We start from the raw sequence: 105,823 nt of genomic DNA, 5'->3' as shown, positions 1-105,823 counted from the left end.
TGAGGTGGAAGCGTGGTGACACGTGGAGCTGACAGATACTAATAGATCGAGGACTTAACCTATATTCTAATGTGAAGCATGAACATTGTTATCTAGTTTTGAGAGAACATTCTCTCCATCAGGTTTGGTGGCGATAGCGAAGAGGTCACACCCGTTCCCATACCGAACACGGAAGTTAAGCTCTTCAGCGCCGATGGTAGTTGGGGGTTTCCCCCTGTGAGAGTAGGACGCCGCCAAGCTTTTTGTTTATATCCTTCCAATGGAAGAAGTTACTTTATCATTCCGCAGTAGCTCAGTGGTAGAGCTATCGGCTGTTAACCGATCGGTCGTAGGTTCGAGTCCTACCTGCGGAGCCATGCTTCCATAGCTCAGTAGGTAGAGCACTTCCATGGTAAGGAAGAGGTCAGCGGTTCGAGCCCGCTTGGAAGCTTTCCTCTAATAATAATGGTAACTCTTAAGGTTTCTCAATGATGAGAAGGCTTTTTTTGTTTTTTTAAATTAAATTGAACTCGCTCGATTACGAGTAGACTGATGTAAATAGAAAAATGAATGGATCGATATGGATGGAAGATTTTTGTATTAGCTTTCTATATATCCCTTCTTTTTGTTCTTGATTCTTCAGCTGATTTCTTTTATTCTTACTAAAGTGATAAAATCCTCTCTAACAAAAGACTCTGTACGTTCCTCTTTTTCCCCGAAAGTGAAGTGTTGTTTGTTTTTCCTTTCTTTATCTTCAGGTTTCGTTGATCTTCTATTTTTCGATGTACGGTATGTATATAAAAAGGAGTAGATGGTTTGAAAGATTTATTTGTAAAGCAAGAATGGTTTGGATATGTGCGTCAGGATGTATTGGCAGGTATTTTAGTGGCCCTGGCTTTGATTCCTGAGGCCATTGCGTTTTCGATTATTGCGGGCGTTGATCCGAAGATCGGATTGTATGCTTCGTTTTGTATTGCGATTGTGATTTCGTTTGTTGGTGGACGGCCAGGCATGATTTCAGCTGCTACAGGTGCAATGGCCCTGGTCATGGTTAACTTGATTGCAGACCATGGATTGCAGTATTTGTTTGCAGCTACGATTTTCACAGGTCTGATTCAAATTGTGTTTGGGTTGTGCCGTGTTTCTCGATTGATGAAATTTATTCCTAGGTCCGTGATGGTAGGTTTTGTGAATGCATTGGCGATTATGATCTTCATGGCTCAGCTTCCACATTTCGTTGGAGAATCAATGGCTATGTTTATGATGACAGGTGGTGCTTTGCTGATCATTTATGTATTGCCGATGATCACAAAAGTAATCCCTTCTCCACTCATTGCGATTATTGTGATAACGATGATTGCTGTATTTGGGCATATTGATGTCAGAACGGTCGGAGATATGGGAGAGCTTCCTAGTTCTTTGCCTGCTTTTCTTATCCCAAATGTGCCGTTTAGCTGGGAGACACTTGCTATCATTTTTCCTTATTCTTTAGCACTTGCGATGGTTGGTTTACTTGAATCTCTTTTAACAGCACAGATTGTAGATGATATGACGGAGACGTCTAGTCGTAAAAACAAAGAAGCGAGAGGCCAAGGAATCGCCAATGTGGTTGCAGGATTCTTTGGAGGTATGGCTGGGTGTGCGATGATTGGTCAATCTGTGATTAATACAAAGGCTGGCGGAAGAGGCCGGCTTTCTACCTTTGTAGCAGGTGCATTTTTAATGGTGCTGATTTTTGTATTGGGTGATGTGGTGGTTCAAATTCCGATGGCTGCTCTTGTGGCTGTGATGATCATGGTTTCGATTGGTACCTTTGATTGGAGTTCATTCCAGCAGCTAAAAAAGAACCCGAAAACAGATTCTATTGTGATGCTTGTCACGGTCGTGACTGTGGTGTTGACTCATGATTTATCAAAGGGTGTTTTTGCAGGTGTGCTGCTTAGTGCGGTTTTCTTTGTGGCTAAAATATCAAAGCTTCATATTACCTCTACAGAAAGCCAAGCAGGTACTTGGGTTTACCGAATTAAGGGGCAAATTTTCTTTGCTTCAGTCACTGACTTGATTTCAGCATTCCATCAGGGGAAAGATCTTCAATCCGTTGTGATTGATTTGTCTGAAGCGCGTATATGGGATGAATCAGGCGTGGCAGCAATTGAACGTGTGAAGGAAAAATATCGAGCAGCTGGTGTGCAAGTAGACGTAGTTGGAATGGATACATCTAGTCAAAAGCTTGTGAAGCAGGTGATGGGTTCTTAAAAAGATCTTTCTGTTTGTTACAATAGAAAAGGGAAGAAAGTGAAGGATGGAGGTGGCCGGCATGCTTGTGCGTTTGAACCAAGTGCTCGGCCGGATGATGCCGCTCATTACGCCTATTAGTGTGTTAATTGGTGTATTATTGGCGGCCTATTTAAAGGATTTTGCGTTTTTGGTGCCATGGGTATTTGCTGTTATGACCTTTGCAGGGAGTTTGTCTTCTACTTTTTCGGCTTTAAAGCATACGGTGATGCACCCATTGCCTTTGATTTTATCGTTTATGATTTTGCATGTATTGATGCCCCTTTATGCTTGGTCAGCGGGGCATCTGATATTTGCGGGTGATTCCATGACGATCACCGGTTTGACGCTTGCAATGGTGATTCCAACAGGTGTCTCTAGTTTAATATGGGCAGCGATGTATAAAGGGAATGTTGGGTTAACGTTATCCATCATTTTAATTGATACATTGCTTTCGCCATTTATTGTGCCAGCCAGTTTGTCACTTTTGGCCGGTACACAGGTTCATATGGACATGGTGGCGATCATGAAAGGGCTGTTTGGGATGATTGTGCTTCCATCTATTTTAGGGATGCTCGTTCGTCAGTATGCAAAGCCTGCTGTGACGAAAATGATCAGTCAGACACTGTCACCTTTTTCAAAAATAGGCTTGTTTGTAGTGGTGTCGATTAATAGTTCTGTTGTCGCGCCATACTTGCGTGAACTGGATGCCGCATTTTTTAGCAAAGCAGCAACCGTGTTTCTCATTGCGATGAGCGGATATGCATTTGCGTGGTTGATTGGAAAGGCGATGAAATGTACTCAAGGGGAGATTGTGGCCATTGTGTATACGGGTGGCATGCGAAATATTAGTGCGGGAGCTGTGCTTGCCACTAGCTTTTTCCCGCCTGCTGTCGCTGTTCCTGTTGTGATTGGCATGCTGTTTCAGCAAGTGCTTGCTGCCTTGTTTGGTTTTTTACTCAATCGTTTTGAGCTGGAAACACCTGCTATGACTAAATCTTTATCATGAAAAAACCTCCATCTCAAAGTACGGAGGTTTTTTGCGAGTTAATAGATGAGATATTTTTTCCGTTTCTTTTCGAACGTTTTGAGATCATGATGATAGCGTTTCATGATGTGTTTGACTGAAGTGCCTTTATTGATTTCCTCTTTGACCCAACCATTCCCGATCAGTTTATCAAAGCTGCCTGTTTGAAGGAACTGAAAGTCATTAGGATACAAATCATGTATTGATTTGATGATGGATAACCCCGTTTTCACAGCTTCAAATGAAGAGCGGTCTGTGACGTATAGCTGCACACCGTGAGAAAGAGTCCCGGCATGTTTTGAAAAGGTAGGAGTGAATGAAGCTGGTCTAAATTGAACGCCTTTTAGTTTTAGCTTATTTAAATGATCCGATAGCTCGTTGCTATTGATATATGGAGCGCCAATGAGCTCAAATGGCTTTGTCGTTCCTCTGCCTTCAGAGACGTTTGTGCCTTCAATTAATCCTGTGGCTGGATATACAAAGGTACTATCAACTGTCGGCATGTTAGGTGAAGGAAGGACGAACGGCAGCTTCGTGTCATCGAACGTCATGGATCGCTTCCAATTTTTCATTTTGATAACTGTTACATCAGCATTGATATGAAACTCTTTGTTAAACATATTTGCGAGCTCCCCAGTGGTCATTCCATGTCTTAATGGTATTGGATAAAGACCCACAAATGAGGCGTGTTCGGGTTCTAATACAGGCCCTTCTACTTTTAGCCCGCCTATGGGATTTGGACGGTCTAGGACAACAAATGGGATATTGTTTTCCTTAGCGGCTTCCATCGCGTAGGCCATCGTGTAAATATAGGTGTAATATCGAGCGCCAACGTCTTGAATATCAAATAGCAGCACATCTACATTTTTGAGCATATCAGGAGTTGGTTTTCTTGTTTTTCCATAGAGAGAGTAAACAGGCAGGCCTGTTTTTTCATCGGTATAGGATTCGACGCCTTCTCCTGCTTGTGCATCGCCGCGCACGCCGTGTTCAGGTCCATATAGAGCAGTGAGCTTAATATTTGGGTGCTCAAATAGGAGATCGACACTGCTTTTCATGTTTGCATCAATGCCGGTAGGATTCGTAATAAGCCCTACGTTTTTCCCTTTTAGCCAAGAGAGATTACTTGAGAGTAATGTTTCGATACCTGTTTTGACTGCTGCTTTTTTTCCTTTTGTGTCTGTTCGTCCTTGATCTGTTGGGGAGGCGGCGGTCAATGTGCTAATCATGAGAATGCTCGCGAGTATCAAGCTTGCTGTCTTTTTCAAGAGAATCCCTCCTATTTGATCTGTTTCCCTTTCAAGTTGAGCCCATAGCCAAATGGGTAAAGGATTTGATTTGGATGAGTGACAGATGGGATATCGACTGGCAGTTTGCCTTTAGGTGATGCCGCTCCAAATATCACTTCTAGTCCAGCAGGAATATTCGGTTGGTTGAATTGTCCTTTTGCATAGCCTTTAAAACCGTAAACAGCCAGTAAGGCATCGGCTTCTTCGAAATTAGCAGCATCATAAGGGTTTCTAAGACTCATGATGACCATTTTTTTGTTTTGTGATTTTGCTTCTTTCATGACAGCACGAGGGAAGGCGGTTGCCCATTTCTTCGGGTCCTGTACATTGTCATCGATCACACCGTCATTCACAGCTGGGTCATTTTGGACAACGTAAGAGCCGGTAATGACATAGTCAGCATCTTGAATCAATTTGGCTGTTTCTTTCGAGAAGGTCTTATCTGCAAAAGCGTATGATTGGGTACGTACAGGCTTGATCTTTTTTTGTTTGACCAAAGATTCAATCGTGACAGACATTGCTTTTGTTTGATCTTCATAAGGTGCCATGAGCAAGATTCGGTCATTCTTTTTAGGTTGAAAAGGTAAGGTCTTTTCGTTGTTTTTAAGCAGAGTGACTCCTTCACGGGCCATTTTTTGTTCAGCTTTCCGGTGCGACTTTTTACCAACGAGTTGAGTGGCTTTTTTGATTTTTTTCTCAAGGCTTACTGGCTTTTTAGTGGAAATGATGCCGCGCTTGATCTTCAATTGAAGGGTTTTTTCGACAGATTGGTTGATCTGAGACATCGGAATTTCGTTTGATAGAACGGCTCGTTTTAAAGCATTAAACACATTTTCTAGGTTTTTCTCGGTTTTTAAGGACATAACAGGGGCTGGCATGAGGGCAATGTCGACTCCTGCTTTAATGGCCATCACCACGGCTTCTTCCTGTCCGAAGTTATCTGCAATCGCTTTCATATTTAAAGCATCAGTCACAACAACTCCTTGAAAGCCCATCTCTTCTTTTAATAAGTGTGTGATCACTTTTTTCGATAAGGTAGCTGGCACCATGATGTCCTCGCCATCTTTTTTACTTTGATAGGTCGTGTTATCAATGGCAGGAAATTGAACATGAGCGGTCATGACCATATCCGCACCTGCGTTGATTGCTTGTTGAAATGGATACAGCTCAACCTTTTTTAAACGATCTAGGTCATGTTCTACGAGCGGCAAGCCGTAGTGACTATCGACGGCTGTATCACCATGTCCCGGGAAATGCTTTAGTGTGGATATGGTCTTTTCCTTTTGAAGTCCTTTCATGGTTTGAAGGCCAAGTCTAGTGACAAGTGCAGGGTCAGAGCTAAAGGAACGGACACCAATGACGGGGTTGTTTGGGTTATTATTCACATCAAGAACAGGAGAGAAATTTGTATTGATACCTAAGGCGTTTAATTCTTTTCCGATGATTTTTCCTGTGTCGTATGCATTTTTCTTGCTTCTAGAGGCACCAATCGACATATTTCCTGGGAAATGTGTTCCCTTTTGTAGTCTTGTGACGATTCCGCCTTCTTGGTCAATTGAAATGAGTAAAGGAATATTTGGCGATGTTTTTTGAAATTCATGAGTGAGTTTGACGGTTTGTTTCGTATCAACGACATTCTCTGCAAATAAGATGACACCGCCTAGATGATATTTCTCTACAAGATGGGATACTTCTTGATTCATCTTTGTTAAGCCTGTAGGCGCGGATTCATCTTTTGTTTGCCAATTGCGAAAGTCTGGCATGAGCATTTGGCCAATCTTTTCATCCAGTGACATGTCTTCCACCATTTGTTTTGCGGTTGGAAGAGAGGCAGAGCTAATCTTTTCCGTTGGAATGGAAGAGGTTAGCAGGGCCAAAACCAGAGCAGCGGGGAAGAGAGATTTTAACATCGAATTCCTCCTTTTACTTAAAAGATTCGTAGATTGCGGTCATGATGCTTCCATAAGTACCAGTTGGGAAAAGATCACCTTCGAATTGATTAGGGTTGGTTTCAGGTGAAACGACAGGTGAATGTTTCTTATTCGTCAGCAAAGCGATACCTAGATTGTGTTTTGGATCAATCAACGTCATCGTTCCGGTCCAGCCTGTATGTCCATAGGCTTCGTTACTTGCATATTTTCCAAACATCCATTCCATGTCAGTATGGCCGTTTTTCCGCCAGCCTAGCCCGTAAGTTGGGTTCGTGTCTGAGGATGTTGTAAAGAGATCGATAGAAGCTTGGTCAAAGATGGTTGTTTTCCCATAGCCTCCTTTGTTGAGCATCAGCTGGAGCAGCACCGCCATATCTGAGGTGTTAGAGAAAAGCCCAGCATGGCCGGAGACACCAGCCATTGAGTAATATGCTTTCTCATCGTGTACTTCTCCTAGCAGGGTGTATCGTCGAATGTTTTCAAAATCGATCACACCATCTCGCGTATTGCCTAAACGTTCAGTTGCTGCAAAATGCTTCGGCTTGAATCCTTTTTGCAGCGGATTGAACATTGTATGCTTGAGACCTAGCGGCCGATAGATCGTAGACTCTACATATTGATCAAGAGGTATTCCTGTTTTTTTCTCGATGATCATGCCTAAAAGCATGTAATCAATATCACTATAAATATGCTGGGTACCTGGCTCGTATTGTAGAGGCACCTTAGGCAGCCATTTCATGGTTGTTTGTCTATCTTGAGAGAAAAAAGAGCCCGCTGATTCTTTGCTATAAAATAAGACACTGGATGGGAGTCCGGCAGAATGGGTGAGAAGATCCTTTACTCGAAGCTGATCTTTGCCGGTTACCTTTGCATCTGGTTCATCCTGAAAGTCTGGCAGGATGGATTGTATTTTTTCATTCACATCTAGTTTTTGCTCGTATACAAGCTTTTGCAGGGCATAGTTGGTGGCGTACATTTTTGTATTGGATGCCAGGTCGAACAGCGTGTTCTTTTTCATTTTCTTATACGATTTGAGTTCGTTAGACCCTTCGTATTTTTGCCTGTAGCCATAGGCTTTTTGATGGACGATCTTACCATCCTTGATGATGATGAGCGCGGCTCCTGGAAATCCTGCTTTGATATCGTTTTGAATCATTTGATCAACCTTCCTAAGCTGCCTGGAAGAAAAACCTACTTGTTCTGGTCGTTTTGCTTTTTTTAAGACGGGATATTCTTCAGGTGCTGTTTTAGACAAAGACGATACAGGATGGGAGCTAGTTGCAAATGTTTGTACTGGTAGCCCAAGGAGCATGAACAGACATGTCATCAAAAGAAAACATTTCTTCAATAGCTAGACCTCCTTATTGATTGGTTTCCTCGAATTCAACAGCCATATCATCATGAAAGCCAAATAAGTATGTGAAGATAAATCCAGCGACATATGCAATGAATAGTCCAATTAAGTAAAGAAGCATTTGATGCGCGTGAACGATAAAGGTTAATGGAAGACCTGATACCCCAATTGCTTTAGTGGCGATTTGGAAGTAGGCTTGAAATGCTCCGCCGATTCCAGCACCGAGACAAGCAGTGAGAAATGGTCTTCCTAGTGGTAGTGTGACACCGAAAATGAGTGGTTCACCAATACCAAGCATTCCTGAAGGAAGTCCACCTGCAATGGCTCTTTTGAGCTTTTTCTTATTTGTTTTCATATAAATGGCAAATGCAGCACCGACCTGTCCTGCGCCTCCCATAGCGAGAATTGGCAGAAGCGGGTCATCTCCAATTGAATTGATGAGTTCCATATGAATTGGTGTCAGTCCTTGGTGAAGTCCTGTTACTACAAGAGGAAGGAAGGTCGCACCAAGAACAAATCCGGCGAAAATACCGCCCATGTTTAATAGATAAGTGAGTCCTGAGGTGATGGCATCAGATATAAATCCGCCGACTGGCATGAAGACGATGTACGTAAAAATTCCAGTAATGAGTAATGTGATGGTTGGTGTGACGATGATATCGAGTGACTGCGGGACGAAGCGTCTAATTCGGGTCTCAACAAAGGCCATAAAGATGGCGGCAAGAAGAACACCGATGAGTCCGCCTCTGCCTGGTAGAATATTTGTGCCAAATAACATAATATCTGCGGAGGCTGGATTAATAATGAGGATACCAGCTAATGCGCCTAATGCGGGAGAGCCTCCAAATTCCTTTGCGGCATTTGTTCCGACTAATATACCAAGATAAGCGAACAAGCCTGAACCAATAACGGTTAAAATGATTGCAGCTTGAGATTTTTCATCAAGCCAGCCCGCTTGCACGATCGCTTTTGTAATACCAGTAATGAGACCTGACGCAACCAGTGCTGGAATGATAGGGATAAAAATGCTGGCAATCCGTCGTAAGAACAGCTTGAACGGTGTGCGGTTCTTTTGTGAAATGGCTTGCTTGTTTTTTTGTGCTTCGTTGTTCAAGTCATATGAACCAGAGGCTTTTAGCAGCTGTTCAAACGCACTTGATACTTGGTTGACGACGCCAGTGCCTAAAATGATTTGAAGCGTTTCCGCCTCAACGACGCCAATGACGCCATCAAGTTCTTTGATCGCTGTGATTTGAACTTTTTCATCATCGATCGGTGTAATTCGGAGACGTGTCATACAATGTGTATGAGAAGAGATATTTTCAGAACCACCACAGAGCTTAAGAATATCTTTCGCTAACTGCTGATATTTCTTTTGATGACTCATGTTGAATCCCCCTTTGGTTTTCGTTTCATGGAGCGGATGGCATGCCTAGTCTTGTCAATATATTGCGCTGTCTCTTCATATTGACGGGAAGCTAAACTGAGGAACAAGACATCAATTAAGTAGAGCTGTGCCATTCTAGAGGAAGTGGCAGCACTGCGGAAAGGTGCTTCATTGGAACCGGACGTCGATAGGTGAACGTCACATAAAGCAGAAACGCTTGTATGACCTGGATGCGTTAAGGCAATGGTTTTCACTTGATTTTCTTTTGCGAGCTGAAGGGCTTGAATGATGTCTAACGTTTCTCCAGAAAAGGATATACCAAAAACAATGTCGTTCTTTCCTGCATTTGCGATGACGGTGGATGCGATATGCATGTCAGTAAAGGCTGTGGCCGCATAATTGATTCTGAGAAATTTCTGCTGTGCATCAGCTGCGACGATGCCAGATGCACCAACACCGATAAAGTGGATTTGGTTTGCATGTAGCAGCAATTGAACGGCCTTTTCTAAAGCATCTGCATTTAAAATAGAGGCAGTATCCTTAATCGATTGAATCGAGTTTCCTGCTGTTTTTTGAATAATGGAGTGAAGTGGTTCATCTTGTTCGATATCTCGGTAGCCCTGTTTATCGGTATGCATTAAGTCTCCAGCAATCCGCATTTTCAAATCGTGATAGCCATCTAGTCCGAGAGATTTACAAAGGCGAATCACTGCAGAGCTGCTTGCACCGGCAGCCTGACTGATTTCATGCACTGTGCTTTTAATGACTTTGTCAGGATGGGCAAGGATATAGTCTGCAATGATTTTTTCGGATTGGGGGAGCTTTGCTTTCATTGTGTGTAATAGGGTGAGTCCACCTGCTGACATGAGCACTGCCTCCTTTAGGATTGATGACGTAAGATGGCTTTGTCGATATGGCCATTCGTTTTGTTGAGTAAGTCCTGTGCTGTCTTCTTGTCTGTGTTTGTTTGGAGCATGACGATGGCGGTTTTGACTTCTAAATCTGCCGCTTCAAGTGTTTTCACGGCTTGTTCGTAGGAAGCGTTTGTCACATGTTGAATGATGGTGATGGCGCGTTCTTTTAGTTTATGATTGCTTACTTTTACATCAACCATCAGGTTTTCATATACTTTGCCTTGTCTGATCATGACAGAGGTGGAAAGCATATTTAAAATCATTTTATGAGCGGATGCGGCTTTCATTCGTGTTGACCCAGTGATGGCTTCAGGTCCAACGACGACTTCAATGGCGCAGTCTGCCAGCTCGCTAATTTCTGCTTGTTCATTGCAGCTGAGGGCTACTGTTTTTGCTCCAATGGATCTTGCGTAGTTTAAAGCACCGATGATATAGGGCGTCCTACCGCTAGCGGCAATGCCGACGACAGTATCTTTTGACGTGAGGTGGATGTGTACTAAATCCTGTTTGCCGGCTTCTTCACTGTCTTCCACATCTTCGGCAGCATGTGAAAACGCGGAGTCTCCACCTGCCATGATGCCTACAATGACATCAGGTGAGACGCTATAGGTTGGTGGACATTCAACAGCGTCCATCACGCCAATTCTGCCGCTTGTTCCAGCGCCTAAATAAATGAGTCTGCCTCCATTCGAGATGGATTCATAGGCAAAGTCACTTGCTGTTTTCACATGTGGAAGTACACGATTGACCGCTTGAGCGACTTTCATATCTTCTTGATTGATCATTTGGAGCATTGCGAGCGGATCTGCTTGTGAAATTCCCATTGTGTTGGGGTTTCTTGATTCTGTTGTCAAAGAACGCAGTTGAGATGGCTGCATGTGACATACCTCCTTATTTCTTCATTTTCAGTATATTGAGTATGATATGAAGTTTCAATATTATATTTAAATACTGAAATTATATTTTAATCAAAATGTCGTGCTGAAAGGTGGTTAATTGTTAGAAAATAAAAAAAATAAAATTCCCCTTTACAAAAGGGGGACAACCTGTATATAATAACTTTTGTCAGCTTCACGGAAACAGTAAACTTGACAAACTGGCCCGTTGGTCAAGCGGTTAAGACACCGCCCTTTCACGGCGGTAACACGGGTTCGAATCCCGTACGGGTCACCATGATGTGGAGGATTAGCTCAGCTGGGAGAGCATCTGCCTTACAAGCAGAGGGTCGGCGGTTCGAGCCCGTCATCCTCCACCATATGCCGGTGTAGCTCAACTGGTAGAGCAACTGACTTGTAATCAGTAGGTTGGGGGTTCAAGTCCTCTTGCCGGCACTGTTTTTTCTTTATCAATTCCATATGTGGAGGGGTAGCGAAGTGGCTAAACGCGGCGGACTGTAAATCCGCTCCCTCCGGGTTCGGCGGTTCGAATCCGCCCCCCTCCACCATTTTTGGGCTATAGCCAAGCGGTAAGGCAACGGACTTTGACTCCGTCATGCGTTGGTTCGAATCCAGCTAGCCCAGTTAAGACACCTTTTTCAAAAAGGTGTCTTTTTTTATGTTAGCAGAGGGAATGTATAACTATTCAAAATGTTGTCAAGTTGAGTCAGGAGGCATCGAGAAAGTAAAATATAAGCATGAACAGAAAGGGGATGTACATATGGGAGATCAAAAGAAGGTCACGATTGTCGGGGTTCCGATGGACTTGGGTCAAACGAGAAGGGGCGTCGATATGGGACCGAGTGCGATTCGATGTGCTGGCGTAAAAGAAAAATTGGAATCGCTCTCATTTGATGTGGAGGATCTCGGGGATATTCCAGTCGAGCAAAGAGACGATGAGAAAGGTTTATATACAAGTGAAAAATTAAAAAATCTAACGGAGAATGCTGGTGCCAATCAGCTGCTTGCTGAAAAGGTTGACAGTATTGTGCAGTCAGGTTCGTTTCCACTGATTTTAGGCGGTGATCACAGCATTGCGATTGGCACACTTGCCGGTGTAGCTAAGCATTATGAAAACTTGGGTGTCATTTGGTATGATGCGCACGGTGATTTAAATACGGAGGAAACTTCTCCTTCTGGAAATATTCATGGCATGCCGCTTGCTGTCAGTCTTGGCCTTGGGCATGCTGATTTAACGAACATTGGTGGTTATTCTCCTAAATTGAAACCTGAAAATGTCGTATTAATTGGTGCTCGTTCCTTAGATGAAGGAGAGCGGCAGTTGATTAGAGAAAAAGGTATGAAGGTGTATACGATGCATGAAATTGATCGTTTAGGGATGACAAGGGTGATGGAGGAAGCTATTGCGTATTTAAAGGAAAGAACAGATGGTGTCCACCTATCGCTTGATTTAGATGGGCTAGATCCAGCGGAATGCCCTGGTGTAGGAACTCCTGTGGCAGGCGGCATTAGTTATCGTGAGAGTCACCTTGCAATGGAGCTTTTAGAGGAAGCAGGTATTTTAACTTCAGCCGAATTTGTGGAGGTAAATCCAGTATTAGATGAGAAAAATAAAACAGCAGAAGCGGCAGTTGCTTTAATTGGTTCTTTAATGGGTGAAAAGTTATTGTAGAGCGGGACTTGTTCCTGTTTTTTTTATTTTGGGGAAATTTAAGGATATATTAAGGTTTTTACCGGCTGATAAGCGTAACACGCTGTCAAAAATTTGTTACACTATTTTTTAGAGGAGAATGAAACCTTTTGGAAAGAGGTTCGTATACAATAAAGACCGGTGAAGGCAGAGGTTGAATATACTATGGACACAATGATTAAAAAGAGAATTAAGCAAGTGAAAAAAGGCGACCAAAACGCATTTACAGACATCGTAGACCTGTATAAAGACAAAATTTATCAGTTGTGCTACCGTATGCTTGGGAATGCACACGAAGCGGAGGATATTGCGCAGGAGGCGTTTATTCGTGCCTATGTGAATATTGAGAGCTTTGATGTGAATCGTAAGTTTTCCACGTGGCTGTACCGCATTGCAACCAACCTGACCATCGACCGTATTCGCAAAAAAAAGCCGGATTATTATTTAGATGCAGAGGTGGCAGGAACAGAAGGACTGAATATGTATTCTCAAATTGCTGCTGATGGCATTTTGCCAGAGGATGAGGTGGTATCTCTTGAGTTATCGAGTACCATTCAGCAAAAAATTCTAAGATTACCCGATAAATATCGTTCGGTCATCGTATTAAAGTATATTGATGAACTCTCGTTAAAAGAAATTAGTGAGATTCTGAATATACCAGTTGGTACGGTGAAAACGAGAATACACAGGGGTAGAGAGGCTCTCCGGAAACAGTTGAGAGACCTTTGAGTGAGGTGATTTTGATGAGCTGTCAGGATAGAGTCGTCCAGCTTATGCATCAGTATTTAGACCGGGATATCATGCCCGAAGACGAAAAAGAATTAAAGAGCCATCTGCAATCGTGTGAGGAGTGCCGTACTCATTTTCAACAAATTGAGAAATCCATTGCGCTAGTGCAGAGTACATCTCATATAGAAGCACCATCTGATATCACTGCAAAGGTGATGGCAGGTCTTCCAAAGGAGAAAAAGCGTGTGTCGGTTCAAAGATGGATCAAAGCTCACCCGCTGATCGTAGCCGCTGCCCTCTTTCTCATTTTGATGGGAGGCAGTCTGTTTACAAGCTGGAATACCGATCATAATTTCAGTGTGTCAAAGCAGCCGAATCTCGTGGTTGAAAATGATACAGTGACCGTGCCTAAAGGGGAAACCGTCAAAGGTGATGTCACTGTCAAAAATGGCAAGCTGATTGTAGAAGGCAAGGTTGATGGAAATGTCACAGTCGTCAATGGGGAACAGCTGACTGCTTCTGCCGGACAAGTCACTGGTCAAATCAATGAAATTAATGAAGTGTTTGATTGGATCTGGTACAAAATGAAATCCACAGCACAAAACGTGATGCGGGTCATTGGGCCAGAGGAGCAAAAGTAAATCAAACAGCATGGAGCAGTCTCTTAGGGGCTGCTCTTTTTCTATATCATTGCTCAGATTCACGCATACTAGAAAGCCAGCCATATATGGCAACTATTTTCCTTGCTGAAATAAAATGTGGTATAATAGCCTCGCTATGTATTTACACATAGGCTTTTTTTATAAAAAAATGCATCACACGAAGAAACTTGAAAATTCTGGAGGACGAGGAAATGGCTTTAGGGGATATTCCTTTTTTGCAGTACCTCGGTAATGCTGTTGATATACTCGTTGTTTGGTATGTGATATATAAATTAATGATGGTCATCCGCGGAACAAAAGCGGTTCAGCTTTTAAAGGGAATTGTGGTCATTGTTCTCGTCAGGATGGGAAGTGCGTATCTCGGTCTTAACACACTTCAATGGCTGATGGATCAAGCGATTACGTGGGGGTTCCTTGCGATCATTATTATTTTTCAGCCAGAGCTAAGGAGAGCGCTTGAGCAGCTTGGGCGCGGCCGTTTCTTCTCAAGAAGCGGGACACCTGTAGAGGAACAGCAGCAGAAAACGATCGAGGCAATTACAAAAGCAATTAACTATATGGCAAAACGCAGAATAGGAGCGCTGCTGACAATTGAGCGCGATACTGGGATGAATGATTACATAGAGACAGGAATTCCTTTGAATGCAAAGGTGAGTTCTGAGCTGCTGATTAATATTTTCATTCCGAATACACCGCTTCATGACGGTGCTGTCATTATGAAGCGTGATGAGATTGCAGCTGCAGCTTGTTATTTACCGCTGTCAGAAAGTCCTTTTATCTCTAAGGAACTCGGAACGCGCCACCGGGCGGCAGTTGGTATTAGTGAAGTGACAGACAGCTTAACCGTCATCGTCTCTGAGGAGACAGGCGGCATTAGTGTCGCAAGAAATGGTGATCTCCATCGAGAATTGACAGAAGAAGCGCTTGAAGAAATGCTGATTGCTGAATTTAGTAAGAACAGCAAAGATGCTTCCTCGACCAAATGGTATTGGAGGGGCAAGAAAAATGGATAAGATTTTGAATAATCGCTGGGCCGTAAAGTTTCTTGCATTGGTCTTCGCTTTATTGCTGTATGGTGCAGTCAATTCAGCGCAAGCGCCCACGCCGAAAAAAATCGGTGAATCCTTTTTCCCAACATCGACGACAGATGAAGCAACCTTAACTGACATTCCTGTTAAAGCGTATTATGATGACGAGAAGTACGTCGTCACTGGTGTACCGCAGACAGTCAATGTCACGATTAAAGGATCAACAAGTGCTGTGAAAACAGCAAGACAAACAAAGAATTTTGAAATTTATGCAGATATGCAAAACTTAACGACAGGCACACATAAAGTGGAGCTGAAGGCAAGAGATGTATCAAAGGGAATCACATTATCGATTAATCCGTCTGTGACGACTGTGACGATACAAGAAAAAACGACAGCTGAATTTCCTGTTGAAACAGAATTTTATAATCAAAATAAAATCAAAGACGGTTATTTACCCGAACAGCCCATTGTGAATCCGAAAAAGGTGACTGTCACTGGCTCAAAGGATGTAATCGACAAAATTTCTGTCATTAAAGCATTTGTGAACTTAGAGGATGTCGATCAACAGATTGAAAAAGAAGCGAAGCTCACTGTGTATGACAGCAGCGGGAACGAGCTGCCAGTCGAAGTGAGTCCGTCAGTGGTGGATATTACGGTCCCAATCACGAGTCCAAGCAAGAAGATCCCGTTTAAAATTGAGCGGACGGGCAGCTTACCGGATGGGATCAGTATTTCAAGCATTGAGACAAGCCCTAGTGAGGTCACAGTGTACGGCTCCCAAAAGGTGCTGGATGCACTTGATTTTATTGATGGCGTTAAGCTGGACCTAAGCAAGATTAAAGATGATACGGAGGTTGATGCCGACATTCCACTGCCAGATGGTGTGAAAAAGGTGTCGCCTGAAACCGTTAAGATCAAAGTGAAGGTTGCAACAGCTGAAGAAAAAAAGATCGATAATGTACCTATTTCTGTCGTGGGTCTGAGCAAGGATCTCAGCTCTAAATTTGTGAGTCCGTCTTCTGGGCGTCTCATGTTAACAGCAAAAGGATCAAAGAGTGCAATTGATAAACTAAAGGCTTCAGATATTGAAGCCTATATCAATGTGGGGGACTTGAACGAAGGAACACATGAGGTCAAAGTACAAGTGAACGGTCCTCAAAATGTGACGTTTACTTTATCGAGATCAAAGGTCAAGGTGAAACTTACCTCTACTGACAAAGAAGATCAGCCGGCTTCTACGAATGATCGAAAGGATCAATCGTCTGATAACGATGATCAGGAAAAGAAGAGTAAAGAGGAATCGACACAATATAAAGCAAAGAAAGAATCAAGACAAAGACAGCGGGTTAAAGAAGATAAAAAAGAGGACTCAGAGCCCTCTTGAATGGTAAAAAAGGAGCGATTGAAACATGGGCAAGTACTTTGGAACTGATGGTGTAAGGGGTGTGGCTAATAGCGAATTAACGCCAGAGCTCGCATTTAAAATTGGGAGATTTGGCGGCTATGTCCTCACGAAGGATAAAGAACGTCCAAAGGTACTCGTTGGACGAGACACACGTGTATCTGGTCATATGCTAGAAGGAGCCCTCGTTGCAGGCTTACTTTCAATTGGGGCTGAAGTGATGCGTTTAGGTGTGATCTCAACACCTGGCGTGTCCTATTTAACGAAGGCAATGGATGCAGAAGCGGGTGTTATGATTTCTGCTTCTCACAACCCAGTTCAGGATAACGGGATTAAATTCTTCGGCGGCGACGGCTTTAAACTGTCAGATGAACAGGAGAACGAAATTGAGCAGCTAATGGATCAGCCAGTCGATCAATTACCACGTCCAGTTGGAGCCGATCTTGGAACGATGAATGACTACTTTGAAGGTGGTCAGAAATACTTGCAATTCTTGAAGCAGACAGCGGATGAGGATTTCACAGGCATTCACGTGGCCCTTGACTGTGCACATGGTGCAACATCTTCTCTTGCGACACATTTATTTGCTGATTTAGATGCAGATGTGTCCACAATGGGAACATCACCAAACGGCTTGAATATCAATGATGGCGTCGGCTCAACTCATCCAGAGGCACTTTCTGCTTTTGTAAAGGAAAAGGGTGCGGATATTGGTCTTGCGTTTGATGGTGACGGTGACCGTTTAATTGCAGTCGATGAAAAAGGTGATATCGTAGACGGCGATCAAATTATGTACATATGTGCACGTTATTTGAAGAGTGAAGGCCGATTAAAGGATGACACAGTCGTGTCAACAGTCATGAGTAACCTCGGCTTCTATAAAGCGCTGGAGAAACAAGGCATTAAGAGCATCCAAACCGCTGTTGGTGACCGCTATGTGGTCGAAGCGATGAAAAAGGACGGCTATAATGTCGGCGGCGAGCAATCAGGCCACTTGATTTTCCTTGATTACAATACGACAGGTGACGGCATGCTTTCTGCCATCATGCTTGTGAATACGCTAAAAGCGACAGGAAAAACATTATCAGAGCTTGCGGCTGAAATGGAGAAGTTCCCGCAGCTTCTAGTGAATGTGAAGGTGTCTGATAAATATAAAGTGGAAGAAAATGAAAAAGTAAAAGCTGTGATTCAAGAGGTTGAAAAAGAGATGAACGGTGACGGCCGTATTCTTGTTCGTCCATCTGGAACAGAGCCGCTTGTACGTGTGATGGCGGAAGCGAAAACAAAAGAGCTGTGTGATGAATATGTGGCTCGAATTACCGCTGTTGTCAAAGAGGAAATGGGTATTGAGTAATAGATGAAAGCAAATCGCTAAGCAGCGGTTTGCTTTTTTTCGAATAATCGTCATAAGTGAAATGAACTGTACGAATCATATAAGGGAGGGTAACTTGCTAATGCCTTCATACATAGGAGAGCACATCAAAGGTAGAACGTGACAAGCCTCATCGCATATAGTGTATGGAGGTCTCGCTTTCTCAAATGAAAGGGATCACCCCTAAATTGTGATTGACGGAGGTCAGACCTTATAGTACAATCATCCTTGTGTTATTGGATTTTTATTCTAGCTGGAAAGGCAGGGTAGATGTTCAGGAACTCTTATAATGATAGCGCCCGAACTAAGCGATCGGACGACAGATGCTTAGTTGACGAGGATGGAGGTTATCGAATTTTCGGCGGATGCCTCCCGGCTGATCAAAAGAGATCACAGCCGTAAGTGTTTCTTTAAAGCAAAGAGGTGACTCTTTGTACAAAGGGAATACACATGATCTCCCAAAATAAACATGTAGAGAGGGACGAAGAAATGTCCCTTCTATTTTAGTAGGCTTTCTTTGTCCCTTTCACGTGATCGGGAGGAAGAATATTTATGTGTGGAATCGTAGGTTATATTGGTCAGAATGATGCGAAGGAAATCTTATTAAAAGGCTTAGAGAAGCTTGAGTACCGCGGGTATGACTCAGCAGGTATTGCTGTGGCAAACGAAGAAGGCGTGCATGTGTTCAAAGAAAAAGGACGTATCGCTGAGCTTCGTGAGGTCGTGGATGCAAACGTGGCATCTTCAGCAGGAATCGGACATACACGCTGGGCAACACACGGTGTACCAAGCCATCTCAATGCGCATCCGCATCAAAGTGCTTCTGGCCGTTTTACACTTGTTCATAACGGTGTCATCGAGAACTACGTACAATTGACACGCGAATATTTACAAGACGTCACACTGAAAAGCGACACAGATACAGAGGTTGTTGTTCAAGTCATCGAACAATTTGTAAGCAGAGGTCTTGATACAGAGGAAGCTTTCCGTCAAACGCTTCTTCAACTAAAAGGCTCTTACGCAATTGCCCTTTTCGATAACGAAAACAAAGAAACAATCTATGTGGCGAAAAACAAAAGCCCATTATTGGTTGGTTTCGGAGAAGATTTCAACGTTGTGGCATCTGACGCAATGGCGATGCTTCAAGTAACGAACGAATATGCGGAATTAATGGATAAAGAAATGGTCATTGTCACAAAAGACGAGGTGATCATCAAAAACCTTGACGGTGATATCATGACACGTCCTTCTTATATCGCTGAGCTGGATGCAAGCGACATCGAGAAAGGCACATATCCTCACTACATGTTAAAAGAAACGGATGAACAGCCGCTTGTGATGCGCAAAATCATCCAAAAATATCAAGACGAAAACGGCAAGCTGTCAGTCGCTGGCGATATCGCAAGCGCAGTAGCAGAAGCAGACCGCATTTACATTGTGGCTTGTGGAACGAGCTACCATGCAGGGCTTGTCGGTAAACAATATATTGAAAACTGGGCGAAAGTACCTGTAGAAGTTCATGTAGCAAGTGAATTCTCTTACAACATGCCGCTTCTATCGAAAAAGCCATTGTTCATCTTCCTTTCTCAATCTGGGGAGACTGCGGACAGCCGCGCTGTACTTGTTCAAGTCAAAGAGCTTGGTCATAAAGCATTAACAATCACAAACGTACCAGGTTCTACGCTATCTCGTGAAGCGGACTTCACATTGCTTCTTCATGCAGGACCAGAAATCGCAGTAGCTTCAACAAAAGCCTACACAGCACAAATCGCTGTTCTTGCGATCCTTGCATCAGTTGCAGCTGAATTAAATGGTCAATCTCTTGACTTTGATCTTGTGAAAGAGCTTGGTATTGTGGCAAACGCAATGGAAGCCCTTGTTGATCAAAAGGATGAAATGGAACAAATCGCTCGTGACTTCTTCACAGTGACACGTAACGCATTCTTTATCGGAAGAGGACTTGACTACTATGTGTGCCTTGAAGGTTCACTGAAGCTAAAAGAGATCTCATACATCCAAGCAGAAGGCTTTGCTGGCGGAGAACTCAAACATGGAACCATCGCTTTAATTGAAGAAGGCACACCGGTCATTGCCCTTGCAACGCAAGAGCACGTGAACCTCAGCATTCGCGGTAACGTCAAAGAAGTCGTTGCACGCGGAGCGAACCCATGTGTCATCTCACTGAAAGGCCTAGAAGACGAAGGCGACCGTTTCGTCCTTCCAGCTGTACACCCAGCACTTGCACCACTTGCATCTGTTGTCCCATTACAGCTGATCGCTTACTACGCAGCACTTCACCGCGGGTGTGATGTGGATAAACCACGTAACCTTGCGAAGAGTGTGACGGTGGAGTAGGTTTAAATAAAATCGGATTTTTGATGTGTTCGAATAATAAAATTGTTTAAATATGGAATTTTAGCACCCGTTCGCTTATAATTAAAATAAGCGAACGGGTGTTTTTTATTTCAGGGAGGAAAATAATGGTTAATACTAGACAAAGATTGAATAAGAGAAGAAAAACTTTAAATGAAATTCAAAATCTAGTTAATAATGCTGCTAACTTACTAATAATACATTATTCTTGCGAAAGTTTTTATCATATTAAAGACGGGCGCACTCCTAGAATAACGTCAATTGCTGTTCGTTATTTTCATACAGGTCAAACAGAAACTTTTTCTATTCATAAAGTAGCTGAAAAGAAAGGATTTTTAGCAGAAATTGAAGCGAGGTATGACGAGTTAGAAAAGGTAATGTTAACTGAATTTTATAAGTTCATAAAAACTCATCTGAATTACAATTGGGTTCATTGGAATATGAGAGATATTAATTATGGCTTTCAAGCTATAGATCATAGATTTAGTGTATTGGGTGGTAAGCCAATTTCAATACCAGATTCTCAAAAGTTTGATTTAGCAAGAAAACTAGTTGATATTTATGCAGATTATGCCGATCATCCGAGGTTAGAAAAATTAATAGATTTAAACAATATAACTAAAAAAGATTTTTTAACGGGTGCAGAAGAAGCGAAAGCTTTTGAAGAATTAAAGTATGTTGAGTTACATCGTTCAACGCTTAGGAAAGTAGATATTTTTCATGCCATACTTGAAAGAGTTATTGATAAGAGTTTGAAAACTAAAAGTAAATGGCATCATATTTATGGATTTACACCACAAGGAATATTCGAGTCTATAAAAGATCATTGGATATTTGCGCTAATTTCTATAGGAGTAGGTGCAGCGTTATCAGCAGTATTTGGTATTGTGTTTCTAGAATATTTGTAAAGGTAGGTAATCTACATGAAAAACGTCAAACAGTGGAACTAAAAACAAAAATCTCTAGTTGTATTAAAGCAGTTAGAGGGCAAGGTGAACTTGCTCTTTACAAGTCCTGGTTAACAATTCAAGATGCACTTTCTCGAGGACATGTGCATCGTTTCGGTGTTTGAAAGCATCGAGTGAACACATTTATTTTCGTATCTAATAAGAAATTTTCAACTAGTTATTTCAGTAGAAAGTATTAATAAACGACATTAAGCTTTCAAAAAAGATGAAGGAAATAAAAAGGTATATATGATTGTTTATAGATAGAGCATAAAAGGACTTACAAATTTTATGACTGTGAACAGCGTAGGTTAAGAAATTTAGGTGGAACGTCTATTTTAGAGATTTAAAAAGAGCTAATCATGCTATCTTCTTCAAAGGTTTAATACTGAGACTGCACGAAAATAAAAGGAATAGACATTTTATATAGTGGGAGTAGAAACTTTTGAAGACCTGGCGATATCAATATGTAACGAAAGAAGAGAGCAGACACATGACCAAACCTAAAATTTACACAATGAGCTTTGCAAAGGTCTATCCTCTCTACATCGCAAAGGCAGAGAGAAAGGGACGAACGAAAGCTGAGGTCGATACGATTATTTGTTGGTTAACGGGGTACAGTCCAGAAGAGCTGCAGGAACAGGTGGATAAACATAAAGACGTTGAAACCTTTTTTGCTGAGGCTCCTGAGCTTCATCCTTCCCGCAGTTTAATCAAAGGAGTCATTTGTGGTGTTCGGGTAGAGGGCATTGAGGAAGAAACGATGAAAAACATTCGGTATATGGATAAGCTGATTGATGAGTTAGCGAAGGGAAAGACGATGGAAAAGATTTTGCGAGGTTCATTATAAGCATCTATAAACATGTAAGCCCAGTGAGCGCACCTTCACTGGGCTTTTTTATATTTATAGACCATTCGATTGATAAAAATAAGATTCATTTGAACGATTTCCCTCTCCATGTCGTCAAAAGAAGTGTTATCAAAACAAAATGGTGTTTGAAAAAGGAGTGGCGTGGATGGATATGAAGATGATTTTACCTCTCGTTTTGCTGCAAGCGATTTTAATGGTGATTGGTTTGTTTGATTTGCTGAAAAGAGATCCATCAAGGATCAGAGGAGAAGTGAAGTGGGTTTGGGCTTTGGTGATTGTGTTTGTGGCGAGTGCCGGTCCTATTGTGTATTTCATTTTTGGTCGTAAACCATCTTAGTAGGGGGGATTCGCTTGAATATGCTGGAGTGTCAAGAGCTGACGAAATCGTATGGTCGGCATGAAGTTTTAAAAAACGTTTCGTTTTCTGTTGGGGAGGTTGGTTGTGTAGGGTTTTTAGGAGCCAATGGAGCAGGAAAGACGACGACAATTCGGTTTTTGACGGGGCTTGCTCGTCCTACGTCTGGCGTTGTGAAGGTGGCAGGTCTGGATGTGACAAAGGATATGAATCAAATCAGTCATGTCATCGGATACTGTCCGCAGCAGCCGGCGTTTTACCAGGATATGACGGGGCAGGAGTGGATGCATTGGGTTGGCGGGTTATTTCAATTAGAGAAAAAAGTCATTCGCTCCAAAACGGAGGAACTGCTGAAGCTTTGCCGTGTGTATGAGGCGAAGGATCGTACCATTGGCAGCTACAGCGGAGGCATGAAGCAGAGGCTCGCCATTGCACAGGCGCTTATCAATAGCCCGAAGGTTCTTATTTTGGATGAGCCTGTGTCTGCACTTGATCCAATGGGAAGAAAAGACGTCCTGACTTTGATTGAGCGTCTAAAGCATGAGATGCTGATCTTTATGTCGACCCATATTTTAGATGACATTGAACGAGTGGCGGATCATATTATCATGATCAACAGCGGGAAAATTGAAATGTCCTCTTCGATGAAACAGATCAAAGAAGACTATATCCAGCCAGTGATTGAATTTCAATTAGAACAACAGAATACGAAATTAGTGGCTTTGTTAAAAGAGCGGCATTGGGTGGAGGAATGCATTGAAACAGGGGGCGCTTATCAGGTGCGAGTGAACGATCAACAAATGGCATTGAAGGAGCTGCCTCGTCTAATCACTGAAGCTGGCGGTGTCCTTCTCCATTATCGACTATCTAAGCTGACGCTTGAAGATATTTTCATGAAGGTTGTGACTGCATGATGATGCTGAAAAAGGAATTTAGGGAGTTATTCACTAGTTATAAAATTTTATTTGTGCCGATCATTTTTACGATTTTAATGATCACACAGCCTATTACGCTCAAAATGCTGCCAGATCTTTTATCGAAATCAGCTAATTTACCTGAAGGATCCACATTTTATATACCAGAGCCAAGCGCTGGAGAGGCTTTAGCGAGTGCAATAAGTAAATTTGATTCACTTGGCGTTTTTATTCTCATTATGATCGTGATGGGGACGATTGCGGGAGAGCGTGCCTCTGGGGTGACGGCGATGATTATGGTGAAGCCGATCAGTCGAATGAGTTATTATGTCTCAAAAATATGTGCCTATGCTGGTTTGACCTTGTTTAGTTTGGTGGTGGCGGTGCTTGCCTCCGTTTATTATGTGGACATTCAATTTGGGCATCTGGATTGGGTCAATGTGTTAAAAGGAACGCTTCTTTATTACCCCAATTTATTGCTGATTGTCGTGTCGACCATTTGTGCTTCGGCGTTCTTTCAGCGTTCCGTCACAGCTGGGGGTGTGTCGCTTTTGATCAACCTTATTCTATTTACTGTTCCTTCATTTTATGAGGATACATTAGGGAAGTTTGCGCCTAAAGGCGTGACAAGTGCGGCTGAGGAGATGATTCATAGAGGGACTTATTCGGATCAGACTCTTACAAGCTTTCTAGGTGTATCGGTATTGATTGTTATCTTTTTTCTCATTGGATGGTTTCTTTTTAGAAAACAAGAATTATAGGTTGCTGGACCCTTTGGAGCAGCTCGAATTAGCGTTAGAGAATGTGAAACGGAATGTAGAAGCGGCAGATATGGCTGTAGAAGAAATAACGAAACTAGTGTTTTATCTTGTGGGAGAGTTCGATGCTGCGAGCAGAAAACGAATCATGGGTCAGTTTTTAGGTGATCATCTTCCTTGTATGACGATGGTTTATGTGGTGGCCCTGGCTTCTCCTGCTTTGGAGGTAGAGGTGGATGCTTGGGCGGGTCAGGAGATGGGTTTGGTGATGGGGCGGTTTGAGGGAATAACTGTTTAATAGATAAAGGATTAGGATACTGTCGCCTAATCTTTTTTTATTTTGTACATGATATATTTTCTTAATCCTTGTACATATGTACATAGAATAGATTACCTCATTCCTATTACCTTGTTATTCTCTATATGGTAATATTAGGTTAAGAGATTGGTGGGTCTATTGACATTCGTTTTTTGATTTTATAACACACCATAGATAAGCATACATCACTCTAATAGTAAGGGAGAGATTTGATGCCATTCATGGAGGTTCAGAATGTAAGCAAACGATATAGCAATGGTGATGGGATAGAGGATCTGTCATTTTCCATCGAAGCAGGGGAGGTTGTGGCGCTGCTTGGGCCTAATGGTGCGGGGAAAACGACAACCATTCGATGTTTAACGGGTCTATATCAACCAGATCAAGGGGAGATTCTCATAGAGGGTTTTCCTCCTGGTCATTCCCATGTCCAAAAGCAAGTAGCTCTTATCCCTGATCAGCCATATTTGTATCCAGAATTAACGGTTGCTGAACATGTTCAATTCCGTGCAAGGGGCTATCATAAAGGCTTAAAACAAATCAAAGAAAAGGTATTTGAAGCGTTGAAAGAAGTACATATGGAAATGAAGATGAACGAACTGTGCGGACAGCTTTCAAGAGGTCAAAAACAGCGTGTCGTCCTAGCAGGGGCCATTGTGCAAGATGCCTCCCTTTTTATTTTAGATGAACCGACTGTAGGGTTGGACATCCCTTCAAAACAATGGCTGTCGGATTGGCTGATACAAAAAAGCCGCCAAGGTGGTTCTGTCCTTGTGTCCACTCATAGCCTAGAGTTTGTTCTTGATACGGCTAGCAGGGTGATATTGATTCGAGACGGTGACATCATGAAAAGTATCGATGTTCCTCAATTGAAGGAAGAACAGATCAAGTGGAGGGCAGAGGTCATTCAACTTCTGGGGGAGTGGTCTAGTGAATAACACACTCTCCCTTTTATGGATGAAATCCCAAAGGCGCTTGATCAGTAAAAATCAAGAAAAGAAAATGCCCTTTCTGATCTTGCTGCTTTTCATTGCTGCAATTGGTTTTCAGCTGAGCGCAGTCTCAAGTATGGGGGATTGGAATGCTAGTGCAGCTGGATGGATCATTGTCTGTTTATTTGTTCTTTATACGGGCTTTGGCTTGTTTTCGAATCGGCTGCCTAGTCAGATGAACGATATCATTTGGTTATATGGAAATGGTGCGGCCTTATGGACGGTTGTGATGAGTGTGTGGGTGTATCACATTTTTTGGCGAGGGGCTCTCCTCATTGTTTCTGCTGTGGCTGCAGATATTCTTCTATTTTGTATGACGCAGCAGTACCCTTTTCTACTCGGGAAATCACTCATCCTGACAGGGCTGTTATGTATGACCGAAACATGGATGATTGCGGTGTCTTGTGCTAGAACGATTCGAGTATACAATCGGCTGCTCTTACTCGGTTTTGTACTGCTATTTTGCTGTTTTGCACTGCTCGTTTTGAATCAATTGATGTTGAAACAGTCCTCATTGATGAAAATCGCTGATTCTTTTATGTTTCAAGTTGGACGTATGATCGAAGAATTCTCATTCCTTTCTTTATTGATTTTTCTTGGAGTAATGATTCTGTCGTTAATGATGATGTACAGGGCCAGTCATCGTTTAGAGATGAAGGAGACGTTAGTCAAGGAGGCAGCATTTTGGGAGGAATTTGAGGGGAAACAAATTCATTCAAATCCAATGAGTCCAAAGAAAGGCAAGACGTGGTGGGGACTTCCAGCATTAACAGGCATCTGGGCTTTTCTTTGGCTAGAATTATTGTTGATGAAAAAGTATGTGACCTTCCATCTGTTATCTACCATGCTATTAATAGGTACTTACTATGTCGTCATTTCTTATTTTTCAGATTGGTTGAATCTATTCTTTATGGTCATTGGTGCATCCGTCCTACTCAGTTCATATTACGCTGGGATTGTAAGACACGCGCAAACGGGAGTGCTGTATCTTTTACCAGGTGCTTTATATCAAAAAATTCTTCTATTGGAAGTGTTTCAAACCTTTTGGTTGTATGCTGTCTACTTTATTTCTCTTGTCTTGTTTGAGATTCAAGATGTATTGTATTGGGCCGTTTATGGGGGAGGGGTTTATATATGGTTTTTGGCCGTACGGCTCTTTGCCTTTACGCAGCCGCTGAGACGAGAAGCGAGTCTTTCTTTGGGCATCTATTATCGATCATTGCTCCTCGCATCTGTCATAAGTGCTGTGGTCATCATTGGTATTCATATGTTCACTGATGGCTGGTTTACAACGATTACATGTTTATTTACTGGAGTTGTATTTTATGTGATTTGTTATCGATGCCGTGGGTCTCATTAAAAAGAGGAGTTGATTGTCATGAAACCAGAAGATAAGCTATCCCAATCGGTTCAACGTTTGGTCAATACCAATGAAGTAACGATCGTTCAAGCAATGGGGGAATTGAGAAAATCCGGAAAAGAGGCAGTGCCAGTACTTGTTGAAGCCTTAAAAGAAGAGGGTTCTTTGCGGAATATTGCAGCAGCGGTTCTTGGTGAATTTGGAGCAGATGCAGGAGACGCAGCTGAGTCTCTTGCCAAGCTATTAGAAAGTGAAGAAGAGGAGACAAGAATGGCGGCTGCCATTTCTTCTGCCATTGGCCAAACGCTATGAGGGCCCTACCTGTTTTTGGGCATCCTGGTGTATCTCTTGGATTGACCCATCAAAAATCGAAAAAAACATGTACGAGTGCCTAAAACAGGAACAAGAACATCCATCAGGGAACGTGGCTCCTTTTGCTGCAGAGGAAGCATTAGGAAAAATTATCGCTTTTCAATTAAAAGAAAAGGGGGATGAATAGTGGAAACGCAAATACTCAAATGGCCTGAGCATCTTCCTTGGATTCATCCTTCAGGTCAGAAGTGTTTATCTGAAGGGCAACATCTACTTCTTTATTTTTAGTCAGTCAATTGTCCTCATTGTGAAGAATTAACCGATCACATTCTACATCGTGTGAACCAGTTGGGTATCCATTTAACCTGTGTCCATGTCCCATATACGGAAGAAGAAAAATCGATAGGTGGTGTTTCGAAATATGCAGAGGAAAAGAATCTGACAGCTCCCATCGTATTGGATCAAGATTATGAAATTGTCACAAAATATAAGATTCAAGGATTACCAAGCTTTTGCCTCATAGATAAAGAGGGGCAATTAAAAATGGGAGATGCCGGCTGGGAGAAAATATTGAAAAAGCTAGAAAAACAATCTTAATTACGGTTATGGAGGAGAGCGTTTTGTTTCAATCAAATAAAGAATTAAAAAGAAATGCGGTCTTTTTCGCAGGTGTGGGCATTGTTTTGCTGATTCTCATGATGCTGAAATGGTTGCCGATTTCAGCAGACTGGGAGCTGACGTTGATTTTGTTCGGATTGGGGATTTTGTTTTATTTGAAGCGGTGCTGTGGAAAGAGGAAAAAGGTCATAATTCATGAGTATGTTACCTAGAATATATATTCTAGGTTTTTTTATTAAATTTACCTTAAAACGTATCTTTTCACATGGGGATAGGAACCAATTTTTTAAAAGTGTGGTAGGATAAATATGCTTAATCTTTATATTTTTCGAAGGAGCTGTCGTGTTGAAGGGATCTAGGGTTGAGTTAATTGATAGTTTACGTGGTTTTAGTTTATTAGGTATTTTGATCGTGAATATGCTTAATTTTCAATATGATTATGATTTTGAGAAAATGTTTGATTCGAGCCTGTGGGGACAGGAGTTTGGGGTATATGTGACGGAGATTTTGTTCCAGGGGTCATTTTATCCGATTTTTTCCTTTTTGTTTGGCTATTCTTTTATCAAGCTGATTGAATCTACGCAGGCAAAAGGGCTGAATACGACTGCCATCATCATTCGACGGGGCTTTGGTCTTATTGTGCTTGGTATGCTTCATTACATATTTATTTGGAATGGTGATATTCTTCTTTATTATGGAGCTTGTACGTTTTTCTTGATGATGTTTATGGGCAGCCGGATCAAAACAATGCTGATATGGTCGGGTATTTTAGGTGCTTTATCTTTAGTGGTTCTGCCGTATATGATGAATTTTCTTTATGGAAATGAAGATTTATTAACGAATGTATATGCGACAGGTACATATGGGGATATTTTGATGAGCCGGATTACGATAGAAGACGATATGGTGATTGTCACCATAATTATGGCCATTGTGACTATTACACTTATGCCGATATTAGGCCTTCTTTTTGGTCCGATTATGGCTGGTCCGTTTGCACTGCTTGGAATGGCGATTGCTAAACGAGGACATCTGACTGAAGAAGATCGAGGGATGGCCTATCGCAAAGGCTGGGTATGGATGATTTTGATCGGGCTGGCGTTAAAATGTGCGACGTTCATTGATGCTCCTTGGAGTGAAATGGTGAAAACGTTAGGTGCGAATGTACTGACGATCGGCTATATTCAAGCCTTTATTGTGTTTTACTATTCAAAGGCAGCCCAAGGTCTGAAGCATCTGCTTGCAGGACTTGGCCGTTTGTCTCTATCTAACTATTTGGCGCAATCGATGATTTGTACAACGATTTTCTATTCTTACGGACTTGGTTTATTTGGACAAATGGGTTCAATGTTTGGACTGCTGCTCGCTGTCGGACTTTACACAGCGCAGCTGTTCATCAGCTATCTCTATTTGAAAAAGTGGAGAAGAGGCCCTATGGAGTGGCTCATGGGAAGATGGGTGTATTGGAGATAAATCGATTTGTTGGAGGACTGCACAGCTGAAGAGCTGTGCGGTTTTTTATTGAATTCCATTAAAAAAAGGTGCCGCCCTGCCGTCTATTCGAAAGCTGGCGAAGGATTTACAAATTAGCGTCATCACCACAAAGCGAGCGTATGAAGAGTTAGAGAAAGCAGGATTTATTTATTCGATCGAAGGTAAGGGATCGTGTGTTGCGGAGCAAAATGTCGAAGTCATGAGAGAGAAAAGATTAAAGGTCATTGAGGAGCAGCTTGGAGCGGTTGTTTCAAACGGGAAAGAATTGGGCTTATCTTTTGATGAATTGCAGCAGGTATTAAAGTTCTTATATGAGGAGTGAGATAGATGGAACATGTGATTGAATTCAAAGGGGTATCGAAACGATTCAAGGATCAGCTGTGCTGATTATGTTGATCTATTTGATGTCTTGGGGACTTTCTACTGCCATCTATCAAAGGAAAGTGTTCTAAGAAGAATTTCAGCGGAATCGATTCAATGTTGATCATGATCGCAATTTTGATCAAAACGTGCTTGTCGTTTTGTTTTATGATCAAGAAGAGGTGAGGGAGATGGTGTACAGTCAAGTCACGCAAGAGGTGATTTCCTATTTAGAGTCGCATTTGATGGCTGAGGCAGGTGCCTGAGAAAGTAGGATATTCACATTTTCATTTGCTCCGTATTTTTAAAAAAGAAACAGGACTGTCGATGGGAGAATATGTGCGGAAACGAAGGTTAGCCACAGCTGCGCAGCTTCTCTTGTATACGGATCAGGGGATTCTGGATATTGCTTTTACGATGCAATTCCAATCGCAGGAAGCCTTTACGCGTGCTTTTAAGAATCTCTATTCTTTACCTCCCGGAATGTACAGGACATTGATGAGAGATATGCAAATGAAAAAGGAGGAAGGTTCGATGACATTACATGAAGCAGTGCCTGGCTGGGGGCTCAGTGGTTCACATCCGCATATGTATGAGATGGGTGTTGATACAGCAGTGTTCCATACTGGGAAGCAATCAGGTGTCTTATCATCTAAAGAGGGCGTCCAAGATGGACAGTTTGCGACGATGATGCAAGGGTTTCAGGCGAAAGACTATGTGGGGAAACGGTTTAAGCTCTCTGCTTTCTTAAAAACAGAAGATGTTTCTTCTGCAGGAATTTGGATGCGGGTGGATGATGGAAAGGGCGATATGATGCAGTTTGATAATATGCAGAATCGACCTGTGACAGGCTCTACGGAATGGAATCAATATTCGAATGTATTAGATATCCCTTCTCAGAGTGAATCCATTCATTTTGGGGTGCTGCTCAGTGGTCATGGAACTGTATGGGCTGACGGTTTTCGATTTGAGGAAGTGGATGAGAGAACACCTACGACCAATATGGTGGAGACATCGTCACTGCCAGATGTTCCTGTGAATTTACAATTTGAGCTGGAGAAGACCGTGTGAGCGGTCTTTTTTGTTCTATACAAACCTGTATTGACAGTTTATAATGAAGCATATAATATACATACCAATGGTCGGTATGTAAAAGGAGGCGTTTCATTTGGCCAGAAATAAATATCCAGAAAAGACGATCCAGCAGATTTTGGACGTGTCGACGAAGCTGTTCCAGGAAAAAGGATTCGAAAAGACGAGTTTGCAGGATATTATCTATGAATTAAATATGTCTAAGGGTGCTATTTATCATCATTTTAAATCGAAGGAAGAAATATTACGCGCCGTGATGGATCGGCAGTTTCGTTATGCGACGCAGAAGCTTGAGGAGCTGATTGCGCATACGGAGGCAGCTCATGGGAAAGAGAAGCTGCAACGTATTTTAGAGCAGCTTGTCGCAGATCCACAGTCTCATTCGATTGATGGGATCTTGGTTGACCAGATCAAAAACCCACAATTTGTGGTTGAAGGTATGAAGGCAGGAGTAAATCAGGATGCGCTTAAAATCAAACGGCTAATTCTTGAAGGGATTGAAGATGGTTCAATGACGACTGCTTTTCCTGGTGAAGTGGCAGAAGTGTTTATGCTTCTTGTGAATATATGGCTGAATCCAACGCTGTTTGTTCGTGATCAAGAAGACACTGTTCAGCGTTTGCATTTTTTACAACAGATGATGAAAGGGCTTGGAGTGGATGTGGTGAGTGATCTATTTATACAAAAGGTGACAGCGCATTATGCTGGAATTGGAGGGTATGATCAGCCTGGAACATAAAGGGTCAGAAAAGAGACAAACAGAAAAATTCATGTAATAGGAGGGTGCTTTATGCTTCACTTCATGAAACTTGGGATAAGAAAAAGTCATATGAAACATTACATTCAAGCTAGTTTTATAGCAAGTATTGTGCTGCTAGTATTGATCTATTTTGTTGCGTTTGTTGCACAGGTTGAACAAGAACCGGATTTTCAGCAATATACGAATATTTATTTGTTAACTAGTACAGTATGTATGATCTTTTTTTCTATCATAACAGCTATGATGTATTGGCGAGTTGTGATGACTGCATATAAGGAACATCAATCCAAGTCAGCGAATCTGACCACATTACTCCTTTCTAAAATGATCTGGATGCTGTGCTTTTCAACGATTGCGATGATGTGTAGTATCACTCCCTCTTTCGTTATGTTTAGTGTTACTGAAATGTTCTTCCCGATTGTTCATGATACGCTGACGGCTGATGTTCTTTTTGATTTTATCAAAACGTTTCTTGTGTTTACTTGTTGTGTCAATGGGATTGGCATGATTGCGATGAGAGTGGGGTTGATGATGAAATCTATTTTTATCACCATCCTGACTGCGATTGTTCTATGTGCTGTTTTGGGAAACGTATCGATAGCCATCTATGGAAATGATCAATTGAATCTCGTCCTGTCAGGAGTCATGATCGCAGCTGTCTTCATTGTGATCTTGGAATTGTGGAGCAGCATCGGCGGCTGCAAACGAGGTAATTCATGATGGGAAAAGGAGGGAGACATGTGGAGCATACAGTTCGAATTGAGGAAGCGGTATTTGAACTATCATTAGACTGGCTGCTAGGAGAGGTTCATATTCACCACCATGATCATCCTTATCTATTGATTCATCAAACCACGAATCACGCTTTTCCTCATCGGTATTTACTACATCATCAGGTACGGGAAGGAAGGCTGATGATTCAAGATAGAAGAAAAAGAACGTTTAGCTTAGGACTCCACCTTCATAAAACGGATTTGGAGATTTATCTCCCCAAAGAACAAATACAGTCCATGTCTATTCATTGTAAAGGAGCAAATCTTCACTTAGATGGGCTGAAAATGGAGGATGTCCATTGCCAATTGATTTCTGGAAAGTCGATGTTAACGGGTGAAATCAAGCACCTCCATTTACAGACAGTTGGTGGACTTATTACTAGTCATCGGCTCATCACACACATATTGAGATTGCGCACCACATCGTCAAAAGTGGAGATGTTAGGTGCTTTTTCAGATATTGATCTGAAGGCAACAGGTAGAAGGATACAGATTCATTCTTCGACTATGCTGCATTCACTCAAATCTACTTCAACTGGAGCGTCTGTCAAAGTGGCCATTCCGGAAAATGATGGATTTATTTGTTATGTGAAGAAAAGATCAGGTGCTTTTCAAAATGACTTTACTTGTTTTTATGAGAAGGAGAAAATGGTTTATAAAAATGGAAAGAGGACCTTCGAAATCGACATAAGAGGTGGTCAGTTTCTGTTAAGTGATTTACTTTGAAGCGATCTTCAGCCTTCGATTCAGTATATCAATATAAAACAATTTGAATCTCTTTTTGTGTCAGAATATTTCGTTAATAGTGTTTTCCTCAAAAAAACAATTGTTTTTTAAGGGTAGATTTATTATGATAATATACATCGAAAGATTGAGGATTCTTAATCAGAATGAAAATTCTGATTTTTTATTTTTTATGCTGTTTGTTGATGAGGGGGAAGAAAAGTGGCTCAAAAGGAATTAAAGAGAGGGTTAAGTGCCCGCCATATTCAAATGATCGCGCTTGGCGGCACGATTGGTGTTGGCTTATTTATGGGGTCAGCGAAGGCCATTCAATGGACAGGTCCATCGGTTCTGCTGGCGTACGCTGTGTGTGGTATTTTTATCTTTTTTATTATGCGTGCGATGGGAGAAATGTTATATCTTGAACCAAGTACAGGATCATTTGCTACATTTGGACATCAATATATTCATCCGCTTGCGGGGTATATGACGGCTTGGAGTAACTGGTTCCAGTGGGTCATTGTCGGGATGTCTGAAATTATTGCCGTAGGCGCTTATATGAAATATTGGTTCCCGGAGTTACCGGCGTGGATTCCAGGATTAATCGCCATGATCATTTTAGGCGCGGCCAATTTGATTTCGGTTAAGTCGTTCGGTGAGTTTGAATTTTGGTTTGCGATGATCAAGATTGTGACGATTATCTTGATGATTATTGCGGGTCTAGGCATTATTTTCTTTGGGTTTGGAAATGGCGGAACAGCGATTGGTTTGTCTAACCTTTGGGCGCATGGCGGGTTCTTTACCGGTGGATTTAGTGGATTCTTGTTTGCGCTGTCTCTTGTTATTGCTGCCTATCAAGGGGTAGAACTGATTGGGATTACAGCAGGTGAGGCGCAAAATCCGCAAAAGACGCTGACAAATGCAATCAAAAGCATCATCTGGCGTATTTTGATTTTCTATATCGGTGCGATTTTTGTCATTGTGACGGTGTACCCTTGGGATCAGCTGAATACTCTTGGCAGCCCATTTGTGGCGACGTTTGCGAAAATTGGGATTACAGCGGCGGCAGGTATTATTAACTTCGTCGTGATTACAGCAGCTATGTCTGGCTGTAATAGTGGTATTTTCAGTGCGGGACGTATGCTTTATACATTAGGTGTGAATGGACAGGCACCAGCTTTCTTTACAAAAATTTCAAAGAACGGTGTACCGTATTTTGGGACATTCGCTGTACTGATCGGTCTAGCGGTAGGAGTTGTCCTGAATTATGTTTCTCCGCCAAATATTTTCGTGTATGTGTATAGTGCGAGTGTTCTTCCTGGTATGGTGCCTTGGTTTGTGATTTTAATTAGTCACATTGGCTTCAGAAGGGCAAAGGGTTCAGCGCTTGACCAGCACCCATTCAAGATGCCGCTTGCGCCACTTTCTAATTATGTCACAATCGGTTTCTTACTGATGGTTCTTGTGTTTATGTTCTTTAATCAGGATACACGCATTTCTCTCATTGTGGGAATTGTGTTCTTGATTGTAGTGACGCTTAGCTTTTATGCATTTGGAATTGGAAAAAGAAAACCGCTCCAAGCGGGATCAGCTGATCAAACAGTGAAATAATAGAAAGCCTTGCGGAATGAATGCACCGCAAGGCTTTTATTGTTTACAGCGACGCTTTTACACGCTGAAAAACATCTGGAAAGTTGGTGAAAAGGCCGGTGACGCCATATTGCAGAAGGCGGGTCATGTCTGCTTCGCTGTTTACCGTATATGGGTGAAGGAGGAATCCGTGGCTTCTGACCTGCTGCACGTTTTCAAATGTTAATGCTCTAAAATTCGGTCCGACACCCACTGCGTAAGTTTTGATGAAGTCGAGCTGATCGTCTGTGATGGACGTCATTTGGGCTCTGTCTAATAGCTGTACTTTTGGAAGGCGCGGGGCTAGTTTCTGTAGTTTTAGCAGGCTGTCTTGACTAAAGGATTGGATGATGACCTGCCCTTTTCTCGTATGTTTTCCGAGTAGATGATGTTTCTTTAAGGCGGCCAATAATTTTTCTTCCATTTGCGGATAAAGGTCTGGTTTTTTTGTTTCAATATAATAATTCTCTCGTTTGCCGAAATAGCGCAACACCTCATCTAATGTGAGTACTTGCTGTCCGATATAGTGGGCATTTTGTTTGTCGGGGTTGGCGTCGTTAAACCATGCACCGGCATCGAGCTGTTTGATTTCGGCAAGTGTGAGGTCTTTGACCCAGCCTGTTCCGTTTGTCGTCCGGTCAACGGTTTCATCGTGAATGACGATGAGATGTCCATCCTTCGTCATTTGAAGGTCGAGTTCGAGGTAATCCGCATTCATTTTTGTGGCGAGCTGGTAGGAAGCCAGGGTATGCTCTGGTGCATACCCTGATGCTCCGCGATGTGCTACGGTTAGGATACGATCTGGAGATAAAAGATTTTCATGTGCCGATACGGTGGTCGGCACCCACGCAAAAGACAGTAAAGCAAAAGAGAGTAACACGAAAGCAAGTAATCTACTTTTCTTCATATTTTATCCTCCTTTTACGGTAACTGCCTTCATCATAAGAAATAGATGTAAAGGGCATGTTGGGCGGATATGAATCTTTTATGTGATTTTCATTAAGCTTGCTCTACACGCTTTCCTGTATTCCATGTCATCGCCAGGAAGACAATCGCAAGCACACAAGAACCAACCAGTAAAATAAAGCCTCCTGTCCAGTCATAGTGATCCACGACTACGCCCATCATGGCATTGGCAAAGGCAGAGCCGCCAATATAGCCGAAGAAGCCTGTGAGCCCGGCAGCAGTGCCAGCGGCTTTTTTAGGAGCGAGATCAATGGCTTGAAGTCCAATAAGCATGACAGGTCCGTAAATCAAAAACCCGATGCTGATCAGGGCAATGTTATCGACCATTGGATTGCCAGCAGGATTTAACCAGTACACGAGAACGGCAATTAAAACACCAACCATAAAGAGGATGCCTGCTGGTGCGCGGCGGCTTCTAAAGAAGCGGTCACTGATCCACCCGCACAATAATGTACCGGGAATGCCCGCATATTCATAAAGAAAATAAGACCAGCGTGAATGCTCTGGTGAGAACCCCTTTGCTTCCGTTAAGTAAGTAGGCGCCCAGTCAACGACACCGTAGCGGACGAAGTACACAAAGACGTTGGCAATGGCAATATACCAAAGGAATTTATTGTTGAGTACATATTTAAATAAAATCTCTTTCACTGTTAATTCTTTTTCTTGATCTTTATATTGTTGTGCCGGATAGTCATTTCGATATTCCTCGATTGGCGGAAGACCAGCGGATTGCGGGGTGTCCCGTACGAGAAGAATGATCACGAAGGAGACGATAATGGCAATGATGGCAGGGAAGAAAAAGATACTTTTCCAAGTCGCAAACAACACAATACCCAATGTGATGAGTAGTGCAAGGATACCCCCGCCGATATTGTGAGCGACGTTCCAAATGGACATTTTCGTTCCACGTTCACTAACCGAAAACCAATGCGCCATCGTACGTCCGCATGGAGGCCACCCCATTCCTTGGAACCAGCCGTTTAAAAACATGAATAAAAACATGATCCATACACTTGATGTCACCCATGGAAACGAGACAAATAGGATATTAATAAGGGCTGATAGAAAGAGTCCGGTGGCTAAAAAGTATCGTGGGTTACAGCGGTCCGAGATCATGCCCATGATGAATTTACTAAAGCCATAAGCGATGGAGACAGCCGCTAGCACAAAGCCTAATTCACTTTTCGTGAACCCTTCTTCCTGTAAATAAGGGATGGCAAAGGCGAAATTTTTGCGCAGCAAATAGTAGCCCGCATACCCGATAAAGATCCCTAAAAAGACTTGCAGCCGCAGCCGTTTATAGGTCTCGTCTGTTTTGGCATCATCGAGCCTGTCGATATGCGGAGCGGGTTTAAACCATTTCAACATAAAAATCCTCCTCTTGTAGATGTCCGATTGACTGAAGAAAAAGTCTGAGATCTGTTCGTGATCTTGTACCTTTTCAGAGACAAAAGAATTGATAACGCTTTCTTTTGTACTCCCATCATATCGGATGAAGGAGATGTTTATGATGAGGCTTTTGTCATTATTTTGGAAAAATCATTCATGAAGTGACGAAAAAAATCCGCACAATGGCGGATTTTTTCATAGCGGTTAAATGGACACATTAATTTTCGCAGATTTCTTTAATTTTTCAATTTCTTTTTGTACTTCTTTCTGCTTCTCTTGAGATTCTAACTGTTTTTTAATTTGTGATTTGACCTCTTTGTATTCTGGTGCTTTTTGCTTTTGTTTTTTCATTTGTTCTGCGTATTGGTCATAGTACGCTTTGACATCTTTTTCAGAGACAGAGGCTGATTTGAATTCTTTGTCGACATATTGGCTGTATTTGATGCTATCCGCAATATCGCTTTTTAGCTGACCCATGGTGAGCCCGCTCTTTTTGAGTGCTTCTTCGAATTGAGCGTTGTCTTTAAATTGTTTCTTTTCTTCTTTTAGCTGCTTATCTACTTGCTTGTCAGAGGCTTTGAAGCCCTTCTTCTCAGCATCTTGCAGGATGAGCGCTTGACCTACGAGCGCATCAATGGTTTGTTTCTTGACTTCTTTTGCACCTTCTTTAGATGTTGGGTCTTGCCCTGTTTGCTGAAGCTGCCCTTGAATGGTTGATAAGGCGCTATTGTATTCACTGCCTGTGATTTTGTCTTTGTTGACCGTCGCAACGACCTTTTGATCATCGATTTTTTGTGCATCTAATTTCTTTTGCATGTCTTCCATTTGCTTTTGCTGCTCTTTTTGATCAGCCTGTGTTGTTTCATTTTTTTTGGCTGAATCGTTTTGCTTATCCTGTTTTGCATCGTTTGATGAGCAAGCTGCAAGCCCAACAGATAACAGACAAGCGATGAGTGTATATGATACTTTTTTCATCATTTTCTCTCCCTTCGGTATGAGAACATCTAGTGCGCATTCTAACCGTTTTAGAGGAAAAATAAAACCGTATAGACGAATTGTTAGCGGATTGACATTTTTTTTATCTGTTTGTCCTCATTTTGACTTCTCGCAGTCATCATATGACAGCTCAAGATTGGAATAATTGTTCCATTGCCTCGTCGATATTGGTGATCGGCTGGCGGCAGCTGTAGTTTTCACAAATATACACGGTGGTGCTGCCGTTAATCGTTTTGTAATCTTTTGCAAATGGTGCGAGCTGTGCTAGATCCTGTCCTGTTTCGGCGGTCAATATGATATCAAATGGCATGAATCGTTTTTGAATCGCCTGTAAAAGCCGCTCTTTTTGCGGGTCGCCGTTTTTCCCGAGAATGATGATTTCTCGTTTGGCGGCATATTGACTCAAGAGCCCTTGCAAAAAGGCTGTGTGTCCGCTTGGGTAGGAAGAGACATCGACGTAAAAGGCTTTGAACATCTGCTCTAATTTTTCAAGCCAGTCTTGCCGTCCGATCATTCTGCTCAACGTGAGGAGCTGCATCAGTGCAGTGCTGTTACCAGAAGGCATGGCACCGTCGTACGCTTCTTTTTCACGAACGATGAGCGCTTCCGCATCTGACCCCGAGAAGAAAAAGCCCCCTTTTTCCTCGTCCCAAAACAGCTCGAACATGTTCTCGGCAACGGTCTTGGCTTTTTCAAGAAAGTCTTGTTCAAAGGTCGCTTCGTATAAAGACAAATAGGCTGAAAGCATATTCGCATAATCCTCGATAAAGCCTAGATGCTTCACATCCCCTTCTCTGTAGCGGACCATGAGTCGTTCATGTTGGACGAGGTGTGTTTCTAGAAAAGACATTGCCTGCTTCGCCATGCTGATGGCTTCCTCTGCATCAAATACCCTTCCTGCTTTGGCAAGTGCAGCGATCATCAGTGCATTCCAGGATGTGAGCACCTTGTCATCGACAAGCGGTGCGGGACGCTGCTGTCTCACGGATTGTAAGATGTGCCGAGCGGATTGCAGCTTGGACTGAAGGGTTTTGTCGTCTATCGAAAACGCTGCTTTGATGTCATCAAATGAGGTGGAAATTGTATGAGGGATGTTCTGCCCTTCAAAGTTCCCCTCTTCTGTGATGTGGTAGACCGCACAGAATAAAGCGCCAAGGTCCTCGCCTAAATGGGTCATGATCTCATCTTTAGACCAGACGTAAAACTGCCCTTCTTTCCCTTCCGAATCCGCATCTATCGCCGAATAAAAGGAGCCGTCACGATTCATCATGTCCCGTTTGATAAATGGGATGAGGTGGTGGACAAGCTTTTCATACTCAGGTTGTTGAGTGAGCTGATAGGCTTCTGTGTAAGCTTCCATCAGCAAGGCGTTATCATACAGCATTTTTTCAAAGTGCGGCACAAGCCATTTTTCATCCGTCGAATAACGAGAAAAGCCTGAACCAATATGGTCATATATACCGCCATTTGCCATACCATCTAACGTTTTCGTGACCGCATATAACGCATTTTCTTGCCCTGTCCATTCGTAATAGCGCATAAGGAACGTGAGCATATGAGGTGCAGGAAATTTCGGTGCAGAACCGAATCCGCCATACAGCGTATCAAAGCTGCTCATGAGCTGGTAATAGGCTTTGTGAATGACCTCTTGAGACAGCATGTTTTCTGCCTGCCCTGCTGCTTTGATGCGCAAATTGTTTGTCGCCTTCTCTGCCAATGATTCAATATGATCCCGGTCGTTATGGTACGCATCCAGCAATTGTGTCAGTGCCTCGATGAAGCCAGGACGCCCGTAAGCACTTCTCTTTGGAAAATATGTCCCCGCATAAAAAGGCTTTTGATCCGGCGTGACAAACACATTCAGCGGCCAGCCGCCTTGCCCCGTCATCATCTGACAAACGGACATATACATGGAATCAATATCAGGACGCTCCTCACGATCGACTTTAATTGAAATGAAATGCTCATTTAAGATGTCAGCGACTTGTTGATCTTCGAAGCTTTCGTGTGCCATGACGTGGCACCAGTGACAAGTGGCATAGCCAATGCTGACAAGAACCGGTTTGTTTTCACGTTTTGCTTTGGTAAATGCTTCGTCAGACCATGTGTGCCAATTGACCGGATTGTAGGCGTGTTGAAGTAGGTATGGAGACTTTTCAGCGATTAATCGGTTGGGTATTTTTTTGTTTGGCATGGGATCACCTTCTTTCTTAAAATAATTAACTTCGTGATTGCTGGATGAAATATAGAGTACTTTCTTCAGGAAAGTAAATCCTAAAGTTTAATAAATAAAGCCTATATCCTTTCTGGTAAATGATGTTTATACATCTCAATAGCATCTGTATGTTCTTTTAAAACGCTAATTGTTTTTGGATGTGGTCTTACATATATCAAAGGATAGTCGACTTCATCAAATTCTTGTTGGATGGGAAAAGCTAATCTTTCATGATCAAGGGAAAATTGAGCATCAATCCCTGTTTTATTGCCGCGAGAATCTAATCGAATCCATTTATTAAGTGAATGAAAAAATACAGCATTTAATGCGTGAATGCAATATCCTTTATCTGGCGTATCAAACAACATTAATCGCTGGTAACAAAAACCTGTGGGTATTCCTTGTGAACGCAACAGGGCAGCCAATAGGTTCGATTTTGCGTAGTAAATTCCTTCTTTAAAGGTTAATACTTCTGAAGCATGACAAGTCACTCGCTTTGATTGAGCGTCCCATGTATGGGGAATTTTATCTCGAACAAATTCATAGGCTGTTTTTGCTTTTTCTATTTCTGTCTGCAAAGTATTGAACAGTTCATTTGATTTTGCTCGAATAACAGGATTAGAATAATCAACTTCAGCTAGTTCACATAAATAATCATCTAAATCTTTGGATTCGCATGTCAAGTTCATTACAATCTCTCCTTTTCTCTACATTTTAACCGATGGATAGTACAACATAGAACAAGATTGTAAATATATTAAGAAATTAGAAATGTATTAAAAAGATGTATCGAAAACTATGGTCTGAGATCTATTTCTTCACCAACACATATTGTAAGTGTTCCAATTCGAACATGTACATCAGTTCATCTATCTCTTTAAAGTGTATATGTTTCCCAAATCGGTTTTGACCTAGGTCAATCTCTACGTCCAATTGATCGTCTTTTTCTTTGGTTTCTAGTCCGTCTACACAAGAATAGATTTCGATGGTTTCTCCTTTTGACAGCTCTGTTTCAATGAAAAGAAAAAGAGGGTGAAGGGAATGAATGATGCCTAATTCATAAATATAGGGATGTGTGAATTTGTCTTTTACCGCTTCATAGACGGGATCTACATGAGCAATGTGAATGCCAGCAAAATCTTCTTCCGTTTCGAATACTGTCATCAATGGCTCCTCTTTTTGATAGGTTTTGGCCTTTTTTTGTCTTCTATCAAACGTTTTGAGATTGAGTTCAGAGAGCGGTTTATATGTAGGATTTTGACCAAAGGGACCAAGCGGCAGTTCTTTGTTTGCGCCAATATAATGATGTAAAGTCATGTGTTTTCCTCTTTTCTCCTAATGACCTTTCGATTTTTGATTATCTTCTTTTTATCAATAAATGGTTGATGATGCAATGTTTTATATACTCTTTCTACTTTATCTCTAAAGAGAAGTACAAGTAGTTTGACTAAATACCTCTCAGGGTATACTATCTGATCATAGGATATAGAGAAAGGAGTGTTAAAGGTGGAATATAATCAACAGATGAAGAACCGTCTTCGTCGAATTGAAGGGCAGATCAAGGGTGTCCTTGCGATGATGGAGCAAGGAAAGGATTGTCGTGAAGTTGTGACGCAGCTGTCTGCATCACGCAATGCCATTGACCGGGCAATGGGTGTCATTGTGAGTACAAACCTTGAACAATGTGTCCGTGAAAGTCTTGAACAAGGCAAGGATACGGAAGGTCTTGTGAAAGAAGCGGTTGAGCTATTGGTGAAAAGCCGGTAAGAAATTCTTCAGCCTTTGGAGGTTGACGGATTTTCTTACTTGTTATAATATACCCTTACCGGTATATGTATATTTTTTATATACCCCTGTGGGTAATTTGGATTTGGAGGAGGAGCATAATGGAAGAACAGAAGAAACGGACGACAATTGTTTTATTTAGTGGAGATTATGATAAAGCCATGGCCGCTTATATTATCGCAAATGGCGCAGCAGCCTATGATCATGAGGTGACGATTTTTCATACTTTTTGGGGACTGAATGCCTTGCGTAAGGATGACATGGTGCCAATGAAAAAAGGCTTTTTAGAGAAAATGTTTGGCAAAATGATGCCGCGCGGCGCTGATCGAATGGGGCTGTCAAAGATGAATTTTGCAGGGATGGGCCCGAAGATGATCAAGCACGTCATCAAAAAGCACAACGCCATGACTTTGCCGCAGCTCATTGATATGGCGAAGGAACAGGAGATCAACCTCGTTGCATGTACGATGACGATGGATCTTTTAGGGTTACAGGAGAAGGAATTATTAGCTGACATTCAATATGCCGGTGTGGCCGCGTATTTAGCAGAGGCTGAAATCGGGAATGTGAATTTATTTATCTAGTGAGGTGATAAAACATGATTCAAACGCTTTTGTTCATCATCGTCATCGGTTTGCTGGTGAGCCGTTTTCTTCCCGTACGGGGTGTGAAACAAATTGATGCAGCCGATATGAAACCTAAACGGCATAGTAAACACCAACAGCTCATTGATGTACGATCTCCTGTAGAATTTCAAACAAACCATATCAAAGGATTTCAAAACATCCCCTTATCTCAGTTAAAAGAACAAGCACATCAGCTTGCGAAGGACAAAGAGGTTTATGTGATTTGCCAGAGCGGGATGAGAAGTATGCAGGCAGCCAAGATATTGAAAAAGCAGGGATTTACCCATATTACGAATATCAAGGGTGGTATGAATGCTTGGCGTTCAAAGGCGTAATAGGCTTAAAAATATACCCCCACCCCTATATAAAGGAGGAAATACGATGCAGCAACCAACGTCGATTTTAGATGCAAAAGGACTGGCATGCCCGATGCCGATTGTGAAAACAAAAAAACAAATGAACGAGCTATTGCCAGGTGATGTGCTTGAAGTGCAAGCAACCGATAAAGGGTCAACAGCGGATCTAGCGGCTTGGTCAAAAAGTGCAGGTCACGAATTTTTAGGAACAAAAGTAGAAGGACAGGTGCTCCATCATTTGATCCGAAAGGGCGGCGCTCCACAGGCGGGTGGGCAGCCAATGATTTCGGAAATGTCTTTGCACACCTTTCAACAGAAGGTAGAAGAAGGTCAGCCTTTGTTTATTTTAGATGTACGAGAGCCGGATGAATACGAGTCGGGGCATATTCCAGGCGCTGTTCATATCTCGCTTGGCGAGGTTGAAGATCGTGCTGAGGAATTGAACCGGGAGACGCTCATTTACCTCATCTGTCATTCAGGCAGAAGAAGCGAATTAGCCGCACAAAAGTTAAAAGAAAAAGGATTTCATCAATTGATCAATGTAGTGCCAGGCATGAACAGCTGGACAGGAGAGATTGAAAAATAGGAGCTGAATCAAACATGACTGTAAAGGCAATGACGGCAGACCAGTTAACAAAAAAGGTCATCAACAAAGAGCCGCTCTTTTTGTTAGATGTACGAAATGAGGCAGATGCTCAGGACTGGAAGATTGAAGGAGAAGCGATTGAATATGTCAATGCGCCTTACTTTGACCTGCTTGATGGCGTAGAGGATATTTTACACAAAGTACCGAGTGACCGAGACGTGCTGGTGGTTTGTGCCAAAGAGGGCTCCTCCATTATGGTAGCGGAGATGCTGTCAGAGGCGGGCAGGACTGTCCATTATTTACAGGGCGGCATGAAGGCATGGAGTGAGCATGTAGAGCCAGTGAAGATTGGTGATTTGACAGGCGGTGGAGAGTTGTATCAATTTGTGCGAATGGGCAAGGGATGTCTGTCCTATATGATCATGTCGAATGGGGAAGCTGCGATTGTGGATGCAGCTAGAATGACGGATGTCTATCTCCATTTTGCTAAAAAGCATCATGTCACGGTAACGCATGTGTTCGATACGCACCTTCATGCGGATCATATTTCTGGTGGGAAAAAGCTGGCTGATCAGACTGGGGCGGTTTACTGGCTGCCGCCAAAGGATGCCGAGGAAGTGACGTTTCAATACAAACGCCTTGAGGAAGGACAAAGAATCACCGTAGGAGCGGCCACCATTGGCATTCATCCGATTGATTCTCCCGGTCATACGATCGGTTCAACATCTTTTATCGTGGACGATCAATATCTTCTTTCAGGCGATATTTTGTTCGTTGATTCTATCGGAAGACCAGATCTAGCTGGAATGGCGGAGGATTGGGTAGGTGATTTGAGAGAAACACTCTATGAACGATATACGATGCTTTCAAAAGACTTGATTGTTCTGCCTGCGCATTTCATGATCATGGAAGAGGTCAATGAAGACGGAAGCGTTTGGAAGAAGCTGGGCGTTCTGTTTGAAGAAAATCATGGCCTGAACATTGAAGATGAAGACGTATTTAGACAAATGGTCACGCAGAATCTGCCTGCACAGCCAAACGCCTATCAAGACATTCGACAAACCAATATGGGCAAGCTGAATCCAGACGATGAAGCGCAGCGAGAAATGGAAATTGGCCCAAACCGTTGTGCGATTCGATAATGTTCAATAAAATAAGAAGAGAGGGGCGATCAGATGATATCAGATCAAATGTTAGACGTAACGGGGCTTGCGTGCCCAATGCCGATTATTCGAACGAAGAAAAAAATGAACGACTTGGCGGAAGGTCAAGTGTTAGAAATACATGCAACTGATAAAGGAGCTAAAGCTGACTTGGCTGCATGGGCGAAGTCAAGCGGACATGAATTGATCACGCAGACGGAAGAAGGGCATGTGCTGAAGTTCTGGGTGAGAAAAGGGTCCTAAAGGATGTAGGGTATCTGCTAAAGATCCCCTTTTCCTTTTGCAAAGGAGGAGACCAGCGTGGATTTTGCGTTTTTGATTACACTTTTTATCATCGGATGTATTGGTTCCTTCTTATCAGGAATGGTGGGGATCGGGGGATCTGTGATCAACTATCCCATGCTGCTTTATATCCCGCCTCTTGTTGGTGTGATGGCACTGTCAGCACACGAGGTATCAGGGATTGGCGCCATTCAGGTGCTCTTTTCGACACTCGGTGGTGTACTGGCGTATCGGAAAAGCGGGTTTTTACACCGCTCGTTGATTTTATATATGGGGAGCAGTATATTGGCTGGCAGCTTATTAGGCAGTTATGTATCACATTTCATGCCGGAGAAAGGGATGAATCTCGTCTATGGACTGCTCGCCATTGTAGCCGTTATCCTTATGCTGATCCCGAAAAAAGGACAGCGTGCAGACGTAGAGGGAGAAGTGACTTTTCATAAAGGGCTGGCAGCTGGTATTGCTTTTGTGATCGGCAGTGTATCAGGTGTGCTAGGCGCTGGCGGGGCATTTATTTTGGTGCCTGTGATGCTGTCTATTTTAAAAATTCCTGTACGGATGACCATTGCGTCATCACTTGCGATTACGTTTCTTTCTGCCATAGGCGCATCTACTGGAAAGATATTGACGGGTCAAGTGATGCTCCTTCCTGCTGTTGTGTTAATGACGGCAAGTTTGATTGCCGCTCCGATTGGTGCCAAGGTCGGTCAGAAAATCAATGCCGTCTTCTTACAATGGCTACTTGCCGTGATGATTACAGCGACAGCGATCAAAATTTGGCTGGATCTATTTTGAAGAAAAGACCAACAGAGAAAGCAGATCCTGCTTCAAACGTGTTGGTCTTTTTTATTTGACGTCATCGTGCTCGATATACGTTTCAAGTGCTGGGTGAAACTCTTTTTGATAATGAAGGTTGGGGCATGTTTTCACGACTTTGCCTTGCAGGGCATTGGACTTTGAGACTTCTAATGCTGTTTTACATTTAGGGCAGCGTTCGGCAAAGAATGAGGGCCAGCGCTTCATAGATTCACCACTCCAGTTAAAGTCTTAAAAACCGATTATATTAATAAGAATTATAGGGGATCGTGCAGGTGAGGTCAATGGGTGTTTGGCTCTTTTTAACAAAAAAAGAAGCATCGTGAAATATGCTTCTCTTTCGTCCATATTATTAGTAGGCTTTTGCCCAGAATACCATATCAGATACAGGCTTTCCGCAGCAGACGCATGTGTCAGAAACGGATTCCTGTTCAAATGGGATACAGCGTGAGGTCGCCCCTGTTCTTTCTTTGACGTCGTTTTCACAGGCTTCGTCACCGCACCACATCGCTTTGATCAATCTGTTTTCTTCCGAAAGGATTTGCTCGATGTCTTCGATTGTGTGGGCGTGTGATGTTTTTTCATGTAATCGTTCTTTCGCCTTTTCGTACATGGTCCGCTGGATGTCTTCAAGGGTGGATATGATGGTTTGTTCAAGTGCATCTAACGTGACGGCTTGCTTTTCGCCTGTGTCTCGTCTTGCGAGCATCACTTGTCCCTTTTCGATGTCCTTTGGTCCAACTTCTACACGTAAAGGAATACCCTGCATTTCACATTCGTTGAATTTCCAGCCTGGCTGTTTATCGCTTGCATCGATGTCAGCACGTGCGATGCGGGCGAGTCGATCTTTCAATTCATAGGCATGATCCAGTACACCTTCTTTATGGGAAGCGATTGGCACAATACGTACTTGGGTTGGCGCAATATTTGGCGGGAGGACGAGTCCTCTATCATCGCCATGCACCATGATCATGGCGCCGATGATTCTTGTCGTGAAGCCCCAAGAGGTTTGCTGGACATGCTCTAGTTTTCCTTCACGGTTTAAGAATTCAATGCCAAATGCCTTTGCAAATCCGTTGCCGAAGAAGTGAGAAGTGGCGGTTTGCAGTGCTTTTCCATCATGCATCAGGCTTTCGATCGTATAGGTGAAACGGGCTCCGGCGAATTTTTCCTTCTCTGTTTTTCTCCCTTTAATGACAGGAATAGCAAGAAGCTCTTCGCAAAGAGAAGCGTAGATGTGGAGCATTCTTTCTGTTTCTTCAATTGCTTCTTGCTCCGTCTCATGGCATGTATGCCCTTCCTGCCATAGGAATTCAAGGGTTCTTAGGAATGGGCGGGTTGTCTTTTCCCAGCGGACGACATTGGCCCATTGGTTATACAGCTTTGGTAAATCGCGGTAGGAGTGAATGATGTTTTTGTAATGCTCAGCGAACAGCACTTCAGAGGTTGGTCTGACGCAGAGTCTTTCTTGTAATGCTGATTCACCGCCATGAGTGACCCACGCCACTTCAGGAGCGAAGCCTTCGATATGATCTTTTTCTTGCTGCAGCAGGCTTTCTGGGATAAAGAGCGGCATATAGACATTCTCATGACCGGTTTCTTTGATTTGACGGTCAAGTTCGTCGCGAATGTTTTCCCAAATTTTAAAGCCGTATGGCTGAATGATCATACTGCCTCTGACGCTTGAATAATCGACGAGCCGCGCCTTTGTGACAACATCTGTATACCACTGGGCAAAGTCGTCTTCCATGCTTGTAATTTTCTCAACAAATTGTTTCTTTGACATCGCATTTTTCCTCCTTTTAAAAAACAAAAAAAGCTGTGCTTTAAGTTAGGGACCATTCCTGGTGGTACCACCCTAATTTAAAGCACAGCTTTACACTCGATCATGATAACGGTATGAACCGCTGTATGAAACAGAACTAAATCGGCAGGTTCACTTGAAGATGTCAGTAGGAACTTCTCAACACCGTTCCCTCTCTGTTAAAGATCGATTCAAGCTACTATTCCAGATCTACGTTGATCATTGTTCGTTGATTTTTCATCAGTTTACCTGTAAATGCAGGAGAAATCAAGTTGATCTGCGGGCTCGTTTATTGCCTTTGTGGGTCTTTTGCTTTGAGCTCCAATTGGCAGGAATTTTCTATTTTTGCAGCTTGCTAGTTATGTGAGGCTATGCTAATATATTTGAAGAAAAAAATAGACTTGTATAACCTCAATAATATGGTTTGAGGGTTTCTACCAGGATCCGATAAATCCTGATTACAAAAGCGTGCTTTCCTTTTTTGTAATCAGGGTTTTTGTTTGTCTACACTCTGTATCAAAAGTGAAAGCCATGATATAGAGAAGGGATGTTAGACATGAACTGGAGAGTATATTTATTAGCCGTTTCTACTTTTGCGGTTGGATTAGTTGAGCTTGTGGTCGGAGGCATTTTGCCAAGTCTTGCAGAGGATCTGAACGTATCTCTTGCAACAGCTGGGCAGCTCATTACCGTATTTGCCATTGTGTATGCCATTTCAGCACCTGTTCTGCTGACTGCCACAGCCAAAATCGAACGAAAGCGTCTTTATTTAATAGCGTTATTGGTGTTTACATTAGGAAATGTGTTCACTTATTTTAGTTCGACCTTTGCCCTTGTCATGATCTCACGGGTATTGATCGCGATGAGCACAGCGCTTGTTGTGGTGTTATCACTGACGATTACCGCCAAATTGGTGGAACCATCGCATCGTGCGAAGGCTTTAGGGCTGATTTTTATAGGGATTAGTTCTTCACTTGTTCTCGGTGTACCGATCGGTATCTTTATTACAGAGAGCTTTGGCTGGAGAGTGATGTTTTTAGGAATCAGTATTCTATCTGCCATATCCATGGTGCTGATCTATTTTCTATTGGAAAAAATGCCAGTTGAAAAAGTCACTCCTCTTAGAGAGCAGATTCGTTCTTTAGGGCATCCGAAAATTTTTAGTGCACACTTGATTAGTTTGTTTATGCTTGCGGGCCATTATATGCTTTATTCTTATTTCACCCCATTTCTAATGGAAGTTCTGCATATGACACCGTTTTGGATTAGTATTTGTTATTTGGTCTTCGGGCTTGCGTCTATTGGCGGAAATGGTTTTGGCGGCTGGCTTAGTGACAAACTGGGTTCAGGGAAAGCCATCTTGCTTGTGACAATAGCGTTTGCGGCTGTGATGTTTATCATTCCTTATACAGCGGGTGTGTTTGTGCTCTTTATGGTGATGGTTGTCCTATGGGGAGCGCTTAGTTGGGCACTGACGCCTGCTTTGCAAAGCTATCTGATTCAAACAGACCCGGTGACGTCTGATATTCAGCAAAGTTTAAATACATCGGCTTTGCAAATTGGCATCTCGATCGGATCAGCAGTGGGCGGTGTCATATTTACGATGACCGGTTCATCCGTTGATTTGGCTAAATTCGGTGCTGTGTTTGTGCTGATTGCCTTTAGCTGTGCGGTGATTTCGTTGAAGAGACCGCCACTTTATATGGATCGTCAGAATCATGCTGAATAGCTGCCTATGATTAGGCAGCTTCAGATTGTTGACAAAGGGCTAAAATGAACTTTATTTTAGCCCTTTGTCTTCTTTTCAGCGTGATAGAAAACCTTTGAAGTCTAGGAAGGACGAGCACCGGAGCGGAGCGAATTTGACATTCGTGAGCACCGAAGCGCAGACCTGACAACGAATGCGAGGGTTTGTCTACACGCTGAGCTGCCTATGATTAGGCAGCTTTTTGATGTTCTATTCTATTTCAAAATCACACCTTCACTTTTACCAGTAATCACTTCTTCTCCATGCTGGTTGATATAGCGAGAAAAAAGGTGCACACGGTCATATTGTTCAAGGGGTTCCACCTTTGTGACGGTCATCTGACAGGTAATGGTATCACCTGTATAAACGGGGCGGATGAAGGTACATGTCATGTCTTGACCAATAAAATGAAACTGACCGCCAAGCTTAGTGGCCAGACTTGCCGTGAGAAAGCCGTGAACCACTCGCCTCCCCCGGTCATCCAGCTCGGTATGGTGTTTGCCGAGATCGCCTGTCATTTCGCCGAATTGAATCACGTCTTCGTGTGTATAGGTTCTGCTTGTTTGAAATTGATCACCCGGTTGAATCATCTTTCCTTCAGCTCCTTTTTTTAAATGTATCAAAGGAATGAATGAGTGTACATTCATTTTTGAGGAATAGGTCTGCAACTCCTTTGCTAAAAGGAAAACATACAGTTTCATATCGTGTAATCTAGTAGAAAAGTTCATACACTTATCGGGTCCGATGGCCTGTTCTTTTTCTCACATTCACATTTCTTTTGACTCCTCTCTTGATTATTAGTACCATTTTATTAACCAGTTAAGAGTGGAGGTTCAGATGGAAACAAAAGAGCAGATTGTCTTAAAAGCGATTCAAGATCTGATAATGCATAGGGAAAAGAGACGAAACGATCCAACAGATCCACTGATTACCACGACTGATACACTCAAGCAAGATTGGACACTCACACAGCTTCACATTTTATCGATGATTCAAGCCAATCCAAACGAATCAAATAATACATTTCTATCTCAACAACTGCAACTGTCAAAGCCAGCCATTACAAAGGCTGTGAAAAAACTCATCGAAAAAGGCATGGTGGACTATTGCCACCGGCAAGGTGATAAGAAATCTGTCTATTATTCACTGACAGAGGAAGGCACGCAATTGGCGGCGTTGCATGATGAACTTCATGAAAAAGCAGTCACATCCTATTTAGAATTCCTTCATCAATTTAATGAAGATGAATTACAAGTGATCGAACGCTTCTTAAAGGCTTGGAAGGAAAAGATATAAATAAAAAAAGACCGAAACCATCATACAAACTAGATGATTTCGGTTTTTTATATGGTAAAATTAACATATATTGATGTTATTCGTGATCATGATCAAAAGGAGGGAGCCTTTTTGGAGAAAGAAATGATAGAAAATTTTAAAAAGTACATGTTCATTATGCCGTTCGCTGGATTGTTTGTCAGCTTGCTATTATTTGTTTATTTTTTTGGCATTACAGGAGTGGAAGGGTCGGTTTGGCCTGCTGCTTTGTATTGTGCTCTGCCTTTTTTGGTGTACATGATATTCTGTTTGCCGTTAAGTATCTATTTTTCGGTCAGCAAAAAACGCTCAATCCATAGAAATGAGGAACATACGTGATTGTCGTCAGCGCTTGTCTTGCTGGATTGAAGGTTCGTTATAATGGCAGCCACCGATTAGATCGGCGAATCGAGGAGCTTGTTCAGGAGGGAAAGGCGGTCACGGTTTGCCCCGAGCTGCTTGGCGGCTTCTCCACGCCAAGGCCTCCAGCAGAAATCATTGGCGGCGATGGATATGATGTATTACAGGGCATTGCCTCTGTTGTCGATGTGCATGGAACTGATGTCACAGAGATGTATGTAAAAGGTGCAAAAGCTACGCTTGAACAGGTTCAGTCTCTTGAAGCGAAAGCGGTTGTGTTAAAAGAGTACAGCCCTTCTTGCGGCAGCCGGATGATTTATCGGGGGGATTTTAACGGTAAGACGAAGGCTGGAGATGGTGTGACGTCCGCCTTGCTGAAACAGCATGGGATTCAGGTGTTCTCTGAGGAGGATGATTGGACCTCGTTGTTTCTATAGGTGTGATGTGAATAGAAGGAGGAGTCAGGTTGAAAAAGTGGATCATTGGTGTAGTTGTCGTTATTTTAATAGGAATTGGCATTTATTTTATGATCAATGCGAAAACATACTCTTTTGATGATGTGGTCTCAATTGATAAAAACAAGGTGACTTCGATTCAAATTGAGCATGATAAAGAACGTGTTGTGGTGGAAAAGAAAGAGGATATTCAAAAGCTGCTGAAGGAATTTTCAGGTATCAAATTAAAGAAAACGAATGAAGCTAAAAAAACCTCAAAAGAGCCCTATTGGATCAGAGTGTATGAGAATGAGAAGGAAGCATATGGTCTAACTTTTTACGATCAAAGCTTTTTAGAGACATATGATTTTTCTAAAATGAAAGATCGAACCAGTGAATATCAAATCGTTGATGCCGACCAAGTCGATATAGGAAAATATATTAAATAACACCAGCCGGTCTCTGAATGATCGAACTTCATGCATGATAAATAAAAAATTCGGGTATAGTGCTTGGTAAGTAAAAATGAAGCGGAGGTTTGTTTGATGAGTAGATTAACAGATACAGTCACATTAGCAAACGGAGTAAACATGCCGAAGCTAGGCTTTGGTGTATGGCAAGTAAAAGATGGGGATGAGGCTGTCAATGCAGTCACAGACGCTCTTGAAGCGGGCTACCGAAGCATTGATACAGCAGCGGCCTATCAAAATGAAGAAGGGGTAGGCAAAGCCATTCAGCAATCAGGCATCTCTTGCGATGATCTGTTCATTACGACAAAAGTCTGGAATCGTGATCAAGGCTATGAGTCAACACTCGAAGCCTTTGAAACGAGTATGAACAAGCTGGGTCTGGATGTATTAGATCTTTATTTAATTCATTGGCCGGTTGAAGGCAAATATAAAGAGACATGGAAAGCGCTAGAGAAGCTGTATAAGGATGGACGCGTTCGAGCAATCGGGGTGTGTAATTTCCATCAGCACCATCTAGAGGATTTATTAGAAGAGGCAGAAGTCGTGCCAATGGTCAATCAAATTGAGCTGCATCCAAAGCTGACGCAGGAGCCTTTACGAGACTACTGCAAGGAGAAAGGCATTCACGTAGAAGCGTGGTCGCCATTAGGCAGCGGGAAGCTTCTTAACCATCCCGTTCTTCAGGATATCGCGAAAAAACATGACAAATCAGTGGCCCAAGTGATTCTTCGCTGGGACTTGCAGCATGGCATTGTGACCATTCCGAAGTCTGTGACGAAGAGTCGAATTATTGAAAACACACAAGTATTTGATTTTGAGCTGTCCGCACATGAGATGGGTGTCATCGATCAGCTAAATGAAAACGAGCGGACGGGTCCAGACCCAGATAACTTTGATTTTTAACATGGAGAAAAGCACAGGCTGCGACGCCTGTGCTTTATTGTTTGCCAGCATGTTCAGACGGTTTTTTTGGACTGATACGTCTCAATGATATGAATGGCGTCGACAATTTGCTCTTTGGAATAGTCACCAATCAAACAAAAGGTTTCATCTGCGCGTGCAGCATAGCTCGCCACCGTAATAGCGGCTTCGTTCAGATCAGTCCTGATGCCAAGCTCATGCATATTTCTAGGTAATCCAAGTGTTTGATAGAGCTCTAGTAATTCATCTACTTCTGTCATTCGGTTTTCTGCGGCAAGCTGAACGAGAATGCCATAGGCTACTTTTTGTCCATGTAACACATGATGCATTTCTTCAATAAATGTCAATCCATTATGGATGGCATGGGCTCCTGCCATTCTTCCATAGCGTCCCCCATACCCGCCGACCGTGCCGGCTAATGTAATAATCGTATCTGTGACATCCGCAAATGCTTGCGAAAGCTGACCTGTTTTTAAGCTGTTGACGGCTTCTTCACTATGAGAAAGAAGAATATCTCGAACGTATACAGCTTGTTTTAGTGCAGCATGTACCATGAGCGGCAAGGAATCTTTTGCATTACGAATAATGGCTTCCGCTTCATACCATTTCGCGAGCGTATCACCAATTCCGCTTTGGAGATAGGAAAGTGGAGATGAAAGCAAAAAGGTATGATCAATTAAGGTGAGAAAGCTGGACCACTTATGATAATCGACTCTCATGAAATTCCCTTTGTCATCATAAATGACGCTGAGCGGTGTAGACGCAGCACATGTACCTGGAATCGTTGGAACCATGATGACTTCAATTTGAAGAGCATCTGCAACCGATTTGGCGGTGTCTAAAATAGTGCCGCCCCCGATCCCGATGACCACATCTGCTCCTTTGAGTTCTTCTGCAATTCGTGTAATCGCATTCGGTGAACTGTATCCTTTGTGCTGGACAACTGGCCAATGGGACGGGAGCTTTGTGTACTGTGAAAAAGCATGATATGACTGATATCCAGTCACTACAGCGGGTGATTGAAAGGAAGAAACAAGTGTCTCTAGTTGATGATAAATCCCCTTTTGAGAAATAAATTGGTTGGGACCGCTTCTGACGATATCTTCTATCTCTGCTCCTTTTCAAAATCATATAGTCCATAAATCATCTCATTATACAGAAAGTTCTGTCAAATTATCCGACAATATGAGGGAATAAGACCTTCCTTTTTATGGAATTAAGCCGCTGACATTGCCTTTAGGTATGTATTTCCTGTATGATAAACAATGGTATATTTTCATTAAATTTAAGAGGTGTTTATATAGATGGAAAAACAATATCGTGTATTACTTTACTATCAATATGTCCCCATTGAGGACCCAGAGACGTTTACAGCAGAGCATTTAGCTTTCTGTAAGGAGCTTGGTTTGTTAGGCCGTATCCTTGTTTCATCAGAAGGTATAAACGGAACGGTTTCAGGAACCATTGAGCAAACGGACAAGTACATGCAAGCGTTAAAAGAAGATCCACGCTTTGCGTCTATGCCGATTAAAATTGACGAAGCAGATGGCCATGCGTTTAAGAAAATGCACGTCCGCCATCGTAATGAATTGGTGAATCTAAGCCTTGAAGATGACGTGAATCCGTTAGAACTAACGGGTAAACATCTCAGCCCGGTCGAATTTTACGAGCAAATGCAATCTCCTGATACAGTGGTCATTGATGCGCGTAATGATTATGAATTTGATGTTGGTCACTTCAGAGGTGCGGTGCGTCCTGACATTGAAACATTCCGTGAATTACCTGAGTGGATTCGTGACAACAAAGAGATTCTTGAAGGGAAAAAAATCCTGACTTATTGCACAGGAGGCGTCCGCTGTGAGAAATTCTCAGGCTGGTTAAAGCGTGAAGGCTTTGAAGATGTATCTCAGCTTGACGGCGGGATTGTCACTTACGGAAAAGACCCGGGAGTCCAAGGGAAGCTATGGGATGGTCAATGTTATGTGTTCGATAACCGTTTAACAGTGCCAGTCAATCAAACAGAGCACGTGGTTGTCGGAAAAGATTTCTTCTCTGGTGAGCCTTGCGAACGTTATGTGAACTGTGCGAACCCTGCATGCAATCGCAAAATCATTGCGACAGAAGAAAATGAGCACAAATTTATGCGCAGCTGCAGTCATGAATGTCGTACAAGCGAACGTAATCTTTATGTCAAACAGCACAATCTGTCTGAAGAAGAAGTTCAAGAAAGACTAGCTGTGATTGAAAAAGAACAAACGATTTCACAAGGATAGGAGGGTTTCCCTTTTATCCTTTTTTCTTTGCATCATCAAAAAGAATAAAGTAAAGGCTGCCTGAACATTGCGGGCAGCCTTTTTTATTTTGATGAGCTATGCATCACATGCCGCTTCAGCCAAGTGGTGACACCGTGTAAAACAGCCGCTGTGACCAGTGAGATGAGCACATATCTCCATAGCTGATTCAAGCCTTGTCCACTAAGCCAAAACACTATTCCTAGAAAAACGAGGGTGAAGATGAGCATGAATAAAAAAGATGCGGACCAGAAAAAATTCTTCATAGATGGTCACCTCCTCGGGGTATTGTATGCAGGCTGATGGAGGATCAGACCAGCAATGAAGAAGTAGAAATATTGATGAAAACTATTGCAAAAGTCAGATAAAAACACCAAGTGATTTGACAGTTGTGTTAAGATGAGAGATATTTTGAGTGAAGATTGTGGGTCATAGACGGAGGTGTTTGGAGATACAGATTCAAAAGGTTCTAAACAATAATGTCATTAGTGTGATAGATGAACACGGAAAAGAAATTGTCGTCATGGGTAGAGGCATTGCGTTTCAAAGGCGTCCCGGGGACCCGGTGGACGAAGCGTTAATTGATAAAGTCTTCCGCCTAGAAGATCATTCCGTTCACGAGCGGATGAAAATGCTGCTGCAAGAGGTTCCGTATGATGTGGTCAAGGTGACCGAGGAAATGATTCAATATGCACATACAAAGCTGAACCGAAGATTAAACGAAAGTCTGCATGTATCGCTCGCAGACCATATTCATTACGCCATCGAACGATTAAAGAAAAATCACCTGATTGAGAATTCGCTTATTTGGGAGATTAAACGCTTATACAAAGATGAATTTCTCGTGGCGAAAGATTGTCTTGAGATGATTGAAGAGCGTCTTCATATTGAACTGCCTGAGGATGAAGCGGGCTTTATTGCCATGCATATCATTAATGCAGAGCTTAATGAGGATATGAATACGACGGTCAATATCACAAAAGAAGTCAATGCCATTCTCACCATTGTGAAATATCATCTCAACATGGAGTTTGATGAGGACTCACTCAACTTTTACCGTTTTCTCACGCATTTGCGCTTTTTCGTTCAGCGTCTGATCAACGAAACATTACTTGTCAGCGAAGATCAGGATTTATACCAGCTGATCAAAGTGAAATATCCAAAGGCATACGAATGTGCAAAGAAAATCGCAGAATATGTCTATCAAACGTATCATCGAGATCTTACATCAGAGGAAATGTTGTACCTGGCAATTCATTTGAATCGACTCATCAAACGGGAGAAATAAAGATAGATTTTCAAAGAAAGCGTTGACATGAGAAAAGGTGAGTGGTACTATTTGCTCATAAACATAAAAGAATACGGTTTCACAATGATCGTCTTAGAGGATTGTGACTGTTCGGCAGGCAAAACCTAAACGTTCACTGAAAAAGCGCAATGGCAAGTTGCGACTATTTTTGGTGCCCGTTTAGGTTTTTATTTTGCCCGAAAACGTATTTTTTTGAAAAAAAGGGGGTTTTTGTATGAGTTATCGTCAATTAGCAGAAGACATTATCAAACACATCGGCACAGAGAAAAATGTTCATTCATTGGTACATTGCGCCACAAGACTTCGTTTCACATTAAATGACAGATCAAAAGCAGATAAAGCAGCGATTGAAAAATTAAATGGTGTTGTGACGGTCATGGAAAGCGGCGGCCAATTCCAAGTGGTCATTGGCAATACCGTACCAGAGGTCTATCGAGAGATTGGGGAGTTTACGAATCTATTAGAGGATTCATCTTCTTCATCTGCTAGATCAAGTGAAGAGAGTACAAGTCTTTTTGGAAAATTCGTCGACATTGTATCTGGCATTTTCACACCACTTCTCGGCGTGATGGCGGGTGCCGGTATTTTAAAAGGTCTGTTGGGCATCTGTATCAATGCGAAATGGTTATCTCCTGAAGATACGTCGTATCAAATTTTATTTGCTGCGTCAGACAGTTTGTTCTACTTCTTGCCATTACTGCTCGCATTCACTTCTGCTAGGAAGTTTAAGGCAAATCCGTTTGTCGCTGTGACGATTGCAGGTGCACTTATCTACCCAACCATTCAAGAGCTGACAAAAGGCGGCGGAGATGTTACCTTCTTCGGCATTCCGGTTGTCTTAATGTCTTATACATCAACGGTCATCCCCATTATTTTGGCAGTGCTTGTCATGGGGTATATCGAACGTTTCTTTAACAAAGTGATTCATGAGAGCGTCAAAAACTTTATCACACCACTGATTTTACTCGTCACGGTTGTTCCGCTGACACTCATTGTGTTTGGACCATTTGGTGTGTATGCAGGAAACGGCATTGCAGCCGTCTTGCTAAAAGTATTTTCCTTTAGTCCTACACTTGCCGGTGCTTTAATTGCGATGGCATGGCAGGTTCTTGTGATCTTCGGCATCCATTGGGGGCTTGTGCCAGTCATTTTAAATAATATTGCGGTCCATGGAAAGGATCATATCAAGCCGGCCACTGCGCCAGCTGTGTTCTCTCAAGCCGGTGCCTCAATCGGTGTTATGCTGAAAACAAAGAATAAAAAACTGAAATCATTGGCTGGATCGACAGCGGTTTCTGCTGTGTTTGGGATTACAGAGCCTGCTGTATACGGGGTTACGCTCCGTTTGAAAAAACCATTTATTGCAGCTGTAATCTCTGCCGGGGTCGGCGGTGCGATTATCGGTTATTCACAAAGTATTGCCATTGCGTCAGGACTTCCGAGTTTACTGACACTTCCGATCTTCTACGGCCAAGGATTTACAGGTTTCTTAATCGGAATCTCGGTCTCGTTTGTCCTATCCATCGTCTTAACATATTTAATTGGATTTAAAGATCCTGTTGATGAAGATGAGACGCCTGTAGCGAGTGCCGCACCAAAGGCTGAACATGGTGTCAAAGCAGCTCATGTGAAAAGTCCTTTAAAGGGCGAGGTCATCAAGCTGGAGGAAGTGCAAGATAAGGCATTCTCATCTGGTGCACTAGGAAAGGGCGCAGCCATCATTCCATCAGAAGGCAAGCTGTTTGCACCGGTATCAGGTGTAGTGACAACGGTGTTCCCAACAGGTCATGCGTATGGTCTCACCTCTGAAAGCGGAGCAGAAGTACTCATTCACATTGGACTGGATACCGTACAATTAGGTGGTCAGCATTTTACCCCGAAGGTTGTGCAGGGACAAACGATCACGGAAGGCGAACTACTTGCTGAGTTTGATATTGAGGCCATTCAAGCAGCCGGTCTGTCGGTCACAACACCAGTGATTATTACCAATTCCGGTGAATTTAGCGATATCATTGAAACAGAAGAAAAACAAATCACACCAGGACAATCATTTTTACACTTAGTTTAATAAAAGGGAGGAAGAAATCATGAGATATTCAACACTAGCACCATTTCCAAAAGACTTTTTCTGGGGCGGATCTACTTCCGCCTATCAAGTAGAAGGTGCATGGAACGAGGATGGAAAGGGGCCTTCTGTCATTGACATGAGAGAAAGTTATCCTGAAGGAACAACTGATTTTAAGGTAGCCAGCGATCACTATCACCGATATAAAGAGGATGTGAAGCTGTTTGCAGAAATGGGCTTGAAGGCTTACCGCTTTTCCATTGCGTGGACACGCATCATGCCAGACGGAGATGGGGAGATCAATCAAAAGGGCATTGATTTCTATCATTCTCTCATTGACGAATTACGCCGTTATGACATTGAGCCGATCGTGACGATGTATCATTTTGATCTACCTCATGCGCTTCAAGTGAAGGGCGGATGGTCGAATCGTGCGACAGTAGATGCGTTTGAACGCTATGCAGAAGTTCTGTTTCAGGAGTATGGTCAAAAGGTAAAATATTGGCTGACCATTAATGAACAAAACATGATGATTTTACATGGCTCGGCGCTCGGTACACTTGATCCAAATTTAGAGAATCCGAAAAAAGAACTGTATCAGCAAAACCACCATATGCTCGTAGCGCAAGCGAAAGCCATGACGCTCTGCCATCGTTTGCTGCCTGAAGCGAAAATTGGACCAGCACCAAACATCGCCCTCATTTACCCGGCATCTCCAAAGCCTGAGGATGTACTTGCTGCGGCAAATTACAATGCGATCCGCAACTGGCTTTATCTTGATATGGCGGTATTCGGCCGTTATAACAACCTAGCATGGGCGTACATGAAAGAAAAGGATATTCTTCCTGTCATTGAAGAGGGGGATATGGATATTTTGAAAAGTGCGAAGCCAGACTTCATTGCGTTTAATTACTATACATCTCAAACGGTTGAAGCAAGTAAAGGAGATGGCAATGACGAGTTTGCACGCGGCGGAGATCAGCATTTGAAATCCGGTGAAGATGGCGTATACAAAGGCGGCAATAACCCGTACTTAAGTAAAAATGCATTTGGCTGGGAGATTGATCCTGTCGGCTTCCGTTCAACGATGCGCGAGATTTATGACCGCTATCAGCTGCCGCTTATTATCACTGAAAACGGGTTGGGTGCCTTTGATCAATTAGAAGAAGACGGGTCCATTCAGGACGATTATCGAATTGATTATTTAGAGAAACATATCGAACAAATCAGATGGGCGATCACTGACGGTGTCGAGGTGTTCGGATACTGCCCATGGTCAGCCATTGACCTAATCAGCACACACCAAGGATGCTCCAAGCGCTACGGTTTCATCTACGTCAACCGTGAAGAATTTGATCTAAAAGACCTCAACAGAATTCGGAAAAAGAGCTCTTATTGGTATGAAACATTGATTCAGCAAAATGGAGAAAACATCGGGAAGTAAAACGTGAAAAAGCCAATCACCTTATGAGCGGGTGGTTGGCTTTTTTTGTTCGTGTTGTTCTAAAATGATAGCCTAATGATATATTGTAAAAATTGGTTAAATAACCATTATAAGAGAGGTGTTGTTTGTATGATGCTCTAATATGCCTTCCTCAACAAGTTCAGTAAGGGCTTTATACACTACTGTACGATAAGGCTTGTAGCCATTCACTGTACTCTTTCTTCAGAAGCTGCAAGCTCTCGTTTGCATAGTATCGTTCTTGTTCAATATATGTGATAGCAGAAAGCTTCAGAAATTGCTTTTTCCTTAATAAAAATGTGTAAGGGCGTTTGCTCATGTTAAAATAAGTTAAACATATTATCCGTTTAACTTGCAATATACCATACCAAATACACAGGATTCTCCAGTATTTAAGGTCTATTTTCAGATAATTAAGAAAAACACACTCTATGAACAAATGACTGCTCAAATAAAGGTGAGTTTCAGAATGTCTTTTATTTTTGTCTACAGATTTTGTACACTGATATATTTGTGCTTTTTTCGTACGCGTTTTCGATATATTTATTTGGATCTTCTAGGAACTTATCTTCTGTAATTAACGAGAAGAATGATCCAGTTAATGGATTTACATTTTTACATTCATCACAAGTATATTTAAGTGGATCTTGATTAAATCATCCGCATCAAACGCTTTCAATGACTTAATGCAAATGTTAAGCGCAGCACTTAATAATAGAACAGGCTCAGTCCATGAAGAAAAGCCTAAACCAAAGCAGCAAGATCAAAATGACTCTTCAGTATTGATGATGTTAACTGGTGTTTCTTATTTTGCTGTTTATATGAAAAAACGTAAGAATAATAATGTCATGAATTTTGCTGAAAAATTTCTTTTTTGGTTACGCCATCCGCAATCATTTTTTTATTTTTCAGTGCTTCGTTATGAGGAATATTTTTGTGATAGAATCGGTTCACTGTGAAGGTTAAGGGATGACAAATTGAAATTCATATGATGGATTTAGGGGCAATCATTATGTTTGTTTTGATGACATTGCATGTGCGATTTCAGAAGCAGAAGAAGATGATAAGATAGCAAAAGAGATTGGTGAGTTATGGCCCATTCTTATGTTGGTATAAAGAATCACATAATCAAATGGAGAGTAGAATATTTTTACTGTTCTCCATTTGATTATGTAAAAAACTATCCAAAATTGTTTACATTTACTAGTTAATTATGTAGAGTTGGTTTTGGTTGCAACCTAAACTTATAGAAAAGAAGGAGAATTTAATTGAAAAAATCTTTTATGCTTCTATTATCCATAGTATTTTTGGTTAGTATGATACCTTTGAATGCTTCAGCTAGTAATAATGTGTCTGAAGATAAAACTTTATCTGTAAGTGTATCTGAAAAGGATGTAAAAAACACTGGTGCTTTGATTAAGGCTATTAATGAATTAGATGCAAAGTTAGATATGGAAAATCTTAAGGAAATCTCTCAAAAAGAATTAAACAAAATGACTCCAGAAACTAAGATGTTATATGATTCTATTATGAGTTATAAAAATAAAGCATCTTCTTCGTTGACGGGTGAGGATGCACTTGTGATATTCAGTCAATATGTTGATGAGTTAAGTAGTTCTAATGAACAAATCATGACCACAAAGGGTTTGGGTTTTAATTACAAAGAATACAAAATAAGTAACTCTCAAATAAATAAATTGAGTAAGGCAGTTAATTTAAATAGTGGTTTTTGGGCAACAAGTACAGCGATAGCTAAAATCTTTGCTAAGAATCCTACTGCCCTTACATTACTGTTAGCAGCTGTTCCAGTGTTAGGTATTGCTACTCTAGATGCTTGTAATTCTAGAGGAAAAGGTATTATTATCACAAAAATGGGTGTAGGAGCGACAAATTCATATAGTTGTAGATCCCAATAAAAATAATGAAGTGTGAGTATTTAGCTCACACTTCATTATTTTTTGTTTTCTTTTATTTTTTTAATACATTTCGCCATAAATTCACTTGCAAAAAAAACGATTAATCCTGTTATTAATAACAAAAATGAATTTATTTTTATACTATTATTAAAAAAATCAAGAATACTATTTATTAATAAAAATCCTGACCAATAAATGAAAGTGCAATAAAAAGCCACATTAACACTTGTTTTATCTATATTTTTGTTTGTTTTAAAAAACAATAAATTATCCTCCTTTAAGAGCCTGGGGGAAATGATTATCTCTTTATTATATCATTTTAGGCTGTTTATTTCCAAAATTGTCACCACTTTTTTGTTGAGCTACAGCAATTATTTTTTTGTTTCAATGGATTCTTTCAAAGCGAGCATGAGATTTTCATCTCGCTTTTTTTACTGTTCTTTATACTGACGCTATTTTTTATATCCAATTACATCTTGCTCTCTACTATCATTATAACCCGAATCCAATATGATTTATAGACTGTTTTCCGCCCAAAACAGCCCTTATACTGTTATACGCAAGTCAAAAACGATAAGGGATGTGGCTGTATGAACGACAAGAAAGATGTCTTAGATCCTGGGCCGTTTTTTCATGGGACGAAAGCAGAGTTGAAGATTGGAGACCTGCTTGAACCGTTGTATTTATCCAATTATCAGGATGAAAAATCGAACCATATTTATTTCACAGGCACATTAAACGCTGCTAAATGGGGTGCTGAATTAGCAAGGTCAGATGCAAAAGAGAGAATTTATATTGTAGAACCATTAGGCGCGTTCGAACATGATCCGAATTTGACCGACAAAAAATTTCCCGGCAACCCCACACGTTCTTATCGATCTAAATCTCCCTTGAAAATAGTCGCAGAATTAGGTTCATGGGAAAGACATTCTGATGAAGAAATTGAACATATGCTGAGCTCTTTGAAGAAATTAAGTGAAGAAGGAAAAAATGTCATATACGATTGATGATCCATACATCTAAATAACACGAAGGCCGCCTCATCAACAACTGGGCGGCCTTTGTTCTATTTTATTGAAACAATGCATCCATCAGCTCATCAAATGTTTTTGCTTGCTTCAAGGAGTGAATGCGGTTTGGATTGTCCAGTAAATCGACGGCTTGTTCAAAAAATTGATTCATGCAGGCAGCGTCATCTTTATGAATGGCTAATAAGAAAATAAGTGATACTTGATCTCCCTGCCAGTCAATCGGCTGTTTCAGGCGTGCGATGGCTACGCAGGAGGTGCCTTCATTTGTGATGAGTGGGTGCGGCATCGCAATCCCTTTGCCAAGATAGGTAGATGACATTTGCTCTCGCTCAAGCACCGAGGATCGAAAAGAAGGTGATACAAGCTGATGCGCCTCTAAACGGCTGCATAGCGTGTCTAATACCTCATCTTTTCTTGATAAATGAGCATCCAATAAAGTCAATCGTTCTTGGAAGAAGCCCATCAGCTTTTTGGAGGGGGAACCGTGTCCGTTTAATAAATGAATGACCTCACTCACGCGCTGTACATCATGATGTTCAAAAAAGGCGTTGACCTGAATCATCGGTTTTCCCTTTGATGCTAGTGGGACGGTTGTGATGATGACATCACAGGGCAAAGAGGTGCTAAATGCATAATCTTGATAAGAATAGAGCTCGACAATCTCAAGTTCATGCTGAAAGGCGGCCTTCAATTTAATTTCAAGCAGTCTTGCCGTCCCTAATCCAGATCCGCACACGATAATGGCTTTCTTTTTTTGCGAGGTGCCGAGCTGACTTCTTTCAAATGAAGCAGCGATATGCAAGGCAACATATGCGGCCTCGTCTTCATTTGGTGTACGCACCAGCTGTAAAGCATTCAGTCCGCTGACAGCCAAGTCAAACGGGTAAGGATAAGACGCTTTGATCTCATGCAAAAGCGGGTTTTGTAAGGACACGCCGTATTGGATTCGATTTAATAATGGCTTCATATGAAGCATCAAGTCTTGCCGCAGGATGTCATCATCAGCAAAGCGATGTCCGCTTGTTCTTTCAATGTACTGGAGAAATACCGTAACCGCCTGCCGTACTTCCTCTGTCGTTTGATGCTGGTCAGCTTCTTTCCACGTTTGATTCGCCAAGAGATGCATCACTAAGTAATCTGTTTCATCCTCTGACAAGGTAACATGAAAAGTGTCGCTTACTTGCTGAGTGATTTTTTTGGCAATTTTAGTGAACACTGGCGACCTTTGTGTGCGTTCGGTGCTGGCGGATATTCTCTGTTCTTTTCGTGTTTGCTGAATCGCAATGGCTAAATGAATGACTAAATTTTTCAGGGCAATGTCTTTAATGAGTAATGATTCCTGATACAGATTCGTCAGCACAATGGACCGAATGGTTTCAAGAGAAATATCAGGAAAATGAAGCTGCTCCCGCTCGGTGATATTTGATAGCGCAGGCTCTTCCTCAAGCAGCAAGTCTGCATAGCACGTTCTTTTTTGCAATTCGTCTCCCTCAACCTTTAAGCCAAAGCCAGGCTTTGATACAAGGGTCATGCCATAACGGGCTAATAGTTCTCGTCCTTTTTTTAAATCACTGCTGACCGTCATGCGGCTGATAAACAGCTCTTCGGCCAGTTGATCAATTTTTAAGTAGTCAGATTGAAGCAATAGTTTTCTCATCATAAATCGTACACGCTCTTCTGGCATGACGGGTACGAGAGAGCGGGCAGGAAGCTTCTGTTGATGAAGCCAAAGCAGGAAAGCGTCTTGGTCACTTGTTAAGAGCGTATATCCCTTCCCGCGGATGGTCTTAATCATGGCCCCGGCTTCCTTTAATAGCTCATTTGCTTCTTTAATTAAATTGCGGATGGAGCGGTCAGATAAGCGAAAAGAGGCAGTTAGCTCCTCCAGCTTCACGAACCCTTTCGTTTCAAATAGCCGCTGAATGAGCTGATAGGTTCGAGTATCTGCCGTCATCATCATTGCGCCGCTCCTTGCGCCTGTAAGGCATCGGCTCCAAGGGCAATTGCCCCCATTAAACCAGATAATCCGTCAAAGGAAGGCTTTGTGATGATTTCATTTAATGGCTTTGGTAGTTGCAGGTATCCACGAAGCCGCTTGTCTGTTTCTTCAAGGATGAGCGGCAGCATAGCTGGCTGTTTCATCACACCTCCGCCGAAAATGATGCGCTCTGGTGAGAGGGTGAGTAATAAATTTGCCGCCATTTGCCCGAGGTAGTAGGCATGCAGTGACCAGGCAGGATGATCTTCTGGCAGCATTTGTGCCAATGTATGATAGCGTTCTTCTATGGCGGGTCCAGATGCCAGTCCCTCTAAACAATCATGGTGAATAGGGCAGCAGCCGCCATAGGTATCATGAGGATGGCGCTGGACTGTGACATGGCCCATTTCTGGATGCAGCAATCCATGAATGAGGCGATTTTCAATATAGGCACCGCCGCCTATTCCAGTTCCAACGGTGATGTAAACCAAAGAAGCAGGATTTTCTGCTTCAGTCGAAAAACGGGCTTCCCCGAGCGCTGCACAGTTCACATCAGTATCAAGCTTCATAGGGAGCCCGAGCGCTTGTTTTAAGGTAGAGAGTAATGGAAATTGGCGCCACGCTGTTTTCGGTGTGTCTAAAATCGTCCCATAGCTTGGGCTGTGTTCTTTCACATCGACCGGCCCAAACGCCCCAATTCCAAGTGCATCGACTGGATGCTCTGTAAAATAATCGATCACTTTTTGGCATGTTTCATCTGGATTCCCTGTTGCAAAGGAAGTCATGTGTTCAATCGTTCCGTCTGTTGTTCCGTAGCCGCAGACAAATTTCGTACCGCCTGCTTCAATGCCTCCAATTCGCATGATCAATGCCCTCCATTAAAGAGGGACGGAACCCAAATGGATCCCGCCCCTACATGTTCATTTTTTCTTTACAATGTAGGTTTGTACCTGACAAGGTGTGAGCGGTTCAATCTGTAATGATCCATGTTGTGCTTTGAGTATATGTCCTTCAGGTGTTTCGCCTAAATTCGCTGTTTCTCCGTGTTGTAGAGATGAACTATTGATTGAAGCGGCTGTTTGACGCGTTAAATATGGATTGAAGAGACGGATGACAATGCCTGTTCCATGCTCTTCCTTTTTCAAGGCGCTTAGAATGGCTCCGTCTGTTTCAATGTCAAGCAGGCTATAAGTAGATTGTAAGTCTTCTTTTTCATCTCGGAAAGAGAAAATTAAACGACCGTTTAAAAAGTCTGCCCGCCCGTAGCATTGAACTGGGGTGGTATACCGTTTGGCAAGCAGCGCTAAGTGTCCTTCGCTAACTGCTTCTTGGCTATAGTGCATGCCAAATGAGAACGATAGCGCGCCTTGAAGCTGAGCGTCAGGTGTCTCAACGATTTTTTCCCCAGATGCCCGGCCAGGACGGTAAAGAAGATTTTCTTTCCCCATCTTTCCGAAACAGCGGAAGAGGGTGTAAGCAATCGTTGTGTAGTCTTCGCCTGTGATTTGGTATTCTCTCACGCAGTCGGTCAAAAGAGAGACGCCGTAGGCTTCATCACGAAGTGCAACAAATGATTGCATCGGTTCAATGGTGATCGGCTTTTCTTCCCAATGCTCATTGCTCCACCATTCAAGCTCTTGCGTCAGCTCTGTTGGACGTTCGATTGTGCCAAACTGCTGATCGCTCAGTGATACTTTTGACGCGATACCTGTATCAAAGAGTACCCGTAGACGATGGTCTAATGCATGATTGTCGACATCCACATGAAAACGGATGACAGACTCATCTTTATTTAAAGCCACCTTCGCTGTGATCGGAAGGGAAGTCGTGACCGATTGCTGCGAGCGTTCCTCTAAGTCATACGGGACAGTGAGGTGAAGCTGGATGGTGAGCTCTTCCTGCAAACCACTTTTAGACACTGTGATGCCTGCTGATGAGATATCTTTAGACGATACATAAAGATCCTCACGCGGTGGTGAATAGTTGTAGGAATCCCCATCGTCTCCATTGTCTTCAAAGATCATTTGCTCAGAGAATGTTCGTCCTGTTTGTTTATCAGTAATCTCGAGTGACCCATTGTCATTTGCCGCAATGCGGTAATACGTATTTTCAATGACACGGCCCTCTGTTTGTTCCCATACGGATTCGCTTGATTCATCGAAGACCATGCTGACTTGTGTATAACCAACTGATGGTAAGTCGATTGCTTCAATGAGCAAAACAGCTTTCCATACTTGTTTTGGCATGTACACCTCTTTACTTGGGTTAAGAGAAATTTGCTGTGCCAAGACATAATCAGTGACATCGGTTTTGCTTTTCACCGTGTAGTGAAGAGTTCGTCCGTTTATGTCTTTTAGCGTAAATGGGCGTTCCGTGATAAAGGTTTCAATCTCAATGACTTCAGATCGTTTAGCAGGCAATGTGTTAAATAAAGTGAACGTGATTTCTTGCTCTGTTTGTAGTCGAATGGCGATGAGACGCATGTGTAAGTCGACAAGGTTCTCGGCGATTTCTTTTGCCTGCTTGTAGCGGAAGAAGACGTCTTGATTCGTCGTGTCACTATTACAGCCGCCAATGCTGTCGTGCGCTGCATTCTCAAACATGAGGTACCAAATATCACGAACGGTGTCATGCGGATAATCGTGGCCGAGTGAATAGCTGATCGTTAAGATGGGTTCCATCACATTAACGAGATAGTTTTCAATTTGATTGTTTAAGATTTTTAAATCTGCTCTTGTTGAAAAAATAGATTTATGAATCCGCATATGCTTCGCATGAATGAGCTCTCCTTGTAATGTGTCGAAAGATGTCCGCTCTTTTTTCACCGCTGCAATGTAATCTTCTAGACTGCTGATTTGATAGTGATGCTCGTCAAGTTCATTGGCTTTTTCTAATAAGTCAGGCAGGTTTTTGCGGATAGGTGCCTGGTCAAAGCCATTTGGGAAATAGACATTCTTTGTGGTCGCCTTTGCTTGTAGCGCACCGATTTTTTCAGACAGAAAAGCTTGTAAGTCATCATCCTTCTCAGGAATATTTCCACCGTAGTAGTAGCCAAATGGCAGGTTCACTGCAAAGACTTCACTGCCATCAGCGCCTCGCCAATTGAATTCTGTATGATTCGTCATATGGTCAGAAACGCCGCGCCAAAATGCTGTATCTACAATGCCAAAGCCTTGATAAATTTGAGGCATTTGTGCGGATTGACCGAAGGAGTCAGGGACATAACCGACTTTCATGACATGGCCAAACTGCTGACAGCGCTCAATTCCATATTGCAGGTTCCTTACAATCGATTCACCTGAAATGACGAGCTGATCGGTTTGTGTATACCATGGGCCGATGATGAGGCGTTTGGCCGTGACGAGCTTTTTGATTCGATTTTCATCCTCTGGACGCCATTTCAGGTAATCATCCAATAAGGATGCCTGGGCATCGAGCATGAAGTAATGGAACCTTTCATCTGTTTCAAGGGTGTCTAAAATGTCCATTACGCTTTTCATTAAGTAGATACGGGAGCGGGAGGTGGTGAAATACCATTCCCGGTCCCAGTGTGTATGTGGAATCACATGTACATTGACAGTCATTGATCAACGACACCTTTCTTTGTTCAAATTATCCTTCTAGCACAAGGTCAAAATCGTCTTCTTCTTTCTGCTTCTGATCATGTTCGGGCTTCTGAGGCTCTTTTTTCTCAGAGAAATTCACAAGCAGGTTGGCGCCAATACCGATGACGAGTGCGCCAGTAAGAGCACCGATTAAATAAGCCCACCAGTTTCCAACTGAGAAGAACCCATATAGTCCACCAATTGGCGGCATGATGTCATGGACACCTAATAATGCAGCTACCCCGCTTCCAGCAGCACAAGCGACGACATTCAGCGGAATCAATTTCAAAGGATTGACGAGGGTAAAAGGAATCGCTCCTTCTGTAATGCCGATAATGCCCATGACCAAGCCGCCTCGTCCGGCTTCTCTAAAGGTCGGGGAGAAGTTGCGTTTTCGAATCAATGTCGCAAGTCCGTACCCAAGCGGCGGAATGACAATGGCAATATTGACAAGAATGGCAGGGAGGTAGACACCTGACAGGAAGAGGGCGTTACCAGCCATCCAAGCGGATTTATTCACCGGTCCGCCAAGGTCGAATCCAATCATCGCGCCTAAAATCAAAGCGAGCGCGAGTGTGCTTGTTCCATCAGCAACCATGCCTTTGATCCATTCAATTAATGCCGTGTTCAAAGCGCCTAATGGCCCGCCCAGCAGAACGGACATGAGAAGTCCGGTTAAGCCAACGGTAATGAGCGGTAGGATGAGCAGAGGGACGAGCCCTGCTGCAGAGCCTTGTATTTGAATTTTTCTTTTCACAAAAAGAGCAACATATCCTGCGAAGAATCCTGCAATGACGGCACCAATAAATCCAGCATTTGTTGAACTGGCGAGGGCACCGCCGATAAAACCGGCCGCAAGACCTGATTTATCCGCAATAGAATAGGCGATAAATCCAGCGAGCAGGACGTTCATTAAGCCAATACCTGTCCAGCCAACCTGCTCCATTAAATAGGCGCCGTGTAAAATGCCGCCAGCATCCTTATAGGTGTTTAAATCTGAAACACCAAATCCTAACCCGACGAGTTTGGCTAAACCAACGATAAGTGAAGCGCCGATGATGACAGGAAGAATATAAGAAATACCGGTCATGAGATGGCCTTCAATGACTTTTAATTTTGCTTTCATTTTGCTTTGCTCCTTTCTATATGGCATTGCTCACGTTTATTGAGATTCAGATTTTTTCTTTTCAACAAGTGCTACGGCTTTTGTGATGATTTGCTCGGCATTTTTTAAGGCGCGCCCGATCTCGACACGTACTGTGGGAATGCCTGAGAAGCGTTCTGCATCGTTGATATGCTGATTGGAGGCAATGATACAAAGATCTGCCTGTCTTGCTTCCTCTGCTGTAATGCCATTCACCTGTCCCATAATGCCTTGCTGTTCGATTTTGATCTCGTGTCCGAGCTGTTTACCCGCATTCTCTAATGCTTTTGCTGCCATTGGTGTATGAGCTAACCCTGCTGGACATGAAGTGACACCGACAATTTTCATTGTGTAATCCCCTCTTTCAATTGTTGTTCAATGACTTCGTAATAATAGTCAGCTGTTTGACCGGGTTGAATCTTTTCGATGAAAGCAGGCTCCATTAAGCTAGTGGCAATGCCTGACAGTAGTTTCAGATGCGTGACATTTGCCTCTTCTAGTGGAACCAGCAGTGTAAATAAATAGTTCGTTGGTAAATCGTCGAAGCTCCCCCATTCAACGGGCTGTTCAAGTTCTAAAAAGAGAAGTGAAGCCGTTTGTACAGTGGAGCTTTTTGTATGAGGAATGGCAAAGCCTTGCTGAAGTCCTGTTGAGACTTCGTCTTCGCGTTTCAACAAATCTGCTAATAACCTCGACTGATCGTTTGTAATATGAAGGTCTTCAGCTTTCTCGGAAATGTATTGTAAAATCTCATTCTTTGATTGACCGTTTACTTGTGTGAAAACATGATCTTTTTGGAACAAGCTGATCCCTTCTCTCTTGTTTGTTAAGCGCTTACAAGTTGATTGTAATGTACTTTTCGACATGGTTAAATAGCATCATTTTCCGTTTGAAATGGCAAAAAGTTTATGAGGCAATAAGTCTTGCTGTCTGATTATCTCAAATCCTAGCTTAAAACGAGTTTAATTATGGAAAAAACAGATTCTGCTAAATGTCTTTCTGTGATATTCTTCCAAGGTATCATAAAAGATAAGGGGGTCTTTTCATGTTCAAAAAGCAGGTCAAATCCTGTGTGATGGTACTCATGGCCATCATTTTATGTATGGCAGCATTACCTGGATACGAGGCAGCAGCTGCCAGTAAAGGAACAAATGTCAATGAAGCTATTGGATTGAAAAATGGTGAAGTCATCTCAGGTACATTACAGAATGAAAAGGAAGAGTCATGGTACCAAATCACGCCATCTGCACAAGAGGTGGCAAAACATACGCATATGAAAATTTCTGTAAAAAGTAAACAAATGTTGTCCATATCGGTCTATCCAAGTAAGGACAGAGCGATGAAGGATGACACTTATTCCAGATATCGTGTGGACACAGCAAGCGGAGAGACAGAGATCGACTTCCCGCATGCATGGTCGGGTCCTTATTACGTGAAAGTGCTCTATTTAGGGTCAGAGGAAGACAGCCGTGATGAGGAAGAGGATGCGGCATATACAATCGGGTATAAAGGAGCCAATCTTCCGCCATCTGAACCGATTTTTCCTGAAGAAGAAGAGCCTGGAATCATTATTATTGAGAAAAAGTATGGGCGTGAAATCCTTCAATCAATTCGTACGATCGAAGATAAACGTTTCAATGAAACAGCAGATGGTCAGAAGCTCGCTCGTTTGCTTCAAAAAACAAAGCCGTTTCTCAAATCGAAACTCATGAAACATCAAAAAGAGCAGCAAAAGGTATACAATCATCTGCTTACATTAAAATCATTGCTAAGTGACGTAGAGAAAAATGGTGCATTCAGCGGTCATATCGTCACAGAGAAAGAACAACAGGCGATCCGCTCCCTATTTGATATGCTCAAAGAGGCAAGTCCGGCATATTTAAAGAAGGAATTAGAAGCAGTGAGTCAAAAAATTGGAATCGATCAGCTTGAAGGAAAATCGGTCGGTTATGTATTAGAGAAGCAAAAGCTTGTAAAAGAAGAAAAGGTCAAAACGAACAAAATCATTTTTAAATTAAAGGATGGCCAAACGCTTCAATCAGCGAAAAAGAAGATGAAAAGCTATGGAATCCAAGAAAACCGTGTGACATCGCAGTCAGTAAGTCCTTTATTTAAAGGAATGTATGTCTATGATGTGCCAGCAGGGCAAGGATCAGCTGGAAAGACATTAAAAGCAGGCAAAGCCGTCATCAAAAGCACTGCAAGAAAGCTGTCCAGCATGCCGAATGTTGAATTTGCAGAGCCTGTGCAAACCTATCGTGCGTTTAGCAATGACGTGCAGTATGGTTACCAGTGGCCGCTGAAAAACAGTGCGCAAAACAGCGGGAAAAAAGGCGCCGATGTCAAGTTTGAACAAATGAATACACTAATTGGCACAAGCAAAATGAAGCAAACGTTGATTGCTGTTGTGGATACAGGCGTCGACAGTCGTTTGACAGATTTAAGCGGAACCGTTCGTACGGATTTAGGTGCGAATCTCATTGGACGAAATAAAGATGCGATTGATGACAATGGACATGGAACACATGTAGCAGGCATCATTGCAGCAAAAGCAGATAATCATTACTCGATGGCAGGGCTGAATCAACATACGGGCATCATTCCGGTCAAGGTGCTGGATGCTTATGGATTTGGAGATACAGAGCATATTGCTCTTGGGATCAAGCATGCGGTGGACAAAGGCGCAAAGGTCATCAATATGAGTCTTGGCGGCTACTACAGCAGGGTCATTGAATATGCCATGAACTATGCTGCACAAAAGAATGTACTAGTGGTAGTGGCGAGCGGAAATGATGGCATTCCAGAAATGGGCTATCCTGCGACTTCAAAATACGCAATGGCGGTTGGCGCAAGCAACCGCATGGATATTGCCGCTGAGTTCTCAAGCTATGGCAAAGGACTGAGCATGTCTGCACCGGGTTCTGATATTCCAAGCTTAATGCCGGATGGGAATGTCTCCTACCTTAGCGGGACATCAATGGCTACACCATATGTTGCAGCAGCAGCAGGATTACTGCTTTCTAAAAACCCATCCTTGAAACCAAATCAAGTGAGGAATATTTTGCAAAGTACAGCCGATGATATTTCCTTTACATCTGTTGATGGAAAAGATGACGTTTTCTATGACGAAAACGAGGAGCCAATTGTCGATCCGAAAATTCCGGGTATCGATTGGATGACAGGACATGGCAGACTGAATGCATTTGCCGCATTAAGTGCTGTTGAACTGAATGCATCTGTCAACAAAGTAGAGGATCAGCATCAAAAGGTGACAGGAAAAGCGAAAGCAGGTGCTGCTATTTCTGTGTATAGAGGCAAGACATTACTCGGAAAAGGCACGGCAAGCAAAAAGGGAACCTTTAGTGTGAAGATCAAGCATCAGAACAAAAACAAAGTGCTGCACATCAAGGTTTCAAAAGGCAAGGCTGCGACTTCTCTCAAAACAGTCGTGAAAAAGGGCAAAGCGCCAGCTAAGCCGAAGGTGGGCAAAGTAACGGTCAAAAGTAAAACGGTCAAAGGAACTGCGGGTGCAGGCTTGACCATTAAAGTGAAGAACAAATCAAAGAAAGTCATCAAAACAGTGAAAACCAATAGTAAGGGCGTATTTACAGCCAAAATCAAGCCGCAAAAAGCAAAAACCGTCTTATACGTGACAGCTTCCGATGTGAGAAAAAGAGAAAGTCAAGCAGTGAAAGTTGTCGTGAAAAAATAGCTTAAGTGCTTCCCTTTCTAAAAAGGGAAGTTTTTTTGGGTTTGTTACTGGAAAAATACCAATTACTGTCGATAGTAATAAAGTAGGAAAAAAAAGGAGGATTTACAGATGAAAAAAATCATGTTTGCATTCTTTCTATCATTGCTTCTCGTATTCCCAAGCTTTGCACATGCAGAGGAAACAGGAGCAGTACCAGCATCTGTACAAGTAACAAGTGTCACAGCAGCAGATGGTGGAAAGGTGAATTACGGATCTGGCAGGAAATATCGAGTGGGTTCCTATCATCCAGCTGTTTTTAGAGGAACATTAAAAGATACGAATGGAAACCTCATGGCTAATCAGCCAATCCAGCTTTATTTTAAAGCAGCCATCAAATCATTGGCCCAAACAGCGCCAGGCACAACGGATGAGAATGGACAATTTTCACTGACGATCCAAGTTCCTTCAGGTGCAGGCTACCGTACGTACAACAATGCAGGCTGGTCTACACATTATTACGATATCGTTCCAGTGACGTTCACTTCAAACGACATCAAGCTTTCTTCAAATGTCACAAGTGTATATCATTTGGCATATACATTACGTAATCGTAATCGCTAATATGCATGGGAAAGACGACTTGGCTGAAGTCTTGTCGTTTTTTCATAGAAAAAAGGATGTCAACACGTGACATCCTTTTCTTTTTGTTAGCAAGCCTGCTGGGCGGCAACCGAAAGAGTCGATAAACAAACACTCATCAGCCGTTACTCCCAGATTCAATCGAGCTTTTAGCTTTTCATCTTGAGCTTTGATCCTTGAACGTTCAGCTTTGGGCTTTTATCAAGGATCATCCTAAGATGATCATCAGATGAGGAGGGAATCACCTTTCCCTCAGAGGTGTTTAGTTTCATCGATTTTCGGCTCACTAACAAAATCGATTAATCGATCTGTATTTTTGTCAATGTATTGCTTTCTGACAAGGAAAAATCAACTTCCATTTGAAAATCCTCAATCTCTTTCGAAAGCTGTTCAATCTTCACACGAAGGCGAAGCGGATCAATGATCGTCGCCTCATTTTCAGCTAGGAAAGATTTGACGATCTCTTGGTTGGCGGCGGCTTGTCATTTTCCGTCTTTGCCAAACAGGGTTTCTAAATGCTGATCCAGTCTCTTTTTCACATCTTCATTGGTTTGTTCTGCTCTGTCTACTAGCTCTGTGTACACCTTTTTCAATTTACGTAAATAACGAATATCGTAATCTATGGACGTTTTGCGTTCAATGGCTTCTGCCACCGTCATGCTGACACCCGCCACATCAATCGTTGTCGTAGCATTTGACACTACTATGGCTGATTTGATGGCATTTCGCCGTTTGATTAAAGCTTGAATCGAAAAGAAGACAAAGGGCTAAATAAAGATCATTTTAGCCCTTTGTCAACAATCTGAAACATGGTTAGACACCAGGTTCTTCTCGTTTTTTGCGAATCCAAGCCGTCACGTAATATGCAGCATAGCAAAGCGCGATGAAAGGAATGCCGCAGATGAGGGCAATCCGCTGATTTGGATCAAAAGCAATGCCGATCACAGATGCAAGGCACAGGAAGAAGGCAGCAATCGGAACCACTGGATAGAGCGGGGTTCGAAAGGATAAATCATGAAGCTGTCCGCCATCCTGCAAAAATCTTTTCCGAAACATGAACTGTGAGGCAGCAATCCCCATCCAGACCACAACAACGGCCAGTCCAGAAATCGAAACAAGAACAAGATACACCGTTTCTGGTGCGATGACACTCGATAGCAAAGAGAGGATACCGCCGATCATACTTAAAATGAGTGCATTCAAAGGAATTCCTTTTGACGTCAATTTCGCTAGTTTCTTAGGCAGTGTCCGTTCCTCAGAAAGTGACCAGAGCATACGAGATGACGCATATAGCCCCGAGTTGGCTGCTGATAAGATTGCCGTCAAAATGACAAAATTCATGAAATCTGCAGCATAAGGAATACCGATCCGATCAAAAACCACCACAAATGGACTTTTGATCACCCCGGCTTCTTCCACAGGAATCAAGCCGGCTAAGACAACGATCGTTCCGACGAAAAACAGGACAAGACGCAGCACGGTCGTTCGAATCGCCCGCGGGATGGTCTCATCTGGATTGACGCTTTCACCCGCAGCAATTCCAATTAATTCAGTACCCGAAAAAGCAAAATTGACGGCAAGCATGGTCATTAAAATCGGTAAAAAGCCGTTTGGGAAAAGTCCGCCTTCTCCAGTAAAGTTAGAAAAGAACGGAGCGGCCTCACCGCCTTTTAATGGAATCAAGCCAAACATTGCAGCTCCGCCAAGAATAATAAAGAGAATGATCGCCATCACTTTAATACTAGAAAACCAAAACTCTGATTCTGCAAAGAACTTGACTGTAAATGCATTGAGTAAAAAGATGATAAGAGCAAAAACACCACTCCACATCCAAACCGATGTGTCTGGAAACCAGCGCTGCATTAAAAGTCCTGCCGCTGTAAATTCCGAACCAAGTGCCACTGTCCACGTCAGCCAGTAAAGCCAAGCGACCGTATAGCCAGTGCCAGGACCAATGTATTTTGTTGCATACGTATGAAAAGCCCCTGTAACCGGCATTGCGACAGACAGCTCACCTAAACAGAGCATCACAAGATACACAATTAATGCCCCGACAAGATAGGCAAGAATCGTTCCTGCAGGTCCGGCTTGGCTGATGGTATACCCTGAGCTTAAAAAGAGCCCTGTTCCAATGACGCCGCCTAACGAAAGCATGAACAGGTGCCGGCTCGTCATTTTTCGTTGATATTGTTGTGACTGATCTTTTGCTTGTTCCATGTCTTCCCGCCCTTTTGCTTAGAAGTATGTGAGTTGATTCATGATGCTACGATGTTGTCCGTTTGAGGATGTCAGTAATATCTTCTGGTGTCGTCCGGCAGCAGCCGCCGATGATGCGCGCGCCGTCTTTGTACCATTGATGCGCACATTCACCAAACGTATGATGAGACGTATCTCCGCTCCATACCTTTTCTTCAGGATCGTATAATTCACCTGAGTTTGGATACACCACAATCGGTTTGCTCGTCCCCTTTTTCATCTCTTGAATGAGAGAAGAGATGAATTGCGGCGGCGTACAGTTCACGCCAACAGCAGCGATCTGTTCATAAGGCTCAAGTGCTTGTACACATTCTCTCAGCAAATCACCTTCACTAATGTGCAGGTCATCCTTTGCACTAAAGGTGATCCAAGCATACACACCGCTGAATTCATCCCGCAGCAGCTTTGCGATGGCCGTTGCTTCAACCAGACAAGGAATCGTTTCACACGCAAGAATATCTGCACCAGCCTCGACTAATGCTTGAATTCTTGGTCTGTGAAAATCAATGAGTGCCTGCACCGTGAGTCCGTAATTTCCCTTATATTCTGAACCATCAGACAAATAAGCGCCGAATGGCCCTACAGATCCAGCGACAAAGGGTTTTGTCCGCCCTTCACGACGCGTTTCATCCTGCCAAAAAAGATCGCGTGCTTCTTTCGCTAAAGTGACAGATCGTGTCATCAGTTCAATCGCTTCTTCTTTTGTATAGCCTTTTTCAGCGAAGCCATTAATCGTTGTTTGGTAGCTGGCGGTTGTTGCACAGTCAGCACCCGCTTGGAAGTAGTCCAAGTGTACTTGCTGAATCAATTCTGGCTGTTCAATGAGTATTTTGGCAGACCATAAACTGTCGTTTAAGTCACAGCCCTTTCGTTCAAGCTCCGTTGCAAGTGCACCGTCTAAAATCAAAGGTGCGTGAGCCTGTAATCGGCTTTGAATAGGGTTCATATGAATCGAACAGCCTCCTTTTTAGATCGGAAATGATGGATATGATATGAGGCAGTAGTTTAAATGACTAAAGTGTTTTTGTCAAGGAGAGGGAAAAGCATAATATGACGGAAAAACCCTGAAAACATGCGGGTTTTCGTGCATAAACATGCAGTCAAAATAATAGAAACCCAAGTCATTGACAGTCTCTAAAAAGAGATATATATTATGAAAAGGTTCATTTCAGAAAGCATCATCAAAAGGCGCTGTCTTTTGATTTTATTTTGTCCAACGACTGTCTTCTTTCGTGCAGAAAGAGGTTTTTTTATATGCTTAAAAAAGGAGGAAAGAAGAAAATGAAAAAATGTGTAAAAGATATTGCAATGATTCTTGTTGGTTCTTTTTTATTTGCCGCAGCTGTGAACATGTTTGTCATTCCGCTTGAATTTGGTGAAGGCGGCGTAACGGGGCTGTCCATCATTTTTTATTATGTGTTTGAGATTGCACCATGGCTGACAAACCTTGTGTTTAATGCCATCTTATTGCTGGTGGGGTATAAATACTTGGACAAGAAGACCATAATTTACACAGTGGTTGCCGTCGCAAGTAACTCCCTATTTTTACACCTGACCACAACGTGGGTCGTGAATGTACATGAATTGATCATTGGTGCTATTTTCGCTGGGATGATTATTGGAATTGGGATTGGTCTAGTATTAAGAGCCGGCGGAACAACGGCGGGTTCGGCCATTCTTGGAAGAATTGCCAACAAGTATTTAGACTGGAACGTGAGCTACGCCATCTTGTTCTTTGATCTCATCGTTGTATTTGCTTCCTACTTTATTATTGGTGCGGAAAAATTAATGTTTACCATTGTGATGCTTTACGTGGCCACAAAGGTCATGGACTTCGTGATAGAAGGGCTCAATACGAAAAAGGCAGTCACGATTATTTCTTCATGTAAAGATGATATTGCCGAAGAAATCAATCACACCCTTGACCGAGGCGTGACGATTTTAAACGGCCGTGGTCATTATTCAAAGGAATCGAAGGAAATTCTCTACGCTGTCATTCAAAAGCAGGAGCTCATGCGCTTAAAGAAAATTATTAAGAAAATTGATCGAGACGCCTTCGTTGTCGTCCATGACGTGCGAGATGTGTTCGGAGAAGGATTTGTGAATATATAAAAGTAGGGTCTTATCCCTGTCAAGTAGACAAATATAAAAAAACCTAAGCCTCCAGTGTGTGAAGGTATTCTACTGGAGTGTACTGGTTTTTTATGGAATTGATCTTCATTATAAAACTGAATGTCAGCTTCTATGCTCTTGTTGTGTAATGGAAGCCTTGATCAGAATGAAGTACAGCTTCTTTGACATCTCGTTGGGATGTTAAACTTTCCAAATTCTTCATGACCAATAACGGTGGATAGCCATAGAAGGGATGTGTTTGATGAATGTCCATGATGTGTTATTTTAAGAATTGTCTTTTTGTTGCCGTTCCATTCAAATTCTTTGATTCTTAAACCATTTATCGTACCCAGATCTTAATACTTTGACGATACAGACAAGCCGCGTCAAAGTATAAAAGTTCTTTAATCCATGAACAGCTTCAAAACCGTGCCGACTTTAGAATCCGTCTCCCCGTGAATATACGGATAACACTTTTTTAAGCTTTAAATAGTCTCTTTCTTCTTCAACACTTTTAAACGTTGATTTAAGACGTCCACGAAAATGATTTCTTGACTTTTTATTTTTTCCTCTTCGGCCTTCAAAAGATTGTTTCTCACGATATTTTCTGATCCATTTTTTAGCTGAGTTGAACTTCGGATAATGAGCTTCTGGTTACGTCTTCGTACATTTTGACAGGTTTCATCTTAAATTCTTTCGTAAAGTGTTGAAATGTTGCCTTTTTTTCGCCATAAAAAATTCCTCCAAGTATAGTGGATCATCCAAGAGTTTTTCTTGGGCTTTTTACACTGTCTACATAGAGAGTATATATCAAATACGGTTCCTTTTATCGATCGGACTAAAAAGACATCATAAAAACAGCGTGAAGTTCACAGTGCATCAACGAGCTCCATTGGAAAGGCTGTTTTACTTCCTCAATTATGCGCCTAGCAGCATTTACACAACAACGATCAACTAATTTTTCCTTAAAAATCAGTGGAATACAACAGATTGCTTTAATGCTCTAAATTGAAAAAGAGTCACGCTCTTAAATGCTATTGATCATGATTTGAGTTTTATTTTGTTGTATATAAGCATAACCCTAATACTACCATTTATATAATTATTTGAAACTCTATTGACATGAAACCAATTTCACAAATTAAACTCATGGAGGACACACTAGTTGGCGTAACACGAAAATGTCTCGAGGAGTGGCGTTACAAATAGTGTGTTTTAAGAATTTTAAGGAGGCTTTCAAAATATGACAGTGGTCTTCAGACCGTAGTCAAACCCCACTTTTATTTCAAGTAAAAGTGGGGTTTTCACTTAATTTTGATTATATATATCAGGGGTCTTACAGTAGGTATGGTGCTTTCCATGTCTAGTTTGCCAGTTTTTTTAAGATTTATGGCAACGAAAGTAAGCCCTGTGTTTTGCATAGATTCATTGAGTGAGTCTCAGATGATCTGCTTCTTCTAAGTAGTCATGCCAAATATGATAGTGAATCTGTTTGGTGTGATTTTGTCTTTGTGTACAGTTCTTTAGAAAAGAGCAGGGATCACATACTTTTGAATCAGAGGCCATAATGATTATAACCCTCTCTAGTCGTTGTACGATAAGAGAGAGGATTTTCCCATTTGGACAATGTAACAATCAAAATGAGCGTCATACCCGTATTCATTCTTTTTCAAATAACCATCTTTAGTATAGGGCATTACAGGTCTTATCTCCTGATCCATTAGAAACTTAGCAATTCAAGGTGTTTTATATCCAGCATCTACTGGGACTAAACTTTGGTTTACCAACTTTCACTGTCATTTTTGTTAAGAGTGAATCTAATATAAGATTATCAAGAGAATGGCCACCTGTGACTAATGACCCTAAAATAAACCCTTTGTCTTCTTTTCAGCGTGATAGAAAACCTTTGAAGTCTAGGAAGGACGAGTACCGGAGCGAATTTGAGATTCGTGAGCACCGGTACGCAGGACTGCGGGCGAATGCGAGGGTTTGTCTACAAGCTGAAGACCTCTGTCTACATACTCTTTTAGGTTGACTTTCTTTTAATAAATTGTAGTTCCAACTTATTTATATTTGGGACCTCTTTGTTATTCATCAAGTTATATAATAAATTTGCTGCTGTTTGTCCTAGCTCTTTAATAGGTTGATGTATTGTTGAAAGTTCTATTATTTTTGATATCGGTTGATTATCAAATCCTAACACCGCCAAGTCTTCGGGTATCCGTAATCCTTGCTTCTTTGCTTCATAAATGATACCAGCAGCAACATAATCACTTCCTACAACCATTGCCGTAGGACGAGGTGATCCATTTAGAAATAATTTTGCTATTTCAATACCATCTTCAATGGAGTATTGTTCATCAAAGTACCAATTATCACTCCATTTTAACCCGTATTCCTTTTGGAAATGAAAAAATGATTTTTTCCTACTTATCCCAACACCACTCTTAGGATTTCCTATACATAGACCGATGGACTGATGTCCTTGAATTCGTAAATGATCAATAGCCATTTTAATTCCTGATTCGTGATTAATGAATATGCTTGCAACCTGTTTGCTTTCAGAAGCTTCACAAGAAACAATTTTACCAAATCTAGATATTTCGTCGAGTGTGTGAGGTGGACTAATACAAGATCCTAAAATGAGACCGTCAATAAGTTTGTATTTTAATCTGTTGAAAAACTCTAGTTCTTGATCGAGATCGTTATTTGTCTGGTGTACAAGTAAACTATAATTATGTTTATTACACTCTTCGCCTATTCCGGCAATTAGTTTGCTGAAAAAAGGATGGTTGATTTTAGGTACAATTACTCCGAATACATTTGTCTTTCCTTTAGACAAATTAATTGCATTGAAATTAGGTACATAATTCAATTCCTTCATAGCCTGTAAAACAGCGTCTCGTTTCTCGGATTTGACATAAGGATGATTATTAAGAACCCTAGATACAGTTGTCCGAGAAACATTTGCTTTTTTTGCTATTTCTGTAATGTTTGTCATTATATTGCTCCTTCTAGGTAGTGTCATCAGGATTTTATTCTAAATAACACCAAGGAAAATCCAATTTGAGAATAGGCGTTTATTGACTTTATCATGACGTATATTAAATATGTGCACTTCCCTGACCATATCCCTCACTATAAATAGAACGGGGCATCCCTATCTTGAATAATAGTTTATCAAATAAACCTACTAATATCCCTAGACATAGTAAGACAATTACGGTTCCTATACCAATCGGACCCTGTAGAATCATTGAAAGCACAAAAGCTACAGCTTCCCCTATAGTCTTTGTAATATTAATACCCCAACCTGTTCGTTCAGTAATTGCTAACATTAATTCATCATTTGGTATTGAAGGAAAAGATGCTCTTAAATAAATAGCAATTCCCATAGCCAATAAGCATAATCCTATTAAAAATAAACCCCATTGAATCATTACATTATTTGATTCTAAGAAGGAGAGAAGTTTTAAGTTTAAAATGTCAACAAAAACCCCAATGATAAAAATCGGAATAAAACCAGCTACATTAGGAAATCTCATTTTTATTAAGCTATTTATTAAGATAAGGATTCCTCCAACAATGAAAACCCATGTACCAATCGTAAGGCCAATTAGCTTTGATAAAGCCACGTTCAGAGCATCCCAGGGAGCTATTCCAGTATTTGATTTAATCATGCATACAACCCCAAATGATAAAACAAACAAACCAAAAATATAAATTAAACATCTTTTAAGATAATGATTCATGATTGTGTGCTCCATGGTTTAGGGGCATCTTCTTTATTAAGAATATAATGATTAAAAGCATGAGCCACACCACATTCATGATTGGTTAATGTTTTAAATGTAGCCACTTTACTAAGGTTTGTATCAGCATTTCCCATGGCTATCCCTGTTCCGGCTACATTAAACATAGAAAGATCATTTAAATTGTCCCCTATTGCTATTGCATTTTTAGTAGTAGTTTCATAATACTCGCAAATTTTATTTAATGAGGATCCTTTATCAACTCCTGCACTTGTAATTTCAAGGTTAAATGCTCCTGAACTAGTTACGACACACTCATTTAGTTGACCAAAATATTCTTTTGCTTCTTTTAAGTTTTTTTGGCTTGGCGAAACGATCATAAATTTTATAACATAACGATAGTCAACAGGGGTAATTGAATTCGGCACTTCCTCTAAACCGTATTGATCCAATTGAGCTTTAATAGAATCCCAAAACATCTCTTGATTAAATTGAGGATCTTCTATTACTGTGTCATAAAGTTGTTTTTCAAGTTGCTGAATCCCTTGATTTGACACGACGATTTTGTCAGATAAGTAAACTTGATAATATATACCTGCTTTATTTAACCATGTTATGATAGGTTGGATTAACCTCGAATCCATAAATTTTTCGAATAAAACCTGGTTGTCTACATATATTTGAGCACCGTTTGAAGCAATGATTGGACATTGAAATTATATTTTTTGATGATGTGTTTTGCATCAAATAAAGCTCTTCCTGTAGCGATTGTTACAATATGCCCTTGCTTTTGTCCAAAATATAAGGCATTTAGATCCTGTTCTTGGATAGTTAAGTTCTCAGATAGGAGCGTACCATCTAAGTCAATTGCAATTATTTTCATGTGAATGTCCTCCTTAGATTTTACAACTTTTGCAAGTATAATGTATGGTACGCGTTTCACAGCAATTAGATTATTTTATTAATTTAAAGATTTCAAGAATATAAGCTACGATGATTAAAGTGGTTCAAATGGCAAAACATAAGGTGGATCGGCTAGTGGTAGCTAAGGGGCAAGTTGAAGAGTTGGAGTAGATCAAACCAACAGCAACAATTGAAAACTTGAATTATTAAACAATCATCAGCGGCTTTCTTCTGCCGATCGTATCACTGATTGGGCCACAATCAACAAATATGACATCGAGAACTTCATGCAAAATGATTGATCTTTCGAATGAGACTCTTTACATTGAATAAGTAGAGAAAAGAACAAGATCATCGACATGCAGTGATTGCATGATACGTATATCCATCCATAGACAACAGGAGGTGTTGACATGAAGCAGCAACAGCTGATGATTCGTCCAGCAGTCAAAGAAGATCATAAGGCCATCAGGCACGTGCTGATCAAATCATACGCACAGTATGAACCTCAATTTACAGAAGAAGGCTGGCAAAATTATTCTGCAGCACTTGCAGCAGCTGTAGATAATCCGAACATGGAGCTCATGCTTGTAGCTGAGCTTGAGGACAAGGTTGTGGGGACGCTTCAAATGTTCCGGTCATCTGAACAAGCGTATGACAAACCTGAAATGGGCATTACATCAGCCATTGTCCGGTTTTTAGGAGTAGATCCTGATGTCAGGGGAAAAGGAATCGCAGAGTCATTGTTACGTAAAAGTATTGAACTGACGCAATCATGGGGCGAGAATGTCCTGTATCTTCATACATCTGATAAAATGCAGGCCGCCATTCGTCTATATGAAAGAATGGGCTTTGAGCGTGCACTTGATAAAGAATTTGTGAATCAAAATGGGACGCATGTGAAGAGCTATCGATATGTGATCAAGAAAGAACAGCCGGCTGGTTCATAACATGCTTCACGAGAAAAGGAAGAGCACGTTCTGCATGGACGACTCTTCCTTTTTTCGCATTACACCCACAATTGCAGAGCAAAAAATGATAAGCCTCATGAAAGTAAACCGAACATGACAAAGAATTTTAATCCACATTCATAAGGGGACAGCTTTCTTTCCCTCTTCGTTTTTTCACAAGCCACCAGTAAAGAGCGCAGCCGCAAAAAACCAGAATGATTTGCCCAAGCTCTGCGAGGTTTTCAAATGTCGTGATTCCATTCCATTTGTTTTCACCTCATCAAGGTCTCCCATAAGTCAAATCAGTCCCCCTTTATTTCTTCAAAAAAAATCGGTGTATACTAGAAAGAGAGAAACTAGATGCAGAAGGAGTTGCGACATGTTGTTTCCGCTACGTGCAGATCGTTGGGATGAAGTAATCGAGAGAAAAGTTAGATATGATGGGAAAGTCGTGGAACATCATTGCCTGCTGTTAGAAGCACAGGAACAGCAGGTTGTGCTGTTTCATAAGATTGAAGATACGTTTACCATGAAAACTGAGCATGGTGCTCTTACCATTCCAAAAGGAAGCTATACGACCGCATATTATTGGAAGGATCGGCCGTACAATTTATATTTCTGGAGAGATGCTCAAGGGAATGAACTTGGGGCTTATTTTAATATAGTCAGACAGACGTGGTTTAAAGAGCGGGCGGTAATTTTTGAAGATTTAGTGATTGATCTTCTCGTTCTTCCAAATGATGATTTTTTTGTTTTAGATGAAGATGAATTACCTGAGAGTTTAGCTTCTTTTGAACATGGCTCGGTCCATCGAGCATTAGGTGATGTCATCAATTCATTAGAGCGCACACTCGAAAAAGTGAGGATAGATGCAGAAGGGGGATACCATCACACCTTGTTTAAGTCGATTCTGAAATAGAAAAAACGATTCCTTTTAAGCGAGGAATCGTTTTTTCTGTCAGACCTTGATACGATTTAATCGTTTTTGTAAATCGGTTTTCGTTTTGGATGCTTTTAGTTGTTTGACAGCACTTTGAGCCGATGCTTTATTTTTCTTTGTCCGTTTGGTTTCGGCTGTTTTGACCTTTTGTTTGGCGTCTGTCACTTTCTTTTGATAGGCGACTTGTTTTTTTACCTTGTCGAGACGGTTTTGCAGGCTTGTTTTTTCTTTGCCTTTGCTCAGTTTATGGATGGCCGTTTGGGCACTTTTAATGGCGCCCTGCGTTTTGTTTTTTTCGGCTTTTTTGACCTTTGCACGTGCGGAACGGATATCAATGGTTGCTTGTACTTTTTTCACCCGTTCTGTGAGTGCTGTTTTTTGTTTGCTTGCAGTGAGTCGGCCGATTCTCGTTTTGGCTTGATCGACATCTGCCTGCTTTTTAGATGTTTCGGCTTTTTTGACAGCGCTTGTCGCAGCCTTTAAAAAGGTTGATTGCGGAACATATTGCACGCGGCCATAGCCGAATTGTGAATCCTTTCCTTTCGCGCCAAGATCCACTGTATAGCTGCGCAATAAGGTGCGAAGCTGTGCATTTGTTTTCTTCGGATGAAGCTGCTTTAACAGCGCCAGCATTCCTGTGACATGCGGTGCAGCTTGTGATGTACCAGTTGCATACCAATATTCATTTTTCAAATAAGTACTGATGACGTTCTCGCCAGGGGCAGAAAATTCGATCCCTTTCCCTGTATTGGAGATAGACGCGAGTTTGTCTTTGGCAGTTGTTGCGGAGACAGCAATGACGCTATTGTATGCGGCAGGATAGCTAATATAATTCTTCTTCCCGTCATTTCCGCTTGCAGCAACCACCAGCAGTCCTTTTTTGTATGCTTCATCTACTGCTGAATGTAAAATCGGAATGTTCTCTTCAAAGCCTAGACTCAGATTGATCATGTCCATCTTATTGGTAATGGCCCAATCGATGCCTCGAAGCAGACTGTATAAGTCGCCTTCTCCCTTTTTATCTAACACTTTCACAGCATACAGCTTCACGCCAGAAGCGACGCCGACTGTGCCATAATCGTTATTGAGCGCCCCAATTGTGCCAGCGACATGCGTTCCATGTCCTTCATCATCTTTATAAGAGGACGTATAATTCACAAATGACTTACCGCCGGCTACCTTTAAATCCTCATGTGGGAAAATACCAGTATCTAAAACGGCTACTTTTACATTTTTACCAGTGACGCCTTCTTTGATCGCTTGCTTTACATTCAGCTTTTGCAGGTTGTACGATTTTTGTACCAATGCATCTTGGCCAGTAGCAGCAGCGGTTTTTTTCACGGTGGAAGAAGCGAGTTTGACTTTCACATTCTTTGAGACATAAGCGATGTTAGGGTCTTTTTTGAATGAGGTGACCGCTTGTTCATCTGCTGTCACAGCGACAGCGGGAAGGTGTATGTACTGTGCGTTCACTTTTTCACTTTCTTGAATAGCGGTTTGCTTCCCTTTTTGATTTTTATAGACGATGATAACATCTGTTTCTTTTGGCGGTGCAGCTGCCTGCGAATGGAAGGGCAAAGCAGTTGTCAAAGCAAGAAGAAACGCGATGACCACGAATATTTTCTTTTTCAAGGCAATGGCTCCTTGCATACGAGATGACCTCCGTCTTTTTTTCTATATTATATCGGAGAAATCAGATGGATGGTTAGAAGAATCATAGTCTTGTCAGAAAGTTTTTTTGCAGGTAGCCTGAAATTGAAATTCATACAATTCTAGTAGACAATAGAGAGATCATAATAAGAGAAAGAAGGACAAGCCGATGAACGTAAAAGAGTATATGACGTATGATGCGACTGGCCTGGCAGCACTTGTACGGAAAAAGCAGGTAACACCTGAGGAGCTTGTACATGCCGCATTTGCTAGATTGGAGGAGGTCAATCCAGAACTAAATGCGGTGATTCAGACAAGACATGATCAAGTGTTAAAAGACAAGAAGCAATTAGATATGGATCAGCCGTTTGCGGGTGTTCCGTTTGTGCTGAAAAATATATCGCAAGGGCTGAAAAATGAACCGCTGACAGCAGGTGCTATGCTGCTAAAGGATGTAAAGGCGAAAACGGACTCCCACTTTGTCCATCGATTGAAGCAGGCTGGGCTCCTTATGATCGGCCATACAAACACACCGGAATTCGGTTTGAGGAATGTGACAGAACCCGCTTTACATGGTCCAACGAGGAATCCTTGGAACGCCGCGCATTCCCCGGGCGGTTCAAGCGGCGGGACGGCTGCGGCTGTTGCAAGCGGTATCGTTCCTGCGGGTGGAGCAAGTGATGGCGGAGGGTCCATTCGTATACCCGCATCCTTTACGGGTTTGTTTGGACTCAAGCCAACACGAGGCAGGACGCCAGTAGGTCCAGGTGCAGGAAGGCAGTGGCAGGGGGCTTCCATTGACTTTACACTCACAAAAACAGTTCGAGACAGTGCAGCTCTTCTTGATCTGCTTCAGGTCATTCAGCCAGAAGCAGCTTTCCAAACCCCGTTATACGACGGCAGCTACCAAGAGGATCTGGTGAAACGTACCTCTTCAATGCGAATTGCTTACAGCGTAGAATCTCCAGTTGGCACAAAGGTCAGTGAGGAAGCGAAGCAGGCGGTACTGCAAACGGTGAAATGGCTGAGTGAGCAAGGGCACCAACTAGAGGAAGCGAAACCGGCAATCGATGGTATTCATCTGATGCAGCAATATTACGTCATGAACAGCGGAGAAATGTCTGCATTATTCACTTCCTTGGCTCGTTCACTAGGGCGTCCAGTGAAGCCCGAGGAAACAGATATCGTGGCATGGGTGCTGGCGGAGGCTGGAAAGAATGTGACCGCTGCCGCCTATACAGAAAGTCTTGATGCGTGGGATATGGCCGCAGCACAAATGGCCGCATTTCATCAAACCTACGATCTCTATGTGACACCAGCTACTGCCTATTCGGCTCCAAAGATTGGTGAGCTTATGCATTCGGATCAGGAAATAGCCGCACTTTTACGTGTGTCTTCTCTTTCCATGCAAGCGCAGCAGGATCTCATTTATGACATGTTCCTAAAGAGTCTGACCTACACTCCATTTACACAGCTTGCCAACTTAACAGGTCAGCCTTCTATGAGTGTTCCTGTTCATCTCACTGGGGCGGGCATGCCTTTAGGTGTACAGGTGACAGCGCCTAAAGGAAAAGAGGACTGGCTGCTCAGGCTTGCAGCGGAAATGGAGACATCCTCGATTTGGAAAGGGACAAATAAATGAAATGAATAACACGTTGAAATCGACTTTGGTCAATGGAGGGAAAGGAGTGTCACACGTGAGTACGAAGGACAAAATCATTCAAACGGCCGCACTTCTTTTGCGTAAACAGGGGTATCATGCGACAGGATTGAATCAAATCATTAGAGAGAGCGGCACGCCTAAAGGATCTCTGTATTATTACTTTCCAAATGGAAAAGAAGAGCTAGCCATAGCAGCCGTTGAATATATTAGTCAAAAGGTGATTAATCGAATTGAAGAAAGCTTTGCCTATTCCGATGACCCATATATCGCCATCGATCGTTTTATGACAAACATCATTCAGGGATTTATGGAGCAAGAAAGTGAAGGAGGGATTCCGATTGTCTTGCTGGCGGCAGAGTCAAAACCAGAGCATACAAAGCTGCATGATGCTTGCAAACAAGAAATGATCCGCTGGCAAGAGCTTGTGAAAGAAAAGCTGATGAACACCGGTTATGAAGAAAATAAAGCCGATGAGCTGGCTTCTCTCCTTCATTCAATGGTGATCGGAGGTCTATCGATGACCACTGCTCTCAAGCAAACGACACCTTTAGAACACGTAAAATATTACCTTAGACACTTATTTATGCGAGAAGAGTAAAATCTCTCGCATATTGTCTATCTATTATATCAAGTGGTCTATATAATAAAGATAGTCAATTAGTCATGAGGAGTGATGGGATGTCGGAGCAACCGCAATCGATCAAGCAATCCGAAGGTACCACTTTTTATACCGTGTCTGGTTCGGGAAAGCTGTATGGTCTGGAGAATCAGCTTGTTCATGTGCTGGCAGAAGCAAATCAAACGAATCAACTGTTTGAGCTTGTCTTAATCACAGGTGGGAAAGGTGCTTATTTTCCACTGCATTGTCATGAGACATTATTTGAAACCATCTTTGTGCTCGAAGGTAAGCTTGAAGTGATGCTGGACGGTAAAAAATATATGGTGACAGCGTGCGATTATATTCATATTCCGCCTAAAACAATTCATGGCTACAGAATGCATAGTCACAAAACAAGGTTTATTTCGTATACATTGGGCGGACAAATGACAGATATCTATCAGCAAATTGGGAAAAGGCTCTTGCAGAATGAATGGCCGATGACCGATCAAGCCTTTGATGCAGACTGTTTTCAACAAGCTGAAAAAGAAAGCGATCTCATGCTGATGCACGGAATCAGAGAGCTATCGAATACAACCAAGCCCTCAGTGTTATTTCATAGTCAGCTCCCTCATTCAGTGCAGCCCTATGTATTAGAGGCTGGTGAAGGGAAGCAATACATCATTGATGGTCAGCTTCATGAGCTGATTGCGACAACAGAAACAACAGGAGGCGGATTCAGTCATTTTGTGATTGAAGGGACGAAAGGAAAATATTTTCCTCCGCATTATCATCAAGTGCATACAGAAGCACTCTATTGTGTTGAAGGGAAAATGAACCTTCATTTGAACGGAGAGGATATTTGTCTAATGCCGGGTGACTTTGCCTATATACCGCCGGATACCATCCACGCTTATGAATTAGTGTCTCATTCAAATAAATTTTTAATTTTGCTGCTCCCTGGAGATATTGAGCAATTATATGAACAGTTTGAAGAATCTCAAAGCCCAAGTATGTGTCCTTATTTTATTCAGGAAGGGAACCTGATGATCGATCGGGAGACATCAGCTCAATATGATTTGTATTTTCTCGAAAAAAAATGAGTGTGTAACGCGTTACACATGTTCCATCAAAAGCCTGTCGAATCAATCTACGGGCTATTTCGCCTTTCGCCTTCGTGACATATATTCCTGATCTGATGAATGAACCGTCCATTCAAGGTGAAGATAAGGGAAGATGACTCGAGTGAAAGGAGGAAATGCATGTGAGAGCTGTTACCTATCAAGGAAAAAATCGCATTGCAGTGAAGAAAGTAGATGCGCCGTCTATTCAAGATCGTGAAGATGTCATCGTTCGGATTACATCAACAGCGATTTGCGGCTCAGATTTACATTTGTATCAAGGGAATTTCCCGCTTCCTATCGGCTATGTGATTGGGCACGAGCCGATGGGAATTGTGGAGGAAGTTGGGCCGGATGTTACGGCGGTAAAAAAGGGAGATCGTGTTGTCATTCCATTTACGGTTGCATGTGGTCAATGCCAGTATTGCCATCATCACTTAGAAAGCCAATGCGACCACTCAAACCCGCATTATGATTCGGGCGGACTTTTTGGATATAGTGAGAAATTCGGGAATTATCCCGGAGGACAGGCTGAATATTTACGCGTACCCTTTGGAAACTATACCCCGTTTAAGGTACCGGATGATTGTGAGTTAGAGGATGAACAATTATTGTTCTTATCAGATGTCCTGCCAACTGCTTATTGGAGCGTGGAGCACGCAGGAGTGAAAAAAGGCGATACGGTCATCGTGTTAGGCTGTGGACCTGTTGGGTTAATGGCACAGCAATTTGCTTGGCAAAAAGGTGCAGAGCGGGTGATGGCCGTCGATTATATTGATTACCGCCTGCGGCATGCAAAACGGATGAGCGGTGTAGAAGTATTTGATTTTACAGAAGATCCCGATATGGGAGAAACATTAAAGGAGCTCACCAAGGGCGGAGCGGACGTTGTCATTGATTGTGTAGGAATGGACGGGAAGAAATCGCCGCTTGAAAAAATTGAGCAGAAGCTCAAGCTGCAAGGCGGAACGATTGGACCGATTCAAATTGCCACAAAAGCTGTTCGAAAATGTGGAACAGTTCAACTGACTGGTGTGTATGGAGGGCTGTACAATATGTTCCCATTAGGCGCTTTTTTCGCAAGAAACGTCACGCTGAAAATGGGACAGGCCCCGGCAAGAGGGTACATGACAAAGCTCTATCAAAAAGTGACAACGGGTGAAATTGATCCTAGAGCGATCATCACACATCAATTGCCATTAGATGATGCCGCACATGCTTACCAAATATTCAACGAAAAACAGGAAGATTGTATAAAGGTCATCTTAAAGCCATAAAAAAGAAGGCTTAGGAATTCTCCTAAGCCCAGCGTGAAGACAAACCCTCGCATTCGGTGTCAGTCCTGCGTGCCGGTGCTCACGAATGTCAAATTCGCTCCGCTCCAGTACTCGTCCTTCCTAGACTGCAAAGGTTTTCTATCACGCTGAAAAGAAGACAAAGGGCTAAAATAAAGATCATTTTAGCCCTTTGTCAACAATCTGAGGCTTAGGAATTCTCCTAAGCCTTTAATGTGCGCTCGTCCATCATTTTTTCGATTAATTCAAAAAATGTTTTTTTGTCGTCCTCAGATAAATGGTTGAACAGTTGATTGACAAGCAATTGGCGATTGTCGATCATTTGTTTTGCTATTTGTTCACCCGATTCAGAAAGGGTAATCCATACAGTACGGCGGTCATTGTTATTTCGAGAGCGGATAATCAGCCCTTCATCTTCTAAGTGATTGAGAGCGGTTGTTGTCGCAGAGGGAGATAATGAAACTTCCTGTAGAATATTTTTCACAGTACATGATTGATGGCGGTAGATGATGCGTAAAATAAACCCTTTGACATTCGTGACGTTTCTCGGAATGTTCTCTTCGTCTATTCGTTTCGTCGCCTTTAAATACTTTGTCAGTGCATGGTCTAACAAACTTGCCTCTAGCTTGAAATGTTGCATTCTCCATACCTCTTTTCCTATTGCATTCGCATTTTCCGATCAATTACTAGGTCTATCTTATCATAATAATCATCATCATTTAAACCAAAATGGAAGACGTCTATAAAATTACCTGTATTATCAATTAATAAAAAGAACAATTCCAAAATGAAATGATTTTACTTTCATCTATTTTTATTTTAGAATGTGAATGAGATAAAATCTGCCAATCCAATTCGCTGGAAATTGGCTATTGAAATCAAACGTTTGGAGATGAAGATATTGAATACTTTACAGGCATTGCTAAACGACAGAATGGAACGCTCTTCACAAATTGAAGCGGTAACTGGCGGAGGTGTGTCTTATACATTTGAAGAATATGCAAAACGCATTGACCAGCTCGCTCATTACTTACATCGTAAGGGGATTCGAAAAGGTGACCGCGTTTGCTTTATTTGTCAAAACCATCATCACTTTTCAACGATTATGCTGGCAGCCATCAAAGCGGGTGCAGTCGCAGTCCCACTTAGCTGGCAGCTTACTTCTTTTGAACTGGAAGGCATTTTGAAAAAAGCAGAGCCAAAGGCTTTATTTTTTGACCGAGAATTCCGTGACATCATTGCCGCTGTGAATGTGTTTTTAGAGGATTGCCTCATGGTGGAATCCGGTGTGAATGCGAAAACAACGCAGCTGTTTGAAGACCTATTGGCTTCAAACGATGGAAGTGATCTTGCTGAGGAGGTGTCAGAAGAGGATCTAGCTATGATTCTATTCACCTCCGGCACAACGGGTAACCCAAAAGGCTGTATGGTTGGACATGGACGACTCTATCAATTTTTAACAAGACATGGGAATCGAGGATTTGACCTAAAAGGAAAACGATATTTGGCGAGTCACCCTCTGTATCATATGAGCTCGATTAACCATCTCATCGCAGCTGCAATTGAAGGGTATACCCTAGTCTTTTTACATGATGCAACGCCGAAACGCATTTTAGAAACGATTGAAAAAGAAAGAATTACGTTTATGATGGCCTTCCCATCAGCTTATACGTACATGTTAGAAGAGCTGAAACGTGGTTCGTATGATCTCTCGTCCTTTGAAATTGCGATTTCTGGCGGCACGAAGGTTCCAGTACGCTTGATTAAGGACTACAAAGAAGTGGGCATTCACATGATGCATGGCTACGGAAGTACCGAAGCGTGGGTTGTCAGTGCATGGTACCCTGCAATGGGTGAAGATAAAATGGGATCTGCCGGTAAAGTCGATGCGGATGTAGAAGTAAAAATCGTTCATCCTGAGACAGATGAGACGCTGCCAGCTGGAGAAATTGGCGAAGTTGTCATGAGAAGCCCATTTTATTTCCTAGGCTACTACCATCAGCCTGACGCTACTGAGAAGGTACTCAAAGATGGCTGGTTCCATATGGGAGACGCAGGCTATCTAGATGAAGAAGGTTTTCTTTATATCACAGGCAGATACAAAGATGTCATTTTGTACGGTGGAGATAATATTTATCCTGACCAAGTGGAAGAAGTCATTGATCAAATTCCAGGAGTCATTGAATCAGCTGTCATTGGTGTACCAGACGATTTATATGGTGAAGTGCCAAGTGCATATATCGTGAAAGACGAATCCGTCGATTTTTGCGAGCAAGATGTTGTGAACTATTGCCAGGAGCGTTTGGCAGACTACAAGGTTCCGTCCATTCATTTCACGAAGGAACTGCCAAAAAACAAACTTGGTAAAATTATGAAGAAATATTTACGTGAATTGGTTGTGAATGCGTAGGACCTATTCTGCTATAATGAAATTTGAATGATTTTTTTGTTTTTCTAACGTTTTGGAGGGAAAGGGTTTGCGACAAATTCTTCGTAAGAAACAAATTCACGATTTGTTAGAACAGAGTAGGCAGCAAAAGGTAAAGAAAACGCTGGGCGGGCTTGATCTAACGCTTCTTGGTATAGGGGCTGTGATCGGCACAGGGGTCATGGTGTTAACCGGAATTACAGCAGCTAAGGATGCAGGACCGGCTGTCATTTTCTCCTTTGCGATCGCAGCGATTGTGTGCAGTTTAGCAGCACTTTGTTATGCAGAAATGGCTTCAGCGCTTCCTGTATTCGGCAGTGCATACATTTATTCATATACAACGATGGGTGAGCTTGTGGGCCATCTGATGGGATGGACCCTATTGTCTGTTTATATGCTGACTGCTTCGGCTGTGGCCAGTGGCTGGTCCAGTTATTTCAACAGCCTGCTGGAGGGGTTTGGAATCTCTATCCCCCATCAATTCCTATCAGGGCCAGAACAAGGCGGATACATGAATCTGCCAGCGATTATCATTGCTTTACTGATTGCGTGGATCTTATCTAGAGGAACGAAGGAAAGTAAAAAATTCAATAATATCATGGTGTTTGTGAAGCTTGGCATTATTGTTCTTTTCATTGTAGTAGGCGGCTTTTATGTACAGCCAGACAATTGGCAGCCGTTCATGCCGTTTGGCGCGGAAGGTGTCATTGCCGGTGCAGCCGCTGTGTTTTTTGCCTTTTTAGGATTTGATGCGATTTCGGCCTCTGCAGAAGAGGTGAAAAATCCACAGCGGAACCTGCCAATTGGTATTATTGGTTCATTACTGATTTGTACGGTCATTTACATTGTCGTTTGTTTGGTCATGACAGGTATGGTGCACTATACAAAGCTGAATGTGACAGAGGCCATGTCCTATGTGCTGCAAAGTGTGCATCAAAATAGCGTGGCTGGTATTATTTCTGTCGGTGCTGTCATTGGATTGATGGCTGTGATTTTCGCCAATAATTATGCGGCAACTCGAATTGCCTATGCGATGGGTCGAGACGGGCTCTTGCCTAAAGTGTTTTCGAAAACAAACAAGAGCGATACACCTGTTGCAAGCATATGGATGATTGGCGGAATGACAGCTGTTATTTCAGGGTTTATTGATTTGAAGAATCTGTCTAACTTAGCGAATATCGGTGCTTTATTGACGTTTGCGATGGTGAGCTTATCTGTGCTTATTTTGAGAAAGACGCATCAGCAGCTTGAAAGGGGATTCCGGGTTCCTTTTGTACCGGTTTTGCCAATCATATCAATGGGCTGCTGCTTGTTCCTCATGCTCAACTTACCGGGACGGACATGGCTTTACTTTGGGGTTTGGCTGTTAATCGGTGTCGTCATGTACGCAGCGTATTCGAACAAACACAGTGAATTAGCGAAATCTTCATGAGAAAAAGGTGCAAATCAGTTGACGATTTGTGCCTTTTTTCTTACGATTTGGGATAAGCTATAAAAGAGAAGATGGACGGAACAAGAGGAGGATGAGGGATATGATCAGCGTTAGTCCTTATATTGTAGTAGAAGATGTGAAAGAATCTCTTCAATATTATCAAGGAATTTTTGGCGGAGATATTCATATTTTAAATGAACATCAAGACCGTGTGTTACATGCTGAATTGCACCTTGGAGAATCACTGCTCCACTTTTCAGATACGTTTGGTCGCACACCAAAATCGGAGAATCTCAGATTGATTATGCAGTTTGACAATGAAGAAGAACTAAAGGCCGTATATGAAGCGCTCGAAGCTGACGGGGATGTACTGGTGGAATTACAGGATACGTTCTTTGGTGCACTTCACGGACAAGTGCAGGACCGGAAAAATGGGTTGATCTGGGTTCTGAATTATATGAAATAGATAAAGGCCTTCACAGTGGTGAAGGTTTCAGATTGTTGACAAAGGGCTAAAATGAACTTTATTTTAGCCCTTTGTCTTCTTTTCAGCGTGATAGAAAGCCCTTGAAGTCTAGGAAGGACGAGTACCGGAGCGGAGCGAATTTGACATTCGTGAGCACCGGCACGCAGACCTGACACCGAATGCGAGGGTTTGTCTACACGCTGAGGCCTTCACAGTGGTGAAGGTTTTTTTGGGAGTGTTTTTATTTTCTGAAAAATGGAAAATATGCTATGTTGGAAGAATAATAAGACATGGGGAAGGGTGGCAACGGAATGGAACAAGTTGAGTTTCAATATATCCAAACAAATGGCATAAGGCTACATACAGCAATGGCTGGCCCTGAGGATGGCCCGCTGCTTGTCCTGCTGCATGGATTTCCTGAGTTTTGGTACGGCTGGAAAAATCAAATCATTCCCTTAGCAGAGGCAGGCTATCGTGTCGTTGTTCCTGATCAAAGGGGCTACCATCTAAGTGACAAGCCAGATGGAGTCGAATCATATGTATTGGATCAGCTGAGAGATGATATCGTGGGCTTGATTAAGACGCTGAGTCCAAATCAAAAGGCCATTGTCGGCGGACATGATTGGGGCGGAGCGGTTGCTTGGCATTTGGCTTCTACACGTTCTCAATATGTAAAGAAATTAATCATTGTCAACATGCCGCATCCTCGTGTGATGATGAAGGTTCTCCCTTTTTATCCGCCACAGTGGAAGAAGAGCTCCTATATCGCTTTCTTTCAGCTTCCAAATGTACCAGAGGCAGCACTTCAAGAAAACCAATTTCAAAGGCTGGATGAAGCGATTGGGCTGACTGCTAGACCACACTTGTTCACCAAGGAGGATGTCTCAAGCTACAAGCTCGCTTGGACGCAGCCAGGAGCCATTACGTCAATGCTGAATTGGTATCGGGCCATCAAAAAAGGCGGCTTTGAAAAGCCAATTTCAAAACGGATTCTCGTACCTGTTCGCATGATCTGGGGGATGGAGGACAAGTTTCTAAGCAGAAAGCTGGCGAAGGAATCGATTAAGATTTGTCCAAATGGACAGCTGATTTTTGTCGATGATGCCTCTCATTGGATCAATCATGAAAAACCAGAGGTCGTCAACAAACTCATACTCGAATTTTTGAAATAAAGGGAAAAGCTCTGATCAAAGGACCAGAGCTTTTTTTAATTACCCGATTTGATTCTTTTTCAAAGAAGCAGGTTCGTCGTCCCAGCATTCAATATGTTCATTGTTCGGAACGGCATTTTTATAGAAAACAGGATCTTTTCCTTCTTTTTTCTGTCTCGTATAATCCTTCAATGCTGCAAAGGCGACCTTAGACAGCATGGTAATGGCAATGAGGTTGACGATGACCATCAGTCCCATGAATAGGTCGGCGAGATTCCAAACAAAAGGAACACTTGCCACAGCACCGAATAAAATCATTCCAATAACGGCAATACGGTATCCGATTAGCCATGCCTTGCTTGATTTAAGGAACTCGATGTTCGTTTCACCATAGTAATAATTCCCGATTAACGTACTAAACGCAAACAAGAAGACCATAATGGCAAGTACACCAGAAGCCCAAGGGCCAATGTGCTCACTTAAAGATGCCTGAGTGAGTTCAATACCCGTTAGTTTTGTTGTTCTATATGCATTTGAGAAAAGGACGATAAAAGCAGTACTTGTACAAATAATGAGGGTATCAATTAAGACACCAAATGCCTGAATGAGTCCTTGCTTTACAGGGTGACTGGTCACGGCCGCAGCAGCAGCATTTGGTGCACTACCCATCCCAGCTTCGTTTGAGAAGAGACCTCGTTTAATCCCTTCCATAATGACGGCACCCATCGTACCACCTGCAAATTGTTCAATACCGAATGCGTGGGTAACTATTGTGTGAACGACGCCAGGAAGCTCTGTAATATTCGTGACCATGACAAAGAGAGCAATCCCGATATAAGCTACAGCTAGGAAAACAACAATGTATTCTGCCATCTTTGCGATCGTTTTGACACCACCGAAAATGATGATGCTAAATCCAATAGCCATAATCACTCCAACAATTAAGCGGTTTGTGCCAAATGAATTTTCAAAAGCGATGGTGATGGTATTCGACTGTACAGCATTAAAGACAATACCGAAAGAAATAGTAATCAATACAGCAAATAAAATCCCCATCCATCGTTTCTTTAAGCCTTTTTCAATGTAGTAGGCCGGACCCCCACGAAAGCCTGACACATCCTTTGTTTTATAGACTTGGGCAAGTGTACTTTCAACAAAACTAGAGGCGGAACCAATAATCGCCAGAATCCACATCCAAAAAATAGCACCAGGCCCACCCATGGCAATAGCGATAGCAATCCCGGTAATGTTTCCTGTTCCAACTCGAGCTGCCATACTAATAGCGAACGCTTGAAACGGTGACACACCAGATTTTTGTTTATTTGTCCCTTCTTTAAGAACGATCACCATTTCCTTGAGCATACGAACCTGAAGGAAACGAGATCTAAATGTAAAATAAAGACCAACAAGAACTAATAGTGCAACAATAATATATGACCATAGAAAACCATTTGTTGTTGTTAATAAACCATTGATAAAGTCATTCATAACATCACCTCTTCTAATTCCATCCTATTTCTTTAAAAAATACTGAGATCCCACTCTTTGGCGAGTTTTTTCAGCATCATGACACCGGTAATACTATTTCCGCAATCATCAATGGCGGGACCGTAAATGCCGATTCCACAGCCTGTCTGAAACGGGAATTCTCTTCTTGCGCTTGGCGGAACGCAAGCCATAATTCCTCCAGACACACCACTTTTGGCTGGAACGCCTACGAAAGCAGCAAAATTACCAGACGCATTATACATGCCGCATGTCAGCATCAATGCTTTTGTTAGTCTTGCGATATCTTTTGGGATGACTTGAACTTGTTTAAAGGGATGGTAGCCATCACTTGATATAATCAGTCCAATCAAGGCGATGTCCTCTGTTGTGACTTCGATGGAACATTGCTTTAAATACACTTCTAATGTGTCCTCGACATCTGATTCTAAGTAATTGGTTTCTTTCAAATAATAAGCAAGTGCCCGGTTTCGATGGGCAGTTGCCCATTCTGATTGATAAACCTCTTCATTAACAGCAGGACGCTTACCTATTAAGTTTTCGATTAAATCGAAAATATATGCTAGCTTTTCTGTAGAAGTCTTTCCGGGAAGGATGGAGGAAACGGTAATAGCTCCAGCATTAATCATTGGATTAAAGGGCTTCCCTGGTTTATGCATCTCAAGGCGGTAGATGGAATTAAATGCATCACCAGTTGGCTCTACATCTACCCGATCCAAGACGTAAGGTACGCCCCTTCCTAAACAGGCAGCTATAAAGCTGATGACTTTTGAGATGCTTTGTAGGGTAAAGGGAACGTCCCAATCACCATATTGTACAGATGATCCATCTGGGCCTATCACACTGATACCAAGTTGAGAGGAATTCACTTTTCCGAGTGCTGGAATGTAGCCAGCATTCTGACCGTTTTTGTAATAAGGCCGTATTTCTTCTGCCCATTGATCAACAGAAGACTGGCATGCATGTTGTGTATTATTAGAAATTGCTGTTTTCATACGATTCCTCCAATCAAAATTCAAAAAGTACCCTATTGAATTGGCGGATGACAAAAAATGCGATCAAATAGGCACGAAAACATGTTACACATCTTCAAAGAACTTGTCATGCGCTGCTTGTACCACTCCTTTACACCTAAATATATGTTCAAATGAAGGCTTTGGCGGCGAAAAAACAAAAAGGGTTTTTAGTGAAAATTCAGAAAACGCTTACATATAGTTTCACTAAAATTGTTCATTCAATTTATCTTGGAAACTACACAATCTGACGTAAATCTACAGAAAAACTTACAAATAAAAATCAGTCTGTCGACAATTGTCTAAACAATTCCCATTATTGTAGACAATCCCCAAAATGCAGAATAGCTGAAAGGTCACCTTGCTGCCTCGGAGAATAGTCATAAAAAAGGATTTTGGAGATGAAAGGCGTAGTGAAAATTATTTTTTTGCACATTGTGAAGAAAAGAGTCTCCTTGTATACTGTGGCTATGCAAACAGGGGAAGGGATGTCAGTCATTTGAGTTTAAACCAGCTTGTCAAAAAAGACGCATTCATTTTAATTTTTATGGTGGTCATTGTGCCGCTTGCAGGAGAGCTGAAGTTTTATCCTGTGAACGAGACATTTCGCATCAGTTTTGGAGCACCTGCGTTTTTCTTTTGTTTATTACTCTTAAGAAAATCTAGACCACTGCTGCCGGGATTTTTAACAGGCGCAGCCATTGTACTTTTTCGAGTAGGCTTAGATCTGATTCAGCAGAATGCTGATATGGCTGCGTCGTTTTATCAGCAATTCCCAAGTTTCTTTTTCTATTTTACTTATGCTTTTCTGTTTTTTGCCGTCCGTACGGGACGTTTTAAGCAGCGCTCTATTTTCATTGGGATCATCGGTCTCATGATCGAATTACTGGCTGATTTTGTCGAGCTGTTTGTACAATTTCTAGTGTTCGATACAACGATGACCCTATCAAAGCTGAGTGATATGTTCCTCATTGCGTTTGCTCACAGCTTTGTGGTGATCAGCTTTTTTAATATGATGAGGCTGTACGAGGCACAATCAAGAGAGAAACAAATCATGAAACAAAATGAGCATATGATGATGGTCATTTCGAATTTATATGAGGAAACGGTTCACTTAAAGAAAACGTTAAACCATACAGAGCACATTACGCAAGAATCATATCGGCTTTACCGTCTACTGCATGACCACGAAGCAGGGAAGAAAGTGAGTCAGGGGCTGTTAAAGCTCGCAGGAGAAATCCATGAGGTGAAAAAGGACAATCAGCGTATTTATGCTGGGCTTTCAAAGCTGATTTCAAAGGAAAATATGCAAGACTATATGAGAGCCGAAGAGCTTGTTCACATTGTGATCCGCATCCAAGAGAAATACGCCCTATCTCTAGGGAAAAACATCTCCTTTACCTCTGATATACGTGGCATTCATTTGCATGATTATCATGTTTTCATTTTCTTATCGTTGATTAATAATTTAATGGCAAATGCAGTTGAAGCAATAGAAGATAACGGAACGATCTCACTCGTATTAAAAGGCGGTCATGATAAAATAGAGATTCGGATTGAAGATGATGGCCCGGGTATTCCTGAAAAATTGAGAGAGGTTGTATTTGATCCAGGCTACACTTCGAAATTTGATGCATTTGGTACACCGTCAACTGGGATTGGCTTATCCTATGTGAGAGAGCTGGTTCAAGAGCTTGGCGGTCAAATCCAGATCGAACAAAAAGAAACAAAAGGTACAGCATTTCAGCTTGTCCTTCCTATACAAAATTTAATACAGAAAGGGTGAGTGTATGCGATTTTTCATTGCAGATGATGATCGTGCAATACGCTCGATTTTAGGTCAAATCATTGAGGATGAGGATTTGGGAGAGGTCGTAGATGAAGCCGATGACGGAGTTGGATTAGAAGCTCATTCATTAAATCTCAAAAAAGTAGACATCCTTCTGATTGATCTTTTAATGCCTGCTAGAGATGGCATTCAAACCATTCGTCATATACACCCTGAATTCAAAGGCAAGGTCATCATGATTTCTCAAGTAGAGGCGAAAGAGATGATGGCAGAAGCCTATGAACTGGGGATTGAATATTATATTCATAAACCTGTCAATCGAATTGAGATCGTCAGTGTCATTCGAAAAGTCATGGAGCGCATCAAGCTGGAAAAATCGATTTACGATATTCAAGCTTCCCTTCGCCATGTGCTGCCATTAGAGCCCGTGATTTCTCGTGATGGGGGCTCTGGGGCGAAGCGAAGAACGATGAAAGAGGCAGGAGAATTTCTCCTATCTGAATTAGGAATTGTCGGAGAGAGCGGCTCTAAGGATCTAATAGAGATACTGATCTTCTTACATGAAACACAGACAGCCAATTCCCATGAGGTCAATTTTCCTCCACTAAAGCAGCTGTTTATCAAAACGGCTGAGAGAAAGCTGGACCATGGTGCGACTGATGTGGAAGTGATGCGGGAAGTGAAAGCGGCAGAGCAGCGAATTAGACGAGCCATTCATCATTCCTTGAATCATTTCGCTTCACTAGGATTAACAGATTTTTCGAATCCTAAGTTTGAGCACTATGCGTCGAAGTTTTTTGATTTTACCGATGTCAGCCAAAGAATGAAAGAAATGCAGAAGACATCTTCGCCCGCAGGATCGACGGGCAGAGTCAATACGAAGAAGTTCGTTCAAATCTTTTATTTCGAAGCAAAACAGCTATTCGAAGGAATGAGTTAAGAAAAATCTGTTGGAATGATTGGAGAAAATAAACAGTGGAAGGGAGCCCTTTTCTATGATCAGACGTGCTCGTCAGGTGTCTTCATTATTTATCTGATCATTCTGATTTTTCTTTTTTCTTGAAAATAAAACCCTCCTGTGCAATCGTTTGTTAAAATAGTGAGGTTAGACTAGAATGTCGGAGGTTTTATTTTGGGGAAAATTAAACGAAATGCGCTCTGCCCTTGCGGAAGCGGAAAAAAATATAAACATTGCTGTGGCCAAAAGTCAGGCGGAGAACAAACGTCTGAGCTGGTATTTAAGGAAGCTGTACAAGTTCAAAAGGATTTAATGAATTATGCTTTCTCTAAACATCAGAGAGCGATCAATCAATTCATTAATGAGTTTTCATTTCTTGCGGATATGGATAAAGAAACGCAACAAATCTCAGTCTTTCATTTGAGTGTATGGGGCATCTTCTTCCGCCCATTAACTGATAAGAAAGAAACCATCTTCCATGAATTCCTAACAAAGAAAGCAGAGGATATTACCCGTCCGAAAACAAAACAAGTGGTTCAATCTTGGACAGACATGGAACCATCATTGCTTTTATTAAATGAAAAAACGGACGAGTCTCTTTACTTTGAGAATATGGTGACAGCGGAGAAGGTTGAAGTTGATGTAAAACCGGATCAAACAGTGCTGCCAGAGAAGGGCAGTCTCGTGCTTGGTTTCCCTGTTCAGTTTGAAGACAAAGCAGAGTTTTTCATTCAATATACAATGTTTGCGAAAGAGTTTACAGATACCCTTCTTCTTCAGGTTCGCCAGCTCGTTGAAGCACACGAAGCAAATGGAGGAGCGCTCAGCACATTTATGAGAGAATCATTCCCTGAAGTGCTGAAGTGTATGTTTGCGAAGCAAGAAGTAGAAGAATCGGAAACACCTGCTCAAACAGAAGGCGGTACAGGACTATCAGCAGATCGTATGGACTGGGCAAGTGACGTTCAGCTGGAAACAGCCAAGCTGATTGAAGACGGGATGAAGGAGCACGGTGATCAAAGCCTGACAGATGGCGCTTTAACGGTTTGGAAAGCCTACTGTGATCAGAAATCACCTGTGATCCGTAAAGCAGCGTCATTTGCTGCGGGAATCGAATATTATATTCATTCGCTTGCAAGTGATGCCCCGCTTTCTCAAGCACAAGTTGCTAAAAAGTATGGCATTAGTGCGTCTACTGTATCGAGCCGTTTTAAAGATATCGAAAAAGCGGTCAAAGAAGAGCAAGAGGCGACTGTATAACGTAATGAATAAAGACGCGGCACCTCAAGGGGCCAGCGTCTTTTTTATTTCTTATTATCTAGTTTTAATAAAGCCGCTCATGTACTGCGTTGTATTATAATCGTTAAGGTCGATTTTCCACTGACCATCCCCATTACGTTTCATTTTCACTTCATATTCAGCTGGGCTGGAGACTGGAGGGAGCTTCTCGAACTCAGATGCGTACATGTTTAAGCTCTTCTTATACAATTCCTCTTTAGAACGAATCTTACCGTTGTAAAACTCATCTCTTTGCTTGTCGAGCTTGTCTTTTAAGTTAGAAGCATCAATGCCTGTTACTTGTGCGACAACCTTAGCCTCGTCATCTGAGATGGTTTTCACACTTGTTTCAACTTTGGCTTTATCCTTCATTGTGTTTTGAATGCGTTTGTACATGGAAAGAATATCACGGTCACTGACTTCATTTCCGTACATCCCTGCACTTCTTTTGAAGTCTTTCACAAACATTTCATGATATTTATTGATGACATCTGATTGATTGTCACCCGTTAATTCGGAGAATTGATCGTTCTTTTTGTCAAAGACAATAATGTCGGTATAAGCTGATAGCGCTTTTGCAGGGTTATCCAGTTTTTTCGCTGTATCGAGTATCTTTTTGCCATCAAGTTCAATTTCGATAGAATCACTGTTTTTCTTGATGCTGTCTTGGTAGACGAACTGATATTTTTTGCCTTTGTCCACTAGGAAATAAAGAGCACCTGATAGTGACTTGCCTTTGTTCAATGTACCAAGGTCAAGGCGGTCTTTACTGCCGTAGAATTTCAAATCAGATACTTTGGCATCGTCCTGATAAAGGGAGAAGTCAGAGTTATATAATGAAAGGGCTTTGTCACCTTTGTTTGTGATCGTCAGGTTGACTTTTAACACCATTTCATTGTCTCGTAGGGTAGTTGTTGAGTCTTCTGGTAACGTATATTCGTAGCTATTGACTTTTACCTCTGCTGTTTTCGTTGATTTTTGATCAGCATTGGTTGATTTTGCTGAGCTCTGGCAGGCTGCAGAGATGATCATCACGAATGAAATCATGAGGAGTGCACTTATTTTTTTAAGATTCACAGTTGATGCTCCTTTGCTTTTCTTTCGTCACTTCATTCCCGCTATCTGACTAAGAAAAAAGAAACAGATAGAATGGTATATTCGGGCGTTAAAGGGGAAAATCTCCTAATGACGATTTGCACTATTCATTCTATCGAAGTTCATTCAGGATGAGGAATAGGCTTTAGTCCCTATCTTTGATAGATTTTTACACAAATACCTATAAAAAAAGATTTTTATAAGCGGAATATACTGGTTATAAAGAATTAATTTTTCGATTTGACATAGGTTTTAGATGTTTTTTATATGAAAATCTTGAAATGAAGGTGTTGAATACTTCGGGAGCATCTAACTTGGAAGTCAATCTATATGAATCTACCATACGCACCTTCTATTTCGCAGCGTCCTCCTTTTCAGAGAGCAGGATACTTGAATTTTGAAAATGATTCATGGGAAAATAAGGATGATTAAGCAGATAAGGGAGATGAGCTTTTGAAAAAGGTAACGCTTGGACGAACTGATTTACAGGTGAATCCGATAGGGCTTGGTACGAATGCGGTAGGTGGGCATAATTTATTCCCGAATTTGAGTGAAGAAGCTGGACGGGAGCTTGTGGAAACGGCTCTTGATCAAGGTGTCAATTTCTTAGATTCTGCTTTTATTTATGGGCTGGGCCGTTCAGAAGAATTGATCGGTGAGATCATTGCCAAACGAGGTGGCAGAGAGGAGCTTGTCCTTGCGACAAAAGGAGCTCATAAAGAAGTAAACGGGCAAATTGAACTTGATAATAGCCGCGATTTCTTAAGAGAACAGGTCGAAAATAGCCTGAAGCGACTGCAAACAGATTATATTGATTTGTACTATATGCATTTCCCTGACGGCCGCACGCCGTTGGATGAAGTAGCAGGCACATTAAAGGAATTGAAGGATGAAGGGAAAATCAGGGCAATTGGTGCATCAAATCTTGATTTTGAACAGCTTCAAGTCTTTAACCGAGATGGCTACTTAGACGTACTTCAATCGGAGTATTCTCTGCTGAAACGTCAGGCGGAGCAGGATCTTCTCCCATACTGTGTCGAACATGGCATTTCCTTTATTCCTTATTTTCCGTTGGCATCAGGCTTGTTGACTGGAAAATTTACAAAGGATGCGACATTTGATGACATTCGAGCAAAGGACCCGCTTTTCCAAGGCGATGCGTTCCTTCAAAATCTCGAAAAAGTAGACAAGCTGAAGGTCATTGCACAATCAAAGAACGCAGAAACGGCACACGTAGCACTGGCCTGGCTTTTAGCGCAGGACGGCATTGATGCCATTATTCCTGGTGCAAAACGAGCAGAGCAAGTCGTGCAAAACCTAAAAACAAACGATGTTCAATTAACAAAAGAGGAAATCAACCAAATCGACCAGATCTTCTCTTAATATAAAAAAATAAGGTGCGCAGCTGCACCTTCAGGCTGTCGAGAAAATCTCGACAGCTTTATTTTTCCCTTAAAATTTACATCTCCTCATTTTATAATAGAGAAAAGCCGACTAAAGGAAGGTGTTTTTCTCATGTTCC

The 105,823-nt window shown here is 42.1% G+C and carries 94 protein-coding genes, 7 tRNA genes, 1 rRNA gene, 6 pseudogenes and 1 riboswitch; of the genes and pseudogenes, 72 read left to right on the top strand and 36 right to left on the bottom strand.

What is annotated here, in order from left to right; genetic code table 11:
• The first annotated feature begins 123 nt into the window (after positions 1–123).
• The 5 genes from rrf to ACSLGF_RS11970 all read left to right on the top strand — a co-directional run bounded on the left by rrf (position 124) and on the right by ACSLGF_RS11970 (position 3,262).
• Positions 124–239: ribosomal RNA gene (gene rrf / locus ACSLGF_RS11990) — 5S ribosomal RNA — on the top strand.
• A gap of 42 nt (positions 240–281) precedes the next feature.
• Positions 282–356 (top strand) — tRNA-Asn (locus ACSLGF_RS11985).
• A gap of 1 nt (position 357) precedes the next feature.
• Positions 358–430, top strand: a tRNA-Thr gene (locus ACSLGF_RS11980).
• A 365-nt stretch (positions 431–795) separates the two neighbouring features.
• On the top strand, positions 796–2,235 hold the full coding sequence (locus ACSLGF_RS11975) for a SulP family inorganic anion transporter (protein ID WP_456005675.1): 1,440 nt from the start codon (positions 796–798) through the stop codon (positions 2,233–2,235).
• 61 nt (positions 2,236–2,296) lie between these two features.
• Complete coding sequence (locus ACSLGF_RS11970; protein ID WP_456005672.1) at positions 2,297–3,262, top strand: bile acid:sodium symporter family protein; 966 nt, start codon at positions 2,297–2,299, stop codon at positions 3,260–3,262.
• A gap of 38 nt (positions 3,263–3,300) precedes the next feature.
• Here the strand turns inward: ACSLGF_RS11970 and ACSLGF_RS11965 are convergent, their stop codons facing one another.
• Genes ACSLGF_RS11965 through murQ form a run of 6 tightly spaced genes read right to left on the bottom strand, consistent with a single transcriptional unit; the run spans position 3,301 to position 11,033 of the window.
• Positions 3,301–4,509 (bottom strand): exo-beta-N-acetylmuramidase NamZ family protein, encoded by a 1,209-nt coding sequence (locus ACSLGF_RS11965; protein ID WP_456005686.1) that lies wholly within the window; start codon positions 4,507–4,509, stop codon positions 3,301–3,303.
• A 50-nt stretch (positions 4,510–4,559) separates the two neighbouring features.
• Complete coding sequence (locus tag ACSLGF_RS11960) at positions 4,560–6,479, bottom strand: glycoside hydrolase family 3 protein (protein WP_456005669.1); 1,920 nt, start codon at positions 6,477–6,479, stop codon at positions 4,560–4,562.
• Between the two features lie 13 nt (positions 6,480–6,492).
• Complete coding sequence (gene pbp4b / locus ACSLGF_RS11955) at positions 6,493–7,848, bottom strand: penicillin binding protein PBP4B (protein WP_456005666.1); 1,356 nt, start codon at positions 7,846–7,848, stop codon at positions 6,493–6,495.
• Positions 7,849–7,861: 13 nt separating this feature from the next.
• Positions 7,862–9,241: a PTS transporter subunit EIIC gene (locus ACSLGF_RS11950; RefSeq protein WP_456005663.1), complete on the bottom strand. Its 1,380-nt coding sequence runs from the start codon at positions 9,239–9,241 to the stop codon at positions 7,862–7,864.
• Positions 9,238–10,107 carry a MurR/RpiR family transcriptional regulator gene (locus ACSLGF_RS11945; RefSeq protein WP_456005660.1) on the bottom strand — a complete coding sequence of 290 codons (870 nt, stop codon included), beginning with the start codon at positions 10,105–10,107 and terminating at the stop codon, positions 9,238–9,240. Before ACSLGF_RS11945 ends, ACSLGF_RS11950 begins: the two co-directional genes overlap by 4 nt.
• 14 nt (positions 10,108–10,121) lie before the next feature.
• Positions 10,122–11,033 (bottom strand): N-acetylmuramic acid 6-phosphate etherase, encoded by a 912-nt coding sequence (gene murQ, locus ACSLGF_RS11940; RefSeq protein WP_456005657.1) that lies wholly within the window; start codon positions 11,031–11,033, stop codon positions 10,122–10,124.
• A 220-nt stretch (positions 11,034–11,253) separates the two neighbouring features.
• Here murQ and ACSLGF_RS11935 point away from each other — a divergent pair.
• The 30 genes and pseudogenes from ACSLGF_RS11935 to ACSLGF_RS11790 all read left to right on the top strand — a co-directional run bounded on the left by ACSLGF_RS11935 (position 11,254) and on the right by ACSLGF_RS11790 (position 34,566).
• Positions 11,254–11,328: transfer RNA gene (locus ACSLGF_RS11935), tRNA-Glu, on the top strand.
• Positions 11,329–11,334: 6 nt separating this feature from the next.
• Positions 11,335–11,410, top strand: a tRNA-Val gene (locus ACSLGF_RS11930).
• A 3-nt stretch (positions 11,411–11,413) separates the two neighbouring features.
• Positions 11,414–11,486 (top strand) — tRNA-Thr (locus ACSLGF_RS11925).
• A gap of 28 nt (positions 11,487–11,514) precedes the next feature.
• Positions 11,515–11,599 (top strand) — tRNA-Tyr (locus tag ACSLGF_RS11920).
• Positions 11,600–11,603: 4 nt separating this feature from the next.
• Positions 11,604–11,675, top strand: a tRNA-Gln gene (locus ACSLGF_RS11915).
• A gap of 136 nt (positions 11,676–11,811) precedes the next feature.
• A complete protein-coding gene (rocF, locus tag ACSLGF_RS11910; RefSeq protein WP_456005656.1) occupies positions 11,812–12,723 on the top strand; it encodes an arginase in 912 nt (303 codons plus the stop codon).
• A gap of 183 nt (positions 12,724–12,906) precedes the next feature.
• The gene (gene sigW, locus ACSLGF_RS11905) at positions 12,907–13,470 is read left to right on the top strand and encodes an RNA polymerase sigma factor SigW (protein ID WP_034324045.1); all 564 of its coding nucleotides are present in this window, start codon (positions 12,907–12,909) and stop codon (positions 13,468–13,470) included.
• 14 nt (positions 13,471–13,484) lie between these two features.
• Complete coding sequence (rsiW, locus tag ACSLGF_RS11900; RefSeq protein WP_456005653.1) at positions 13,485–14,111, top strand: anti-sigma-W factor RsiW; 627 nt, start codon at positions 13,485–13,487, stop codon at positions 14,109–14,111.
• A gap of 212 nt (positions 14,112–14,323) precedes the next feature.
• The gene (cdaA, locus tag ACSLGF_RS11895; protein ID WP_008344027.1) at positions 14,324–15,145 is read left to right on the top strand and encodes a diadenylate cyclase CdaA; all 822 of its coding nucleotides are present in this window, start codon (positions 14,324–14,326) and stop codon (positions 15,143–15,145) included.
• Positions 15,138–16,547 (top strand): CdaR family protein, encoded by a 1,410-nt coding sequence (locus tag ACSLGF_RS11890; protein WP_456005650.1) that lies wholly within the window; start codon positions 15,138–15,140, stop codon positions 16,545–16,547. Before cdaA ends, ACSLGF_RS11890 begins: the two co-directional genes overlap by 8 nt.
• Before the next feature lie 25 nt (positions 16,548–16,572).
• The gene (glmM, locus tag ACSLGF_RS11885; RefSeq protein ID WP_099726235.1) at positions 16,573–17,919 is read left to right on the top strand and encodes a phosphoglucosamine mutase; all 1,347 of its coding nucleotides are present in this window, start codon (positions 16,573–16,575) and stop codon (positions 17,917–17,919) included.
• 570 nt (positions 17,920–18,489) lie between these two features.
• A complete protein-coding gene (gene glmS, locus ACSLGF_RS11880; protein WP_456005647.1) occupies positions 18,490–20,292 on the top strand; it encodes a glutamine--fructose-6-phosphate transaminase (isomerizing) in 1,803 nt (600 codons plus the stop codon).
• Positions 20,293–20,417: 125 nt separating this feature from the next.
• Positions 20,418–21,218, top strand: a complete 801-nt coding sequence (locus ACSLGF_RS11875; RefSeq protein ID WP_456005644.1) for a hypothetical protein — start codon at positions 20,418–20,420, stop codon at positions 21,216–21,218.
• 532 nt (positions 21,219–21,750) lie between these two features.
• Complete coding sequence (locus ACSLGF_RS11870) at positions 21,751–22,107, top strand: DUF2200 domain-containing protein (protein ID WP_456005684.1); 357 nt, start codon at positions 21,751–21,753, stop codon at positions 22,105–22,107.
• 166 nt (positions 22,108–22,273) lie between these two features.
• Positions 22,274–22,465 carry a PLD nuclease N-terminal domain-containing protein gene (locus tag ACSLGF_RS11865; RefSeq protein WP_456005642.1) on the top strand — a complete coding sequence of 64 codons (192 nt, stop codon included), beginning with the start codon at positions 22,274–22,276 and terminating at the stop codon, positions 22,463–22,465.
• A gap of 14 nt (positions 22,466–22,479) precedes the next feature.
• Complete coding sequence (locus ACSLGF_RS11860; protein WP_456005640.1) at positions 22,480–23,397, top strand: ATP-binding cassette domain-containing protein; 918 nt, start codon at positions 22,480–22,482, stop codon at positions 23,395–23,397.
• Entirely contained in the window at positions 23,394–24,158 is a 765-nt protein-coding gene (locus tag ACSLGF_RS11855) for an ABC transporter permease (protein ID WP_456005637.1), read from the top strand. Before ACSLGF_RS11860 ends, ACSLGF_RS11855 begins: the two co-directional genes overlap by 4 nt.
• A 10-nt stretch (positions 24,159–24,168) precedes the next feature.
• Positions 24,169–24,453: pseudogene (locus tag ACSLGF_RS11850) on the top strand (RidA family protein); the annotation flags it as partial.
• 233 nt (positions 24,454–24,686) lie between these two features.
• Positions 24,687–25,409, top strand: a complete 723-nt coding sequence (locus ACSLGF_RS11845; protein ID WP_456005634.1) for an ABC transporter ATP-binding protein — start codon at positions 24,687–24,689, stop codon at positions 25,407–25,409.
• On the top strand, positions 25,402–26,823 hold the full coding sequence (gene skfF / locus ACSLGF_RS11840; protein ID WP_456005631.1) for a sporulation killing factor system integral membrane protein: 1,422 nt from the start codon (positions 25,402–25,404) through the stop codon (positions 26,821–26,823). Before ACSLGF_RS11845 ends, skfF begins: the two co-directional genes overlap by 8 nt.
• 18 nt (positions 26,824–26,841) lie before the next feature.
• Positions 26,842–27,322 (top strand): annotated as a pseudogene (locus ACSLGF_RS11835) (HEAT repeat domain-containing protein).
• Positions 27,323–27,483: 161 nt separating this feature from the next.
• Positions 27,484–27,732 carry a TlpA family protein disulfide reductase gene (locus ACSLGF_RS11830; RefSeq protein WP_456005629.1) on the top strand — a complete coding sequence of 83 codons (249 nt, stop codon included), beginning with the start codon at positions 27,484–27,486 and terminating at the stop codon, positions 27,730–27,732.
• A 23-nt stretch (positions 27,733–27,755) separates the two neighbouring features.
• Positions 27,756–27,965: a hypothetical protein gene (locus tag ACSLGF_RS11825; RefSeq protein WP_456005627.1), complete on the top strand. Its 210-nt coding sequence runs from the start codon at positions 27,756–27,758 to the stop codon at positions 27,963–27,965.
• Positions 27,966–28,098: 133 nt separating this feature from the next.
• Positions 28,099–29,226 (top strand): DUF418 domain-containing protein, encoded by a 1,128-nt coding sequence (locus tag ACSLGF_RS11820; protein ID WP_456005625.1) that lies wholly within the window; start codon positions 28,099–28,101, stop codon positions 29,224–29,226.
• A gap of 58 nt (positions 29,227–29,284) precedes the next feature.
• Positions 29,285–29,569 (top strand): annotated as a pseudogene (locus ACSLGF_RS11815) (GntR family transcriptional regulator); the annotation flags it as partial.
• 229 nt (positions 29,570–29,798) lie between these two features.
• Positions 29,799–30,678, top strand: a pseudogene (locus tag ACSLGF_RS11810) (helix-turn-helix domain-containing protein).
• Positions 30,679–30,805: 127 nt separating this feature from the next.
• On the top strand, positions 30,806–31,438 hold the full coding sequence (locus ACSLGF_RS11805) for a TetR/AcrR family transcriptional regulator (protein WP_230031266.1): 633 nt from the start codon (positions 30,806–30,808) through the stop codon (positions 31,436–31,438).
• 51 nt (positions 31,439–31,489) lie between these two features.
• Positions 31,490–32,179, top strand: coding sequence for a bacitracin ABC transporter permease (locus tag ACSLGF_RS11800; protein ID WP_456005622.1), 690 nt, complete (start codon positions 31,490–31,492; stop codon positions 32,177–32,179).
• Positions 32,180–32,199: 20 nt separating this feature from the next.
• A complete protein-coding gene (locus tag ACSLGF_RS11795; protein WP_456005619.1) occupies positions 32,200–32,958 on the top strand; it encodes a DUF4097 family beta strand repeat-containing protein in 759 nt (252 codons plus the stop codon).
• A 219-nt stretch (positions 32,959–33,177) separates the two neighbouring features.
• Positions 33,178–34,566 (top strand): amino acid permease, encoded by a 1,389-nt coding sequence (locus ACSLGF_RS11790; RefSeq protein WP_456005617.1) that lies wholly within the window; start codon positions 33,178–33,180, stop codon positions 34,564–34,566.
• 43 nt (positions 34,567–34,609) lie between these two features.
• On the opposite strand, the gene ACSLGF_RS11785 is transcribed toward ACSLGF_RS11790, so the two are convergent.
• The 6 genes from ACSLGF_RS11785 to ACSLGF_RS11760 form a co-directional block, all read right to left on the bottom strand.
• Complete coding sequence (locus ACSLGF_RS11785) at positions 34,610–35,491, bottom strand: glycerophosphodiester phosphodiesterase (protein WP_456005614.1); 882 nt, start codon at positions 35,489–35,491, stop codon at positions 34,610–34,612.
• A 92-nt stretch (positions 35,492–35,583) separates the two neighbouring features.
• Complete coding sequence (gene glpT / locus ACSLGF_RS11780) at positions 35,584–36,918, bottom strand: glycerol-3-phosphate transporter (RefSeq protein ID WP_456005611.1); 1,335 nt, start codon at positions 36,916–36,918, stop codon at positions 35,584–35,586.
• 225 nt (positions 36,919–37,143) lie between these two features.
• Positions 37,144–37,914 carry a SurA N-terminal domain-containing protein gene (locus tag ACSLGF_RS11775; protein ID WP_456005608.1) on the bottom strand — a complete coding sequence of 257 codons (771 nt, stop codon included), beginning with the start codon at positions 37,912–37,914 and terminating at the stop codon, positions 37,144–37,146.
• Between the two features lie 151 nt (positions 37,915–38,065).
• Positions 38,066–40,129 (bottom strand): thioredoxin domain-containing protein, encoded by a 2,064-nt coding sequence (locus ACSLGF_RS11770; RefSeq protein WP_456005605.1) that lies wholly within the window; start codon positions 40,127–40,129, stop codon positions 38,066–38,068.
• A gap of 101 nt (positions 40,130–40,230) precedes the next feature.
• A complete protein-coding gene (locus tag ACSLGF_RS11765; RefSeq protein WP_456005603.1) occupies positions 40,231–40,839 on the bottom strand; it encodes a transglutaminase-like domain-containing protein in 609 nt (202 codons plus the stop codon).
• 121 nt (positions 40,840–40,960) lie between these two features.
• Positions 40,961–41,467 (bottom strand): hypothetical protein, encoded by a 507-nt coding sequence (locus ACSLGF_RS11760; RefSeq protein WP_456005601.1) that lies wholly within the window; start codon positions 41,465–41,467, stop codon positions 40,961–40,963.
• A 189-nt stretch (positions 41,468–41,656) separates the two neighbouring features.
• Between ACSLGF_RS11760 and ACSLGF_RS11755 the strand changes: the two genes are divergently transcribed.
• The 7 genes from ACSLGF_RS11755 to ACSLGF_RS11725 all read left to right on the top strand — a co-directional run bounded on the left by ACSLGF_RS11755 (position 41,657) and on the right by ACSLGF_RS11725 (position 45,743).
• Positions 41,657–41,917: a metal-sensitive transcriptional regulator gene (locus tag ACSLGF_RS11755; protein ID WP_003217059.1), complete on the top strand. Its 261-nt coding sequence runs from the start codon at positions 41,657–41,659 to the stop codon at positions 41,915–41,917.
• A 119-nt stretch (positions 41,918–42,036) separates the two neighbouring features.
• A complete protein-coding gene (locus ACSLGF_RS11750) occupies positions 42,037–42,519 on the top strand; it encodes a DsrE/DsrF/DrsH-like family protein (RefSeq protein WP_456005599.1) in 483 nt (160 codons plus the stop codon).
• 14 nt (positions 42,520–42,533) lie between these two features.
• Positions 42,534–42,896: a rhodanese-like domain-containing protein gene (locus ACSLGF_RS11745; protein WP_456005597.1), complete on the top strand. Its 363-nt coding sequence runs from the start codon at positions 42,534–42,536 to the stop codon at positions 42,894–42,896.
• Positions 42,897–42,942: 46 nt separating this feature from the next.
• Positions 42,943–43,503 (top strand): sulfurtransferase TusA family protein, encoded by a 561-nt coding sequence (locus ACSLGF_RS11740; RefSeq protein WP_456005596.1) that lies wholly within the window; start codon positions 42,943–42,945, stop codon positions 43,501–43,503.
• Between the two features lie 14 nt (positions 43,504–43,517).
• A complete protein-coding gene (locus ACSLGF_RS11735) occupies positions 43,518–44,645 on the top strand; it encodes an MBL fold metallo-hydrolase (protein ID WP_456005594.1) in 1,128 nt (375 codons plus the stop codon).
• A 33-nt stretch (positions 44,646–44,678) separates the two neighbouring features.
• Entirely contained in the window at positions 44,679–44,909 is a 231-nt protein-coding gene (locus ACSLGF_RS11730; RefSeq protein WP_456005592.1) for a sulfurtransferase TusA family protein, read from the top strand.
• Between the two features lie 57 nt (positions 44,910–44,966).
• On the top strand, positions 44,967–45,743 hold the full coding sequence (locus ACSLGF_RS11725) for a sulfite exporter TauE/SafE family protein (RefSeq protein ID WP_456005588.1): 777 nt from the start codon (positions 44,967–44,969) through the stop codon (positions 45,741–45,743).
• 51 nt (positions 45,744–45,794) lie between these two features.
• Here the strand turns inward: ACSLGF_RS11725 and ACSLGF_RS11720 are convergent, their stop codons facing one another.
• Positions 45,795–45,971: a hypothetical protein gene (locus ACSLGF_RS11720; RefSeq protein ID WP_456005586.1), complete on the bottom strand. Its 177-nt coding sequence runs from the start codon at positions 45,969–45,971 to the stop codon at positions 45,795–45,797.
• Between the two features lie 145 nt (positions 45,972–46,116).
• Entirely contained in the window at positions 46,117–47,550 is a 1,434-nt protein-coding gene (gene proS / locus ACSLGF_RS11715) for a proline--tRNA ligase (protein WP_456005583.1), read from the bottom strand.
• A gap of 399 nt (positions 47,551–47,949) precedes the next feature.
• Positions 47,950–48,049: riboswitch (purine riboswitch) on the top strand.
• Between the two features lie 75 nt (positions 48,050–48,124).
• Here proS and ACSLGF_RS11710 point away from each other — a divergent pair.
• On the top strand, positions 48,125–49,297 hold the full coding sequence (locus tag ACSLGF_RS11710) for an MFS transporter (RefSeq protein WP_456005581.1): 1,173 nt from the start codon (positions 48,125–48,127) through the stop codon (positions 49,295–49,297).
• Positions 49,298–49,530: 233 nt separating this feature from the next.
• Here the strand turns inward: ACSLGF_RS11710 and ACSLGF_RS11705 are convergent, their stop codons facing one another.
• Entirely contained in the window at positions 49,531–49,905 is a 375-nt protein-coding gene (locus ACSLGF_RS11705) for a MaoC/PaaZ C-terminal domain-containing protein (RefSeq protein ID WP_256499239.1), read from the bottom strand.
• A 247-nt stretch (positions 49,906–50,152) separates the two neighbouring features.
• Between ACSLGF_RS11705 and ACSLGF_RS11700 the strand changes: the two genes are divergently transcribed.
• From ACSLGF_RS11700 to ACSLGF_RS11680, 5 genes are all read left to right on the top strand, one after another.
• Entirely contained in the window at positions 50,153–50,611 is a 459-nt protein-coding gene (locus tag ACSLGF_RS11700; protein ID WP_456005579.1) for a MarR family transcriptional regulator, read from the top strand.
• Between the two features lie 111 nt (positions 50,612–50,722).
• On the top strand, positions 50,723–50,968 hold the full coding sequence (locus tag ACSLGF_RS11695; RefSeq protein WP_456005577.1) for a hypothetical protein: 246 nt from the start codon (positions 50,723–50,725) through the stop codon (positions 50,966–50,968).
• The gene (locus tag ACSLGF_RS11690) at positions 50,965–51,426 is read left to right on the top strand and encodes a DUF523 domain-containing protein (protein ID WP_456005574.1); all 462 of its coding nucleotides are present in this window, start codon (positions 50,965–50,967) and stop codon (positions 51,424–51,426) included. The genes ACSLGF_RS11695 and ACSLGF_RS11690 overlap by 4 nt, the downstream gene beginning before the upstream one ends.
• A gap of 29 nt (positions 51,427–51,455) precedes the next feature.
• Complete coding sequence (locus ACSLGF_RS11685) at positions 51,456–51,872, top strand: DUF5301 domain-containing protein (RefSeq protein ID WP_456005571.1); 417 nt, start codon at positions 51,456–51,458, stop codon at positions 51,870–51,872.
• Positions 51,873–51,968: 96 nt separating this feature from the next.
• Positions 51,969–52,796 carry an aldo/keto reductase gene (locus ACSLGF_RS11680; protein WP_456005568.1) on the top strand — a complete coding sequence of 276 codons (828 nt, stop codon included), beginning with the start codon at positions 51,969–51,971 and terminating at the stop codon, positions 52,794–52,796.
• 53 nt (positions 52,797–52,849) lie between these two features.
• On the opposite strand, the gene ACSLGF_RS11675 is transcribed toward ACSLGF_RS11680, so the two are convergent.
• On the bottom strand, positions 52,850–53,923 hold the full coding sequence (locus ACSLGF_RS11675) for an iron-containing alcohol dehydrogenase family protein (protein ID WP_456005681.1): 1,074 nt from the start codon (positions 53,921–53,923) through the stop codon (positions 52,850–52,852).
• A 195-nt stretch (positions 53,924–54,118) separates the two neighbouring features.
• Between ACSLGF_RS11675 and trhO the strand changes: the two genes are divergently transcribed.
• Positions 54,119–55,087, top strand: coding sequence for an oxygen-dependent tRNA uridine(34) hydroxylase TrhO (trhO, locus tag ACSLGF_RS11670; RefSeq protein ID WP_456005566.1), 969 nt, complete (start codon positions 54,119–54,121; stop codon positions 55,085–55,087).
• 83 nt (positions 55,088–55,170) lie between these two features.
• On the opposite strand, the gene ACSLGF_RS11665 is transcribed toward trhO, so the two are convergent.
• Complete coding sequence (locus ACSLGF_RS11665; protein WP_456005563.1) at positions 55,171–55,371, bottom strand: hypothetical protein; 201 nt, start codon at positions 55,369–55,371, stop codon at positions 55,171–55,173.
• Between the two features lie 185 nt (positions 55,372–55,556).
• Between ACSLGF_RS11665 and licT the strand changes: the two genes are divergently transcribed.
• From licT to ACSLGF_RS11640, 5 genes are all read left to right on the top strand, one after another.
• Positions 55,557–56,393 (top strand): BglG family transcription antiterminator LicT, encoded by an 837-nt coding sequence (gene licT, locus ACSLGF_RS11660; RefSeq protein ID WP_456005678.1) that lies wholly within the window; start codon positions 55,557–55,559, stop codon positions 56,391–56,393.
• A gap of 235 nt (positions 56,394–56,628) precedes the next feature.
• Positions 56,629–58,482 carry a beta-glucoside-specific PTS transporter subunit IIABC gene (locus ACSLGF_RS11655; protein ID WP_456005560.1) on the top strand — a complete coding sequence of 618 codons (1,854 nt, stop codon included), beginning with the start codon at positions 56,629–56,631 and terminating at the stop codon, positions 58,480–58,482.
• Positions 58,483–58,501: 19 nt separating this feature from the next.
• Complete coding sequence (locus ACSLGF_RS11650; RefSeq protein ID WP_456005558.1) at positions 58,502–59,923, top strand: glycoside hydrolase family 1 protein; 1,422 nt, start codon at positions 58,502–58,504, stop codon at positions 59,921–59,923.
• A gap of 710 nt (positions 59,924–60,633) precedes the next feature.
• Positions 60,634–60,900, top strand: coding sequence for a hypothetical protein (locus ACSLGF_RS11645; protein WP_456005555.1), 267 nt, complete (start codon positions 60,634–60,636; stop codon positions 60,898–60,900).
• A 309-nt stretch (positions 60,901–61,209) separates the two neighbouring features.
• Positions 61,210–61,857 carry a hypothetical protein gene (locus tag ACSLGF_RS11640; protein ID WP_456005553.1) on the top strand — a complete coding sequence of 216 codons (648 nt, stop codon included), beginning with the start codon at positions 61,210–61,212 and terminating at the stop codon, positions 61,855–61,857.
• 35 nt (positions 61,858–61,892) lie between these two features.
• On the opposite strand, the gene ACSLGF_RS11635 is transcribed toward ACSLGF_RS11640, so the two are convergent.
• Positions 61,893–62,120, bottom strand: coding sequence for a hypothetical protein (locus ACSLGF_RS11635; RefSeq protein WP_456005550.1), 228 nt, complete (start codon positions 62,118–62,120; stop codon positions 61,893–61,895).
• A 327-nt stretch (positions 62,121–62,447) separates the two neighbouring features.
• On the opposite strand from ACSLGF_RS11635, the gene arr reads away from it, so the two are divergent.
• On the top strand, positions 62,448–62,864 hold the full coding sequence (gene arr, locus ACSLGF_RS11630; RefSeq protein WP_456005547.1) for an NAD(+)--rifampin ADP-ribosyltransferase: 417 nt from the start codon (positions 62,448–62,450) through the stop codon (positions 62,862–62,864).
• A 64-nt stretch (positions 62,865–62,928) separates the two neighbouring features.
• Here the strand turns inward: arr and ACSLGF_RS11625 are convergent, their stop codons facing one another.
• Genes ACSLGF_RS11625 through ACSLGF_RS11600 form a run of 6 tightly spaced genes read right to left on the bottom strand, consistent with a single transcriptional unit; the run spans position 62,929 to position 70,418 of the window.
• The gene (locus ACSLGF_RS11625; protein ID WP_456005545.1) at positions 62,929–64,848 is read right to left on the bottom strand and encodes a BglG family transcription antiterminator; all 1,920 of its coding nucleotides are present in this window, start codon (positions 64,846–64,848) and stop codon (positions 62,929–62,931) included.
• Positions 64,845–65,729 (bottom strand): ROK family protein, encoded by an 885-nt coding sequence (locus tag ACSLGF_RS11620; RefSeq protein WP_456005542.1) that lies wholly within the window; start codon positions 65,727–65,729, stop codon positions 64,845–64,847. The genes ACSLGF_RS11625 and ACSLGF_RS11620 overlap by 4 nt, the downstream gene beginning before the upstream one ends.
• A 57-nt stretch (positions 65,730–65,786) precedes the next feature.
• On the bottom strand, positions 65,787–68,450 hold the full coding sequence (gene mngB / locus ACSLGF_RS11615) for a mannosylglycerate hydrolase (protein WP_456005540.1): 2,664 nt from the start codon (positions 68,448–68,450) through the stop codon (positions 65,787–65,789).
• Between the two features lie 28 nt (positions 68,451–68,478).
• Positions 68,479–69,597, bottom strand: a complete 1,119-nt coding sequence (locus ACSLGF_RS11610) for a PTS fructose transporter subunit IIC (protein WP_256499248.1) — start codon at positions 69,595–69,597, stop codon at positions 68,479–68,481.
• 36 nt (positions 69,598–69,633) lie between these two features.
• On the bottom strand, positions 69,634–69,963 hold the full coding sequence (locus tag ACSLGF_RS11605; protein WP_099726180.1) for a PTS fructose transporter subunit IIB: 330 nt from the start codon (positions 69,961–69,963) through the stop codon (positions 69,634–69,636).
• The gene (locus tag ACSLGF_RS11600; RefSeq protein ID WP_456005538.1) at positions 69,960–70,418 is read right to left on the bottom strand and encodes a PTS sugar transporter subunit IIA; all 459 of its coding nucleotides are present in this window, start codon (positions 70,416–70,418) and stop codon (positions 69,960–69,962) included. The genes ACSLGF_RS11605 and ACSLGF_RS11600 overlap by 4 nt, the downstream gene beginning before the upstream one ends.
• A gap of 242 nt (positions 70,419–70,660) precedes the next feature.
• Between ACSLGF_RS11600 and ACSLGF_RS11595 the strand changes: the two genes are divergently transcribed.
• Positions 70,661–73,327: a S8 family serine peptidase gene (locus ACSLGF_RS11595; RefSeq protein ID WP_456005536.1), complete on the top strand. Its 2,667-nt coding sequence runs from the start codon at positions 70,661–70,663 to the stop codon at positions 73,325–73,327.
• Positions 73,328–73,435: 108 nt separating this feature from the next.
• Positions 73,436–73,927 carry a hypothetical protein gene (locus ACSLGF_RS11590; RefSeq protein ID WP_456005534.1) on the top strand — a complete coding sequence of 164 codons (492 nt, stop codon included), beginning with the start codon at positions 73,436–73,438 and terminating at the stop codon, positions 73,925–73,927.
• A gap of 500 nt (positions 73,928–74,427) precedes the next feature.
• Here the strand turns inward: ACSLGF_RS11590 and ACSLGF_RS11585 are convergent, their stop codons facing one another.
• The 3 genes from ACSLGF_RS11585 to mmuM form a co-directional block, all read right to left on the bottom strand.
• The gene (locus ACSLGF_RS11585) at positions 74,428–74,646 is read right to left on the bottom strand and encodes a hypothetical protein (protein ID WP_456005531.1); all 219 of its coding nucleotides are present in this window, start codon (positions 74,644–74,646) and stop codon (positions 74,428–74,430) included.
• A gap of 112 nt (positions 74,647–74,758) precedes the next feature.
• Positions 74,759–76,162, bottom strand: a complete 1,404-nt coding sequence (mmuP, locus tag ACSLGF_RS11580) for an S-methylmethionine permease (RefSeq protein ID WP_456005529.1) — start codon at positions 76,160–76,162, stop codon at positions 74,759–74,761.
• A 46-nt stretch (positions 76,163–76,208) separates the two neighbouring features.
• Positions 76,209–77,147 carry a homocysteine S-methyltransferase gene (mmuM, locus tag ACSLGF_RS11575; protein ID WP_456005526.1) on the bottom strand — a complete coding sequence of 313 codons (939 nt, stop codon included), beginning with the start codon at positions 77,145–77,147 and terminating at the stop codon, positions 76,209–76,211.
• 335 nt (positions 77,148–77,482) lie between these two features.
• Here mmuM and ACSLGF_RS11570 point away from each other — a divergent pair, with 335 nt between their 5' ends.
• The gene (locus ACSLGF_RS11570; protein WP_456005524.1) at positions 77,483–78,313 is read left to right on the top strand and encodes a YitT family protein; all 831 of its coding nucleotides are present in this window, start codon (positions 77,483–77,485) and stop codon (positions 78,311–78,313) included.
• Between the two features lie 1,428 nt (positions 78,314–79,741).
• On the opposite strand, the pseudogene ACSLGF_RS11565 reads toward ACSLGF_RS11570, so the two are convergent.
• The 4 genes and pseudogenes from ACSLGF_RS11565 to ACSLGF_RS11550 form a co-directional block, all read right to left on the bottom strand.
• Positions 79,742–80,197, bottom strand: a pseudogene (locus ACSLGF_RS11565) (transposase); the annotation flags it as partial.
• Positions 80,198–80,339: 142 nt separating this feature from the next.
• Entirely contained in the window at positions 80,340–81,314 is a 975-nt protein-coding gene (locus tag ACSLGF_RS11560; protein WP_456005522.1) for a LacI family DNA-binding transcriptional regulator, read from the bottom strand.
• Between the two features lie 103 nt (positions 81,315–81,417).
• The gene (locus tag ACSLGF_RS11555; protein ID WP_456005519.1) at positions 81,418–82,065 is read right to left on the bottom strand and encodes a YczE/YyaS/YitT family protein; all 648 of its coding nucleotides are present in this window, start codon (positions 82,063–82,065) and stop codon (positions 81,418–81,420) included.
• A pseudogene (locus ACSLGF_RS11550) lies at positions 82,062–82,948 on the bottom strand (Cof-type HAD-IIB family hydrolase). The gene ACSLGF_RS11555 and the pseudogene ACSLGF_RS11550 overlap by 4 nt, the downstream one beginning before the upstream one ends.
• Positions 82,949–83,381: 433 nt before the next feature.
• Here ACSLGF_RS11550 and ACSLGF_RS11545 point away from each other — a divergent pair.
• Together ACSLGF_RS11545 and ACSLGF_RS11540 are read left to right on the top strand one after the other, a co-directional pair.
• Positions 83,382–83,918: a GNAT family N-acetyltransferase gene (locus tag ACSLGF_RS11545; RefSeq protein WP_456005516.1), complete on the top strand. Its 537-nt coding sequence runs from the start codon at positions 83,382–83,384 to the stop codon at positions 83,916–83,918.
• A gap of 379 nt (positions 83,919–84,297) precedes the next feature.
• On the top strand, positions 84,298–84,837 hold the full coding sequence (locus tag ACSLGF_RS11540; RefSeq protein WP_456005513.1) for a DUF402 domain-containing protein: 540 nt from the start codon (positions 84,298–84,300) through the stop codon (positions 84,835–84,837).
• 39 nt (positions 84,838–84,876) lie between these two features.
• Here the strand turns inward: ACSLGF_RS11540 and ACSLGF_RS11535 are convergent, their stop codons facing one another.
• Positions 84,877–86,490: a S8 family serine peptidase gene (locus tag ACSLGF_RS11535; protein WP_456005511.1), complete on the bottom strand. Its 1,614-nt coding sequence runs from the start codon at positions 86,488–86,490 to the stop codon at positions 84,877–84,879.
• 187 nt (positions 86,491–86,677) lie between these two features.
• Between ACSLGF_RS11535 and ACSLGF_RS11530 the strand changes: the two genes are divergently transcribed.
• From ACSLGF_RS11530 to ACSLGF_RS11515, 4 genes are all read left to right on the top strand, one after another.
• The gene (locus ACSLGF_RS11530) at positions 86,678–88,150 is read left to right on the top strand and encodes an amidase (RefSeq protein ID WP_456005509.1); all 1,473 of its coding nucleotides are present in this window, start codon (positions 86,678–86,680) and stop codon (positions 88,148–88,150) included.
• Between the two features lie 55 nt (positions 88,151–88,205).
• Positions 88,206–88,769 (top strand): TetR/AcrR family transcriptional regulator, encoded by a 564-nt coding sequence (locus tag ACSLGF_RS11525; protein WP_456005507.1) that lies wholly within the window; start codon positions 88,206–88,208, stop codon positions 88,767–88,769.
• 80 nt (positions 88,770–88,849) lie between these two features.
• Complete coding sequence (locus ACSLGF_RS11520) at positions 88,850–89,872, top strand: quercetin 2,3-dioxygenase (RefSeq protein WP_456005504.1); 1,023 nt, start codon at positions 88,850–88,852, stop codon at positions 89,870–89,872.
• Positions 89,873–90,033: 161 nt separating this feature from the next.
• Positions 90,034–91,167 (top strand): zinc-dependent alcohol dehydrogenase, encoded by a 1,134-nt coding sequence (locus ACSLGF_RS11515; protein WP_456005502.1) that lies wholly within the window; start codon positions 90,034–90,036, stop codon positions 91,165–91,167.
• A gap of 220 nt (positions 91,168–91,387) precedes the next feature.
• Here the strand turns inward: ACSLGF_RS11515 and ACSLGF_RS11510 are convergent, their stop codons facing one another.
• Positions 91,388–91,825: a MarR family winged helix-turn-helix transcriptional regulator gene (locus ACSLGF_RS11510; RefSeq protein ID WP_099726165.1), complete on the bottom strand. Its 438-nt coding sequence runs from the start codon at positions 91,823–91,825 to the stop codon at positions 91,388–91,390.
• Positions 91,826–92,086: 261 nt separating this feature from the next.
• Between ACSLGF_RS11510 and ACSLGF_RS11505 the strand changes: the two genes are divergently transcribed.
• The 4 genes from ACSLGF_RS11505 (at position 92,087) to ACSLGF_RS11490 (ending at position 96,683) form a co-directional block, all read left to right on the top strand.
• Positions 92,087–93,595 carry a class I adenylate-forming enzyme family protein gene (locus ACSLGF_RS11505; protein WP_456005500.1) on the top strand — a complete coding sequence of 503 codons (1,509 nt, stop codon included), beginning with the start codon at positions 92,087–92,089 and terminating at the stop codon, positions 93,593–93,595.
• A gap of 67 nt (positions 93,596–93,662) precedes the next feature.
• Entirely contained in the window at positions 93,663–95,045 is a 1,383-nt protein-coding gene (locus tag ACSLGF_RS11500; protein WP_456005497.1) for an amino acid permease, read from the top strand.
• A gap of 100 nt (positions 95,046–95,145) precedes the next feature.
• Entirely contained in the window at positions 95,146–95,511 is a 366-nt protein-coding gene (locus ACSLGF_RS11495; protein ID WP_099726162.1) for a VOC family protein, read from the top strand.
• Positions 95,512–95,822: 311 nt separating this feature from the next.
• Positions 95,823–96,683 carry an alpha/beta fold hydrolase gene (locus tag ACSLGF_RS11490; RefSeq protein ID WP_456005494.1) on the top strand — a complete coding sequence of 287 codons (861 nt, stop codon included), beginning with the start codon at positions 95,823–95,825 and terminating at the stop codon, positions 96,681–96,683.
• Positions 96,684–96,722: 39 nt separating this feature from the next.
• On the opposite strand, the gene ACSLGF_RS11485 is transcribed toward ACSLGF_RS11490, so the two are convergent.
• Both ACSLGF_RS11485 and ACSLGF_RS11480 read right to left on the bottom strand, forming a co-directional pair.
• Complete coding sequence (locus tag ACSLGF_RS11485; RefSeq protein WP_456005492.1) at positions 96,723–98,150, bottom strand: alanine/glycine:cation symporter family protein; 1,428 nt, start codon at positions 98,148–98,150, stop codon at positions 96,723–96,725.
• Between the two features lie 32 nt (positions 98,151–98,182).
• Complete coding sequence (locus ACSLGF_RS11480) at positions 98,183–99,163, bottom strand: glutaminase (RefSeq protein WP_456005489.1); 981 nt, start codon at positions 99,161–99,163, stop codon at positions 98,183–98,185.
• Between the two features lie 517 nt (positions 99,164–99,680).
• On the opposite strand from ACSLGF_RS11480, the gene ACSLGF_RS11475 reads away from it, so the two are divergent.
• The 3 genes from ACSLGF_RS11475 (at position 99,681) to ACSLGF_RS11465 (ending at position 103,188) form a co-directional block, all read left to right on the top strand.
• On the top strand, positions 99,681–100,967 hold the full coding sequence (locus ACSLGF_RS11475) for an ATP-binding protein (protein ID WP_456005487.1): 1,287 nt from the start codon (positions 99,681–99,683) through the stop codon (positions 100,965–100,967).
• Positions 100,968–100,971: 4 nt separating this feature from the next.
• A complete protein-coding gene (locus ACSLGF_RS11470) occupies positions 100,972–101,910 on the top strand; it encodes a response regulator (RefSeq protein ID WP_456005484.1) in 939 nt (312 codons plus the stop codon).
• A gap of 192 nt (positions 101,911–102,102) precedes the next feature.
• Positions 102,103–103,188 carry an SEC-C metal-binding domain-containing protein gene (locus ACSLGF_RS11465; protein WP_456005481.1) on the top strand — a complete coding sequence of 362 codons (1,086 nt, stop codon included), beginning with the start codon at positions 102,103–102,105 and terminating at the stop codon, positions 103,186–103,188.
• A 54-nt stretch (positions 103,189–103,242) separates the two neighbouring features.
• Here the strand turns inward: ACSLGF_RS11465 and ACSLGF_RS11460 are convergent, their stop codons facing one another.
• Positions 103,243–104,283, bottom strand: coding sequence for a DUF4352 domain-containing protein (locus ACSLGF_RS11460; protein WP_456005478.1), 1,041 nt, complete (start codon positions 104,281–104,283; stop codon positions 103,243–103,245).
• 471 nt (positions 104,284–104,754) lie between these two features.
• Here ACSLGF_RS11460 and ACSLGF_RS11455 point away from each other — a divergent pair, with 471 nt between their 5' ends.
• Positions 104,755–105,684: an aldo/keto reductase gene (locus ACSLGF_RS11455; protein ID WP_456005475.1), complete on the top strand. Its 930-nt coding sequence runs from the start codon at positions 104,755–104,757 to the stop codon at positions 105,682–105,684.
• Positions 105,685–105,823 lie beyond the last annotated feature (139 nt).

This window comes from Bacillus sp. A015, from assembly GCF_053851875.1.
Note: the sequence above shows the minus strand (reverse complement) of the source record. Positions and strands in the feature narration are given on the sequence as shown.

What these genes read in the sequence shown, in the direction of transcription:
- ACSLGF_RS11970 (WP_456005672.1), top strand. Translation starts at nt 2,297, where the DNA reads ATGCTTGTGCGTTTGAACCAAGTGCTCGGCCGGATGATGCCGCTCATT.
- ACSLGF_RS11965 (WP_456005686.1), bottom strand. Translation starts at nt 4,509, where the DNA reads ATGATTAGCACATTGACCGCCGCCTCCCCAACAGATCAAGGACGAACA.
- ACSLGF_RS11960 (WP_456005669.1), bottom strand. Translation starts at nt 6,479, where the DNA reads ATGTTAAAATCTCTCTTCCCCGCTGCTCTGGTTTTGGCCCTGCTAACC.
- ACSLGF_RS11950 (WP_456005663.1), bottom strand. Translation starts at nt 9,241, where the DNA reads ATGAGTCATCAAAAGAAATATCAGCAGTTAGCGAAAGATATTCTTAAG.
- ACSLGF_RS11945 (WP_456005660.1), bottom strand. Translation starts at nt 10,107, where the DNA reads ATGTCAGCAGGTGGACTCACCCTATTACACACAATGAAAGCAAAGCTC.
- murQ (WP_456005657.1), bottom strand. Translation starts at nt 11,033, where the DNA reads ATGCAGCCATCTCAACTGCGTTCTTTGACAACAGAATCAAGAAACCCC.
- rocF (WP_456005656.1), top strand. Translation starts at nt 11,812, where the DNA reads ATGGGAGATCAAAAGAAGGTCACGATTGTCGGGGTTCCGATGGACTTG.
- sigW (WP_034324045.1), top strand. Translation starts at nt 12,907, where the DNA reads ATGGACACAATGATTAAAAAGAGAATTAAGCAAGTGAAAAAAGGCGAC.
- rsiW (WP_456005653.1), top strand. Translation starts at nt 13,485, where the DNA reads ATGAGCTGTCAGGATAGAGTCGTCCAGCTTATGCATCAGTATTTAGAC.
- cdaA (WP_008344027.1), top strand. Translation starts at nt 14,324, where the DNA reads ATGGCTTTAGGGGATATTCCTTTTTTGCAGTACCTCGGTAATGCTGTT.
- ACSLGF_RS11890 (WP_456005650.1), top strand. Translation starts at nt 15,138, where the DNA reads ATGGATAAGATTTTGAATAATCGCTGGGCCGTAAAGTTTCTTGCATTG.
- glmM (WP_099726235.1), top strand. Translation starts at nt 16,573, where the DNA reads ATGGGCAAGTACTTTGGAACTGATGGTGTAAGGGGTGTGGCTAATAGC.
- glmS (WP_456005647.1), top strand. Translation starts at nt 18,490, where the DNA reads ATGTGTGGAATCGTAGGTTATATTGGTCAGAATGATGCGAAGGAAATC.
- ACSLGF_RS11875 (WP_456005644.1), top strand. Translation starts at nt 20,418, where the DNA reads ATGGTTAATACTAGACAAAGATTGAATAAGAGAAGAAAAACTTTAAAT.
- ACSLGF_RS11870 (WP_456005684.1), top strand. Translation starts at nt 21,751, where the DNA reads ATGACCAAACCTAAAATTTACACAATGAGCTTTGCAAAGGTCTATCCT.
- ACSLGF_RS11865 (WP_456005642.1), top strand. Translation starts at nt 22,274, where the DNA reads ATGGATATGAAGATGATTTTACCTCTCGTTTTGCTGCAAGCGATTTTA.
- ACSLGF_RS11855 (WP_456005637.1), top strand. Translation starts at nt 23,394, where the DNA reads ATGATGATGCTGAAAAAGGAATTTAGGGAGTTATTCACTAGTTATAAA.
- ACSLGF_RS11845 (WP_456005634.1), top strand. Translation starts at nt 24,687, where the DNA reads ATGCCATTCATGGAGGTTCAGAATGTAAGCAAACGATATAGCAATGGT.
- ACSLGF_RS11800 (WP_456005622.1), top strand. Translation starts at nt 31,490, where the DNA reads ATGCTTCACTTCATGAAACTTGGGATAAGAAAAAGTCATATGAAACAT.
- ACSLGF_RS11785 (WP_456005614.1), bottom strand. Translation starts at nt 35,491, where the DNA reads ATGAAGAAAAGTAGATTACTTGCTTTCGTGTTACTCTCTTTTGCTTTA.
- glpT (WP_456005611.1), bottom strand. Translation starts at nt 36,918, where the DNA reads ATGTTGAAATGGTTTAAACCCGCTCCGCATATCGACAGGCTCGATGAT.
- ACSLGF_RS11775 (WP_456005608.1), bottom strand. Translation starts at nt 37,914, where the DNA reads ATGAAAAAAGTATCATATACACTCATCGCTTGTCTGTTATCTGTTGGG.
- ACSLGF_RS11770 (WP_456005605.1), bottom strand. Translation starts at nt 40,129, where the DNA reads ATGCCAAACAAAAAAATACCCAACCGATTAATCGCTGAAAAGTCTCCA.
- ACSLGF_RS11765 (WP_456005603.1), bottom strand. Translation starts at nt 40,839, where the DNA reads ATGAACTTGACATGCGAATCCAAAGATTTAGATGATTATTTATGTGAA.
- ACSLGF_RS11760 (WP_456005601.1), bottom strand. Translation starts at nt 41,467, where the DNA reads ATGACTTTACATCATTATATTGGCGCAAACAAAGAACTGCCGCTTGGT.
- ACSLGF_RS11750 (WP_456005599.1), top strand. Translation starts at nt 42,037, where the DNA reads ATGGAAGAACAGAAGAAACGGACGACAATTGTTTTATTTAGTGGAGAT.
- ACSLGF_RS11745 (WP_456005597.1), top strand. Translation starts at nt 42,534, where the DNA reads ATGATTCAAACGCTTTTGTTCATCATCGTCATCGGTTTGCTGGTGAGC.
- ACSLGF_RS11740 (WP_456005596.1), top strand. Translation starts at nt 42,943, where the DNA reads ATGCAGCAACCAACGTCGATTTTAGATGCAAAAGGACTGGCATGCCCG.
- ACSLGF_RS11735 (WP_456005594.1), top strand. Translation starts at nt 43,518, where the DNA reads ATGACTGTAAAGGCAATGACGGCAGACCAGTTAACAAAAAAGGTCATC.
- ACSLGF_RS11730 (WP_456005592.1), top strand. Translation starts at nt 44,679, where the DNA reads ATGATATCAGATCAAATGTTAGACGTAACGGGGCTTGCGTGCCCAATG.
- ACSLGF_RS11720 (WP_456005586.1), bottom strand. Translation starts at nt 45,971, where the DNA reads ATGAAGCGCTGGCCCTCATTCTTTGCCGAACGCTGCCCTAAATGTAAA.
- proS (WP_456005583.1), bottom strand. Translation starts at nt 47,550, where the DNA reads ATGTCAAAGAAACAATTTGTTGAGAAAATTACAAGCATGGAAGACGAC.
- ACSLGF_RS11710 (WP_456005581.1), top strand. Translation starts at nt 48,125, where the DNA reads ATGAACTGGAGAGTATATTTATTAGCCGTTTCTACTTTTGCGGTTGGA.
- ACSLGF_RS11705 (WP_256499239.1), bottom strand. Translation starts at nt 49,905, where the DNA reads ATGATTCAACCGGGTGATCAATTTCAAACAAGCAGAACCTATACACAC.
- ACSLGF_RS11700 (WP_456005579.1), top strand. Translation starts at nt 50,153, where the DNA reads ATGGAAACAAAAGAGCAGATTGTCTTAAAAGCGATTCAAGATCTGATA.
- ACSLGF_RS11680 (WP_456005568.1), top strand. Translation starts at nt 51,969, where the DNA reads ATGAGTAGATTAACAGATACAGTCACATTAGCAAACGGAGTAAACATG.
- trhO (WP_456005566.1), top strand. Translation starts at nt 54,119, where the DNA reads ATGGAAAAACAATATCGTGTATTACTTTACTATCAATATGTCCCCATT.
- ACSLGF_RS11665 (WP_456005563.1), bottom strand. Translation starts at nt 55,371, where the DNA reads ATGAAGAATTTTTTCTGGTCCGCATCTTTTTTATTCATGCTCATCTTC.
- ACSLGF_RS11655 (WP_456005560.1), top strand. Translation starts at nt 56,629, where the DNA reads ATGAGTTATCGTCAATTAGCAGAAGACATTATCAAACACATCGGCACA.
- ACSLGF_RS11650 (WP_456005558.1), top strand. Translation starts at nt 58,502, where the DNA reads ATGAGATATTCAACACTAGCACCATTTCCAAAAGACTTTTTCTGGGGC.
- ACSLGF_RS11645 (WP_456005555.1), top strand. Translation starts at nt 60,634, where the DNA reads ATGTTAAGCGCAGCACTTAATAATAGAACAGGCTCAGTCCATGAAGAA.
- arr (WP_456005547.1), top strand. Translation starts at nt 62,448, where the DNA reads ATGAACGACAAGAAAGATGTCTTAGATCCTGGGCCGTTTTTTCATGGG.
- ACSLGF_RS11625 (WP_456005545.1), bottom strand. Translation starts at nt 64,848, where the DNA reads ATGATGATGACGGCAGATACTCGAACCTATCAGCTCATTCAGCGGCTA.
- ACSLGF_RS11620 (WP_456005542.1), bottom strand. Translation starts at nt 65,729, where the DNA reads ATGCGAATTGGAGGCATTGAAGCAGGCGGTACGAAATTTGTCTGCGGC.
- mngB (WP_456005540.1), bottom strand. Translation starts at nt 68,450, where the DNA reads ATGACTGTCAATGTACATGTGATTCCACATACACACTGGGACCGGGAA.
- ACSLGF_RS11610 (WP_256499248.1), bottom strand. Translation starts at nt 69,597, where the DNA reads ATGAAAGCAAAATTAAAAGTCATTGAAGGCCATCTCATGACCGGTATT.
- ACSLGF_RS11605 (WP_099726180.1), bottom strand. Translation starts at nt 69,963, where the DNA reads ATGAAAATTGTCGGTGTCACTTCATGTCCAGCAGGGTTAGCTCATACA.
- ACSLGF_RS11595 (WP_456005536.1), top strand. Translation starts at nt 70,661, where the DNA reads ATGTTCAAAAAGCAGGTCAAATCCTGTGTGATGGTACTCATGGCCATC.
- ACSLGF_RS11590 (WP_456005534.1), top strand. Translation starts at nt 73,436, where the DNA reads ATGAAAAAAATCATGTTTGCATTCTTTCTATCATTGCTTCTCGTATTC.
- mmuP (WP_456005529.1), bottom strand. Translation starts at nt 76,162, where the DNA reads ATGGAACAAGCAAAAGATCAGTCACAACAATATCAACGAAAAATGACG.
- mmuM (WP_456005526.1), bottom strand. Translation starts at nt 77,147, where the DNA reads ATGAACCCTATTCAAAGCCGATTACAGGCTCACGCACCTTTGATTTTA.
- ACSLGF_RS11570 (WP_456005524.1), top strand. Translation starts at nt 77,483, where the DNA reads ATGAAAAAATGTGTAAAAGATATTGCAATGATTCTTGTTGGTTCTTTT.
- ACSLGF_RS11560 (WP_456005522.1), bottom strand. Translation starts at nt 81,314, where the DNA reads ATGACAAACATTACAGAAATAGCAAAAAAAGCAAATGTTTCTCGGACA.
- ACSLGF_RS11555 (WP_456005519.1), bottom strand. Translation starts at nt 82,065, where the DNA reads ATGAATCATTATCTTAAAAGATGTTTAATTTATATTTTTGGTTTGTTT.
- ACSLGF_RS11545 (WP_456005516.1), top strand. Translation starts at nt 83,382, where the DNA reads ATGAAGCAGCAACAGCTGATGATTCGTCCAGCAGTCAAAGAAGATCAT.
- ACSLGF_RS11540 (WP_456005513.1), top strand. Translation starts at nt 84,298, where the DNA reads ATGTTGTTTCCGCTACGTGCAGATCGTTGGGATGAAGTAATCGAGAGA.
- ACSLGF_RS11530 (WP_456005509.1), top strand. Translation starts at nt 86,678, where the DNA reads ATGAACGTAAAAGAGTATATGACGTATGATGCGACTGGCCTGGCAGCA.
- ACSLGF_RS11520 (WP_456005504.1), top strand. Translation starts at nt 88,850, where the DNA reads ATGTCGGAGCAACCGCAATCGATCAAGCAATCCGAAGGTACCACTTTT.
- ACSLGF_RS11510 (WP_099726165.1), bottom strand. Translation starts at nt 91,825, where the DNA reads ATGCAACATTTCAAGCTAGAGGCAAGTTTGTTAGACCATGCACTGACA.
- ACSLGF_RS11495 (WP_099726162.1), top strand. Translation starts at nt 95,146, where the DNA reads ATGATCAGCGTTAGTCCTTATATTGTAGTAGAAGATGTGAAAGAATCT.
- ACSLGF_RS11490 (WP_456005494.1), top strand. Translation starts at nt 95,823, where the DNA reads ATGGAACAAGTTGAGTTTCAATATATCCAAACAAATGGCATAAGGCTA.
- ACSLGF_RS11485 (WP_456005492.1), bottom strand. Translation starts at nt 98,150, where the DNA reads ATGAATGACTTTATCAATGGTTTATTAACAACAACAAATGGTTTTCTA.
- ACSLGF_RS11480 (WP_456005489.1), bottom strand. Translation starts at nt 99,163, where the DNA reads ATGAAAACAGCAATTTCTAATAATACACAACATGCATGCCAGTCTTCT.
- ACSLGF_RS11470 (WP_456005484.1), top strand. Translation starts at nt 100,972, where the DNA reads ATGCGATTTTTCATTGCAGATGATGATCGTGCAATACGCTCGATTTTA.